The organism is Flavobacterium beibuense (genome assembly GCF_004151245.1).
Lineage (GTDB): Bacteria > Bacteroidota > Bacteroidia > Flavobacteriales > Flavobacteriaceae > Flavobacterium > Flavobacterium beibuense_A.
The window spans coordinates 1-115,343 of sequence record NZ_JUIW01000010.1; the positions used below are offsets into that span (position 1 = coordinate 1).

Sequence of the window (115,343 nt, forward strand, 5' to 3'; positions counted from 1 at the left end):
AAGAGCACGCTAAGAACAGACGCTCAGAATTTGTGATCGTGAAGAAATAATTTTTCATTTTATTATTTATTACATAGTTTTTAAAGCCCTGTACTTAGTGCGGGGCTTTTATTTTAAAACCTTTCTTCAGTTAATTTTAAATCTTCAATAGTGCGTATCATAAACTGGTACGTAGTGCCATATTTGGTTAAAATGCCCCTAACCTTACCACTATTTTCAGGGACAGTATTTCCTCCAAATGTTGCAAAGCTGCTGGTACGGAAAATCAGTGTATTTCCGCTTTCATCAGTAAGCAAATAATTTGTTCCTCCGCCAATATCATTATCGGCATCATAAAACGCCTGTCCAATAGCATCATCAGTAAATTGAATGTTGTTTATTTCCACAAGTCTGTTTAAGTAACTGTCATCCTGAAGTTCAGTTATAGAAATATGCTGAACCATTGTTTCTTCATCAACCACGGTACACGAACGGTTAAGTATCGAGCTATATTCGTAAGCGGAAAATCCTGTTATGGTAGCGAAACCATTGTAAACAGAAAGATTACCTATTTGAAGTGAACCATTGTAATTTCTGTAATAAGTGTTTTCAAGTTTAATTAATATTTTACGTCCCGGTTCGTAGCTCACAAAAGTGGATGTCGCATCAACAGAAGCATTAAAACCAAACAATCCGTCTGTCGATTGAAAAGAAATGGTCTTATAAAAGTTACCGTTTTCATCGCTTGAGGTCACATAAGCTTCGATAATATCATTGGCAGTATATTCCTGAATATTTCCTGTTGCGACAATATCCTGAGGCTCTATTGTTTTTACCAATGAGGTTTCTGTGCATTCCAGATTGGGAATATTATAATCATCATCGTTTATGCAGGATACAAGAGATAATGTAAGCAGTAAAATTATATATTTTTTCATGATTAGAAGTTGTAATAGATATTTAGGTAAAAAGTACATCCGTAGCTGTAAAAATATTTGGGACCGAATGAAGGCGTGCCACTGGAAACATCCTGATTCAATTGCCTGTAATTGGCATTACGTGCCTGCTCATAGCCTCCGGTTTTATAAATACTATTGAATACGTTGTTTACACTGGCAAAAAAGCCCAGATAGGTTTTCTTCTTAACCCGCCACGATTTTCCGCCTACTATATTCATCAGGAATATATCATCAAACTGTTCCTGTTTAAGAAGTTCCTTCGCTCGTTGCTGAGTGGATTCGGGAAAAGGAAATCCGTTTGCATCCTGTGGGTTTTTAAAGAAATTATCTGTTCGTAACAGTGCAGAAATATCAAGATAGCTTCCGGTAAGGTAATTGGCATTAGCGCCAATCCACCAATATTTAGGATCTCTGTACTCAAATCCTAACGAACAGGCCTGCTGTGGCATTCCCGGGAGTTTATAGTTTTTAAGTTGTGATTCCCCAAAATTTGTAGTGGGCGAAGTGGCTGTATTGGGAAGATTTACTTCCTGTTGTAATGAGGCAAAGGCATCATTATTTACATATACTGTTGGGTTGCTGCTGTAAGTATACTGACCGTAAGCAAAGCTAAAAAGGGCTTTTAATGTTGTGTTGAAACTGTACTCAACACCCAGCTCGGTTCCCATCATTCTTTTATTTAAACCTATAACGGTTTCTGCTATAAAAGCATTAGTTTCTGCATTCTCTCCCTGATAGATGCCCTCTGCAAAAAAGAAAGATGTTTCGGTAGTGTTATTTATCTGAGTATAGAATGCCGTAAGCCTGGCTTTGAGTTTTGGAATTCTGATTATACAGGCAGCATCTACAGAAGCAATATTCTCAGCTGCTATTTCCGGAACTATAGTGTTGTTCAGCCGGGCATTGGGGAAAGTATTGCGTAGAGCAGGCGCTTTTGTCGTATAAAGGCCGTTTACAGCAAACATTAACCTTCCTGTTAATTTGTATAATAAACCACCTTTAAAACCGAAATTATCAAACGATACTTTTTCGCTCTTGCCAAAAGAGTTATTGGCATAAATACCATTTCGGTACATGCCTTCTCTCTGATAGTCTGAACGGGAATAGCTTTGTGAAAGATAAAAATCGGTTTTTTTATACAGGAATTTAAACTGTGTAAAAGCATCGGCCTGAGTTGCATATAGATTGTAATTGTAGCCAAAGGTATCGCCTACGCCAACAGTCCTGTTTGGATTATTAAGATCGGATTGTGCCTGATTACCGGTAAAAAAGGGGTCAATATCGTTATAATAACTGCCACCCAGTAAATCCAACAGTTTTTGATAATTGTGTGATTTTAGTTTTTTAAATGAAACACCGGCATTAAAAAGAATATTATTTGATAACTGCGATTGTAATATGGAGTTTACGGTTAATGTCCTGTCATCATTTCTATCCTCATATAAAACATATTTGCTTACATCGGCAACACGCCCGGTTTCAATATTATTACTGTTTGTTACCGCACGGGTATTGGCAAGATACATGTTGTTCCAGTTAACCTGCGGGTTTGCTGTAAAACTTTGCAATGCCTGCTGGCTTAATGCCATATTTTCGGGGCTGTTGCCTGTATACACACCGCCCAGTCCTCCCGGTTGATAAGCCTCCTCAGGTACTGATGAAGGGTTGTTATTGTACTGCGAATTATAATAGCTGGGCAGGTTGCGATAAAAAGCTGGATCGGGATTGGCGACATTCTGAAAATCGATACGGCTGTTGCCTATTTTACCAAACTGATATGCTATGTTAGACTGAAGGCTGTTATGGCTGTTTATTTTGTAATAATGGGTGAGCATGAGTATCGGCTCTTCAATATCAATATCGCGTGAATTCCTTTTCCTGTCATTTTGGTAACCCCAATAAGAATTATATTTTTCACCCATAAGATTTGTTACTTCCTGAGTGTTGGCAGAGTTTTTACCGCGGCTGCTTTGGGCATAAATTCCCGTAAAGTTAAGGCCGTGGCTATCATTAAGCGTTTTTTCCACACTTACAAAAAGTGAGTTGCCGCCGTAATCGATTCCCTCAAAATTAGCTTCTTCTGCCCATCTGAGTGAAGCGGAAATTACATAGGCAATTCCTTTTTTATTCATCCCCGAAGCATAGGTTGCCATAGTGCGCCAATTGTAGGATGTATTGGTAGAAGTAAAGGAAATTCTTGATCCTTTTCTGAAAACCGATGCACGGGTATTAATCTCTTGAGTACCTAAAAGTCCACCGAAAGTATAATCGGATGCTGTGGTGCCTAAACTAAATTCCTGATTTCGGGTCGCATCATTAAGTCCGCTCCAGTTGTTCCATTGTGGCCGTCCGTCACTTATTTTATTCATCGTCACCCCGTTTATCAATGTGGTGGCATACTGGCTTTCCAGTCCACGGCTTTTATATCGTGCCTGAGACCAGTTATAGGCAGCAGCCTGTTGCAGTACATCTTTTGAGGCCTGTAATAATCCTGAAGTATTATCGGAAACAATGTTATCGTTTAAATCATCTTCGGTAAGGGTAATAAGACTGAGCTGCTGTTCGGCTGTAAGGTCGGATTCAAGAAGGGTTATTCCCAAGTCCATTTTCCTTTCTGGCACAACGGTTAGGTTATAGGTCTGCGAAATATATCCGCTGCTGCTTATTACCAAAACCTGTTTTCCTGCAGGGACTTCCAGTATAAAAACACCTTCGGAATTCGTAATTGCCGTCTGGTTGGTGCTTTGTAATGTGGCTATTGCATTTTCTATGGGGTTGCCGCTTTGCATTTCGAGCACTTTGCATTGTACGAGTGCCGTTTGCTGTGCATAACAGACAATAGAGAATAATATGAATAAAAAGCTGGCATGCAGTTTTTTCATTAGTAGGTAAGGTGCTTGGTAAGTAATTTCTTAAAGCTGTAAATATAGATTTTTTGCCAATAAATTTTAACTTTGAAAACAAGCTTGTTTTAAATTTTACTGAATGAGGAGAAAAATTACTATAAGCATTTTGGTTTTATTTTGGTTTTCCTGTGTTTTTGCACAAGGAGAGAAGAAGTATATGGTACACACCGTAGCTTTTTACAATGTGGAGAATTTATTTGATACCATAAACGACCCCAAAACCAACGATGAGGAATTTCTCCCTAATGGTGACTACTACTGGAATACGGAAAAATACCAGAAGAAACTGGATAATATTGCCGCTGTGCTGGCAGACATAGGTAAGGAAACCAATACCGAACCGCCCAGTATTATAGGACTTGCCGAGGTGGAGAACAGGATGGTATTGGAAGACCTGGTAAAGAACACTAAGCTAATAAATACCGGCTACGGTATTATACATTTTAATTCGCCCGACAGAAGGGGAATTGATGTAGCGTTGCTGTATGATAAGAAAAAATTCAGGCCCGAGAGTTACAAGAGTATTCCTTTAGTGCTTACTCTGGATGAAAAAGGAAGGATAGTGGATTCGCCCGACACACTAAGCACCGTAAAAACACATAAATATTTTACCCGAAGTCAGTTGCTTGTTTCCGGATTGTTAGACGGGGAAGAATTTAATTTTATTGTGAGTCACTGGCCGTCAAGAGGGGGAGGAGAAAAAAAAACCAAGCCCTACAGGGATGCGGCTGGCAAGCTTAACCGAAAGATTGTAGACTCCCTTTTTGCCATTAACCCACAGGCTAAGATTATAACCATGGGCGATTTTAATGATGGTCCGTACAATAACAGTGTGCGTAAGGAACTCGCTGCAAATGACAGAAGGGAGCAGGTAAAAACGCAACAGTTGTATAACCCAATGGGAGATATGATTAGAAGCGGAATGGGATCTGTAGCCTATAGGGACAGCTGGGATATTTTTGACCAGATTATACTCTCCGAGCCGTTGATACATGATGATTTTTCCTCTCTGGAATTTTGGAAAGCAGGAATTTATAACAAAACATACATTACACAAACCAGTGGAAAATACAAGGGCTATCCGCTTAGAACATGGGATGGGGTAGTAGGCTACAGCGACCATTTTCCTGTTTTTATATATCTCATAAAAGAAATGTAAAAACATTTAATCCTGTTTTTCATTTTGCGTACCTTAGTGTAAAATTTAAAAAGCCTTATCATGGGAGCCATGAAACCATTTAACCTTAACAAATGGATTGACGAAAACCGCCATCTTTTAAAACCGCCTGTAGGAAACAAAAACATCTATCCGCTTTCTGATGATTATATTGTGATGATAGTTGCAGGGCCTAATGCCCGTAAGGATTATCATTATAATGAAACCGAAGAGCTGTTCTATCAGCTGGAAGGAAGGATTAAAGTAATTATTCAGGAAAATGGAGAGCGTAAGGAAATGGAACTTAATGCGGGGGATATTTACCTGCACCCGGGTAAGGTGCCGCATTCGCCTGTTAGAAGTGAAGGGTCTATAGGTCTTGTGGTGGAAAGAAAACGTGCAGGAAGAGGCTTTACCGACGGGCTTTTATGGTTTTGTGAAAACTGCAATAACAAACTGCATGAGGTGTATTTTGAACTTCATGATATTGAAAAGGACTTTTTGCCTCATTTTGAACATTTTTACAATAATGAACAACTGCGAACCTGTAAAAAATGCGGTACAGTTATGGAAGCCGACTCAAGATTTACAACTAAAAGGTAGTATTTGTATTTTGTGATATCTAATTTATATCAGTTTTTTAAGTGACTGTCAAAGTTTATACTCTGAATAGTAAAAACTTATTTTAATCCTGATTTTTATAGCCTCCTATTACTATTTTATAAACAAAATGCCACTTTTAATGATTAAAATTAAAAAAGGCATATATTTGTAAAATATAACATTTAAAAGCATAAAAGTTAAAAAATGGCAACACTTACTGATCAGTTTGGTATTCAGGAAGCCCTTTCAAAACTGGGCATAAAGGAAATAAACAATGGTACATCAACAGGGAGTAACAGTTTCGCTAACGGCGAGATTATCGAATCTTACTCTCCGGTAGACGGTACCCTTATTGCAAAAGTAAAATCTTCTACTAAGGAAGATTATGAAGCAGCTATGGTAAAAGCACAGGAAGCTTTTAAAACATGGAGGCTTATTCCTGCACCAAAAAGAGGTGAGATTGTTCGCCAGATGGGTGAAGAACTTCGTAAATACAAAGAGCCGCTGGGACAGCTTGTTTCTTATGAAATGGGTAAAAGCCTTCAGGAAGGTTTAGGTGAGGTTCAGGAGATGATAGATATATGTGATTTTGCAGTAGGTTTATCACGTCAGCTTTACGGACTTACAATGCATAGTGAAAGGCCAATGCACCGTATGTATGAGCAGTACCATCCGGTAGGGATAGTAGGTATTATATCTGCATTTAACTTCCCGGTAGCGGTATGGAGCTGGAACTCGATGCTGGCTTGGGTATGTGGTGATGTTTGTGTTTGGAAACCAAGCGAAAAAACTCCATTATGTGGTATCGCATGCCAAAATATTATACAAAAAGTATTAGAAAGAAATAATGTTCCCGAAGGTGTTAGCTGTTTAATAAACGGCAGGGAAAACGGAGATCGTATGAATACTGACAAACGTTTACCGTTAGTATCGTTTACAGGTTCTACACGTGTGGGCCGTCATGTATCTAAAACAGTTGCAGAGCGTTTTGGTAACACTATCCTTGAGCTTGGAGGAAACAATGCCATTATAGTGTCTGAACATGCTGATCTAAGCATGGTACTTGTGGGCGCTGTGTTTGGCGCAGTAGGTACTGCAGGACAACGTTGTACTACAACAAGAAGGCTTATTATTCACGAAAGTATGTATGATAAAACTATTGATGTACTTAAAAATGCCTACGGCCAGTTAAAAATAGGTAACCCTCTTGATAGTAATAATCACGTAGGGCCGCTTATTGATAAGGATTCTGTAAAGAATTATCTTGAGGCAATTGAGAAAGCAAAAGCAGAGGGCGGTAAAGTAATTGTTGAAGGCGGTGTAATGCAGGGTGAAGGTTACGAAAGCGGATGCTACGTTAAACCATGTATTATTGAGGCTAAGAACAGCTTTGAGATCGTACAGCACGAAACATTTGCCCCAATACTTTATGTAATGAAATATACTAACCTTGAGGAAGCTATTGCAATGCAAAATGATGTTCCGCAGGGTCTTTCATCTTCAATCTTTACTCAAAACATGAGAGAGATGGAACTATTCCTTTCTCAGGCAGGGTCTGATTGTGGTATTGCCAATGTAAATATAGGTACTTCGGGTGCTGAAATTGGTGGTGCTTTTGGTGGTGAAAAAGAAACAGGCGGAGGCCGCGAGAGTGGTTCTGATGCATGGAAAGCATATATGAGAAGACAAACCAACACAATAAACTACGGATCTGAACTGCCATTGGCACAAGGTATCCGTTTTGATTTGTAATTAAATTTGTTAAGTTGTTATGTGTAAAAAGGCTGCCAATTGGCAGCCTTTTTTTTATTTTTTAATCCATAAGGTGTCGGTAAAATAATGCCTGCAATCCATAAAATTCTTAACTACTTCAAATCCCGTTTCTTTAGCTAACCCTGATATTTCCTCAAGGCTGAATTTCTTTGAAAGCTCTGTCCAGATCATTTCGTCTTTGTCAAAAGAAAATTCAGTGTCCAGTACTTTACTGTAAAATCGTTGCTTTTTAAGGCTTATCAGGTATGTATGTACTTCGCCGTTTTCGGGGTTGTAAAAACTGTAAAAGTCAAACTGATCCAGGTTAATATCGGCATCCAGTTCAGTATTTATCCTCTTTAGAAGGTTCATGTTAAAAGCTTTGGTAATACCGTGCGGATCGTCATACGCTTTTTGAACAATACGAGGGTTTTTTTGCAGGTCCATACCCATAAGCAGCATGTCTCCCTTTTTCATTCCGGCATTAAACTTTTTAAGCAGTTCGGCAGATTCATCGTGCAGGTAATTGCCTATGTTTCCTCCCATAAACAGAAAAAGGTTTGGGGTTTTTGTATCCTGCATATTTTCAAGTACCTCAAAATAATCGCCTGTTTGAGAATTCATTTTTACTTCCGGCAGTGCCGATGTAATGTTCTTTTCCAGTGCATCAAGCGCTTCCTGAGAAATATCTATCGGGATATAAGTAAAATCGGCACCTTTGTCCAGAAAAGCTTTCAGCATCTGCCTTGTTTTCATTCCGTCTCCAGACCCGAATTCCACAATATTAAACGGACCTTTAAACTGCAGTGAATCCAGTATGTGGCCCGATTGTCCTGTAAGTATTTCAAACTCACAGCCTGTGGGGTAGTACTCTGGCATTTTCATGATCTGCATAAAAATACGGCTGCCGTTGTCGTCATAAAAATATTTAGACGGGATATATTTTTCTTCTGCTTTAAGCCCTTCCAGTATGTCTTCTGCAAAGGCGGTAAGTGTGCTTGTGTTCATTTTTTATCGTTTTGCCAAACGGATACCGGTAAACTGCCAGCGTTCGTTTGCGTGAAAAAAGTTTCTGTAAGTAATTCGGCTATGGTCTTTAGAAGTAGCAGAGGAAGCACCTCGCAAAATCATCTGATTAACCATAAACTTTCCGTTATATTCGCCTATCGCCCCTTCGGGTTTTGCAAAGTGAGGATAAGGCAGGTAAGCGCTGTTTGTCCATTCCCATCGTTTCCCCCAGTCCAGTTGAAGGGCAGCTGCTTCCCACTCAAACTCCGTAGGGAGGCGCATTTTTTTCCATTCCGCATAAGCCCAGGCCTCATAAAAACTGATGTGTGTTACTATAGCATCCGGATTTACTTTTTGCAGTCCTGCCATCGTAAACATGTGCCACTCGTTATCTATTTTATGCCAGTACAACGGAGCCTCAATATGGTTTTCATTTACCCATGCCCAGCCTTCGTCGTGCCAGTAATTAAAGTTTTGGTAGCCTCCGGCATTAATAAAGTCCAGATATTCTGCATTTGTTACCAGTGCCTGAGATATTTCAAATGCTTCAAGGTATACTTTATGCCTGCCGTGCTCGTTATCAAAACTAAACCCGTCACCATTAAACCCTATTTCATAGATTCCTTCGGGAAAAGAAATATATCCCGATTGACTATTCTCCTGATTCTCCCATTCAAGGTTTTCGTTGTAAACAGGGAACAGCGGGTTACATCCCAAAATGTATTTTATATCGGTTAGCAATAACTCCTGGTGCTGTTGTTCATGGTTAAGGCCTAGTTCCACCAGTTCATGAACCTGTGGATCCTTGAGCTGTAACAGCAACTGCATGTGCATATCAATGTAATTGCGGTAATCGTATACCTCAGAAACGGTAGGACGGGTTATGTGCCCGCGTTCGGCTCTAAAAGTGCGATTGCCTACCGTATTGTAGTAACTGTTGAATAAAAAGCAGAAGTCCTCGTTGTAAACTTTATAGTCCGGCAGGTGTTTTTTTAATAGGAATTCCTCAAAAAACCAGCTGCTGTGAGCAAGATGCCACTTGGGGGGACTCACAAAATTTACGGGTTGCGGTATATAATCCTCTGTAGTAAGAACACTGCAAATATCTTCTGTTCTCTTTCTTATATGGTTGTATTTGTCAATAATACTCATGGTTGTAAATCAGGTGTATAGTACTAATTTACGAAGAATGTTTACAGAGGGTGTTTTTAAAAATTGTTTTAACCAAATTATAACACACGTTCAAGTACTCTTTTCCAGTAAAATATAGGACTTTATATGTATATGTTTGTGTATTAGTTATTTATTCTAAATTTAAATAAAGGAGAAAATTTTGTTTATTAGGAAATTACTTTACATTTGCAGCTCGAAACGAAAAAATAACAGAAAAAAATAATAACAATGCGTTTAATAAAATCTACATACCAAAACGATCTTGCAGGAAATTTCCCTGTAATGGTGCCGGGTTTTATTGCGCACAGTTTTTTTAGATAGTCTGACAGCAAATCTATAATACGCAAGCCCGGAACTGAAAAGCTCCGGGCTTTTTTTATGCAATGAAAAAATGTAACGACAACATACAGATAATCAGCAACCAGTCATGGACAGGTACTGTATTTTTTGAACCGGATAATTCCTGAAAGGAGGAATAGTACCTTTATATTAGGTAAGCCCGGTTCTTAATTGAATCGGGCTTTTTATTTAAGCAAAGATTTAAAAAACAATAAATGATTAGAATCACAACAACAGGCATCACCTAAAAGTGCTGCCGTAAAGCAGTAAAACTATGGAAACACAAGTAACAATGGCTATGGCAGCTATGGAAGTAAGGGCGACAGGTTTTGTTGCCATTGTAGAAAGGGCCAGTAAACAGCCGCAGGATCTTATTGGGAAAGGAACGACAATAGAAAGTGCTATTTGTTACTATTTCTCAACAATGAGTGCCGTTAACCATGTTTGGAGAAGGGAAACCTTTAAAGGTATACTTATTCACATATACAGTGAAGGTTGTTATACCATGCTAAGAAACCCTGAATTTATAGGGGTCTTGGCAAACATGAGTTTTTTTGGTAATAAGATGGTTAGGAGTGTTGATGCCTGGAAAAAAGAAGGCTTTACGGCAGAAGACCAGTTAAAGAATTTTGTAAAACACTGTTTCGCACAGTATGATGTTCCTGAGTTTATGGTAAATGCTTTTGGCGAGGAGAACAAAGTACATATGTTGTGGTATATCCAAATGGGTAGGGGAGACAGTATTAAGAAACTTAGTGGTTTTCCTGTTACGTTCACAGCTAAAATGGCTCACGAATTCAGGAATACGCCAAGCGATATGTCTCTAAAAAAAGCCATAAGGAGGGCGCAGGCTTTAGGTTTTGGCGCTGAAAAACAAAGGGCTGAACTAATTGCGTGGTCTGCTTTGAGTGAAAGTTTTGAAAACGAAACCTTCAGGACAGCATTGGTGAAGTTTTTTGCTACTGTAAAAGGTGAGATTAGCCTGGATGTGTTTCAAACGGTTTTAGAATATATATTCTACATGAGAGTCCAAAATGCTACATTCGGCATGAGAGGCAGAACATGGGACGCTTTATTGAGGCAAGCGGTTGAATGGGAAAGGGAGATGTTGAAGAGAAAAGTTGCGGAAAGCTATAACCAATGGAAACCAGCAGCAATAACTAACTTTTATATTGAGGAAGAAGATGTTGTATTTAGCATTGTACAGTTAACAAACTCTGAAGCAATATATGAGGAAGGTTATGAGATGTCTCACTGTGTGGCCGATTATACAGATGCTTGTGCAGGTGGCGAATCGGCTATTTTCTCTTTGAGGAAATTTACTCATGAAAATAGCGAGTTTGAAAGGCTTGCTACCATTGAAGTTGATGTTGTTGCTAAAGAAATAGTTCAGGCACAGGCCAGGTATAATGAAATGATTAGTGAAAAAGCCAATGAGGTGATTATTAAATGGGCCAAACAGGAAGGGCTTTCTGCTGATTATGATTTTTATGTACCTATACATAATGAGCCAATGCAGATGCATATCGAGAATTATGAACCTTACAGAGATGCAGGTTTTAAGGAGTCAACAAGTGAAAGGGATATTGCCTATATAATAGTAGCTGTTATTAAAATCTTGTGGCTTATTGCTAAATGCAGTCAGGCATAATAATATGCCTGGCTTAATTTAAAAAGTAAAAATTATGGCAAAATTAAAATTAAGAGGTAAAGACCTCATAGATATAGGATACCCGCAAAATAAATCAATAAGTATTGCAATAGCAGCTATGCTTAAACATTATAAGCGGGAGCCTAAAGAAAAAGTGCTCAGGATGCTTAAGGAAGTCCTCCATGCTCCTGAGCAGTTTAAACAGGATGGCATATTCGGGAAAATAGCCGAAACACTTACCGATGTAAAGAAAACCGAATTCAGGAAACTGAATGCTAACCGTGCACCGTTTACCATTTTTGGTGAAAATGAGATTGAAAGCAGTGCGAAAGATCAGTTATATACGGCCCTTAAACTGCCTGTATCTAAAGCGGGTGCTCTTATGCCCGACGCGCATCACGGTTACGGTTTACCTATTGGGGGTGTACTGGCTACCGAAAATGCGGTAATACCTTATGGCGTGGGGGTAGATATTGGCTGCAGGATGTGCCTTAGCGTGTATGATATTAAACCTTCGTTTATAGAAGGGCATAAGGATAAGTATGTAAACATACTTGAAAAGCAAACTCGTTTTGGTATGAGTGAAGTGCATGGCAGGCCCAATGATCATGAGATTTTTGAAAGGAGCGAGTTTAAGGATATTCCTTTTGTAAAGAAACTTAAGGATAAGGCCTATAAACAGTTGGGGACTTCGGGCGGAGGTAATCACTTTGTGGAGTTTGGTATCATTGAGGTAACATCACAGGATGATGTGCTTAAAATACCTCCCGGGCAGTATGTAGGAGTGCTTTCCCATAGCGGATCAAGGGGGCTTGGTGCCAACATTGCCAAGCAGTATACTTATCTGGCTATGAAGCAAACACCACTGCCTAAGGAAGCGAAGCATTTGGCTTGGCTGGATCTTAACACGCATGACGGACAGGAGTACTGGCTGGCCATGAACCTCGCCGGAGATTATGCCTCGGCATGTCACCATGATATCCATAAAAGGATAGCAAAGGAACTAGGAGCAAGGCCTCTGGCTATAGTGGAAAACCACCACAACTTTGCCTGGAAGGAAATAATTGATGGGGAAGAGCTGATAGTACACAGAAAAGGAGCAACACCTGCCCAAAAAAATGTACTGGGTATTATACCGGGCTCTATGACCGCACCTGGTTATATAGTAAAAGGCAAAGGAAATCCGTTGTCGCTAAGTTCGGCATCTCATGGTGCAGGCAGGGTGTTATCGCGTTCTGAGGCAAAAAGGACACTTACGCGAAGCGACCTTAAAAAGGTACTCAACGACTACGGGGTTACGCTTTTAGGTGCAGGAATGGATGAAGCTCCTATGGCTTATAAGGATATTACCAAAGTAATGGCTAACCAAACCGAACTTATAGATGTGATAGGAATGTTTATGCCAAAAATAGTCCGAATGGACAAAGGATAAAATTAATTGCTGCAAAGCAGCAAAAAGACAATAACAATGGGAATTAGTACCTATGAAGTGATGTATATCCAGGCATTGGATAATTACCCTTTTAATGTGGAAGAATGTATAGAAAAACTGCAGTATGTAATTGCAGCCGATGATGAGCATGCGGGAGCGCATTGCCTTATGGGACTTATTTATGAAGAGCAGTTAAAAGATTATAAGCAAGCCGAGTACTATTACAGGATGGCATTGTACCTTGATAGGGATTATTCTCCGGTATATAGTCATCTGGCGGGGCTTTTAATAAATTTAGGAAGGCTGGAAGAAGCACTCGCAATTATAGATGCGGGATTAAGAGTTCCCGGTATCGATAAAGCCTCTATGTTATATTATAAAGGCTTGCTGTATGAAAAGTTTGAGATGTATGCTACGGCAATACAGTATTATACTGATGCTAAAAAGGTATGTCTTAACAATAGTTTTATGGATACTATGGATGAACATATAAAAAGGGTTAAAACCAAAAAAGGAATGGATAAAAAGTCTGAAAAAAATAAATCAGACAAAAAGCAGGAAAAGAAGAAAAAACAAGAACTTTCCTGATAGGTAAAAGACGGCTCGTAGCCGTCTTTTTTATTATTAATTCCTTCCGTTTTCCTCTGGATAAAGTTTGTATACCGGGTCACTCTGCCAGTATTCCTTAGTATCGGCATCCATTATGGTAAGCGGGCCCTTAAAAGCGGCTCCGGTATCAATATTCCATACATTGGCTTTGTTTATAGGAGTGGTTTCGCCTATACGGGTTACCGGTGTATGGCCTATGAAAATTTCTTTATACAGGGTGAAACGTTTGGGGTAAAGCGGGTCATTCGGATCCATAGACTTGTCTAATGCCAGTGCGGTTTCCCAAAGCGTCCTTTCCCAATAGAACATTTTGCTGAAGTATTCGTGCTTTACGCCATTAAGATTGGTAAATCCTGCATGCACAAAAAGACGGTTGTCTTCGTCAAGATAATAATCTTCCAGGCTTTCCAGAAAAAGTATGTGAAGCTGTTTCTTTTCCTCGCTTACCTTCAGGTAAGAAGCTGTGGTTACCTGTCCGCCATGCATAAACCATTGTTCGGTATGTTGCCCTGTAACCAGCCATTTTAAAAGGAGGTCGTCATGATTACCCCTCATAAAAATGCAATGGTATTTTTGCTTTAGCTGGATAAGAAAATCTATAACTTCAGGTGATTGCCCCCATCCGTCTACATAATCTCCTAAAAAAATGAGGTGGTCATTTTCGGTTACCGCCGCCCGTTCCAGTATTTGTTCCAGTGCCCTGTAAGCACCATGTATATCACCAATTACAAGTGTTCTGCTCATTTTACAAGTTTACGAAAAATACAGGATAAGAAAATTTAAAATGAATATAAAACTGGAGTGGCTAATATAAATAAGTAAAAAATGTATTTTAGTGCCTTAAACTAAAAACCACATAATGAAAACAAAAATCCTTACCTTATTTCTGGCGATTTCGCTGGGATGTTTTGCACAAACTGATGTCGAAGGCTTTGAAAGTGAAGTCTTTCCACCCGATGGCTGGACTATGTATGACAATGGATCAGGATATATGAAGTTTTGGCAACAAACCTTTCCGGAAAATCCTATTTTGCCTTCTTATGAAGGAGACTATGCCGCTTTTATAGATCGTGAAAATGTACCTAATATCAATGATGTTCCACAAGACTGGCTGGTAACTTCCTTAAAAACAGTTTTAGGAGACAGCCCTGTTGTACATTTTTATTCCAGACTTACTCTACAGGGAGATCAAGGGAGTGTATATAGACTTATGATAAGTACTGATTCTGATCCTGGAAATCTTGATGCTTATATTACATTAAAGCAGTGGTCTGAATTTGAAATCAATCCGGTACAAGCTGAATATAATGAAATATATGTTCCTGTGCCTTTAGAGTTTGTAGGGCAACAGGTTTATTATGCTTTTGTAATGGAAGCTGATTATGGAGACAGATGGTTAATAGATAATGTATCTTTTGAGGAAGATTATTGCGGACTGCCTACTAACCTTAATGCGGTTACTACAACTCCTAATTCTGCTACTTTAAGTTGGACAGGAGGAAATGAGTCACTTTGGGAAGTTGAGCTTCTTGGTTCAGATGAAGTACCTGCTAACGAAGGAGTGCTGGTAAATCAAAATTCGTATACTGTTGAGGGATTGGCTGCCGGGAATTATGAGTTTTATGTAAGAGCGGTATGTTCTGAAACAAACATAGGCTTGTGGTCAGGGCCGTACAATTTTGAATTGTATAATGGTATTGAAGGTATTGTAAGTTTTGACAGTGATAATGACAAAGAATGTGACAGCGGACTGGAAGGTGCTGAAGTAATACTGATTATAAACGATGGCGAACAACAATACACTACTTATACAGATAATACGGGGTATTACAGTTTTTATCCGCTATTCTATAATTCAGCAAATGTAAGTGTAAGTGTTACAGCTCCGCAAAATTTCAAAGATATAGATCCGGTAACAATGTTTGTTGATTTCAATGAACAGCCGGATGTGAACATTGATATGTGTTTTAATAAAGTAAGGCCTATACCTTGTTTTATTGATTTGACAAAAAGTATAAATCAAGATACTAATATTCAGCTTTCTTTATATCCTAACCCGGCAACAGACAAGTTGTATTTTAACATGCAAAACAATGAGCAACTTAAAGCTGTTGAAGTATATGACATAAACGGTAAGCTTTGTTTTAAACAAGATAATTTACAGGGAAGTATAGATATACAATCCCTTAAATCAGGCTTTTATTTTATAAGGCTTACCACGGAAACGAAAACAATAAATCAGAAGTTTATCAAGAAATAAAAAGTAAAGAGGCAGGTTAAAACCTGCCTCTTTATTATAACAGAAAGGTAAATATTGCGAATTGTTAAAGTTTTGTATTTTAGCAGTAAACCAATTAAATTTTTTTGCTATGAAAAGAAAACTCCTTACCGCTTTTTTAGGGTTATCCCTAAGTTGTTATGCCCAGTCTCCTTATGTTGAAGGCTTCGAAGGCGAAGTTTTTCCACCAGAAGGCTGGACTGTTTATGAAAATGGTTCGGGCGTTTTACATCACTGGAAGCAGATCATTATTGATGCAAATGCTATCTATCCTCCTTATGAAGGTGATTATGCCGCTTTTATTGAGAGGGAAAATGTTCCTGACACTGGTCTGATACCAATAGACTGGTTAGTAACACCATTAGTTACTGTACCTGAGGCTAATCCTGTTTTACATTTTTATTCCAGACAAAGCCTTGCAGGAGACCAGGGAGGTAATTACAGAATTATGATGGCCAGCGAAGGTGCCGAACTTTCCGATCTAAACTCCTTTACGGTTGTTCAAAGCTGGACAGAACCTGAGCTTAATCCTGTGTTTTCTGAGTATAAAGAGGTATATGTGCCTATACCGTCAACATTTGCAGGGCAAAATATATATCTCGCTTTTGTGATGGAAGGTGATGAAGCTGACAGATGGTTAGTGGATAATGTATCTTTTGCTTCTTATTGTATACCTCCGGATAATTTAAGCGTTTCTGCTATTACCTTAGAATCTGCTACTTTTACATGGTCAGCGAATAATGCAAGTCAGTGGGAAATTGAAGTGTTACCTTTAGGTGCTGCACCTACCGGTGAAGGTGTTATCGTTGATGAAAATATTTATACTGCAACTGAGCTGGATATGGGTGAGTATAGGTTTTATGTAAGGGCAATATGTTCTGAAGCGTTGCAGAGTTCATGGTCAGGCCCGTTCTATTTTGATATTTTAAATGGCTTTGATGGTGTAGTAAGTTATGATAGTGACGGGGATGAAGTGTGTGACAGTTTTATAGAAAATACAGAAGTGATTATAACCATAGGTAGTGAGCAATATTCTGTTTATACAAATAATCAGGGCTATTATAGTTTTTATGGTATCTTAGATGCTGTGGCTACAGTTTCCGTTCAAATAAATGCGCCTAATGGATTTAGTGATGTTCCTGTTTATGAAGATACATTTGATTTTACTTCTGATGAGGATTTTGCTGTAGATTTTTGTTTAGAGCAGCCCGAAGCAGTTACAGATTTAAGTGTTACTTTGGTTCCCGTTAATCAGGCAAGACCAGGATTTATTGCAAATTATCAGTTATTGGTAACAAATAATGGTTCTGTATCAATACCAACTGCTACAGCTACAATTGAATTTAATGATGTTAGGCTGGACTTTGACAGTTCTCCCAATACATCATCTACTCTAAGCAGTGATGTTGTGAGTTTTGGTTTAACAAATTTGGACGCTTATTCAACTCAATACATTCCGGTTAATTTTTCTGTATTGCCTCCGCCCGAAAATGAAGGAGGAGCGTTTATTTGGTTCTATAATAATGTAACGGTTTTTGAAAACGAGAGTACTCCCGCAGACAATAGCAGTAGCCTTGAACAGGTAATGGTAAATTCATTTGATCCTAATGACATAACAGCACATGAAGGATCTGTTGTTCCGCTTGAAGCAATGGTTGAATGGATGCATTATACTATCCGTTTTCAAAATACAGGAACTGCTGATGCGATAAATGTAAGGATTGAAAATACCCTTGACGATAATTTTGACTGGGATACATTTGAACCCTTGGCCTCGAGTCATGATTACACAGTTTTAAGACATGAAAATGTACTGGAGTTTAAGTTTAATAATATTCATCTTCCTGACAGCACTACGGATGAACTGGGCAGCCATGGTTTTATAACTTACAGGATAAAACCAGGTACATCGTTAACTGCATTGGATACTTTTGAAAATACGGCACGCATTTATTTTGATTTTAACCCAGCTATTATAACTAATACAGCCATTACCTATTTATCTGTTCTTGGGAATGAGGAATTTAATGCTGCTGAGTTTGTATTGTATCCTAATCCGGTAACAGAAAGGCTTTATATAGCTTCACAAAGCGGAGAGAATATTGCATTTGCTGAAGTGTATGATATAAACGGAAAACTTTGCCTTAAACAGGATAGTTTACAGGGCAGCATAGATGTACAATCGCTTAACTCCGGGTTTTATATTATAAAGCTCACAACAGAAACAACAACAGTAAACTATAAGTTTATTAAGAAATAAGAAGAAAAGCAGGTTTTAACCTGCTTTTTTTATGCATATTTCATTTTGCGTAGTACGCGCATTACCTCTTTAAAGGAAACATATACAGCAGGGTCTTCATGAGCTTTTAAGAGTGCTTTTGCGTCTATTAGCTTTTGTTTTGCATCTTCAAAACCGTTAAGATAACAAATCATAAAAGTAGAAGGCAGGTTGGCCATATCACGCTTTTCCCTTTCAGATAATGGTGTACCCTTTTCCAGTTTATGCAGCAAAGCAAGATTGGCGTTGTAAATATGATACATCATTTTGCGGTTATACTGCGGAGGGTCAAATAACAGGTTTGAATTTATCTTATAATAACCATTGTCATGAAAATGAATACTTACTTCTTCCAGCGGATAATAACTGGTCTTGTCATTAAGCCCTAACGATACATATTCGGTAATGGAAAAAGTATCATCTGTATAATCAATACTTACTTCATCTAAGGCTGAGTAAAATAACTTTACCTGCTCATTAATAAGCTCTATATCTACACGGGAGTAATATGTTTTTCCCTTAACCACTTTCTTATTGCCTGCCCAGCATACAATAAACAATTCCTTAAACACTTTATAACCCGAGGTCATATCCTTATGCCGGGTATTTAAAAAGTCCAGGACACCTTCAAGTGTATGGGCTATACTGTTACGGGAATTATTTTCTATATCAATAACCGTGGCTGTATTCTGGTAGTTTAGTGAAGGCACTTCCTCCACAGGGGTCGAGTTACTTCCTAAACGAATAAATATGGTGCCGCCGGGTATAGTATAGATGTTCTTTTTGAAATAAGATATCTTGTTGTTGGGCTTAATGGTTACCAGTCCTACTACCTTGTCCTTTGGTAAATGAGGAAAAGGTACGTTCTCATACTGTATTCTTGGCGGGTTTTCTAAAAACGCATTAACCAGGTTTTGTATACGGCTGTCGTCATAGAAATCGGTACCCGATATTTCATTATCATGATCCTCAACACCCACAACAATATAAGAGTTGTTAGACGGGTTGGAATTTGAAAGTGCACAGATGTGCTTAACAAATTTTGCCTTTCCTTCTTTAGTATGCAGATTAAGCTGGCGCTTCTTGTCATAAAAACTGCTCTCATCATTGTGAGCAAGCAGGTTTTTGATAAGAAGGCGCTTATTAATCATATTTCTTAAACTTTTTTATGCAGAATTGTGGCGCTTGCCTGTGCTGTAGGTAAAACAAGCAGATCGGCAATATTTACGTGGTAAGGCCTTGTTACCACAAAAGTGATAATATCTGCAATATCTTCGGCTTTAAGCGGGGCATAGCCCTTATAAACATTTTCGGCACGTTCCCTGTCTCCTTTAAAACGTACTTCAGAGAATTCTGTTGCAACGAGTCCCGGGTTTATTGCTCCCACGCGTATTCCATATTGATTTAAATCCATACGCATGCCCTGGTTTATGGCATCTACCGCATGTTTAGAGGCACAGTACACATTACCGTTAGGGTAAACTTCTTTTCCGGCAATAGAGCCAATGTTAATAATGTGTCCGCTGCGACGTTCCACCATTCCGGGAATTACCTCTTTAGAAACATAAAGAAGCCCTTTTACGTTAATGTCAAGCATGGCATCCCAGTCATCCACATCGCCATTTTCAATAGGGTCAAGGCCGTGTGCATTACCCGCGTTATTGATTAGTATATCAATGTTTTTTAAATCTTCGGGAATGGATTGTATAGCTTCGGCTACGGCTTCTTTATCCCTTACATCAAAGTTTAGGGTATGAACCCTTGTAAGGGGCGAAAATTCATCCTGCAACTCTGCCAGGCGTTCTTCACGTCTGCCGCAAAGGATAAGCCTGAAATGGTTTTTTGCAAAATAAGTGGCCGTTGCACGGCCTATACCGCTGGTAGCTCCTGTTATTAATGCTGTTTTCATAGTGGTTACATTAGTTAGTATGTTGTTTGTTAAGGTACTTTATTCCCCATACTTTCTGTCCAGATGGCAAACCAGTCTTCCAGTTCCAGTTCAACTTCGGTTGCTTTCATTTGATTTTTAAGCCTTTCAGGACTGGTTGATCCCGTTACCGGAATGATTGCTGCAGGATGCCTTAGTATCCAGGCCAGTAATATTACATCGGCAGTAACTTCATATTTCACAACCAGTTCCATAAGCAGTTTCTTAAGGCGCTGGGTTTGTTCTGTGTCTTCTTTAAAGATGCATCCAATAGGGCTCCATGCTAATGGTTTTATATTGTTTAGGGTCATGTAGTCCAATGATCCGTCAAGCATAGGCTCGTAACAGGTAGCAGAAAACTCTATCTGATTGCAGTAAACCTCGGTACGGGATTTAATCAGTTCTGTTTGCGAATTGGTAAAGTTGGAAACACCAAAATATCTTATTTTTCCTTCTTTTTTTAATTTTTCTACAGCCTCTGCAATTTCATCCGGATTCATCAGCGGGCTAGGGCGATGCAACAGTAAAATGTCCAGATAATCAGTTTCCAGATATTTGAGTGATGCCTCAGCCGAGTTAATAATATATTCTTTAGAGTAATCGTAGTGTTTTACCTTGTTATTGCGGTTACCTATTGTATGTTGTATTCCGCATTTAGAGATGATTTGTACATTCTCCCTTTTTATACCGCTTTGAGTGAAAGCCTTTCCAAAATCGGCTTCGGTGGTGTATCCGCCATAAATGTCGGCATGATCAAAAGTGGTTATTCCGTACTCGATGCAGCTGTGTATCATTTCTGCCATTTCGGCAGTAGTAAAGCTCCTGCTCCAAACACCCCAGTTCATGGCTCCTGCTATGATGGGAGATAAATTAATATCCATAAGTATTTAATAAGATTTTTAGTGTGATAAATTTACACTTTTATATACTTTATTTGGGCAGTACCCGTTTTAATTGCTGCTATTTTTATTGAATTTTTATTTGTTTCAGGCTAAAATTATAAAAACAATTAGCTGATTAAGAGTTATGTTGGTATTTTGATGCAGCATTAACACTATGTTAACAACAAAAATTGAATTTCGGCAATGAATTTGTAATGTAAAAAAAGCTTATTAACTTCACATTTCTAAACTCTATATAATATGGAAGAAAATACTGCCGCTTTAGACATAAGGGCAATAAATGAGAAAATAGAAAGAGAGAGTGCTTTTGTAGACCTGCTTGTTATGGAAATGAACAAGGTTATAGTTGGGCAAAGGTACATGATAGAACGTCTTTTGATAGGACTTTTGGGTCAGGGTCACATTTTACTTGAAGGTGTGCCGGGACTTGCAAAAACCTTAGCTATTAACACCCTTTCGCAGGCAGTACACGGATCCTTTAGCCGTATACAGTTTACACCCGACCTGCTTCCTGCCGATGTGGTGGGAACGATGATCTACAATATAAAACAAAACGAATTCAGTATTAAGAAGGGGCCTATTTTTGCGAACTTCGTGCTTGCCGATGAGATTAACAGGGCACCTGCAAAAGTGCAGTCGGCATTACTTGAGGCCATGCAGGAAAAGCAGGTAACCATTGGGGAAGAAACCTTTAAACTGGAAAAACCTTTCCTTGTAATGGCAACCCAAAACCCGGTAGAGCAGGAAGGTACTTATCCGTTACCGGAAGCACAGGTTGACCGTTTTATGCTGAAAGCGGTTATTGATTATCCGAAAATTGAAGACGAGCGTCAGGTGATTCGTCAGAATCTTGCCGGCAGTTTTGATAAGGTAAACCAGGTGGTAACACTTGAGCAGATCTTAAGGGCACAGCAGGCCGTTCGTGAAGTATATATGGACGAAAAGATTGAGAAATATATACTTGACCTGATTTTTGCAACCCGTTATCCTGAACAATATAACCTAAGTAGCCTTAAACCGCTTATTAGCTTTGGTTCATCGCCAAGGGGTAGTATCAACCTTGCACTGGCTGCAAAATGTTATGCCTTTATCAAGAGAAGGGGCTATGTAATTCCGGAGGATGTCAGGGCAGTGGTACACGATGTACTTCGCCACAGGATTGGAATTACTTATGAAGCCGAGGCAGAGAACATTACCTCTATGGACATTATCAATAAGATAGTGAACCAGATTGAGGTGCCATAGTAGTAATAAAGTCAGATGTCATAAAGAGGAAAGCCTACAGGCCTTTATGACTTTAAAAACTTTAGACTTTACACTGCAAGATTATGGATACAAAAGATATATTAAAAAAGGTACGTAAAATAGAGATTAAGACCCGAAGGCTGAGCGATCATATCTTCTCGGGTGAATATCATACATCCTTTAAGGGTCGTGGTATGACCTTTAGTGAGGTGCGCCAGTACCAGTTTGGGGATGATGTAAGGGCTATAGACTGGAATGTAACAGCCCGTTATAACGAGCCTTATATCAAGGTTTTTGAAGAAGAGCGCGAACTTACCATGATGCTTATGGCAGACGTGAGCGGTTCGGAAAGCTTTGGAACCAAAAGCCAGTTTAAAAGGGAAATAGTTACAGAGATTGCTGCAACTATGGCTTTTTCGGCTACACAAAACAACGACAAGATAGGGCTTATCCTTTTTTCAGACCAGATAGAGCTTTTTATCCCGCCTAAAAAAGGAAAATCACACGTACTGCGTATTATCCGCGAGCTTATTGAGTTTGAGCCCAAAAGTAAAAAGACGGATGTGGCACAGGCGCTTAAATTCCTTTCTGGTGTGCTAAAGAAAAAAGCAATTGTTTTCCTTATCTCCGATTTTATGGCAGCCGATTATGAGCACACGCTGAAAATAGCGGCTAAAAAACATGACATTACCGGAGTAAGGGTTTATGACCCGAGAGAGGAACAAATGCCAAACCTTGGGCTTGTAAACATGACCGATGCCGAAACAGGGGAAACCCTGCTTGTAAATACAGGTTCTAAGCAGGTAAGGCTTGAGTATGAAAAATACTATCAGGATAAGGTAAAATACTTTAAGGAAACCTTTAGCCGATGTGGCGCAGGCGCGGTAAGCACGCGTGTAGACGAGTCGTATGTTACTAAGTTACTGGGCTATTTTAAATCACGATAGTTTAGGTTGATAATCATGATAAAGATGACCAAAACAAAATTATATACGTTTTTGTTACTGCTTTTTGCGGTTACCGTTTTCGGGCAGCAAAAGCGGTTAGAAACCAGTATAGATTCTACCAAAATAAAAATCGGGTCGCAGTTTAACCTTACTTTAAAAGCTACTGTCGACAGTACTTCTGCCGTTGGTTTTCCCGAAGGAAAAACCTTTGGGCAACTGGAAGTATTGGAATCCTATCCGACAGATACGATAAAGAAAGGTGCGCTGTATGAACTGATAAAAAAATACGGACTTACACAGTTCGATTCCGGCCGTTATGTGGTACCGGGACTTCCGGTTATTATAGACGGCGAGCCTTTTCAAAGTGATTCACTTGCCATAGAGGTAACCAATATAAAGGTGGATACCCTTAAACAAAAAATGTATGACATTAAGGATGTTGCAACTGCCGATTCTAAAATGAGTTGGCTTTGGTTATACATCTTACTAGGGATAGCGGCAATAGGTGTTGCAGGCTTCTTTGCATACAGGTATTTTAAAAACAAGAAGGTAGAACCTAAACAGGCACCGGTTGTATTTAAATCGCCTATAGAAAAAGCAACCATTCAGCTTAGAAACCTTGAAAGCAAAGAACTTCTGCAAAAAGGAGCCATAAAGGATTACTATAGCGAACTTACCGATATTGCCCGTACTTACATTGAGGAAGCTATCCATGTACCTGCAATGGAAAGTACCACAAGCGAACTTATTGAAGCCATGAGGCAGGCGGTAATGCGTAAAAGGATGTCGCTTAGCCGTGAAACTTTTGAAGAACTGGAAAGGGTACTTCGCACTGCCGATATGGTGAAGTTTGCAAAATCCAAACCTATGGAGTTTGAAGTGGCAGAAGACCGTAACAGAATAGAAAAAACCATAGTGGTTATCGATAAATCCATACCTGAAGAAAAAGAGGAGGACGAAGAGCACACACTTGCCTGGCTTGAAAAACAGCGCCAAAAGAAAGCTAAAAGAAAGCGAAATATCATTATTGGAGGTTCTATGGGTTTAGTGGTGGCGCTTATCGTTGGCTTCCTTGTGTTTAAGGGAATGAGCTTTATCAAGGATAACTTTTCTCCAACCAATGAACTCTTAGAAGGGCAATGGGTAAAAAGTGAATATGGTAACCCTGGTGTGATAATAGAAACACCAAAAGTGCTGAAAAGGCAGAACACCGAAAAAATGGTGCCTAAAGATGCTGCTGCCATTGTTAAGGATATGGAAATATTCAGCTATGGTATTATGTTCAGCAACTTTAATGTTATGGTTTCTACTGTGAGTTACAAACAGCAGGTGGATATTAAACTTGATATGCTTTTTGATGATACTGCCAAGCAATGGGAAGCCATGAAGGTAAAAGATATACTGGTTAAGCAGGAAAGTTTCAGTACTGCTGACGGCGCTGAAGGTTTAAGGGCTTTTGGAAGTATGGTTATGCCAAACCCATTGAGCGATGATGGAGTTAAGTACGATTATGAAATACTTTATTTCAAACAGGCTAACGGAGTACAACAGGTAACCATGGTGTACCCGACAACCGATGAATATGCACCAAAAATAGTGGACAGGATTAAAAACTCAGTCGAATTTAGAAAACGTACTCAACAATGATGAAAGACGTAACATTTTTACATCCGGCATTCTTTTGGCTGTTCACATTACTGCCTCTGGCAATAGGCTGGTACATATGGAAAAGAAGACAACAAACGGCAACGTTAAAAATAAGTTCGTTAAACGGGTTTAAGGTTAAGCCATCACTATTGGCAAAAATAAAGCCTGTACTGTTTGCTTTCAGGTTACTGGCATTGAGCGCCATGATAGTGGCACTGGCAAGGCCCAGAAGCGTGGATGTTGACAGCAAGACAAAAACCACTCGTGGTATAGATATCGTTATGGCGATAGACGTGTCCGGAAGTATGCTTGCAAAGGATTTGAAACCTAACAGGCTTGAGGCACTTAAAACTGTGGCGGAGAAGTTTGTGGACGAAAGACCTAACGACCGTATCGGTATAGTTGTATATGCAGCCGAGAGTTACACTAAAACCCCTGTTACCAGCGATAAGGAACTGGTTAAAAGTGCAATTGAATCGGTTAATTATGACGATTCCGTATTACAGGATGGTACAGGTATAGGTGTAGGGCTTGCCACGGCCGTAAACAGGCTTAAGGAAAGTAAGGCAAAAAGCCGCGTAATAATATTACTTACAGATGGTGTAAACAACTCCGGATTTATAGACCCGAGGATGGCTGCCGATATTGCTAAAGAATACGGAATTAAGGTATATACCATTGGGTTGGGTACTAACGGCATGGCACAAATGCCTTATGCAAGAAGAGCAAATGGCGAGTGGGTTTATCAAACCATGAAAGTGGAAATTGATGAAGCACTTATGAAAGAGATTGCCAAGAAAACAGACGGACAGTATTTCAGGGCAAATTCCAACAGTAAGCTGGAATCTATTTACCAGGAAATAAACAAGCTTGAAACAACCGAGATAAAAGAGCTTAAATATTATAACTATACCGAAAAGTACAGGCCATACCTCTGGTTTGCTTTCGGGTTATTATTAGTTGATGTTGTAATTAGAAAAACGGTTTACAGAAGTTTTATTTAATATGTACGAATTAGACGAGTCAAAATATTTGTATTTGTTTGCGGTACTGCCGGTTTTATTACTGCTGTTCCTGTTTAACCTATACTGGAAAAGAAAAAAACAGCGTGAGTTTGGTGATGATGAACTCGTAAAAAAACTTACGCCCGAAAAATCGATTTTTAAGCCTGTATTAAAGTTTGTAATATTGCTGTTGGCTTTATCGGGTGTTATAATTGCACTGGTAAATCCTAAAATAGGCACTAAGACCGAAACGGTAAAACGTGAAGGTATTGATATTGTTTTTGCGATAGATGTTTCTAAAAGTATGCTTGCTGAAGACGTAGCCCCTAACAGGCTGGAAAAGGCAAAGCAGATTGTATCGCAAATCATCAATCAACTGGGAACAGACAGGATTGGTATTATAGGTTATGCGGGTAGTGCTTATCCGGTATTGCCTATAACGTCTGATTACAGCGTAGCAAAAATGTTCCTTCAGAACATGAATACCGATATGGTGTCTTCTCAGGGTACAGCATTAAGCGATGCTATACAGTTGGCAACTACGTATTATGATGATCCGCAAACCAGCAAACTGCTTATTTTGGTGAGCGATGGTGAAGATCATGGTGAAGGCTCTATGGAAGCCGCAGAAAATGCTAAAGATAAAGGCATTAAGATAATTACCATAGGGGTAGGTACCGAAAAAGGAAGTACTATTCCCATTAAGCGAAACGGTATAACCGAAAGCTATAAACGTGACCGCGAGGGTGAGGTAGTAATTACCAAAATGTATCCTGATGCACTTAAAACCATTGCCGATCAAACAAAAGGCGGTTATGTGTATGGAGGGAATACAAGGGAAGTATCGGAATATGTAAAAAAGGCATTGGATAATATTGAGAAAACTGAGTTTGAAGCTAAAGAAATAGCAACTTACGATTCGCAATACCAGTGGTTTTTAGGGGCAGCCTTTTTGCTGCTGTTTCTGGATGTTTTCCTTTTAGACAGGAAAACGGCATGGATAAGGAAGTTGAACCTTTTTAATGAAAAAGTATAAATGAAAGGATTAGTAACATACAGCCTGCTTTTATTTTCGTTAGTCGCTTTTTCTCAGCAAAAAGGGGACAAGGAAAACAAAGACAACAAAAAAGATGTATACCTTTCAAAAGGTAACAGTCAATTTGCTGATAAGGAATATGTGGATGCTGAGGCCAACTACAGGATATCTCAGTCTGATTCACCTACAAAATCGGCAGGGGCTTATAATTTAGGTAATGCCATATACAGGCAGGGTAAGGTTGAAGAGTCGATGTATGCCTATCTTACGGCGATAGAAACAGCCGAAAGCAAGAAAGACAAGCACAGGGCCTATCATAATCTGGGCAATGCCCTTATGAAGGTTAAAGACTATCAGACGGCTGTTGAGGCATACAGGAATGCATTAAGAAATGATCCTTATGATGAGGAGACCCGTTATAACTTTGCCTTAGCAAAAGAAATGCTTAAAAAGAATCCGCCGCCACCGCAACAAAACAAGGATCAGAATAAAGATCAGCAGGACAAGCAGGATAATAAAGACAATCAGAATCAGGGCAATAATAACAAGGACGAGAACAAAGGTAACAACCAAGGAGACAAGGACAATAAAGATAACAAGCAGAATAAACCTGACGATAAGAAAGGTAACGGACAGGATAAGGAAAAAGGAGACGAGCAGAAAGATAAGGGAGGCCAACAGGACAAGGATAAATCTGATAAGGATGGCCAAAATAAGCCCGGTGGTGGAGATGAAGGAAACCGTGACCAGGAACCTGCGGAAGGCAGCCCATCCAAACAGCGAATGGAAAACCTGCTTGATGCCATGAACAACGAAGAAAAGAAAGTTCAGGATAAGGTAAATGCCAAAAAAGTAAAAGGCATGCCGCCCCAAAGACAGGAAAAAGACTGGTAAACCCCGTTTAAACGGATACTTATTTGAAAAATGTTATATTATTCAGAGTAAGGAATTGACAACGATGAAAAGATACATCTTACTGATATTTTTATTTTTAATACAGGGTATATATGCCCAGGACGTTGAGTTTAAAGCCGAACCCAGCAAGACCAGGCTGGGCGTAAATGAGCGCCTTAGGGTTAGCTTTACAATGAACAAGGATGGTGATAACTTTGTGCCTCCTTCCTTTGATGGCTTCAGGGCACAGGGACCTATGCAAAACATAAGGAATTCATGGGTAAACGGTAAGCATACCTACAGCAAGAGTTACGATTATATACTTACACCTACTTCTAAGGGTGATTTTACCATAGGGCAGGCCAGCATTGAAATAGAAGGTAAAATATATAAAACGCTACCGATAAAAATATCGGTGGGTGATGCTGTTAAAATTCAGGATCCTTATGAAGCGGCAAGGCAAAGTGCTACAGAGGGGGTACATCTTGTGGCTGAGGTTAGCAAGACTAATCCGTATGTGAATGAACCTGTAAGTGTGGTTTACAAACTGTACGTGAGCCAAAGCAGCGATGTTACCAATTTCTTTGTAAAGGAAAATCCGAGCTTTAATGACTTCTGGAGCCAGACCGACAGGTTCGACCCTCAGCATCTTACCATAGAAAAAGGTATGTATAACGGTGAAATGTACCGTTATGTAGTGCTGCAAAAAACAGTATTGTATCCGCAAAAGAGCGGACAATTGGAATTAGAGCCTCTGTTGGTTAATGCTACATTGCAGGTGCCTACCGGACGCAATCGTTTTGGTATGGTAAATTATGTGTCTGAGGATAAATTGTTGTCTTCGGGTACAAGGACCATAAACGTTAAACCATTGCCTGAAACAGGAAAGCCGGATAATTTTACAGGGGCTGTAGGTAGTTTTGACTTTAGTGTAACGCCTTCTAAAACCAGCCTTGAAACAGGAGAATCATTACAGCTTGATGTAACCGTTAGCGGTAAGGGTAACCTAAAACTGTTCACACTGCCTAAACCGATTGTGCCATCTGCACTGGAAATGTATGACCCGGAGCACAAAGAGAATGTGAATGTGCCTATAAGCGGGATGACAGGTAAGATATCTGATATTTATACCATAGTGCCTCAAAACAGGGGTAAGTATCCTATTAACCAGCTTTCATTCTCTTATTTTGATCCGTCTACAGGAAAATATAAAACAATAACTTCTAAAGATTTAATGATAGAGGTTACGGGAGATGCTGTTGCAACCACTACACCTGCTGCGACCGCAGGAACTCAAAAGCAAACAGTGGAATCTAAAGAGCAGTTCCGTTTTGTAGATCTGGAAACAAAACTTGTGCCTAGGGAAAGGGATCATTTCTTTGGCTCAACGCTGTTTTATGGCCTGTTAGCGGCGCCATTCCTTATAATACCGCTAATTGTATTAGGTAAGAGGAAAAAAGAGGCTTACGACAGCGATGTTGTGGGTAATAAGATACGACAGAATAACAGACTGGCTAAAAAATACCTGTCGGCTGCTAAAAAACAGCTTGGCAATAAAGAGGAGTTCTATGTGGCACTTGAAAAAGCCCTGCATAATTTCCTTAAAGCTAAACTGAATATCGAAACTTCTGAAATGAGTAAACAAAACATTCAGGAGTTGTTACTGAACAGAAAAGCGAATCAGGAAACGGTAGCTGATTTTATCAGGATAATGGACAGTTGTGAATTTGCCCGTTATGCACCGTCATCGGGTGCGGCAATGCAGCAGGATTATGAGAGTGCGGTATCGGTAATAACAGCATTGGAAAAACAGGTGTAATGAAAAATATCACCTTCATACTGTTGTTGTTTTCTTTGGCATCCTTTGCTCAGACCGATTACGTTCTTCCTAATGAAGAGGCTGTTTTTTCTTTTCAAACGGAAAAAGGGAAACAGATGATGTTGGCTAAAGATGTGGATGATGAATATATGGTATATCGTTTTGGTACCGTAAACAAAATTGAACTGGAGAGTAAAAGGGAGAAAACGGCTGATGGTTTTTCGGGATTTAAATATTCCGGATATGCACGCCATGGAGGTCCTGAAAACGAAGGGATGATGCTTGATTACCTTGCTTTTACTAACGGGGATTATAAATATGTTATATATAAAACATATTATTCAGTACCTGATGAAACAGCTGCCGGAGTAAAGGTTTATAGTTTAAAATCGGATGAACTGATTACCGATATTAAGGCTGATAATGTGACTGTGAAAGGAACGATTCATATTTTTAGGGATAACGGACTGATTAGCTACGATGAAGAAAATATTCTTTATGATTAAGTTGTTAGAAAGAATGAAAAAATTAGCATATATAGTATTGTTTTTTACGCAGCTTATGGCTGCGCAGTCGGCATTTGATAAAGGTAACGAGCAGTACAGGGAAGGGAAGTATGAAGAGGCAGCTCAAAGTTATGAAAGCATACTCGAAGGGGGCGAGGAATCGGCAGAGGTGTATTTTAACCTTGGTAATGCCTATTACAAGCTTAACCAAACGGCTCCTTCCATCTATAATTATGAAAAGGCACTGCTTTTAAAACCTAATGACAAGGATATAAAAGTTAATCTTGGTTTTGCTCAAAAAATGGTGATAGATGATATTCAGGCGACACCAAAGGTGGGTTTTTCAAAACTGTTTTATGGTTTGGTAGGTATCTATCATTATGACACCTGGGCCGGGATAGCGGTAGGCTTTGCTTTTGGTGTACTGTTGTTTTTTATTGGTTACTATTTTGCAGGCTCAACCCTTTTAAAAAGGATGTTTTTTGCAGGTATATTACTGTCTTTGGTCGTAATAGTTATCAGTATTGTTTCGGCAACTTTTGTAAAGACAGAATCCTCTAAAATGAGGCCGGCTATTGTGTTTAGTGAGGTGGCATCTGTAAAAAGTGAGCCTTTAAACAATGCGCCCGATGCCTTTATACTGCACGAAGGCACAAAGGTAAATGTGGTTGAGGTATTGGATAACTGGAAAAAAGTAACCCTAGCCGACGAAAGTACCGGCTGGATAAAAGATAATGATATTAAAGAGCTGAAGGATTAAGCACTTTGTTCGTTACTGAAAACTTCAGGTTTTTCCTCCGGCATTTCCTGATCCTTAAATTCCTGAAACCATTCTTCAAGAACAGGGAAAATAGTATTGGACACTTCCAGCATCGGGTAAAAGAAAATGGATTCTTCCAGAGTTTCATCCTCTGCAAAAATGTGGGAGCTGTTCATCTTAAGGAAAAAATTAAGCGAAACGCTTACTATCAGTACCATTTTAAGGAAACCAAATACCCCGCCCAATATACGGTTTAGAAGCCCAAGGCTTGCGAAGTCGGCCAATTTGGTAAAAAACTTTGCCAGTAGTATTATGCCTACCACTACGGCTACAAAAGTGATTAAAAATGCAGTTATGGATATATAGCGGGGTTCCCAGGAAACATGACCGCTTATAATATCGGCTATAAAGCCTGAAAACTTAAGGGCAATAAAAATACCTGCAATTAGTGAAACCAATGATGCCAGTTCCACAAAAAAGCCTCTCCATAGCCCTTTTATAAGTCCGTACAGCAGCAGGCCGCCTAATATGATATCAATAACACTCATTAAAAACAAAGTTAGCAGACTTTAGTTATAATCCAAATAGCGAGTATGCACATAATTAATCGGCAAGTAGTTATCTTTGCCATCTAAAACAGAAAAATGTCCAGAGACGAACAATTAAAATCACGCTGGGAACAGCTTGTAAATATATTATCAAACCGTTTTGCCGATGGCGAAACACTTGACCTTGATGCAATCATCTATCTTATAGGGGTGCAGGAACTGGGTAAGTTTAACCGTAAGTTTAAAAAAGACGAAAAGTTAAACCTTATGCACATAGCCATTTGCAGGCTTTTAGAGCCTTATGGTTATTATGAATTTGACTTTTTTGATGAAGACGGCTGGCCGCACTATACCGTTAAGGAACAGTTACCGCCATTAAAGGCAGGGGAGCAGTCGGTTTTAATGAAGGGAGCCATTGTAGAGTACTTTTTAGAAAAGGGTCTTATTTCTTAAAGTTTAATGGTATTACATTTTTAAAATACCTAAATTTGCACACTTTTACTGAATAACGATGATAGAGAAGATTAAAAGTTATATTGCTGAGGCCGAAGCTTTCCAGACACAAAACAAGGAAGAGCTTGAGGCATTCAGGATTAAGTTCCTGAGTAAAAAAGGTATTGTTAACGACTTTATGGCTGAATTTAAAAATGTTCCAAATGAACAGAAAAAAGAATTCGGGCAGGTAATCAATGCTTTTAAAACAGCAGTACAAAATAAGGTGACCGAAATTCAGGATGCACTGGAGAGCAAAGAGGATGCTAAAGGCATTTATGGCGACCTTACACGTCCTGGAGAACTTTTCCAGGTAGGATCACGCCACCCAATATCCATAGTAAAGAACCAGATAATAGATATATTCTCTAACATCGGCTTTAATGTTTCCGAAGGTCCGGAAATTGAAGACGACTGGCATAACTTTACGGCACTTAATCTACCGGAATACCATCCGGCAAGGGATATGCAGGATACCTTCTTTATCCAGACGAACCCTGATGTACTTTTAAGAACACATACATCATCGGTACAGGTGCGTTATATGGAGAACAACAAACCGCCTATCCGTACCATTTCTCCGGGAAGAGTATTTAGGAATGAGGCTGTTTCTGCACGTTCACACTGTATTTTCCATCAGGTAGAAGGTTTATACATTGATAAAGATGTTTCGTTTGCCGATTTAAAGCAAACGCTTTTATACTTTACAAAAGAGATGTTCGGTAAATCAAAAATACGCCTTCGCCCGTCGTACTTCCCGTTCACGGAGCCAAGTGCGGAAATTGATATTTACTGGGGATTAAAAACAGAAACCGATTACAGGATTACTAAAGGTACCGGATGGCTTGAAATAGGCGGTTGCGGTATGGTAGATCCTAACGTGCTTACCAACTGTGGTATTGACCCGGTTAAGTACAACGGTTTTGCTTTTGGTATGGGTGTGGAAAGGATAGCCATGCTGTTATATCAAATAGGTGATATACGTATGTTCTATGAGAACGACGTACGTTTCTTAGAACAGTTCAAATCGAATATATAATTAAAAAAGGCAGCTTTAAGCTGCCTTTTTTGTTAGTCTATCTTTTTTATGATATAATCACTTTGGTCGCCCTGTTCCGGATTACCAAACTTATCCAGCATTTTAAGGCTGTGTTCCTGGACTTTAAGTTTTTTATGGTCGCCGTTAGCATCAAGGGTAATAACATTTCCGGAATCATCCCATGTAAAGGTTCCTGTATATTTATTGGCAGTTTCCTGTTTTTCAAGATACTTTAGAGAAAGTGCATAGGTGTTGTTATCATTAAGCTGAATATCAAACAAAAGGCCCGGACAATCGCCACAAGGCAGGGTGTCGCTGTATACTCCCGGCCAGTCTAGAGCGTTCCTGCTGGTATCTCCTACAGGGGTATCGGTTGTAACTGTTTCTGTATCAGTAGAATCTGTAGCTATTTGGTCATCCGATGATTTTTCTCCATTTTTGCATGCGGTAAACGCCAGTAATGCCAAAATCGCTATAGCTGAAATTTTTTTCATGGTGTTTTTGGTTTTTTGTAATGTTTAATAATTGATTTTAGAGAATTTAAAGGTAAGAAAATGAAAAAAGATATTAAGATACCGGTAGTGGAAAATGTGTATATGGCAGTAATGCAGGAATGGAACGACGATTTCATGGAAAAAACCTGGTATGCTTATCTTATTAACGATAGTGATGATAAACTGGAAACGGTTATCGTAGTTTCTAATGCAACCGGAGTTATAGATGGCGAAGAGCGTAAAACATCTATGATGCGCCATGCATTTATGGAAGTGCCGGCAAACTCAGCCATAAAGGTAGAGATGCTTGAAGAAACCGTATTACAGCTTCACAACAGCTTTATGGTTACGTTCTTTAAGAACAATATGCTGTTTGATAAGAACTATGTATTTATAGCAGGAACCATTAACGAAGAAGATACGGTTGAGTTACCTGTAATAGCTAAAGAAGGTATATTGGTTAAATAATCTGTAACTAAGTTATTGATATAAGCAGCGCCTATTAAGGCGCTGTTTTTTTGTTTTTAAACAGTAAATTTTTCATCTTTAGCAAAACATTTTAGCAAAAAATGAAAAAATCATCATTACTGTTATCGCTGCTTTTTACGGTAGCTGCATTTTCTCAGTCTCAAGACTATGCAAAATATGTAAATCCGTTTATTGGTACCGGAGGACATGGGCATACCTTTCCGGGCGCCACAGTGCCATTCGGAATGGTTCAGTTAAGTCCTGATACCCGTATAGATGGCAGTTGGGACGGTTGTGGCGGCTATCATTATTCCGATAGCGTAATTTATGGCTTTTCGCATACGCACCTTAACGGTACAGGTGTTTCTGATTTTGGGGATATTATGCTAATGCCTACTATGGGTGAGCCTAATCTTGATGCCAAAGACTACTCATCAACATTTTCTCATGATAATGAAACAGCTTCGGCAGGTTACTACGCCGTAAAGCTTGATGATGATAACATACAGGTACAGTTAACGACCTCCACAAGGGTGGGGCTGCATGAATATACTTTCTCTAAAAAGGGCCAGGCTAATATCATACTTGATCTTAACCATCGTGATAAGCTTATTATGGGTGAGGTAAGGGTAATTGACAGCAAAACCATTGAAGTGCTTAGGGAAAGTTCGGCATGGGCGCGTGACCAGTATGTTTATGCCCGAATAGAGTTTAGCGCACCTGTAAAGGTAACGGCAGTTAATAATAATGCTTTTGCTCCTGCAAAAGTGACCGACAGGTTTTTTGCGGGTTCACTACTGGCAATAAGCTTTAGTAAAGATGTAAAGAAAGGGGAGAAGATTTTGGTTAAAGTAGCCTTATCACCAACGGGTTATGAGGGTGCTGCCAAAAACATGAAACAGGAAATGCCTAGTTTTGATTTTAAGAAAACAAGAAAAAAAGCTGAAAAGCTTTGGAATAAGGAACTTTCTAAAATTGAAGTGACATCTGATAATAAAGAGAAATTAAATATTTTCTATACGGCCTTATACCATACCATGATGCAGCCTAATATTGCTATGGATGTGGATGGTATGTACCGTGGGCGGGATAATGAAATTCATAAAGCGCAGGGGTTTGATTATTATACGGTATTTTCTTTGTGGGATACCTTTAGGGCGGCACATCCGCTGTATACTCTGATTGATAAGAAACGCACAGCTGATTTTATTAATACGTTTTTAACAGAGTATGAACAGGGTGGTAGGCTGCCTGTGTGGGAACTGGCCAGTAATGAAACCGACTGCATGATTGGGTATCATTCCGTTTCGGTTATGGCAGACGCTATGGCTAAAGGTATTAAAGGTTTTGATTATGAAAAAGCTTTTGAGGCTGCCAAACACAGTGCTATGCTGGATCATTTAGGGTTAGAAGCCTATAAGAAAAACGGATTCATAAGTATAGATGATGAGCATGAAAGCGTTTCTAAAACGGTTGAATATGCTTATGATGACTGGTGTATTGCACAAATGGCAATGATGCTGGATAAGACCGATGAGTATAATTACTTTATGGAACGTTCACAATACTGGAAGAACATTTTTGATCCGGAAACAGGACATATGCGTCCTAAAAAGAACGGTGGTTGGGATAAGCCTTTTGATGCACGAGAGATAAACAACAATTTTACCGAAGGGAACAGCTGGCAGTACACCTTTTTTGTGCCTCAGGATATAGAAGGCCTTATCGCTGCTTTTGGAGGTAAAGATAAATTTGAAGCCAAGCTTGACGAAATGTTTAGTCTGCCGAGTAAAACTACGGGGCGTGACCAGGCAGATGTTACAGGGCTTATAGGGCAGTATGCTCACGGTAACGAACCTAGCCATCATATGGCTTATCTGTATAATTATGTGGGCAAACCGGAAAAGACAAAAGAAAAAGTACATTACATACTGGATGAGTTTTATAAGAACTCACCGGACGGACTTATAGGTAACGAAGATTGCGGTCAGATGAGTGCCTGGTATATATTGAGCAGTATTGGCCTGTATGATGTTACACCCGGAGATAATTACTGGCAAAAAAACGAGCCGTATTTTTCTGAAGCTAAAGTCCACATGGAAAATGGTACAACTGCTGTTATAAGAAAATCAAATTATAAGGAGGATTTAAAAGTATTTGACCCAATAGTAGGTACTCAGACAAAAGCATATGATAAAATTATACCTGTTCCGGTTATTGAGGCTCAAGGGAAATCGTTTAAGGATTCTACTATGGTTTCTTTACATGCCCCTTTTGGTGGAAAACTTTATTATAATTTTGAAAGAGAGTCGGCAATTAAAGAATACAAGCAACTATTAACGGTTAAAAAAGGTTGCATGCTAACGGCTTATGCCGAAAATGATATGGGAGGAAGAAGTAAAAGTGTATCTGCCACATTCATAAAAAAAACAAATGATTATACCATTGATATTAAATCAAAGTATAACAAATTATATCATGGAGGAGGGGCAGAAGGTCTTATAGACGGAATAAAAGGAACTACTAACTGGCGTAAAGGTGACTGGCAAGGTTACCAAGATCAGGATTTTGAAGCGGTAGTGGATTTGCAGGAGGAAATGCCGATAACGTTAATTGAGGCAAGTTTTTTGCAGGATAGCCGTTCGTGGATATTGATGCCCGTAAAAGTGGAGTACTACGTGTCTAATGATAACAGGGACTTTACCTTAGTAAAAACCATTGAAACAAAAACAGATGCAAGGCAGGATAATGTGATTGAGAATTACATAGCACATCTTAATAATGTTTCTGCAAGATATGTAAAGGTAAAAGCCTATAATTTCGGGACATTGCCACAATGGCATCAGGGAACCGGAGGGCAGGCCTTTATATTTATTGATGAAATAACGATTAACTAATAAAATTAATAAGATGATTAATCGTCATCTTCATCATCATTATCTTCTTCAAAATCATCATCGTCATCCTTTTCTTCACGTTCGCCGGGAAACATAAAGGATATTATAACGGAAACAGCCAATATACCGCCCACTACCATAAGCGATACCGGAGACGATATATGGTAAAACGGACTTATAAGCATTTTTACCCCGATGAAGGATAGTATAACGGCAAGGCCATAGTGCAGCTTGCTGAACATATACATAAAGTTGGCCAGTAAAAAATATAAGGCCCTTAATCCTAATATGGCAAAAATGTTAGAAGTGTAAAGGATGAAAGGATCATCGGGAGCGATAGCAAAAATCGCAGGGATGGAGTCTACTGCAAAAAGAAGGTCGGTAAATTCAATAACCGTAACCACCACTAATAGCGGAGTTGCTATGCGTACACCTTCTCTAATTACAAAAAAGCGGTCTCCCTCAAAGTTTTCAGTAACTTTAAAGAAACGGTAAACCAGTTTTGCACCCGGACTTTTGGAAAAATCTTTATTTTCGTCGTCATCTTCATGAGCACTCCACGATTTAATGCCTGCAAAAAGCAAAAAGAAGCCAAATAAGGTTAAAACTACGTTGATGCTTACCATTTGTCCAAAAACTTCCATTTCGGGCAAATATGTCATGTTTATAAGCTCTACGCCTGTGAATATAAATATGGCACGGAAAACCAATGCACCAATAATACCCCAAAACAAAACTTTGTGATGCAGGTGCTTGGGTACATTAAAGAACCCGAATACCATAATAAACACAAAGAGGTTGTCTACCGAGAGGGCTTTTTCAATCCAATAAGCACTTTGGAACTGGGCAAACTGCTGGAAGCCCATAAGGTAATAAATTACCCCGCTAAAGGCCATTGCAAGCGATATCCATACTACCGACCAAGCTAACGCTTCCTTATTGCTTATTACATGGCTTTTTTTGTTAAACACACCAAGGTCTAACAACAGCATAATAACGACAAGAATAGTGAACCCGGTTAAAATACCCGGATGGTTAATCAGGTGGTCATGGTTCATGGCTACTTAATTTAATCGAGTTTATCGGTAAGTTTTTTAAATACCTGCTTTGCATCTTTACCTTCATATAAAATGCTGTATACGGCATCAATAATAGGGGTTTTTGCTTTGTATTCTTCATTAAGGTTATAGGCACTCTTTGTGGCATAATACCCTTCTGCAACCATGCTCATTTCCATCATGGCCGATTTTACGGTATAGCCTTTACCTATCATATTACCAAACATCCTGTTTCTTGAAAAAACCGAATATCCTGTAACCAGAAGGTCGCCCAGATAAGCCGAATTGTTTATGTTACGTTTCATTCGGTGTACCTTGCGTATAAATTTCTTCATTTCCCTTATGGCATTACTCATCAAAAGGGCCTGGAAATTATCTCCATATCCTAAACCGTGGGCAATACCCGCAGCTATGGCATAAATGTTTTTAAGCATGGCAGCATATTCTGTACCCACTATATCATCAGATATTTTGGTTTTGATATAATAGCTGTCAAGCCTCTTTGCCATTATTTTGGCTTTCTTTTGGTCGCCACAGGCAATTGTCAGGTAAGAAAGCCTTTCAAGCGCAACTTCCTCTGCATGGCAGGGACCTGTTATAACACCAATGTTTTCGTATGGAATGTCGTATTTCTCGTGAAAATGTTCGCCTACAATAAGGCTTGTTTCCGGTACGATACCTTTAATGGCTGAAAAGATAACTTTCCCTTCCAGGCTTTCGGTAAGTTTTTCAAGCTCTCCGCTTAAAAATGCCGAAGGGATGGCAAAAATTATATAATCTGCATAGGCTACCGCCTCATTAATATCGTTAGTAAGCTTCAGTTTCGCATTATCAAACTCAACAGAGCTTAGATAATTAGGATTGTGCTTCTGTAGCCTTATATGCTCGATGGCATAGGTGCTCCTCATATACCAGGCAATTTCATTTACGTTTACACAAAGCATCTTTGCGATTGCCGTAGCCCAGCTTCCACCACCTATTACAGCGAACTTGGGAGTATCGTTCATTTTAATTGTTTGTTTTACAAAGCCCAAATGTACTTAAAAAATACAGCATGTGCCAATGGGTTTTTATGTTAGCATATTATATAAAGGTCATATTTTTAAATATTAACATATTATTATGCCAATTTGATACAATTTAAAATCTTTAGGGGCGTTATTCTATAGAATTTTGTTCTAGACGAAGTTTACAACAAGGTTAGTTAAATTTTTTGTTTTTGGTGTTTTAAAAGGCATTCGGGTCAAGCCGGAATGCCTTTTATTTTTTAATAGCTCATCTCTACAATCGCCTTAACTTTTTCGGGCGTAACGTTTTGGCGTTCGCCCAACCCCTTCCAGCCGCGCTCTTCAAAACGTTTTACTATAAAGTCGGCTGTTTTATTATAATCCGATGTATAATTAGATATCTTGGTTTCCATGCCCATTGTATGGAAAAACTGTACTGTTTTTTCTATAGCCTGCGTGGCAGCTTCTTCGGTGTCGGTTGTGGTAATACCCCAAACCCTGCGGCCATACTGAGCCAGTTTGTCTTTTTTGGTATCAAACATTACCCTGTACAGGTTAGGGCCTATTATTGCCAGTGTGCGGGCATGGTCTATTTCATACAAAGCGGTAAGTTCATGGCCTATCATGTGTGTGGCCCAGTCGGTAGGTACACCTTTTTGTATCAATCCGTTAAGAGCCATGGTACAGCACCACATAAAATTGGATGCCAGTTTATAATCGGTTGGGTTTTCTGCCACATCCGGACCAATTTCTATAAGGGTTTGAAGTATACTTTCGGCAATACGATCCTGTAACAATGCATCGTGCGGATAGGTTAGATACTGTTCCATCACGTGTGTGTAAGCATCTATTACTCCGTTTTGCAATTGCCTTTTAGGAAGCGATGCGATAACTGTTGGGTCGCAAATGGAAAATTGCGGAAATACAGCAGGCCCGCCAAAAGAAAGTTTTTCCTGTGTTTTTTCTATGGTTACAACGGCTCCTGAATTCATCTCGCTTCCTGTTGCAGGAAGAGTTAATACGGTGCCAAATGGCATGGCATTACCTTCAATTCGTATTCTTTTTATCAGAATGTCTACAGGGTCGCCTTCAAAATTAACGGCAGCCGAGATGAATTTCACTCCGTCTATTACCGATCCTCCTCCTACTGCCAGTATAAAGTCCAGCTTTTTCTCACGGATAAGCTCAACGGCTTTCATTAAGGTTTCATAACGCGGATTGGGTTCTATACCTCCAAACTCGGTAATGTCATAACCTTTAAGGGCTTCAGTTACCTGAGTATGAATGCCATTTTTAAAAATGCTGCCTCCGCCATAGGCCAAAAGGACTTTTGCATTTTGCGGGATAAGTTTGGATAATTTAGCGATTTGTCCCTTGCCAAACACCAGGTTGACAGGGTTATAAAGTTCGAAATTTAACATGATTAGAAAGTATTTTACCCAAAGGTACGAAATACCCTAAAAATTGTCGATAACGAATTGTTAAGTGTTTAGTCTATTTATTTCTTATAGAAAAGATTATGATCTATATATTCCCAAACTTTTTGCGGAAGTAACGGCCTTATATCCTTACTGTCTTTTATACTGTTTCTTATAAAAGTGGAAGATATTTCTATAACAGGGGCATCTATCCTGTGTATTTTAGGATTGTTGATGAGCTCTTCGTTAGCTATTTCGGTATTAATGCGCGGATATACATAAATATCGTGGTTTTGCAGAATTATCTCATAGTTTTTCCATTTATGCAGGGAGTTAAGGTTGTCTTCGCCCATAATAAGTGAAAATTCATGGGTTGGGAACTTTTCCTGTAAGTGGACCAGAGTGTTAACCGTATAATTAGGCTGTGGCAGGCGGAACTCTATATCGGTAGGTTTTAACCTGTCATAACTTTCTGTGGCAAGAAAGGCCATCTCCAAACGATGATGGTCTTCAAGTAATGTGCTTTTCTTTTTAAGCGGATTGTGAGGGGTAACCACCAGCCATACCTGATCAAGATTGGTAAACTCGGCCATGTGGTTTGCAATTATCAAATGCCCTGTATGTATGGGATTAAATGTCCCGAAGTACAATCCTATTTTCATTTTAATCAAATTATTGAGCGTAGGCCGTACCATATTTTTCGGCCATACGTTTCATAAGCATTTTATTTTCCATGCTTACGTTATTTGCTTCAGAAAATTCGCGCCCGAAGCAGTTTTCGGTATTCATTTTTTGTTTTTCCTGCTGTATATATTCGCTGGTAGCCATTATAAATTTTGCGGGATTTCCTGCATAGACCGAATTGTCAGGAATACTTTTGGTAACAACAGAGCCTGCACCTATAATTACATCATTTCCTATAATTACACCGGGTAAAATAATGCTTGAAGCACCTATAAAAACCCTGTTTCCTATTTTGGTGTTCTTAATTTTTGTGTAACCTAAAAATGTCCAGGTACTTGCATCATGTGCTAATATATGAACTCTGGGAGCTAAAGTAACATCATTGCCAATTTCTATATGCCAGGAATGAGAATCGTCTATAATGCAGCCTGGTTGAATATTGCAACGCTCGCCTATAGTAAAGCCTTTTTTGGTCAGTTCCTCAACCATATTGTATGTACGAATGCCTAACAAGCGTTTTATTTTTGGTTTCGCCCAATTGATAAGCTTTCGTTTCATATAGGTTAAGTATTTACTTTATAAACTCCTTTACAAGGTTATAAGCATCCTGTTTGGCAGTGTCAAGGTCATAGTTTTTTATAATTGTATCAAACTGTGGTGAAGTAGCCAACTCTACCGATGCCTTTGCGATACGCATGTTTATCTTGTCTTCGCTCTCTGTAGAACGGTTTTTAAGACGTCTCTTCAGTTCGTCAATACTTGGTGGTTTTACAAACACTGCAAGGGTTTCTTCGGGAAATTTCTTTTTAATGCGAAGTCCTCCGGCAACGTCAATATCAAAAATTACGTTTTTGCCCTGAGCCCAAATGCGCTCTACCTCGCTTTTAAGTGTGCCGTAAAAATTATCACGGTATACTTCTTCCCATTCTACAAAATCCTCCTGCTTAATATGTTTTTTAAACTCCTCAAGCGATATAAAGTAATAGTCTTTTCCGTTTGTTTCGCCATCTCTTGCACTTCTGGTTGCTGCCGAGATTGAGAATTCAAGGTTAAGCTCGGGCTGCGCCAAAAGGTGTTTTACAATTGTGGTTTTGCCTGATCCTGACGGAGCGGAAAATACTATCAGTTTGCCTTTATTCATTGTGTATGCTTACGGTATTACCGTTATTATAAAATATTTAAAACCTGTTCTTTAATCTTTTCCAGCTCATCCTTCATTTGTACTACCAGCTTTTGCATTTGTGCATGGTTGGATTTAGAGCCCATAGTGTTTATCTCACGGCCTATTTCCTGAGTAATGAAACCTAGTTTACGTCCGTTTGCCTCATTTCCGGCAAGGGTTTCCATAAAGTAATTAAGATGATTTTCAAGCCTTACCTTTTCTTCGGTAATATCCATCTTTTCAAGATAATAGATAAGCTCCTGTTCAAAGCGGTTCTCATCTACATTTACCTCAAGTTCCTTAATGGCATTACGAAGCCTTGTTTTTACATTCTCTATGCGTTCGCCGTCAAGCGCTACGGTTTCTTTCATCAGGTTAAGGATGTTAGATACCCTTACCAGGAATTCTTTTTCAAGCGCGATACCTTCCGATACCCTGAAACTTTGTATGTTTTCCAGAGCCTGGTCTATAACTCCCTGAATGCTTGCCCATTCGCTTTCGTCAATTTCTTCACGCTCTGTTTTAAACGCATCCGGCATACGTACGGCCATTTTAAGAAGTTCGGTTTCATCACCGTTTACCACTTCTTTCATCTGGTTTATGTAAGACCTTACGATAGGGATATTTACCTTTGATGAAGTCTCCTCAGCAGTAACCTCTACAAAAAGAGAAAAATCAACTTTTCCTCTTTCCAGTTTTTGGGCTATCTGGTTGCGGAGCTTTAATTCCATTTCCCTGTATACCGATGGCATTCTTACACTAAGGTCTAAGCCTTTGCTGTTTAGGGATTTTATTTCAACGGTAATTTTTTTTGTGGGTAGTTGTAAAGAAAACTTTCCAAAACCCGTCATAGATTGTATCATACAAAAAAATTTGTGCCACAAAGTTAATTAAAATTCACGAACGGTGAGGTAAGGGGTTAAATATCCCCCAGACCGGCTTTAGTAAGTACCGGTTTCTTGGGTGGTGCGGTAACAAGGTATACGCCTGTAAAGATTAGGATTGCCGAAAAAATCTTAACCGGATTAAGGGCATCCTTACCCAAACTTACGGCAAATATTGTTGCAAACAAGGGCTGAAGGTAAATAAAAACAGCAACCGTTGTTGGTTTAAGCTCTTTCATGGAGAGCAGGTTAAGCAAATAGGTAAGGAAAGTGGAGAAAATAACCACAAATCCAACTTTTATCATGATACTTGTTGGCATAACGTCCCATTGTACTTCGCTTAGTTGCTGCCAGCCAAAAGGTAGTACCATAATGAACCCGAAAAGGTATATCCATTTTACAAAAGCAAACGGACTGTATTTGTCCATCAGTTTTTTGACTATAATAAGGTAGAGTCCGTAAGAAACGGCATTTACAAACACCAGAAAATTTCCCCAAAGTTCATTTTCTCCGTTGCCAATGGATTTGCCGTATAGAATAAGCAGTACGGTTCCTATGAGTCCAAGAACTATTCCGCCCATTTTTTTACCCACAATTTTCTCTTTCATTATAGCAGCGCTTAAAAGAAGCACTATCATAGGAGTGGTAACCATAAGTACCGATGCCATTATGGGAGATGTTTGGCTAAGCCCTTCAAAAAAAGTAAGCATGTTAAAGGCTACACCAAAAAAAGCTGCGGCTATAATGCGCGGAAAATCTTTTAATGCTATTTTTTGTTTGGTGGCAAAAAAAGCAATCAGCCAAAAAAGGACGACAGATCCTCCCACACGCAATGCGATAAACCCAAAAGGTTTTACAAAGGCAGGCATTACATCTTTAGCAATAGTAAAAGTTACCCCATATATAACAGATACCATTGTGGCAGCTGTTAAGGCAAGAAGGCGTTTATTCATTGCTTAAGTACTCAATGGCAGCAGTTACATTTTTAGGGCTGTTGCCTACAAATATATTGTTGTTTGCAATAATAACCGGACGGTTTAAAAAAGTATAATGCTCCAGTATGTATTGCTTAAGGTCATTCTCGGTAAGGTTAATGTCCTTCATGCCACGCTCTTTATAAAGCTTTGCCCTTTTGCTGAAAAGCTTTTCATAGCTTCCTGCAAATGCATACATTTCCTCAAGCTGCTTTACTGTAATGGGTTCCTCTTTAATGTCCTGTAAAACAAAACCATCGGTATTAGGTAACGATTTAATTATCTTTTTACAGGTATCACAGGTTTTAAGGTAGTATATCTTTTTCATATTATGTTTTTATACTTGTTTGCAAAAGTAAGCGGTTTTATAAATAAGGATATAGTACTTTTATAAAAAAATAAATTCTACTAAAAAAGTAGAGTAAAGACTATTAATAAAACAATGGATATTTCTGATTTAAATATAAGGGAACAGCAGCTAATAGGAGCTTTATGTATTATCTCCTTTTGTCAAAAATATGAGATATATCATGAAGATATTCAGGAGTTCGCGGATCATTTATTGAATATACTGATTGCAGATAATTTGCCTGACTGGGAAGGCGAAGGGTTAAAGTTGGAAATTATAGGAAGGGGAGAACCTGTGTCACAGTCAGTTGAAAATAGTATCCCTCTAAAACTTAGAGATGATTTTCAGAAACTTGTAAATAATGCCTCTGAAATTGGTATTGTCGATATGTATGGAGCCAATACTCCCGCTCCTTTTTGGGCAGCTCAGCAATGTACGGCAATTTTAGCTAAACATAAGATAGAAGTTGCATTGTCTCAGGAGTTTTTAAATGATACAAGTACAGACAGGTGGGGAGAAGTTTGGGATGCTGAAAAGTTTAATGATTTAAAGAGATATTTACAAAGATATAAACAGGATAAACTTATATAAATTAATCAATGGAAACCACTTTTAAAATAACCCGTACCAGCAGGGAGATATATGCAAAATGGCTGGAAAAATATTCGTTAGAGCAGTTAAATAAAATACCTCAGGGCTTTAGCAATAACCTGATATGGAATATAGGCCATATTGTGGTTTCACAACAATTATTGGTTTATGCAGGGTCTTACCAGCCCATGATGGTAAGTGAGGAAATGCTCGCCAAATACAGGAGAGGCAGCAAGCCTGAAGGCGATGTAACACAGCAGGAAGTAAATGAAATAAAAAATCTTCTGTTTACTACAATAGAGAAAACAGAAGATGATTATAAAAAAGGTTTATTTACATCATATAACGAAAGGACTTCCGAACTTGGATTTTTGCTTTCTTCAACAGAAATGGCTATCGACTTCAATAATTATCATGAAGCCATCCATTTAGGTATAATGATGCAGATAAAAAAGTTTATTTAAGTTTTAAAAAACTCATCAATTTCGCTATAGGGTAAAAAGAGTTCTTTTTGCCCTTCGGCGTACGATGATATTTCATACGAATTGTAAAAAAGCAATAACCCGTTTTCCTTAAAGAAGATATTTAACGGAAGCGCAAACTTGTCGTCTTCAAATAAAAGGCCGGTAGCATTTATCGATTTGCCTGCCGGGATTTTAAATTTCTCTCTGAATTTCTTTTCGGCATATTGCCTAAAAGCGCTTACATCGGTAAAAATATCTTCATACTTAAGGCTTTTACCTGTTTTTGCGTCAAAAATTAAAGACCTGTTGCCTTCATACCCGTGAGCACCACCTGTAAAAGTATAGTTGTTAAGTTTTATGTTTATAATACTGTCGGTCTTATAATCTACAGATCCGATTATTTTAGCCTCAAAGCCCGTCATTACATCATCTGGGAACTCCTTTTTCAGTTCTTCATACGATCCCATAAAGGAAGCCATAAGGTCTTCATAGTTTGCCGCTTTATAAGGTGTTTCGCCAAAGTAAACTATTCCTCTTACAGTATTAAATACCTTATTGTTAATGCTGTCTGCCACCACAGGTACATTTTCAGCCTCGGGAACTTTTATAGAAACACTAGGGCAATAATCATCACATGGCAGTGATGTTTTTTTATAGTAGGTTTTTGTAGTGAATGCCAGTACAGGGGTTTCCTCGGTTAGCGGTTCTTCATCATTGTTTTTCTTGTCCTTGCCACAGCTAAAAAGCATAAATGCGGCTAATAGTAAGGTTAAGTGTTTTGCCATGTTAATAATGTTATTGTTTTGCAAAAGGTTAATATCCTTATACAGGGTCAACTAAATTACAGTAAATTTGCCTACTGTACGGATAAAGAATATTTAATTATATGAAATTTAACACAAAAACCATTCATGGCGGACAACACCCTGACCCTTCTACAGGAGCAGTAATGCCGCCGGTATATCAAACTTCTACTTTTGCACAAAAAAGCCCGGGAGTACATACAGGATATGAATACAGCCGAGCTGCCAACCCTACAAGAACAGCACTTGAAGATGCTTTAGCAAGCATAGAGAACGGTGTGCGCGGACTTGCATTTTCATCGGGTCTTGCAGCGACCGACTGTGTAATGAAACTGCTTAAGCCTGGTGATGAGGTTATCGCTATGGACGATCTTTATGGTGGTACTTACAGGATGTTTACAAGAATTTATCAGGATTTTGGTATCAATTTCCATTTTGTGGATATGAACGATATTGATAAATTTAAGTCACTGATTAATGAAAAGACGAAGCTGGTGTGGGTAGAAACCCCAACAAACCCGCTTATGAAGCTTGCCGATATTGAGGCAATCGCTAAAATAACCAAAGAGAAAAACATTCTTTTTGCGGTAGATAACACTTTTGCAACGCCGTACCTTCAAAGGCCTCTTGATATGGGTGCCGATATTGTTATGCACTCGGCTACAAAATATCTGGGCGGGCATAGTGATGTTATTGCCGGTGCACTTATAACTAAAGATGAGGCACTAGGCGAAAAACTACACTTTTCTCAATTTGCAACAGGAGGTACCTTAGGTCCTCAGGATTCTTATCTTGTATTGCGCGGTATTAAAACCCTGCATTTAAGAATGGAGCGCCACTGTGAAAACGGAGAGAAAGTTGCTAATTTCCTTAGCAGCCATCCAAAAGTTAAAACGGTTTACTATCCGGGGCTTGAAAGCCATCCTTTCCATGAAATTGCCAAAAAGCAGATGCAGGGCGGTTTTGGAGGAATGGTATCATTCACTTTTGAATCGGGTAAAAAGGAAGACGCAATTAAATTCCTAGAGAGTGTTAGGGTATTTACACTTGCTGAATCGTTAGGAGGAGTAGAATCTCTTGCTAACCACCCGGCTTTAATGACACATGCATCGATTCCGGAAGATAAAAGAAAGGAAATTGGTATTACGGACGACCTTGTGAGGCTTAGTGTAGGGGTAGAGGATATAGAAGATTTACTGGAAGACATACGCCAGGCACTGGGTTAAGAGCTTCATTTTTAAATGTTTTTGGTCTTAAAAGCATAAAGTATTTGAAATCAAAACCCTAAGTGTTTTTTTAATAGAAAAATGTATATTTGCGCCGTTAACGAAAACGTTTTCTTAAATATTAAAAACTTATAATAATTATGAGTGGAAGCATAGAAACTTTTATAGATTCAGTTTCAAAAAGAAACCCAAATGAGCCGGAGTTCCTGCAGGCAGTAAGAGAAGTTGCCGAAACAGTTATTCCTTTTATTGAGAACAACCCTAAATACCAGGGCAAAATGCTTTTGGAAAGAATGGTTGAGGCAGAGAGAGTAGTAATGTTTCGTGTAAACTGGCTTGACGATAAAGGCCAGATTCAGGTAAACAGAGGATACAGGATACAAATGAATTCGGCGATAGGCCCTTACAAAGGAGGTCTTCGTTTCCACCCATCTGTAAATCTTAGTATTTTAAAATTCCTGGCGTTTGAGCAAACATTTAAAAACAGCTTAACCACATTGCCAATGGGCGGTGGTAAAGGTGGTTCTGATTTTGATCCTAAAGGAAAATCTGATAACGAAATCATGAAATTCTGCCAGAGCTTCATGACTGAGCTTGCAAAACACATAGGTCCTGATACAGACGTGCCTGCCGGTGATATAGGCGTTGGCGGACGTGAAGTAGGTTACCTGTTTGGCCAATACAAAAGATTAAGAAATGAATTTACAGGAGTACTTACCGGTAAAGGTATCACTTTTGGAGGTTCATTAATCCGTCCGGAAGCTACAGGTTACGGATGTGTATACTTTGCACAGAGTATGCTAGCTACAAGAGACGAAAGCTTTATCGGTAAAACGGTAGTTATTTCGGGTTCTGGTAACGTGGCGCAATATGCTGCTGAAAAAGCAATGCAGCTTGGAGGTAAAGTAGTTACTTTCTCAGATTCTTCAGGGTATATTTATGATACTGAAGGGTTTAACGAAGAGAAACTGGCTTATGTAATGGAAATTAAGAACGTAAATTACGGAAGAATAAGCGAATATCTTAACAGGTATCCTGAGGCTAAATTTGTTGCCAACGGTAAACCTTGGGAAGTTAAGTGTGATGTTGCATTACCATGTGCTACACAAAACGAACTTAACGGTGAAGAGGCAAAAATGCTTGTAGAGAATGGTTGTCATTGTGTGGCAGAAGGTGCTAACATGCCTTCTACGCCGGAAGCTGTTGAAGTTTTCCACAAGGCAAAAATTTTATTTGCCCCGGGTAAAGCGTCAAATGCCGGAGGTGTTGCTACTTCAGGACTTGAAATGTCTCAAAACTCACTTCGTTTAAGTTGGACAAGAGAGGAAGTTGATGAAAGACTTAAAGGTATTATGGCTAACATCCACGCTTCATGCCTTGCTTATGGTACAGAAGAAAACGGTTTTATTGACTATGTAAAAGGAGCTAACATTGCAGGCTTTGTAAAAGTTGCTGATGCTATGCTGGCACAGGGAGTAGTATAATAATTACCCAAATCAAATATTTAAGAGCCCTTCAAAGTTAAATGAAGGGCTTTTTTTATAAAGGGTATACAAAAAAAAGGATAAAAGCGTTTTACCTATATTTGCTGTAAATTATCATTAATGAAAAGGGTTTTTGCCATACTGCTGTTTTTAACTTGTTCAGTGGCTTTTTCACAGGCTAATCAGCTGTGGAAGAGTTATTTTTCCTATAATCGTATTATTGACATTACCAATAGCCCAAGCAGGGTGTTTGCAGCAGGCGAATATGCTGTTTTTTCAAAGAACGTACTAACTAATGATTTAAGTACATTTACATCTGTAGACGGGCTTAAATCGGAGTCGATTACAGCAATATACCACAGTAATGCATACGGCAAAACACTTGTGGGTAACTCAAACGGTTTGCTTATAGTTGTTAATCAGGACAATTCAATACTTAATGTTATAGATATAGTTGAAGAAACTACAATAGCTCAAAACAAGAAGAAAATAAACGGAATTTATGAATATGAAGGAAAAGCTTACATATCCTGTGATTTCGGTATCTCAGTATTTAATCTTCAGACCCTTGAATTTGGAGATACTTATTATTTAGGTCCTAATGGTGCCGAAATACCTGTACAGCAATGTGCGGTTTATAATGGTTATATTTATGCCTCTACAGCTGAAAACGGTATAAGAAGAGCGATTTATACCAATCCTAATCTTAATGATTTTAATCAGTGGAGCGAGTTCACTCCGGGGCAATTTACAGGAATAGCATCTTTTGCGGGTAATTTATTTGCTTCAGATAATTCTGGTGTTGTTTACAGGCTTTTAAATGAATCCTTTTCTTTTTTTGCACAATTTCCCAGTTCGGTAAACGAATTAAGGTCTTCAGGGGGATATCTTATAGCTATGGGTGGGAATGTTATAAATATATACAATGAGCAGCTTATGCACATGTATACCATTAATTATATTCCCGGGGAATCGCTCAATTTTACGTGTGCTACTATCTTAAATGAGAAGATTTATATAGGTACTTATGAAAAGGGTGTGTTTACAAGCTTTTTAAATGATTTGAATTATTATGAAAATATAACTCCTGACGGACCCTTACAAAACAGCATTTTCTCCTTAAAAATGGCTACTGGAAATCTTTGGGCTGTATACGGAGGATATAATTTCTATTACACTCCGGATTATTCGTTAAATGGTATAAGTAAACTAACTGAAAATGGTTGGTTTCATATATCGCCTTCGGATGTTTTAGGAGCCCGGTCTCTTTCTGCCATTACCGTTAACCCGTCAAATCAAAATCAGGTTTATATAGCCTCACATCAGTCAGGATTATTAAGGGTGAATGATGATGTGCCTGATATGTTGTATACTAATACTAACACTGGTCAAAATGGTTTACAGGCAATAGGTAATAATTCTATTAGGGTAAACGGGCCTGCTTTTGATAAAAACGGAAATGTATGGGTAACGAATGCTCTTGTTGATAAGCCTTTAAAGAGAATGTCTTCCGGAGGGCAATGGGTTTCCTATAGTTTTGTGGATGTTACTTCAGCTCCTTCATCCGATAGTTACGGAAAGATGGTTATAGATAAGAACGGTACAAAATGGGTTCCTACAGTAAATAACGGAATTGTGGCGTTTAACGAAACCCTTGGTAACAAGTTTATAGTAATAGATGATAATACGGGTAACTTACCTACTTCTTATGTAAAATGTCTGACGATTGACAATCGTAACCAATTATGGATAGGAACTATAAGAGGATTAAGGGTACTTTCAAGTGTAGAACGTTTTGTAAGTGAAAACCAGCTAACCACAAACGCAATTATAATAATTGAAGACGATCTTGCCCAGGAATTAATGTATGAGCAGGTTATAAATGAAATTGAAGTAGATGGTTCCAATAATAAATGGATAGCCACTGCAGGTGCAGGAGCATTTTTGGTATCGCCAAACGGACAGGAAACCCTTGCACATTTTACAAAGGATAATTCGCCTTTACCTAGTAATTCTGTTTATGATATAGAAATTAACGGTGTTACAGGAGAAGTTTTCTTTGCTACAGATAAAGGCATGGTGTCTTATTTAGGGACATCTACAGCTGCCGAAGATAACCTTAATAATGTTTATGTGTTTCCTAATCCCGTACGCCCGGGGTTTGAGGGAGAAGTAAACATTAGCGGGTTAATGAATAAGGTAAACCTTAAGATTACGGATATAGAAGGTAACCTAGTGTATGAAACTACTTCACAGGGAGGTACAGTAACCTGGGATACTACTGCTTTTGGTAAGTACAGGGTAGCTTCGGGTGTTTATATGATATTTATATCATCTGAAGACGGCACTCAAACCAAAGTGAAAAAGGTAATGATTATAAGAGGGGAGTAATAAGGTGCTGGTAAAAACAAAAGCCATAGTGATAAGCTCACTTCGCTATCAGGAAAAAAGCCTGATCGTGAAGTGCTTTACCGAAAGTGACGGACTAAAATCCTATTTTATAAGGGATGCTTTCTCTACCCGTAAAAACACTCAGAAAATAGCTTTTTTTCAGCCGCTTAATATATTGGAAATAGAGGCTGCACATAAAAATAAAGGCAGCCTGGAATATTTTAAGGAAGTTAAGCTGGCACATCCGTATTATACCGTCAATACCGATATTACAAAAACTACCATTGTTATCTTTCTTTCAGAAATACTGCATCACTGCATACGCGAGGAGGAAAAGAACGAAAGCCTTTATCATTTTCTGGAAACAGCACTTTTGTGGTTTGACAGCCATGATGAGGTTGCTAATTTCCATTTGATACTTATGATGGAAATAACAAAATTCCTGGGATTTTTTCCGGAACGCCCTCAAAATGAAAACGACTTCTTTGAAATGACTGAAGGGGTTTTTACCCCATATCAGTCAATAAGCTGTCTCTCTATAGAGGAAACGAATCTTTTTAAAAGGCTTATACAGTTAAAACTGGATAATAGTATAAAAAGTTTTCATGTAAGCGAACGCCAGACGTTGCTCAAAATACTTTTAGATTACTACGCTTTCCACCTGGACGGCTTTAAAAGGCCAAAATCGCTTGATGTACTGAAGGAAATATTCAGTTAATCACAATTCCCTTCAGTGTCGCAGCTTTGTCCTTTAATGGTCTCAAAATTGTTTTTAGGCTGTGTTGCCTGCCATTCTTCAAAGGCTTTATCCAACGTCTCGGTAAATGCCCTGCTTTCCTGAGCTCCGGAAACGGCATATTTTCGGTTAAACACAAAAAAAGGTACTCCGCGTATGCCTAACTGCTGTGCTTCGTTTATATCGGCAACAACATCGTTGGCAAACTCACCGTTATTCATTGCATCAGCCAGTTTATTTGCGTCTAGGCCAAGTTCTATGGCAAGAAGCATAAGTATTTGTGCATCATCAATATTTTTTCCTTCTGTAAAATAAGCCCTGAAGAGTTTTTCCTCTGCCTCATTCTGTTTTCCGTATTTTTTGGCAAAATGTAAAAAACGGTGGGCGTTAAAACTGTTAGCCGGTATGGCACGGTCAAAATCATAAATCAATCCTGCCTGGGCAGCCATATTGGTTACATAATCGTTCATGCCTTTGGCTTCTTCCAGGCTAATGTTTTTATGTTCGGCTAAAAATTGATGTATGTTTTTTGTCGGGTCTGTTTTAAGTTCAGGTGAAAGCAAAAAGCTTTTCCATTCTATCTCTACATCATTCCTGCCTTCAAAACCGGCAAGTGCCTCTTCAAATCTTCTTTTGCCTATGTAGCAAAAGGGACACATAATGTCACTCCATATTTCTATTTTCATCACTCTAAAATTAGACCGAGTTAATCACAAAAACTATACCTGTTAGGCTTTTTACACTCCTTATTTGTTGAAATTATGATATGCGACTGTTCTTTTTTGCCGTTTAAAGTGTTGTTCATAAAATCTACCACCGTTTGAGGGTCTTTACTAAACAGCTCGTCGCTGTATTCGTGTCCGCCATTGCAGTAGGTAACAAGTTTTATGTTGCCGTCAAGGTCAATAATATGATTGTAAATGGAGTAGGAGCCAAAAAGCATTAGCCAGCCTGATGCGTTAGTAGGGCAATAATGGTGGGCGGCTGTACCATAAGGAACCGTTGGGTCGCAACTACCATGAAAAAGAAGTGTAGGTATTACAGTTTCTTTTGTAATAAGATTAAGATCCATAATGGCTCCTGCACCGGATATTACCCCCGCATACTTAAAATTGTCAGGAAGTTTGTCAGGATAAATGCTCATAAGGTCTCTGTTCCAGTAAGCCGCATGCAAAACGGTTTCTGCTCCCGCACTGCTCCCGGAAATGAATATTTTAGAAGTATCTATATTGTATTTTTCACTGTTCTTAATAAAGAAAAGGGTGGCCTGCCATAGTTGGTTTGCAGCTATTTGAAAAGCCTTTACTTTTTCGGATAAAATGCCGTCGCAGCTAAATTTTTTGTCTTTCATGTACAGGGTGTAGCTTATTGATGCTGCCACATAACCCTGAGATGCTGCGTGTTTTGCTATGTGGTGCCCCCATTCACGATTGCCTACTGCAAAGCCACCACCATGTACGTGTATAAGTAAGGGACTTTTTTCTTTTCCCTGTTTTTTAGGCAGGAAAAGATCCAGTTCCAGCTTGGTTGAATCGTTTACAAAATAGGTTAGGGTTTTAAATTCCTGTGCTTTTGCTGTAATGGAAAGTGCCATTACAAACAGCATTAATAGGTATTTTTTCATGATTTAGATACGGTTTGGTACAAACTTACATAAATATGAAAATCAATGAGAAGATGTTAACTAAAAAAGCCTCCGGTATTACCGAAGGCTTTCAATAAATCTGATATTTTTAGTTCTTAACTACTTTTATGGTTTTTGAGCTTTTTGTGCTGGTATTAATTTCAATAAAGTAGATGCCGGAAGCAGTATCATTTAGGTCAATGCTCATGTTTTTAGAATTGTTAAACGCCAAATTTTTAATAAGCTGTCCGGTAATGTTGTATACGTTTACATCTGTTTTTCCAAAATCTTCAGTTCCTGATATAGTAACTAATCCGTTTGTTGGGTTAGGATACAGGGTGAAATCTTCGATTGTAAAATCCTGATTTTGCAGTTCCCAAAGGCATTCACCTTCTACCATTACAGGTGATGTTATTACATCTCCATTTAAGTTAAAGCCTAATGTATTATCATAGTTATGACCCCATACCCATAAAGATCCGTCTGTTTTAAGCCCTACTGAAAAATCTCCGGTGCCATAATAATAAACCCACTTTTCTTCACTTTCTACCAGGGTAGGGGAGTTTTTACTTTCAGTTGTACCGTCTCCCAATGCGCCATTGGCATTATAACCCCATGTCCAAAGAGTTCCGTCACCTTTTATTGCTCCTGCAAAATAGTCTCCCCTATCAACGCTTTTCCAGGAATCTATTCCTATTTGTACAGGTGTTTGCCTGAAAATATTTGTACCGTCGCCTACGCTTCCGCTGTTATTATGACCCCAAGACCACAATGTTCCGTTGTTTTTTATAGCTGAAGCGCCAAATCCTCCGGCCGATACCTGTATCCAGTTGTTGTCTTCTCCAATTTGAATTGGCGAAACAACAGGTGTATTGGCTCCGTTAGTAAGGGGTAAATTGCCATTATTTCCCCATTCCCATAATGTCCCGTCAGTTTTAAGGGCAAAACACTGTGTAGTGGAAGCTTCAATTTGAGCCCAGTCGGTATCAGTACCTACCTGCGTAGGGACAATAGTTTGTGGAGTAGAAGTGTCAAGAGAACCATTTCCTAATTCTCCGTTTCCATTGCTTCCCCATGTCCATAATGTTCCGTCTTCTTTAATAGCTGCGCTAAAAACATTTCCTGCAGAAATAAATGCCCAGTCATTATCGGTGCCAATCTGTATAGGTGTTGGGTTTGGATTTGAAGTAATTTCATTGTTACCCAGTTGTCCTGAATCATTACGGCCCCATGCCCATAAGGTGTTATCGTTTCTAAGCGCTAAAACATGTCCGTTTCCGGCTTTTATTACTTTCCAGTCGTTATCGTTACCTATTTGTATAGGTGTAGTGACCTGTTCATCCGCACCTCCCACCTGTCCGGAAGAGTTATCTCCCCAACCCCAAATAGTACCATCCGTTTTAATGCCGACAGTAAAACTGCCTCCTGAATCCAGCTGTTTCCAGCATTGTGCGTAAATATTGGTAAGGAATAATAAAGCAACTGCTAAGAGTAGATTTTTTTTCATAAAGTAAGGATTAATAGTGGTTTATAAAGATACATTTTTTTTAATATGAAAACTTCCAGATATAAACCTCCGGAGGCTCCAAAAAGACAGGATATTTGGGTTATGTTAGGTTGTCAAAATTTAGACTTCTTATTTTCAGGTAATAAAGGATTAAGAAGTTGTCCGGTATAATTTTCAGGGAATTCTTCCTGTATGCCATAGGCTTCAGGCTCATGAGGCGGGCAGTAATGGGTTCCGAAAATAATATCCATTAGCGGGCTGATATTGGCATAGTTTCCTGCATCCCTGTCAAGGCTGTGATGCCAGTGATGCAGCTCCGGCGAACCAATAATGTATTTTAACGGACCTATATTGAGCCTTACATTACTATGTATGTATATTGCCCATATACCGCGGAAAGCAATTAAGAGTGCAAGGGAATTAAGATCGAACCCCATAATAAAAGCAGGAAGGTTTATAAGGCCTATAGTGTAAACCGAGTCTAAAGGATGTTCACGATGTGCAGCAAGCCAGTCTAAATGTGGTGCACTATGGTGTACTTTATGAAAGCGCCATAAAAAACCAACCCTGTGCTGCAGGCGGTGTCCCCAATAAATAAGTAAATCGCTAAAAAATATAACCTCTGCAGCCTGAAGCCAGAATGGTTGCGACTGTATTGCCAATTTTATTTCGTGAGGGGTTATACCGCCAATCCAATGCGAAAAATATTTTAGTAAAAGAAGTACAAGACTATTCCAAAGAAGGTATTGTCCTAAAAAGAAGCATAGGTCGAGTTTCCACTGTTTACGGAAAATCTTTTGACCCTGTTTTGCAGGAAATACTTTTTCCATTGGTATAAAAACGAGGGAAAGGAATATAAAGCTTATTCCGGCTATGGATAATAACTCAGGAAAATTCATGGTTTGGTCTTTTTATCCTGTATCTCTTTCACAGTGTCAGCTGTTTTTTCCTGTTTCGTTATTATAGCTGTTTTTGAGCCCAACATCAATAGTTTTTTTCTTAGTTCTTCTTTTTGCTTAACTGAGTCTTGTTTAACTGAATCTTCCTCAATCCTTTTAAAAGGTAATTTTTTCGGGACATAAGTCTTCGAAGAACTCATTATAATAGCATCGACAGAATCTTTTTCTGCCTGTGTAAGGCTGTCTGTCTGGTTGCTGACTTTTCCCCCGTTTGGGCTACCATTAAAATTCATGTTGCTTTTTGAGGAATACCCCGACTGGTGATATACAAATGCTGTTATCCCGCAAAAGAAGATAAGGAGGGCTGCTGTTTTAGGTAGAATTTTATTTTTCATAAGAGTAAAGTGTGTATGGTAAATATAAATATTTTAATGATAACGTTTGAGTTGCCCATATTATGATACAGATGCCCGCCTCTCAAAAAAAAAATCATTACATTCGCAGATTGATTTTTTAGAATGCTATTGTAATGAGTAATAAGTTTGCTGAATATAAGGGTCTAGACCTGCCAACAGTTGCTAGTGAGGTCCTTGATTTCTGGAAGAAGGAGAATATTTTTGATAAGAGCGTAACTACCCGTGAGGGTAAGCCTCAGTATGTGTTTTTTGAAGGCCCGCCTTCGGCAAACGGATTGCCGGGTATTCACCACGTTATGGCACGTGCCATTAAAGATATTTTTTGCCGTTATCAAACCCAAAAAGGGTTTCAGGTTAAGCGTAAGGCCGGGTGGGATACTCACGGACTGCCGGTTGAGCTTGGTACCGAAAAGGAACTTGGCATTACTAAAGAAGATATTGGCACTAAAATTACAGTAGAAGAATATAACGAAGCCTGTAAGCGTACCGTTATGCGTTATACCGACATATGGAATGACCTTACCGAGAAAATGGGTTATTGGGTGGATATGGAAGATCCGTATGTTACCTATAAGTCAAAATACATGGAATCGGTATGGTGGTTACTAAAACAGATTTATGATAAAGGCCTTTTATATAAAGGCTATACCATACAGCCTTATTCGCCTAAAGCAGGTACAGGTTTAAGTTCGCACGAGGTGAACCAGCCGGGTGCTTACCGCGATGTTACCGACACTACAATTGTTGCTCAGTTTAAAACTATATCCGATACCCTTCCGGATTTGCTTAAAGGATTTGGTGATGTAGATATCATGGCCTGGACCACTACACCGTGGACCCTGCCAAGTAACACGGCTCTTACTGTAGGGCCTAATATTGATTATGTATTGGTTAAGACTTTTAATCAATATACTTTCCAGCCTACAAATGTAGTGTTGGCTAAAAACCTTATAGGTAAGCAGTTTGGTAAAAACTACTTTGAAAGTGAAGATGCTGCCGACTTTGAAAACTTTAAGGAAGGCGACAAAAAAATTCCATATAAAATACTGGCTGAAGCAAAAGGTAAAGACCTTGTAGGTATTCGCTACGAGCAATTACTTCCTTTAGCACTACCATATCAAAATCCTGAAAATGCATTCCGTGTAATTTCGGGAGACTTCGTTACTACCGAAGACGGTACAGGTATAGTTCACACAGCTCCTACTTTTGGTGCTGATGATGCCAAGGTGGCAAAAGAGGCTAAGCCGGAAGTACCGCCTATGCTTGTTCTTGATGCAAACGGAAACCCGGTGCCATTGGTAGACCTTCAGGGAAGGTTCATTCAGGGGCTTGGAGACCTTTCAGGCAAGTATGTAAAGAATGAGTATTATGATAAAGGGGAAGCGCCTGAAAAATCAGTTGATGTAGAGATTGCTATCCGCCTGAAAGAAGAAAACAAAGCCTTTAAGGTAGAGAAATATGTTCACAGTTATCCGCATAGCTGGAGAACTGATGAGCCATTACTATATTATCCGTTAGACAGCTGGTTTATTCGTGTTACGGATGTTAAGGAAAGAATGTTTGAACTTAACGAGACCATTAACTGGAAGCCTAAGGCGACTGGTGAAGGACGTTTTGGTAACTGGCTTAAAAATGCTAACGACTGGAACCTTTCACGTTCACGTTACTGGGGTATCCCACTTCCTATATGGAGAACAGAGGATAAGACCGAAGAAATGATAATAGGCTCGGCAGAAGAACTTTATAATGAGATAGAAAAAGCTATCGCAGCAGGTGTTATGAGTGAAAATCCGTTTAAAGGATTTGAGCCGGGCAACATGAGCGAAGCAAATTACGATCTTGTGGATCTGCATAAAAATGTGGTAGACAATATTACACTGATATCTCCAGGCGGTAAGCCAATGAATCGTGAAAGCGACCTTATTGACGTTTGGTTTGACAGTGGTGCCATGCCTTATGCACAGTGGCACTATCCTTTTGAAAATAAGGAGCTGATAGATAACCACGGTGCTTATCCTGCCGATTTTATTGCGGAAGGTGTAGACCAGACAAGAGGATGGTTCTATACGCTGCATGCTATAGGTACACTGGTATTTGATCAGGTAGCTTATAAGAATGTTGTAAGTAACGGACTTGTACTGGATAAAAACGGGCAGAAAATGTCTAAGCGTTTAGGTAATGCTGTAGATCCGTTCGAAACTCTTGCAGAATATGGTCCGGATGCTACACGTTGGTACATGATAAGTAACGCTAACCCGTGGGACAACCTTAAATTTGATATTGAAGGTGTGGCCGAAGTAAGACGTAAATTCTTTGGTACACTATATAATACATATTCGTTCTTTGCGTTATATGCCAATATTGATAATTTCAGCTTTGCTGAGCCGGAAGTTCCGTTAAATGAAAGACCGGAAATTGACCGTTGGATATTATCAGAGCTTAACACGCTTATTAAGGATGTAGATAGTTTCTATGCCGATTATGAGCCTACAAAAGCTACCAGGGCGATATCTGACTTTGTTCAGGAAAACCTTAGTAACTGGTATGTAAGATTATGTAGAAGACGTTTCTGGAAAGGGGAATATGCCCAGGATAAAATTGCGGCTTACCAAACACTATATACGTGTCTTGTAACCGTTGCTAAGTTAAGTGCGCCTGTAGCTCCGTTCTTTATGGACAGGCTTTATAAAGATTTAACACAGGCTTCACAAAAAGAGACGTTTGAAAGCGTACATTTGGCCGATTTTCCTCAGTATGCTGATAACTTTGTTGATAAATCGTTAGAAAGCAGAATGGAAAAAGCGCAGACAATTTCCTCTTTAGTACTTTCATTAAGGAAAAAAGAGATGATTAAAGTGCGCCAACCGCTGCAAAAGGTAATGATACCGGTACTTGACGCGAAACAGAAGAGCGAAATAGAGGCCGTTTCAGAGCTTATAAAAGCAGAGGTGAATGTAAAGGAAATAGAACTTATGGACGATGCTTCGGGTGTTTTAGTGAAGCAGGTTAAGCCTAATTTTAAAGTTCTTGGACCAAGGTTTGGGAAAGATATGGGTCTGATTTCCAAAGAGATACAAAATTTCTCACAGGAACAGATTAATGAAATAGAGAGGAACGGAAGCCTGAATGTTGTTATTTCGGGAAAAAGTATTACTTTAACAAACGAAGATATTGAGATTTCTTCGCAGGATATCGAGGGCTGGTTAGTGGCAAATTCTAATGGTATTACAGTAGCGTTAGACATAACCATAACAGATGATTTAAAGAAAGAAGGCATAGCCCGCGAACTGGTAAACAGGATTCAGAATATCAGAAAAGATTCTGGATTTGAAGTTACCGACAGGATAAAAGTTTATTTAAAGGACAACGATACGCTGGAGCAGGCTGTAAAAAGCAACGAAAGCTACATCAAGTCGGAAACCCTTACGGATGAACTTATATTCAACGAAGAGATTGAAAATGGTACAGAAATTGAATTCGATGATATAAAAACACTAGTATTAATTTCAAAATAATTGAAATATGGTAGATGAGCAGCAAATAAGATATTCGGATGCGGACTTAGCAGAGTTTAAGGAGCTTATTACTAAAAAGATAGAAAAAGCAAGAGCTGACCTTGACTTAATTAAAAGTGCCTATATGAATGATTTAAATAACGGTACTGATGATACATCACCTACTTTTAAAGCATTTGAAGAAGGCAGCGAGACTATGTCTAAAGAAGCCAACTCACAGCTTGCTATTCGTCAGGAGAAATTTATTCGTGACCTGAAAAATGCCCTTATCAGGATTGAAAATAAAACCTATGGCATTTGTAAGGTAACAGGTAAACTGATAGGCAAAGAAAGGCTTAAGCTTGTTCCGCACGCTACCATGAGTATCGAGGCAAAAAACATGCAAAGATAAATTTTGATAAAAGGGCTGCTTTTAGCAGCCCTTTCTTTTTATTTTATCACCTTATTTAAACTTTTAATCCGGATTTAAAACCCGTATCCGGATGTGCTTTTTTAGGTTTATTTACTTATAGTAAACCTTTTTGCATTCTATTAACTAAGTTTAGGTAATTATTATTTAATAATTTCATTTATTTTTGCGGGTAAATTTTAAAATAGAATGTCTTTAAAAAGAGCTTATCTTATTGTTATCCTTATACTGATTATAGATCAGGTGTCTAAAATTTATGTAAAAACTCATTTCAGGCTGGATGAAGATCTTCCGGTTATGGGATTAAACTGGTTTAAGATACAATTCATTGAAAATGAAGGTATGGCCTGGGGAGCTGTTATTCCCGGTACTTATGGTAAGCTGATACTAACACTTTTCAGGATAGTGGCTGTAGGCGGTATAGGTTACTGGTTATATGATTCTGTAAAGAAAAGATATTCTAATTATCTTATAGTTGCCATATCCCTTATTTTGGCAGGAGCTTTCGGTAATATTGTTGATTCTGTTTTCTACGGGCTTATTTTTGATTACAGCAGTGAAAGTCACGTAGCTACTGTTTTTTCTGATAAACCGTACGGTACACTATTTCACGGTAAAGTGGTAGATATGTTTTACTTCCCGATATGGAGAGGACATTTGCCTTCATGGCTGCCGTTTTGGGGCGGTCAGGATTTCCTTTTCTTTAATGCCATTTTTAACGTTGCCGATGCAGCTATCTCTGTAGGAGTAGCAGTTCTTATCCTCTTTAATAAAAGGGCATTTGCAAAGCCGGCAGGCGTTACAGAATAATTCTAAAAAGTATATATCCTGTTTGGGGTAACACAATAATCCAGCACCATATCGGTGGGGTTAATGTCGTCTATTTTTTCTTCGGCATCAAAAAAAGATAGCCCTATTTTTATTACATCACTTTTGCATTTTGCCAAAAATCGGTCGTAAAACCCTTTTCCGTATCCTGTGCGGTGTCCGTTAGTGTCAAAGGCAAGTAAGGGGACAAAAACTACATCTATTTTATTGTCGGGTACTTCCAGTCCGTCTACAGGTTCAGGAATGCCATATTCATTCTTTTTAAGACGTGTATTGTCGGTAAGCAGATAATGCGTCATGCTGCAGTCTGCAAAATCAGATTTTGAGACCACGATTTCCTTATCCTTTCCGGCAAGAATCTGGAGTATGTATTCGGTTTGAATCTCCGTATGTTCTTCTATGCTTAAAAACAAGTGAAAATAAACCTTATCCCATATATCAAGCTTTAAAAGCATGTTGGCAATAGCCAGGCTTTTGTCTTCGGTTTCTTCTAGGGATAAAGCACCACGAAGCGCTTTGTATTTTATGCGTAGTTCTTTTTTGGTCATTTTAATGCTTTTGGGTAATATGGAAAATGGCATCGCCCTGATATACTATAGGTCCGTCATTTGCATTAATGATGTAGCCTGTATTAGGAGCTTTTACCTTATGTTCAAATTTTCCGAAAGGATCGGTTATATGCGCAATTACTTCTCCTTTCTCCACAAACTTTCCGGCAGAGCAATGTGCTTGGAACATGCCTGAATATTTGGCGCGAACCCACCCCGATCTTTCAATGTATATACTGGGTGCCGGTGCTTCCTTAGCCTGTTTTTTAGGGTTAAGCATGTTAAAATGTGCAAGGAAACGTTTTGCTCCCCTTACGCCTTCCTGGGTAATGTCGTTATTGATGTCTAACGATTTTCCTCCTTCAAACAAAAGCATTTTTACTCCCAACCTGCCGCAGGCATTCCTGAAAGACCCGGCAATATTTTTGGAGTATAAAGTAAAAGGCGCATTAAATATGTCTGATAGCTCTTTAAGCTCGGCATTATTAGGCACTATGCGTATTTGTGCCGCGTTAAATCGGCTGGCACCACCAGCATGAAAATCGATGCAATAATCTACATGAGGGATTATCTCATCCAGTAGGTGAGAGGCAAAGCGGCTTGCAAGCGATCCGTTCTTACTGCCGGGGAATACCCTGTTTAAATCGCGTCCGTCAGGAAACTCACGTGTCTTATTCACAAACCCGAAAACATTTATTACCGGCATGCAGATAATTGTTCCCCTTTTGGGCTTGTTTATTTTTCGCACTATTATCTGGCGTACAATTTCAACACCGTTTATTTCGTCACCATGCAGTCCGGCAGAAAAAAGTACTACAGGACCATCGGTTTTTGCCCGTTCCACGATAATAGGGACCTTAAGTTTTGTCATGGTATGCAGGCGGGCAATTTCCATATTTATGGTTTTGCTTTCGCCGGGTAATATGGTTTGGCCCAGTATGGTAATGTCTTTGTGTTTTGCCATAGTTATGCAGAAAGGATAAAAATATAAATTATGCTGCATATTATGGCAACAATAGCCTTATTTTGAAGTTTAATGTAATGATTTGTTTGTTAACTTTGTTACATGCAAACGCCGCTGGAATTACAAATACAAACCCTGCCCGACAGCCCCGGTGTTTACCAGTATTATGATAAAGAAGGGAAACTGCTGTATGTGGGCAAGGCTAAAAACCTGAAAAAAAGGGTTTCATCATATTTTAATAAGGTACACGAAGTAGGTAAAACAAGAGTAATGGTTAAAAAAATTGTAACCATTAAGCATATTGTTGTGCCTACCGAGAACGACGCCCTGCTGCTGGAAAACAACCTTATTAAAAAGCATCAGCCACGCTATAATGTTATGTTGCGTGATGATAAGACCTATCCGTGGCTTTGTATTAAGAATGAACCTTTTTCGCGCATTTTCTCTACCCGTAAAATGATAAAGGACGGATCTGAGTATTTTGGTCCCTATACCAGTTTTAAAACCGTACATACGCTACTGGATCTTATTAAGGAACTGTACCCGCTTAGAACCTGCAACTACGACCTGAGTGCTGCCAATATAAAAAGCGGTAAGTATAAGGTTTGCCTAGAATACCACATAGGTAACTGTAAAGGACCCTGTGAGGGTTACCAGTCACTGGAAGAGTATCAGGGTAATGTAAATGCGGTAAGGGAAATACTTAAAGGAAACTTTAAGGAGAGTCTTAAGGATTTTAAAAAACTGATGCACCAACATGCAGCCGATATGCAGTTTGAAGAGGCACAAAAAATAAAGGATAAAATAGATGTGCTGGAAAACTACCAGTCACGTTCAACCGTATTTAATCCTAAGATTTCAAATGTAGATGTGTTTACCATAGTTTCAGATGAAACCATGGCTTATGTAAATTTTATTCAGGTGTCGCATGGGGCTATTATCCGTTCGCATACCATGGAAATAAAGAAAAAGCTGGATGAAAGCGATGAGGAACTGCTTGAGCTGGCAGTTGTGGAACTTAGGGAACGTTTCGGGCTTAGATCCAGAGAGATATTACTGCCTTTTGAACTTGACCTTGGAGATAATGTAAAGGTAACAGTGCCTAAACTGGGAGATAAGAAGCAAATATTAGATTTGTCTGAACGTAATGCCCGTTTTTACCGTATGGATCAGCTTAAGCAGATAAAGATTGTAGATCCGGACAGGCATACTAACCGTATTATGGCGCAGATGAAAAAAGACCTTCGCCTGCCGGAAGAGCCAAGACATATAGAATGCTTTGATAACTCAAACATCCAGGGTACTAATCCGGTATCTGCCTGCGTTGTGTTTAAAGACGGAAAACCAAGCAAGAAAGACTATCGTCATTTTAATATAAAGACTGTTGAAGGTCCCAACGATTTTGCTTCAATGGAAGAGGTGGTTTACAGGCGTTACAAGCGTTTGATGGATGAAAACGAACCATTGCCGCAGCTTATAATTATTGACGGAGGTAAGGGTCAGCTTTCTTCTGCACTAAAAAGCCTGGATGTGTTAGGATTACGCGGAAAAATCACTATATTGGGAATAGCGAAAAGACTTGAGGAAATCTTTTATCCGGGCGACTCTGTGCCACTTTATCTGGATAAGAAATCGGAGACTTTAAAGATTATCCAGCACCTTAGGAATGAGGCACACCGTTTTGGTATAAATTTCCATAGGGATAAGCGTAGCAAAGGTGCTCTTCAAACGTCTATGGAAAGTATACCAGGTATAGGCGAAAAAACTATGGTTACGCTTTTAAAAGAATTTAAATCGGTTAAAAGGCTTACTGCCGCTTCTGAAGAAGATATTGCTAAAGTGGTGGGGCCGTCTAAAGCTAAAAAAATTACAGAATTTTATAAAAATAAGTAAGTAATGAAACGACCACTCCTTCTCCTGTTATGCCTTTTATCGGTCCATTTAATAATGGCGCAGGAAGAGGATACCTTACAACCCAAAAAGCCAAAAATAGGAGTGGTGTTGAGTGGAGGTGGTGCTAAAGGGCTTGCCCATATAGGTGCCCTTAAGGTCCTTGAGGAAGCAGGTGTGGAAATATCCTACATAGGCGGTACCAGTATGGGTGCTATAATAGGCGGATTGTATGCCTCGGGCTATAGTGCCAAACAGCTTGATTCCATTTTTCAGAATGTGGATTCCGATGCTTTACTTCGTGATTTTACTCCCAGGGGTTCCAAAAACTTTTTTGAGAAGCGTAATGATGAGATTTATGCATTAACCCTCCCGTTTAAAAATTTTAAACTCGGGTTTCCCACAGCCGTATCTAAAGGGCTTTATAACTATGCTATTATAAACCGCCTTACTAATCATGTAAGGCATATAAGGGATTTTGACAACCTTCCTATTCCTTTTGTATGTATTGCAACAGATATTGAGACAGGAAAAGAAGTGGTGCTGCATCATGGGGTGCTACCCGATGCTATACTGGCTAGTGGTGCATTTCCTTCGTTGTATTATCCTGTAGAAATAGATGGCAGATTACTTATAGATGGAGGTGTTACCAATAACTATCCTGTTGAGGAGGTTAAGAAAATGGGAGCCGATATAATTATAGGGATTGACGTACAAGACGGCCTTAAGTCCCGTGATGAAATTAAGGGTGCCACTGGAATTCTGGTACAGATAAACAACTACCAGATGATTGAAAAGATGGTGAAAAAACGTAAAGAGACTGATGTGTATATAAAACCTGATATTTCAGGCTATTCGGTTATTTCGTTTGATCAGGGAAGGGAAATTATAGATGAGGGCGAAAAGGCGGCTATAAAGATGTGGGATACTATAAGAAAATACGGTTCAGGCAGACCAATTGTAAGAGAGAATCCAAAGACTGAAGATACACTAAATATTGAATATATTAAAGTAAACAGTCTTAAGTATTACAATAAATCATATGTGGTGGGTAAACTTAGGATTAAAGCAGGATCAAAAGTAACATACAAAAAGCTTGATGAGGGGATAAGCAGCCTTAATGCCACTCAAAACTTTAATGCTATATCTTATTGCTTTGATAAAGGAGCAGATGGGGCAGATGTGCTTAATATGCATTTAGAAGAGAACCCCATTAACCGCTACCTTAAATTTGGATTGCATTATGATGGACTTTATAAGAGTGCTGTACTGGTAAATCTTACCCAGAAAAAACTTCTGTTTCAAAATGATGTGGCATCGCTGGATGTTATACTAGGAGATCATTTCCGTTACAATTTTGATTATTATCTTGACAATGGTTTCCATATCAGTTATGGTTTCCATTCCAGATACAGTAATTTTAACCGTAATATTTCTGCCGAATATAACGAAGGAGAGTTTTTAAGAGCATTTGGGGTTAATGCCCTTAATCTTGATTTTACCGATTTTACAAACAGGGCTTATCTTCAAACCATTTTTACTCAAAAATTCCTGATAGGTGGGGGTGCCGAGCTGAAGCATTTAAAGATTCAGAGTGAAACGGTAAACAGTGCCGATCATATTTTTGATGATAGTGATTACTTTTCACTTTATGGTTATTTGAAGTATGACTCTTATAATAACAAGTATTTCCCTAAAAAAGGGTGGTATTTTTCAGGAGAGGCAAAAACATTCCTGTTCTCGTCTGATTATAACGAGATTTTTGGACGTTTCAGCATCTTTAAGGCCGATATGGGTATAGTTAAGGAAGTTTTGCCTAAATTATCCATAGAGCTGCGAACAGAAGGCGGATTTACCGTTACAAGCGATGCTACGGTACCTTTCTTTGAATTTATTTTGGGAGGATATGGGTATTATATGACCAATAACTTCCGACACTTTTTCGGATATGACTTCCTAAGTCTGTCAGGAGATAGTTATATAAAAGGTACGGCAACCGTGGATTATGAAATTTTCAGGAAAAACCATATCAACTTTACGGCAAACTATGCCAATATAGGGCAGAGGATTTATGATGAGGGTAACATCTTCTCTGTACCTCAATATTCAGGTTATGCTTTTGGTTATGGTATGGAAACCATCATAGGGCCTATAGAGATAAAACACAGCTGGTCTCCAGATACCAGAAATCATTATACCTGGTTTAGCGTAGGATTCTGGTTCTGATATAAAAGCCAAAGGCAGGATTAATTATCCTGCCTTTGTGTTTCATCGTCATTTTCTGAGTAGGAGTCCGGCTCCTGTTTTGGTTTTGTGGTCAAAACCTTATAGAAAAAATATGCTGTTATGGCAGTCACAATTCCCTGTGCACATACCATTATTATAATTGCTTCTGTTTTCATGATGTTGCCCTCCCTTCTTTAACGCGTTTTAAATAAGCTCTGTAAACTACCACACATATAAAGATAAATAAAGTTATCAATAATAGCCTACCCAGCGTTTTATACATTACATTGTTTGTAAACTTTCCTTCGGCAATTTTGTCTTTTGGTTTTACAACATCACCTTTCTTCACTACTGTATGCTGGTCACCTTTAAAAGAATATGTTTTAAAGTCGGTATACTTTACGGTGGTTAAGCTGCTTTGTGCTTTGTTAAACACTTTTCTTTCATTGTCAAAAGCAATTTTTACAAAGTTTGGTGTAACGGAATCTACTACACCAAATTCTGCCGTACTGCCATAGCTCTCTGCATAGTAGGCATCGGCAAACCATTCCTTATTATTGGTATCTTCATCAGTAGCCTTATTTACCATGTCCGGTACACTTGCAATAAGTACCCATCCTAAAAGGCCTGGCGTTACAACAAGTATGATATATTTAAAAATAACAGGTACTTTAATATCGGCACCAAGATTAATTTCTTCCCAACCTCTTTTAATACCGAATATCCATGCAAATAATATTGTCTCAAGGAAAGCAAACACCACAAGGCTTACAGTCCCTGCCCAGTAGTCGTATTCATCAAATACACCTTCCTTAAAGAAAATCACCGTTGGTAATCCCATTATAAGCGCAATAAGCCCGAAAGACCATGCACCTTTCTTGTTTTTCCAGCCAAACTCATCGCGCATAAAGCCTATCCATGGTGTACCCATAGCCAGTGATGAGGTAATTCCGGCAAAGAACAGTAATCCGAACCAGAAGATTCCGGCAAAAATGGCTAATACATCGCCCCATTGCTGGAAGAGGTAAGGCATGGTTTGGAATGCCATACCAAAGCCTGCATTTTGAAGTACCCAGTCAAGACCAAGGTAACCTGCTGCGATAGGTATTACTATAGAGCTACCCAGTACAACTTCTACAAATTCGTTCATGAAACCTGCAGAAACTGCATTTAAGGCAATATCGTCTTTAGATTTTATATAAGCTGCATAGCAGTGAACAGTACCCATACCTACAGATAAGGTAAAGAATATCTGTCCGGCAGCGGCGAGCCATACTTTAGGATTCCAGAGGGAATCAAACTGTGGTGTCCATAAAAAGTTAAGTCCGTCCCATGCATTTGCATTAGGGAATAGGGCAGAAGCACCGTCTGTGCCTAATGATAAGCCTTTAACAGCCAGTACAATACCAAATAAAATAAGTAGCGGCATACCTATTTTGGCTACTTTTTCTATACCACCAAGACCTTTAGATAATATGTAAGTATTTAAAAGTAAACATATGATGTAGAAAACAACCGCTTCAAAAGGTATTCCTGTTGTACTTTTTGCTATTGTGGTATAGGTATCAAAAAATCCTGCAACATCAGCCTGATTCATTCCGTTGAAAGTTCCCGATACGGAATGGTATACATAAGACATAGTCCAGGATTCGATATAACAATAATAGGAAGCGACAGCAATATTGGTAAAGATACCGAAGACGCCAATATATTTCCATATTCGGCCTTTAGCCATGGTGTCAAGAATATAAGGGGTACTGTGGTTGCCAAACCTTCCGCCAAAACGGCCTGTAGACCATTCTATAAAAAGTAGCGGTATTCCCATTACCACAAAACATACAAGGTAAGGTATTATAAATGCTCCACCTCCGTTTTGCACTGCCTGTACAGGGAATCTTAAAAAGTTACCTAATCCAACCGCATTACCTGCCATTGCCAGAATTAAGCCTACCCGTGAACCCCACGATTCTGCCTTCGCTGCCATAAAGGATATTTGTTTTTTGGTTTATAATGGCTTCAAAGATAGAAAAACAAATAGAAAAGTAAAGAAAACGTAAATTAAATTAAAAATCCGTAAAGGCTTTTAACATAAGTGTTTCACTTTTAGTAAATGCATAGAAATGAGTGCAGGAAATTCTTAATCAATAGTTGATTTGTCACTATACTTAATTTTTAATTGATAATGCCTGGTTATTGTAAATATTGTCTAATAATTAGGGCTTAAAATTAAATTTTTCCGATATTTGTCTAATGAATTCAGCTTGGACAGATTTATTAAGTCACCTTAAATTCCTCATCAAGAGGAATCCGGAATGATCCATATTAATGGTGTACCCGTTTAATATGTTTAATTAATAAATTTCAATTATGCCTATATATCATAAATTAGGGGATTTCCCCCAAAAAAGACATACGCAGTTTGAGAAACCAAACGGAGGGCTTTACTATGAACAGCTTTTCGGGACAGAAGGTTTTCACGGGCATTCTTCATTACTGTACCATGTACAGAGGCCTACTCAGGTAAAAGAGATTTTAAGGTCTTATTCAGTTGAGCCGGAAATTGCTATAAATAAGAATATAAAATCACTACTATTAAAAGGATTTGAGCTGCAGCCTAAAGATGACTTTCTTGAAAGCCGTACCGATATGCTTGTAAACAACGAGTGTATAATAGGTCTTGCCGCTCCAAGAAAATCGCTTCGCGAATACTTCTATAAAAATGCCGATGCCGATGAGATGCTATTTATTCACAAGGGTAAAGGTAAGCTTCGCACTTTTATGGGTAACATTCCTTTTGAATATGGAGATTACCTTATTATACCTCGCGGTATGATTTATCAGATAGATTTTGAAACCAGCGATAACCGCCTGTTTTATGTAGAATCTACCAGTCCTTTCTATACGCCTAAGCGTTACAAAAACGCAAGCGGACAGCATTTAGAGCACTCTCCTTTCTGTGAAAGGGACTTTAAACTGCCTGAAGAGATTGAAACATATGATGAAAAAGGAGATTTCCTTATCAAGATAAAAAAAGAAGGAATGATGCATGAGGTTGTTTATGCAACACATCCTTTTGATGTTGTGGGTTGGGATGGTTATAACTTTCCTTACGGCTTTAGTATTCATAACTTTGAGCCTATTACCGGTAGAGTTCACTTACCGCCGCCAATTCACCAAACGTTTGAAACTGCCGGATTTGTGGTTTGTTCATTCTGCCCAAGGCTTTATGATTACCACCCTAAATCTATACCGGCGCCATACAATCACAGTAATATAGATAGTGATGAGGTGCTTTATTATGTAGACGGTGACTTTATGAGTCGTAACAATATAGAGCAGGGTCATATTACACTTCACCCTAAAGGTATCCCTCACGGTCCTGCGCCGGGAGCTATGGAGCGTAGTATAGGTCAGACCGAAACTCAGGAGCTTGCGGTAATGGTAGATACTTTCCGTCCGCTTAAAGTTACTAAGGCTGCTATGGGTCTTAACGATGGCAAGTACTACAAATCGTGGGTAGAATAATTTTTAAAACTAACAGACAAAACAAAAACATCTCCTTTTAGGGGAGCTTAAAATACTTTTAGACTATGAGCAAAGAAGTAAAAAGCGTAGAATACGGCTTAGAAAAAATATTTGAAGGAGCACAGGATTTCCTGCCTCTTTTAGGTACAGATTATATTGAATTTTATGTGGGTAACGCTAAACAGGCAGCTCATTATTATAAAACAGCATTCGGATTCCAGTCTCATGCTTATGCAGGACTTGAAACCGGAATGAAAGACAGGGCATCTTATGTGCTTAAGCAGGATAAAATCCGTTTAGTATTAACTACCCCTTTAACAGCAAATTCTCCGCTTAACGACCACATTGTAAAACATGGCGACGGTGTTAAAATTGTTGCACTTTGGGTAGAGGATGCAAGAAAATCATTTGAGGAAACTACTAAGAGAGGTGCTAAAGTGTACATGGAGCCAACTGTTGAAACAGATGAGTTTGGTGAAGTAGTGCGTGCCGGTATCTACACTTATGGGGAAACTGTACACATGTTTGTAGAGCGTAAAAACTACAAAGGTGCTTTCCTTCCGGGATATAAAGAATGGAAGTCTGATTACAATCCGCAGCCAACAGGTCTTAAATATGTAGACCACATGGTAGGTAATGTGGGTTGGAATGAAATGAATACCTGGGTTAAATGGTATGAGGATGTAATGGGCTTTGTTAACTTCCTTTCGTTTGACGACAAACAAATACATACTGAGTACTCTGCGCTTATGAGTAAAGTAATGAGTAATGGTAACGGTAGAATTAAGTTCCCTATCAATGAGCCTGCTGAAGGGGCTAAAAGATCTCAGATTGAAGAATATCTTGATTTCTACGGAGGTCCTGGTGTACAGCACATCGCCATAGCTACTGATGATATAATCAAAACAGTAAGTGATCTTAAAGCGAGAGGTGTTGAGTTTCTTACGGCACCACCACATGCTTATTATCAGGAAGTGCCAAGCCGTCTTGGTGAGCACATGAGCATAATGAAAGAAGATATTAGTGTTTTAGAGAGCCTTGGTATCATGGTTGATGCTGATGAGGAGGGTTATTTATTACAGATTTTCACTAAACCGGTTGAAGACCGTCCGACACTTTTTTATGAAATAATTCAAAGAATGGGAGCAAGAGGCTTTGGTGCAGGTAACTTTAAAGCTCTTTTTGAGTCAATTGAGAGAGAACAGGCATTGAGAGGAACGCTATAAAATAGCATTAAAATTTCACTATTGATAATTTTAAACCATCATTAGACTGTTTTTTTGAGGAATATGTGTTAAAGTGAAAATTTAACAAACGAATTTTCAATAAAACTCAATACATTTGCACTCGCAAAAAAGGAGGTATAGTTAACTCACTTTTTGTAAAGTAATTTTTCATAATTTATAGTTTTTTGGTTGGTTAATAGCATAAAAACCCGGTCATTAATTTTGACTGGGTTTTTTTGTTTATTATTTTTGGAACGAATATTGCAAAAATACAGTTGTAAAAACACCAAAATTTAGAAAATTGCTATGAAAAAGTTAATGACAGTTCTTTTGTTCTTTACAATCTGTAATGTCTTTTCCCAAAGTGCCTTTTCCACGGGCGAGTATTTTAAGTTCCGTATTCACTACGGAATCGTAAATGCCGGTTATGCCACTCTTGAGGTAAAGGATGCGGTTAAGAACAACAAGAAAGTGCACCATGTTGTGGGCAAGGGTTATACCACGGGTATGACAAAATTCTTTTTTAAGGTAGAGGACAACTACCAAAGTTATTTTGATAAAGAAACCGGCAGGCCTTATCAGTTTGTAAGAAAAATAGATGAGGGTGGTTATACTAAAAACCAGGAAGGCTTTTTTAATCAGGGTAACAATACCGTTACGGTAAACGATTACAAGAATGATACTAAAAAAACATTTACTGTTCCTAATAATGTACAGGACATAGTGTCTGTGTTTTATTATTTAAGGAATCATCCCGACGTGAGCGATCTTAAGACGGGAGAGTCTATTGCAGTAGATATGTTTTTTGATGATGAGGTGACGAAGTTTAAGTTAAAATTCCTTGGGCGAGAGGATTTAAAGACTAAATTTGGGACCGTTTCTGCAATGATATTCAGACCCTATGTTCAGGCTGGTCGTGTATTTAAGGAGGAGGAGAGTTTAACTGTTTGGATTTCAGACGATGAGAACAGGATTCCTTTGCGAATTAAGGCCGAATTGGCTGTGGGTTCACTAAAAGCAGATTTAGATGAATATAAAGGGCTTAGCCACTCTTTTAAAATAAAATCGAAGTAAAAAACAAAATGGATATTACACCCGCAATAAAGCAACAGCTTGACGAACTTGATGAAAAATTTAAGGCCTTAAACCAAAAGACCGAAACCCATTTGGAGGGACTTCGTTGGGCCAAGCCAATTACTTATTGGGATTACATTCAAACCGATGCATTATTAAACCTGCAGATCCAGAGAACTACACTGCCGGATGAAATGGTTTTTATTATGTATCATCAGGTAAACGAGCTGCTGTTTAAAATGATATTGTGGGAAGTGGAACAGCTTTGTCATACCGAAAAACCGGAAACAGCTTACTTTACAGAAAAGCTTATGCGTATAAGCCGTTACTTTGATATGCTAACCACTTCGTTTACCATTATGGGAGACGGTATGGAGGTAGACCAGTACATGAAGTTCAGGAATACCCTAACACCGGCAAGTGGTTTCCAGAGTGCACAATACCGCTTAATTGAATTTGCTTCTACAGATCTTATAAATCTTATAGATTACAGATACAGGGCTACCATAGACAGGAACACCCCTTATGAACATGCATTGGAGCACCTGTACTGGCAGGCAGCCGGTAAAGATTATAAAACCGGAGAGAAATCATATCTGTTAAGCGAATTTGAGAAAAAATATAAAGGTGAGTTCCTTCGCTTTATGGAAGAATACAATACCATAAACATCTGGAGGAAATTTAAGCAGCTGCCGGAAGAAGCACAAAATGATGCTAAACTGGTTAAAGCTATGCGCCATTATGATTATACGGTAAATGTAACCTGGGTTATGGGGCATTACAACACTGCAAAGAAATACATTGAGAGTGTTGCAGGACCTCAGGAAGCCACAGGGGGAAGCGACTGGAAAAAATATATGCATCCTAAATACCAGAGAAGGATATTTTTCCCTGAACTATGGAGCGAGGAGGAATTAAAGCACTGGGGAGAAAACGTATAATAACCGTATAAAACATCAAAATTGAGATATCTTACTTTCATATTATTATTAACTACTTTAATTGCGTGTAACGACAAAAAGGAAGAGGAAAAGATACCAGAACCTGTAGCAAAAAAAGAGGTTAAAATAATAAAAGAGTTTGGCTTTGTGGTAGACAGCTTTCAGGTAGTACATGACACTATAAGGAGTGGCGATACTTTTGGAGCATTACTTGCAAAACAGAATTTTGATGCGGTAACCATACATAATATAACTCAAAAAATAAGGGATACGTTTAATCTAAGGGATATACGTGTAGGTAAACCCTATACACTTTTTAAAGATAAAAACGCACCTAACGATCTTAAGATATTTGTTTATGAACCTGATAAGCTTAGTTATTATGTAGTAGACCTGAGGGATTCGGTTGTCGTACATAAAAAGAAACGCCCGGTAACGGTTAAGCGCAGGATTATTGCGGGAGAGATTGAGGGTTCGCTTGCCGGAACACTAGATAAAGAAGGAGTAGGGCCGGCAGTGGCTCAGGAACTTTCGGAGATTTATGCCTGGAGTGTCGATTTCTTCAGAATACAAAAAGGCGATAAGTTTGGTGTCATAATAAACGAAACATACATTAGTGATACCATTTATGCCGGTATTAAAAATATAGAAGCGTCTTTCTTTGAATATAAAGGAGATAAAATATATGCTTTCCCTTTTAAGCAGGATACCCTGGCAAAGACCTATGATTATTACGATCAGGAAGGTAAAGCGCTAAAGAGTATGTTCCTTAAGGCACCCCTTAAATTTAGCCGTATCAGTTCACGCTTTTCACCAAAGCGTTTTCACCCGGTACAAAAAAGATGGAAAGCCCATAACGGTACCGATTATGCCGCACCTACAGGAACACCTATCATGGCTACGGCTCATGGTGTTGTAGAAAGGGCAGGATATACATCGGGTAACGGTAACTATGTAAAAATAAAGCACAACAATACGTACTCTACACAATACCTGCACATGTCTAAGATTTTAGTGAGAACAGGACAAAGGGTAAGCCAGGGGCAAATTATAGGTAAGGTAGGTAGTACAGGACTTGCAACGGGACCTCACGTTTGCTACCGTTTCTGGAAAAATGGTGTACAGGTAGATGCGCTTAAGCAGAAGTTTACCAGCTCTGAACCTATGAAGAAGGAGCACATGCCGCGTTATGAAGCTTATATGCAGCCTTTAAAGAAAGAACTTGACAGTATCTCAAACCTCAAATTTAATAATAATAAGTAATGGCAATGGAAAATATCAATCCGACAGGTACCGCAGCCTGGAAGGAATTACAAAAGCATTATGCCGATATGCAGAATGCTTCCATGCAGGAGATGTTTGCCGCTGATAATAACAGGAGCGAAAAGTTCCATATTCAGTGGAATAACTTTTTAGTAGATTACTCAAAAAACATCGTTAACGAACGAACTTTAGACCTTTTAGTAAAACTGGCAGGCGAATCGGGTCTTGCAGCAGCAATTGACAGCTACTTTGCAGGAGATGCTATTAACAGGACAGAAAACAGGGCAGTGCTTCATACCGCATTAAGAACACCGCAAACTGCAGATGTAAAAGTTGATGGCGAGAACGTAATGCCGGAAGTTTTCTCGGTAAAAAGTAAAATTCAGGAGTTTTGTAACGATATTATAAACGGAACCCGTAAAGGATATACAGGAAAAACATTTACCGATGTGGTAAACATTGGTATAGGTGGTAGTGACTTAGGTCCTGCTATGGTTGTGGAAGCTTTGGCTTACTATCGTAACCATTTAAATGTACGTTTTATATCAAACGTAGATGGTGACCATGTAATGGAAAGCCTTAAAGGCCTTAATCCTGAAACTACACTTTTTGTAATTGTATCTAAAACCTTTACCACTCAGGAAACACTTTCTAATGCACAAACGGTAAGGGAATGGTTCCTTAAATCAGGTTCGCAGCAGGATGTGGCCAAACATTTTGTGGCTGTATCTACCAACATTGGTAAAGTTACCGAGTTTGGTATTGATAAAAATAATATCTTCCCTATGTGGGACTGGGTAGGCGGACGTTTCTCTTTATGGAGTGCGGTGGGTCTTTCCATAAGCCTTTCTGTAGGGTTTGATAATTTTGATAAGTTACTGAAAGGAGCTCATGATATGGACGAGCATTTCAGGACAGCACAGCATGATAAAAACATTCCGGTAGTACTTGCTTTACTAAGCATTTGGTACAACAATTTCTTTGGTGCCGAGAGTGAAGCATTAATACCTTACACCCAATACCTGCAAAAACTAGCTCCATACCTGCAACAGGGTATAATGGAAAGTAACGGTAAGAGTGTAGACCGCAATGGTAATACGGTAGATTACCAAACAGGTACCATTATATGGGGAGAGCCGGGAACTAATTCTCAGCACGCTTTCTTCCAGTTAATACACCAGGGAACGAAACTTATCCCGACTGATTTTATTGGTTTTGTGGCTCCGTTACATGGAAATAAAGACCATCATGATAAACTGATGTCTAACTTCTTTGCACAAACAGAGGCATTACTTAACGGTAAGACGGAAGCTCAGGTTGAGGCAGAGTTTGCCAAACAGGGTATAGATGGCGATAAAGCTGCATTTTTACTCCCGTTTAAGGTATTTACAGGTAATAAGCCTACAAATACCCTTTTGATAGATAAACTTACTCCGGAAGCTTTAGGATCGCTTATAGCATTATATGAACATAAGATATTTGTTCAGGGTGTTATATGGAATATCTTTAGTTACGACCAATGGGGTGTGGAACTAGGAAAACAGCTTGCTAACTCTATCTTAGATGAGATCAATTCAGGAGACGTAAAACAGCACGATAATTCTACTGAATTCCTGTTAAAATACTTTCTTAAAAACAGAAAATAACACATTGTAACTTCAATAAGTTATGTATAAAACAAAAGCCCGAATTAGTATTCGGGCTTTTTTTATGCCTAATTCAAAAAAATCGGGTTACTATTCTGCAAACAAAAGTTTTCTTCAAAGTAAACGGGTAAAAGGTTTTTTTAACTTTTTTTAAACTAATAGTTTTCTGATTATCAATATATTGTAAATATGTATGTATTTAATAATTGCTTAACCTGAGGTTAGAGGTAAAATACAAATTTTGCGCTCAAACTTAAACACACGCGTAAAAATGAAGAATTTTAAAACCTTTTTATTCACTTTTTCTATGCTTATGCTTGGAGTAGTTGCATTTGCACAGGAAACTATTACAGGTACAGTTATCGATGGCGACACTAACTTACCTTTAACTGCAGCTAACGTTTTTGTTAGAGGTACATCGGAAGGGACTACAGCTAATGTAGATGGTGTATTTACACTTAAAACGAGCAAAACTTCGGGAGATCTTTTAATCTCTTTTATTGGTTATGAAACCAAAGTTGTTCCGTTTACAATTAATGCGGGACAAACACTTAATATCGGTTCTATAACACTACTTACAGATTCTGAAGAACTGGAAGCCGTTGTTATAGTAGGAGCCGGGGTTATTGATATGGAGGAAGACAGGAAAACTCCTGTTGCCGTATCTAAAATAAGCTATAAAGAAATTCAGCAGAAATCAGGAAGCCAGGATTTTCCTGAGGTTATGAAAAACACTCCTTCTGTATACGTTGCGAGTCAGGCAGGAGGTTTTGGTGACTCAAAAGTATATGTACGTGGTTTTGACCAGACAAATACTGCATTCTTATTAAATGGTCAGCCAATAAACGGTATGGAAGACGGTAATATGTACTGGTCTAACTGGAGCGGTATGACAGATGTTGCCAGCTCAGTACAGGTGCAAAGAGGTCTAGGTTCTTCTAAGCTTGCTATTTCATCTGTGGGTGGTACGGTAAACATTGTTACCAAAGCTACTCAGTTAAGAGAGGGTGGTTTTGCGCAGTCTACAATAGGAAACAACAATTTTATCAAAAATACGGTATCATACAACACAGGTATGATGGAAAACGGATGGGGTTTTAGTGCCCTTCTTACTAAATGGAGTGGCGACGGATACAACCGCGGAACTTATGGTGAGGGGCAAAACTATTTTATATCTGCAGGATATAAAGCAAATGAAAAACACCTTTTCAACTTCCTTATTTTTGGTGCACCACAATGGCATGACCAAAACTTTACTAAATCTATCTCAAGTTATTTAACTAACGGTAGAAAATATAATAACAATTACGGTTATTATAATGGTGATTATATGTCAGAAAGAAGAAACTACTATCATAAACCGGTAGCTAACTTTAACTGGGACTTTACTATTAATGATGCAATGCAGCTTTCCACAGTATTATATGCTTCATGGGGTCGTGGTGGCGGAACCGGTAACTGGGGTAGCGGTAGAGTAAGAACTGCAGACGGTCATGTTGATTTTGATGCTATTGCAGAGAACAACGCTGCTCTTCCCGGAGCTATAGGTTCACTGGGTAATGGTGCTTATGCAATTCGTAACTCGGTTAACAACCATGCCTGGTATGGTTTGGTTTCTAACTTTAACCATAAAATTACAGATAATCTTAGCTATAATGCAGGTATCGATTTAAGGACTTATAAAGGAGATCACTATAGAACAATCAACCATTTCTTAGGTCTTAGCGGATGGGAAACAACTGATAATGCACAATATCCAGGTGGATATATTGTAACAGATGCATTTAGTGCAAAACCTTGGAGCTCTTTATTTGATAAAGCAGATGACAATCAAAAAGTAAACTATGATTATAGTGAAAGAATTAGCTACGGAGGTGTTTTCGGGCAGGTTGAATATGCTACAGATTCTTTCTCTGCCTATTTTCAGGGAGCTGTTTCTACACAATCTCATATCCGTTGGGATAGATTTGGTTATGTAGAGGCTGAAGAAGAATCTCCTAAGGTAAACAATACAGGTTTCAATATTAAAGGTGGTGTAAGCTATAACATTAATGAAAACCATACTTTCTTTGGTAATGCCGGTTATTATTCAAGACAGCCATACCACGATAATATCTACCTTAACTTTGGTAACGATGTAAATCCATTAACTGAAAATGAAAAGGTAACCGGTCTTGAGTTAGGTTATAAATTAAGAACCCAGTTTATAGATGCTAATGTAAACCTTTACAGAACGACATGGGAAGATCGTGTAACGACAACTTCAGATGAAGATGAAATTAGTGGGGACAGAATCTATTATAATAACTCCGGTGTGGTACAATTACACAAAGGTATAGAGATTGATTTTGCAGCACATCCGTTTACATTCCTTGATGTTAAAGGTTTCGGATCTTTTGGTGACTGGACTTATGATGATAACATTTATCAGAGAACTTTTGATCAGAATCAAAATCTTCTTGATGAAGAGGTTGTTGAGATAGAGGGTGGTAAAGTAGGTGGAGGTGCACAAACTACTTACGGATTTGGATTAGTGTACAGAGCTACAGGAAGACTATCTGTTGATGTAGACTGGAGAAACTACGATAATCTTTACAGTACTGCCGTAGTAAAAAATAATATTGAATTACCTTCTTTTGATATTTTTGATGCAGGAGCTACTTACAAGCTTACATTCCCTGAAACGTCTTTAACATTCCGATTAAATGTGAACAACCTTTTTGGAGAAGTTTATATGTCTGAAATGACATCGGCTAATCCGGTTGAAGACGGTGATGATTCATACAAAGGGATTAATGTTAGTAACAATGTGTTCTTTGGTAACGGTACTACCTGGAACTTTGGTATGAGATTTAATTTCTAATTATACAGCAGGATTATTTAATTTCACCGAACCCCGCTTTAAGCGGGGTTCATTTTTATGACTTATGCAATGATAAAATTCCTATTTTTGTAGGAACAAAAACTAACTTTATGTATCAATCTGTTTTAGACTTACACTCTTACTGGGCTTTTGCCGTGCTTGGACTTTTATTAATTGCAGTTTTAAATGCTTTTGCAGGTTTATCCTCTAAAAGGGTTTTTACACCAAAAGACAGGAAAATATCAATGATTGCACTTATATTTTCGCATATTCAGTTATTGTTGGGAATAGTGCTTTATTTTGTTTCCCCTTATTTGCAAACAGCTAAAGAGGCCGGTATGGGAGCTGTAATGAAAGACAGTACATTAAGATTGTATCTTGTAGAGCATCCGCTTACCAACATTATAGCAATTGTACTAATTACTATAGGTTGGTCTAAACATAAAAAAACAGAAGACAGCCAGGCTAAGTTTAAAAAAATTGGCTGGATGTATGCAATAGCATTCCTGCTTTTACTAAGTAGAATTCCATGGAGTGCATGGTTATCATAAAAATATTCAGGCCGCAAAGCGGCCTTTTTTATTTTGTGGCATTTAATTTGCTGCAAAGGCATAAATTTTTTGTGTATGAAGAAAGGAGTAATTTTTATTGTCGGGATTTTTGTTTTTACGGTTGTATCGGCTTTTTCAGTTTTAACTGAAAAGAAAGTTTTTGTGCTGGGTAATCAGCCTGCCTCATTAAACGATACGGTTGTTCCTGTTTTAAAGATGTATAAAACAGATGTTCTTGCCACTTACTACCACGATAAGTTTAACGGCAGAAAAACAACCAGTGGAGAACGTTTTGATAATACTAAATATACTGCGGCACACAAAAGCCTTCCTTTTGGCACTGTTGTAAGGGTAACAAATGAAAAGAACGGAAAATTTGTAGATGTTAAAATTAACGACAGGGGGCCGTTTAGCAAAACTCTGGAAATAGATCTTACAAAAAAGGCATTTATGGAAATAGTATCCAATAAAAATTCAGGAACCGCTAAGGTTAAAATAGAAATAATTGAATAGAAAAAACCGGCACTTGTGCCGGTTTTTTTTGTTAAAGAAAATTTAACAAAAAAATAGTTCGATTGGTTCGGTCTCAGCCGAACTAAATTTTATACATTTGTTCAAAATTTTATAAAATGTCAGATTTAAGCAAGGATAGGGATGAGCTGGTGGAGTTGTTTGGCATCCATTTCGAGACACATTATAATTTGCCTCCGTTGGCAGGCCGTATTATGGGTACGCTTATAGTAGACTGTAAACAGGCAATGACTTTTGAAGCGCTGGTTGAAAAACTTTCCGCAAGTAAAAGTTCTATTTCCACAAATCTTAACCTGTTGCTTAAAATGGGTAAGATAAGATACTATACTTTACCGGGTGACAGAAAAAAATACTTTAAACCGGCACCATTTAGCGAAAGGCTGGAGAGCTATGTGAAAATGGTGGAACAGGAAAAGATACTGGTAGATAAAATGTTGTCGTATCGTGAAAGAACAGCTTCATGCCCTTTAGAACGTTTTGACCTCACTCACGTACAAGCCTATAAGGATCACGTTTTTGAAATAGGCAATCTTTTAGAAAAGACAATTGAACAGTTTAAACAGATAGAAAAAGAAAGAATAGATCAATTTAATTCAAACATTAATAATGAGAAATAAATCATTTTTAGGAGCAGTAGCCGCCATGTTAATGGTAACGGCATGTGGAAAAAAACAGGAGCAGGCACCACAAATGGGCCCTATGCCTTTTCCTGTTCAAACTATTTCACAACAGGATGCTGTTATATATGAGGAATACACTGCTAACCTTGAGGGTCAGCAAAATGTTGAGATAAGGCCAAAAGTTACCGGATTTATCCAGAAAGTTTATGTAGACGAGGGTCAGGAAGTTAAAAAAGGGCAGCTTTTATTTAAGCTGGAAACCCAAACCCTGAGCCAGGATGCTGCAGCTGCAAAAGCAAATGTAGATGCTGCACAGGTTGAAGTAGACAGACTTAAACCTCTTGTTGACAGAAAAATTATAAGTAACGTTCAGCTTGAAACTGCTAAGGCTAAACTGGCTCAGGCTCAGGCAAGCTATAGTTCAGTGGCAGCAAATATAGGTTATGCAACCATTACATCTCCGGTAAACGGAGTTGTAGGAGGGCTTCCGTATAAAGAAGGTAGTCTTGTTAGCCCTACAATGCAGGATCCGCTTACTACAGTAGCAGATACTAAAGTAATGCGTGCCTATTTTACAATGAACGAAAAACAGATGCTTGATTTTACAAGAGAGTTTGAAGGAAATTCATTAGCTAAGAAAATTGCTAACACACCGGATGTTAATCTTTTATTGGTTGATGGTTCTGTGTATGAGGAAAAAGGCCGTATTAGAACTGTAAACGGTTTAATCAATCCGCAAACAGGTACTACCGAGTTCAGGGCAGAATTCCCTAACCCGCAAAGTATATTAAGAAGCGGGAGCAGTGGTGTTGTTCAGCTTCCTATACAAAAGAAAAATGCCATACTGGTTCCCCAAAATGCAGTTATGGATATGCAGGGTAAACAAATGATTTACATTGTAAATAAAGATAATACAGTAAAATCGACAATAATACAGGTGGCCACTACTTCAGGACTTAACTACATTGTTACGGACGGATTAAACCCCGGCGATGTAATAGTTGTGGAAGGCGCTACTAAACTTAAGGACGGGCAGCAGATTGTGCCTCAGTCTAAAAAAGAGGAAGCTGCACCTGCACAGGCTGCCGATACAACTGCTTCAGCAAAAAAATAAGAAGTTACTCCGCATAAAATAAGATAAACTATGCTAAAAACATTTATAGAAAGGCCGGTACTAAGTACCGTAATTTCGATATTAATCACCATATTGGGTATTTTAGGGCTTATGTCGCTGCCGGTAGAGCAGTATCCTGAAATTGCCCCTCCTACCGTTCAGGTAACAGCTACCTATACGGGAGCGAATGCCGAAACGGTACTAAACAGTGTTATCGTACCGCTGGAAGAAGAGATAAACGGTGTGGAAGGGATGACGTACATGACCTCTTCTGCCGCAAACGACGGTACAGGTAAAATAAGCGTTTTCTTTGAACTGGGTACTAATCCTGATATTGCTGCGGTAAACGTACAAAATCGTGTGGCACGTGCTAACAGTAAACTGCCTCAGGCGGTATTGCAAACAGGGGTTACCACAGTAAAGAGTCAAACCAGTGCGCTTATGTTCCTTTCACTGTATTCCACAAACAAGGAATATGATGGTACTTTTGTGCAGAACTACGCAAAAATTAACCTTGTACCAAGCCTGCAAAGGGTAAAAGGTGTAGGTCAGGTAAACGTATTTGGTGCAAGGGACTACTCTATGCGTATATGGATAGATCCTGAAAAAATGTCTGCCTATAACCTTTCTCCAAAAGATATTCAGGCAGCGCTACAGGAACAGAACGTAGAGGCAGCACCAGGTAAATTTGGAGAAAATGCCGAAGGTATCTATGAATATGTAATAAAATACAAAGGCCGACTTTCTACCACAAAGGAGTATGAAGATATTGTGGTTAAGGCAGTAGGTAACGGAAACTTTTTAAGACTTAAGGATGTTGCTACGGTAGAGCTTGGAGCGTTTAACTACGGTTCTAAGAACTTTGGTATGGGTAACGAAGGTGTTGCTATTGGTATATTCCAGACATCGGGATCAAACGCTAATGATATTATTGATGAGGTTAACACCATTCTTGAAGAAAGTAAAGCGAGTTTCCCTGAGGGTATTAAATATGTGATACCATACAATACAAAAACATTCCTTGATGCATCTATTGATAAGGTAAGCCATACATTAGTTGAAGCTTTTATACTGGTATTTATCGTAGTGTTTCTTTTCCTTCAGGATGTAAGATCTACATTAATTCCGGCTATAGCGGTTCCGGTTGCTATTATCGGTACGTTCTTCTTCCTGCAATTGTTTGGCTTCTCCATAAACCTGCTAACGCTGTTTGCATTAGTATTGGCAATTGGTATTGTAGTGGATGACGCCATCGTGGTTGTAGAGGCGGTACACGCCAAACTCGATGAAGGTGCCAAATCGGCTAAGGAGGCAACCCTTTCTGCCATGAGTGAAATATCAGGGGCTATCGTTTCCATTACTCTTGTAATGTCGGCGGTATTTATTCCGGTATCTTTCCTTAATGGTCCTTCAGGGGTTTTCTATAAGCAATTTGCCATAACACTTGCCGTATCTATCTTAATTTCGGCAGTAAACGCGTTAACGCTGAGTCCGGCACTTTGTGCGCTTTTCCTTAAACCTCATGATGAGCATGAACACGGTAAAAAGAAAAACTTTAAAGACAGGTTCTTTATAGCTTTCAACGCCGGTTTCGACTCTATGAATAACAAGTACAGCAAATCACTTGGGTTCCTTATAAAAAGAAAATGGGTTGGTGTATTAGGGCTTCTTGTATTTACAGGTATAACCTATTTCCTTTTCACTACAACCCCTACAGGATTTATTCCTAATGAAGACCGTGGTATAATCATGGCAGATATTACCATGCCTCCTGGAACGACATTGGAAAAGACCCAAAAGGCAGTAAATCAGCTGGATTCAATATTAGTTTCTATGCCAATGGTAGAAGCAAGGATGAATATTGTTGGGTTCAGTTTACTTAACGGTATCAATGGTAGTTCTTACGCTTTCTCTGTAATCAAGCTTAAAGACTGGAGTGAAAGGACAGAAGACAACCAGTCTGTAGATGCTATAGTAAAAGAATTGTTTGGCCGTACCGCCGGATTTAAAGATGCAAGGGCATTATTCTTTACACCTCCAAGTGTACAGGGATTTGGTACTGCCGATGGTTTTGAGTTTAAACTTCAGGATAAGGGAGATGACGACTGGACAACAGTAAGTAAAGTTGCTAATGAGTTCCTTGCTGAGTTGTCTAAAAGACCGGAAGTACAATATGCCATAACCAACTTTAACCCTGGCTTCCCGCAATATCAAATGGATATTAATGTGGAAAGGGCTAAGGATGCGGGTGTATCGGTTAGCGATATATTCAATACCATGCAGGGTTACTACGGAGGTCTTTATACAACAGACTTTAACCGATTTGGTAAACAGTTCCGTGTAATGATACAGGCAAAACCGGATTCAAGAGCGGACGAAAAATCGATAAACAATATTTATGTACGTAATGCAGCCGGACAAATGGTTGCCATTAGCCAGTTTATCGACTTTAAGAAAATATATGGTCCGGAAGCTGTTGCCCGTTTCAACCTTTTAAAAGCGGTTAACGTAAACGGTAAGGCAAATCCGGGATACAGTTCAGGTGATGCTATTAAGGCTATTCAGGAAGTAGCTGCTCAACACCTGCCTAAAACATATACTTATGAATTTTCGGGTATGACCCGTGAGGAAATCCTAGCCGGTAACCAGCAGATGGGAGTATTCCTTTTAAGCTTAATATTTGTGTACTTCCTTTTAAGTGCGCAGTATGAGAGTTATATCGTTCCTTTATCGGTTATCCTTTCTTTACCTGTGGGTATAGCGGGAGCAATTGGCTTTGTTAAGCTTGCAGGTATGGAAAACAATATTTATTTCCAGGTAGCACTAATAATGCTTATAGGTCTCCTCGCTAAGAACGCTATCCTTATTGTAGAATTTGCCATCCAGCGAAGGCGTCATGGCATGAGCCTTGCCGAATCGGCTATTGAGGGTGCTAAGGCACGTTTAAGGCCTATCCTTATGACGTCGTTTGCATTTATACTGGGACTTTTACCACTTGCGCTTGCTAACGGGGTAGGTGCTGTAGGTAACCGCTCTATAGGTATGGGTGCCGTAGGAGGTATGCTTATTGGTACCGTATTCGGGGTATTTGTAATACCGGTACTGTTTGTAATATTCCAGGGACTTCAGGAAAGGATATCAGGCGGGCCTAAGCTAGTGGAAACAGAAAATAAGGAAGCATAATTATAGTTTCAGAAGAAAATGAGAAATTTAAAAATATACAGAGTAGTTCTTTTGGCAGGTGCAGGATTGATTATGCAGTCCTGTCTGGTTGCCAAAGACTACGAAAGGCCGGATGTTAAGGCAGAGAACCTCTACAGGACAGAGGTAGTGGCTCAGGACAGTACATCACTTGCAGATGTATCGTGGGATAAACTGTTTACAGATCCAGTTTTGCAGCAGCATATAAATAAAGGCCTACAGAACAATTTTGACATAGGAATAGCTATACAGAACATTAATGCGGCAAACGCTTATTTAAAGCAGGCTAAAGCAGGTTATTTTCCGTCTTTAAACGGTACAGCAACCCTTACTCACCAGGAATTTGCAAAAAACAGCCAGTTTGGTAGTTTTTTCAACGGGTCGCTGGACCAGTACCAGTTAAGTGCAAATCTTTCGTGGGAAGCCGATATCTGGGGTAAGATCCGTAGTAATAAGCGTGCAGCTAATGCTACCTATTTACAGACTATAGCGGCTAATCAGGCAGTAAAGACTAAAGTAATTACTGATATAGCTAACACCTATTATCAGCTTTTAGCGCTTGATGCACAGTTAAAAGTGGCAGAAGAAACGCTTATTAATCGTAATGAGAGTGTTGATGCAATTCTGGCCCTAAAAGAATCAGGGAGTGTAAATGAAGTTGCCGTACAGCAAACGGAAGCTCAAAAATATGCTACAGAACTTATTATTGAGGATGTTAAGACCAACATAATACTGATGGAGAATGTAATGAGTATTCTTTTAGGTGAAGCTCCTCATGCTATCGAAAGATCTACGCTTGAAGAACAGGTTTTAAATCCTGATATTAAACTGGGATATTCTGCTTCGCTTCTTAAAAACAGGCCTGATGTAATTGCAGCCGAATATAACCTTATCAATAAGTTTGAGCTTACCAATGTGGCAAGGGCAAACTTTTATCCTCAGTTTACTATTACGGCAACAGGAGGTTTACAAAGTATTGATGTAAGTCAGTGGTTCAGCGCCAATTCATTGTTTGCTAATATAGTAGGCGGACTAACTCAGCCTATCTTTAACCAAAGACAGATAAGAACTCAAAACGAAGTGGCTAAAGCCAACAAGGAGCAGGCTTACATACAGTTTGAACAGTCGTTAGTTAATGCCGGTAAAGAAGTATCGGATGCATTAGCACAATACAATAATGAAACCAAGAAACTTACTATAAGAGATAAGCAGGTTGAGGCTCTTAGAAAGGCATCTGATTACTCAGATGAGTTACTTGAGTACGGACTTGTAAACTATCTGGAATCATTAACAGCTAAATACAGTGCGCTAAATGCCGAGCTTGATTTAGTTGAAAATAAATATAGGCAATATCTGGCCGTAATTAACCTTTACAAAGCGTTAGGGGGCGGATGGAAATAATATAATTTGGGGTAGTCCGGATTATTTGATTAATTGTTTGTTTTATGTAAAACCGTCTGATAAATTTATTTTATCGGGCGGTTTTGTTTTTTTAATAAAAAAAGCTCAACAAAACTTAAGATTTTGTTAACGAAATTAGAAGAATGGCAAAAATGATAACCTCCTCATTTTGTGAATGTTTTTAATATACATTTGTTTCGAACAAACAAAATTACTACTATGGATTTTATGCTGATGGCTACAACTGCTTTCCTTATGGTTGCGTTGTTTTATGCAAGTAATTCTTTTGAAGACGCCCATATGCGTTCAAGCCGCAAACGTGCCCTGATACTGTTTAGGGAGAATAGGGAAAACAGTCTTAAATTTTATACTGAACTTGAAGTTTATGTAAGTAAAAATGATATTTGGTCTTACAATGCTTTTGAGGATACCGATATTACTTTTGCAGAGCTTATTGATACTCTGAAGGAGAAACATGATATCGAATATTCCGACAAAGCAGAAACAGAAATTGAAAAAACCAAATTCACCCGTACCCAAATAGAGGACTGCTTAGAAAGGCTGGATTACGAACAGGAGTTTATTACTTCTCTTGAGTCTAATATACAATTCAGGAATATAAACTTTGAAAAGCAGGATATAGCTTAAAAAAGAGCTCTGAATACTTCTATTACTATTGCTAAGGCAGCAATGCCTATTACGAGATGTAAGAGGCTTTGTCCTGAAGTTTTCTCTTCCTGCAACCTTCCGTTTTTGCGTAACTGCGTTTTTAATCCTATAGTTGAATTGATAACGAATGAGGTAATAAGCTCATAAGTGTCATTGTCAACTGTAAATTCATGACGTGTACCAAAAATTGAAGTCTTTTCTGAAACGACCTTACCGTTATAGGTTACTGTTTCTTTTCCCCAATCGTTATTATAAAAAGTAATGGCTGCTTCGCCTACAGTAAAATCTAAAGTTGTCATAGGTTTTTGTTAGGTGTTTTTACAAAACTACAAAATTGGGCAGGATTATATCTTCTGTTAATGTTAGTAATATTTTCTAACAACTATAAGAAAATAATCTTATAGTTGTTATCTTAGCATAAAAGCAGGAGGGTATTATGAAACAGGAAATAAAAGGGCAGGGAGCGGTTGCCAATGTGCATAATCACTTTGAAAAGAACCGTTATGATAAGTCTATTTATGATGATGACTTTGAGGAAAAGGTGGTTAAAACACAGATACAGACGATTTTCCCTAAAACAATAGTTAACAAGGTAAAAAGCCCGGATCTGGCAATGGCTTATTCAATGAATCCGTATCAAGGCTGTGAACATGGCTGTGCTTATTGCTATGCCAGGCCAACACACGAATACTGGGGTTATAGTGCAGGAGTTGATTTTGAAAGAATGATTCTCGCCAAGAAAAATGCACCGGAATTATTGGAACAGTTCTTTAAAAAGAAGGGATACAAACCAGAGCCAATTATGCTTTCGGGTAATACAGATTGTTACCAGCCTGTAGAGCGAAAGCTTAAAATAACAAGAGCGCTATTACAGGTGTGCTTGGAATACAGGCATCCGGTAAGTATACTTACAAAAAATGCCTTGGTAACCCGTGACATAGACATACTTACCCAACTGGCAGAAAAGAACCTTGTTACGGTTTCATTTAGTATCCCTACAATCAATGAAGAGTTGAGAAGAAAACTTGAACCACGTACATCATCTGCCAAAACAAAAATGCAGGCTCTTGAAACCATCTCAAAAGAAGGAATTCCGAGCCATGTAATGATTGCGCCTATGATCCCGGGACTTAATACTATGGAGATACTGCCTATTGCTGAAGCAATTGCAGAAAAAGGAGCTTTAGGATTTGGGTATACACTGGTGAGATTAAATGATACAGTTGAGCCTGTTTTTATAGAATGGCTGGAAGAACATTATCCTGACAGGAAAGAAAAGGTTCTTAACCAGATAGCATCGCTTCATGGCGGCAAACTGGGTGAAAAAAGCGTTGCCAAACGAAAGGTGGGTGAAGGTAATATGGCACAGATGATACATAATACCTTTAAGATTGCGAGGCAAAAATATTTTAAGGATAAAAAGATTCAGCCTTTGGCAACTCATTTATTTGACGGCACAAAAGGCGAGCAGCTCAGGCTTTTTTAATTATATCGCTTATTATCATGTCGGCATGAATGCGGGAATTTTCAATAAACCATTTATGGGTTTCCATTCCACCGCAAACCACACCGGCAAGATATAATCCGTTAACATTGGTTTCCATTGTATCGGGATTGTATTGTGGTATGCAGTTTACGCCTTCTATGTTTATACCAGCCTTTTTAAGGAAATCAATATCCGGCCTGTAACCTGTTAGCGCCAATACAAAGTCATTTTCTATGGAAACAGGGCCGTCCGGAGTTTGTATGTCTACATAACCGTCTCTTATTTTGGTGATGTTGGAATTAAAATAGGCTTTAATACTGCCTTCGGCTATACGGTTTTCCACATCGGGTTTAACCCAATACTTTACCCTTGGGTTTATTTCATTTTTGCGGATTACCATAGTTACTTCGGCTCCTTTTCGCCAGCACTCCAAAGCAGCATCTACCGATGAGTTGTTGGCACCCACCACAACTACTTTCCTAAAGGCATATTCATGGGCCTCTTTGTAATAGTGACTTACTTTTGGCAGGTCTTCTCCCGGAACATCCATGTAAATTGGAATATCATAAAATCCGGTAGCGATTATAACTTTCTTTGCTGAATAGATTGCCTTGTTTGTAGTTACCTCAAAAGCGGATTTATTCTTCTTAACAGCTTCTGCATTTTCAAACAGGTTTATTTTAAGCCTGAAGTGACGCTGAATATTGCGGTAATATTCAAGAGCTTCCTGCCTGCCGGGTTTAGGAGCAATGCAGCTAAAGGGAATATCGCCTATCTCTAATCTTTCGGCAGTAGAGAAGAACGTCATGTATAGAGGGTAATTAAACAAACTGTTTACCAGAGAACCTTTTTCAATAACGATATAATTAATGCCTTCACGCTTTGCAGCTATGGCACAGGCCATACCTATGGGGCCTCCGCCAATGATAAGCAGGTCATAATTGGTTTTTATTTCTTCCATGAAGTATAAGGGTTATTGCTTAGGTAAGCATTGTAGTATCGGTTATCTCCGGTAACTTCTTCGCCCAGCCAGGAAGGTTTTATAAAATTTTCATTTTCATCGTTCAGTTCAATTTCGGCAAGAACCAACCCGTTATTGTCTCCAAAAAACTCGTCAACTTCATAAATATGTTCACCATACGGAATTTCATAGCGCACTTTGTCAATACTACCGCTTTCACAAAGTTGCAAAAGCTGTTCTGCTTCGGCAGGCGTAATCTCTTTTTCCCATTCCATTCGCGTAGTGCCACTTTCGTTACCTTTGCCTTTTATTGTTAAATACCCGTTTTCGCCTTTTAAGCGCACTCTAACGGTTCTTTCGGGGTTAGAGCTAAGATACCCCTGTACAATTCTTTTGTGGCCTGTAGCCTCGTTTTTAAAGCTATTATTCAAAACGAGGAATTTTCGCTCAATTTCAATCATAATCCGATGCTAAAATTAACTGCAAGGTAGTGAAAATATGAAGTGCTATTTGTATTTTTACGCAAGCATAGTAAATCCTGCTACTGTTTTTATGAGATTTAGAAAACCCCGACCAAAAGCCACACTCGAAGAATTCTTCAAAATAAACTTTGAAGAAAACAATCTTTGGGAATATAAGGCAGATGAGGTTGACCTGCTTGCCGAGCTGGTAGATATCATAAGGCCTAAAGATCTTAATGGTGTCTATTCGGTTGATATAAGCAATCTTATAAAGTTGCTCAGGGAGAATGAAAACTATAGCGCGGGATTTTCCAAATACCTGAAAGGTATCCTTAAAAATAAGAGGTTTAACAAGATACTTACTGATGCCGGAATACTTACCGATGCTGACTTTTTCTATGAAGTAAGAAAAAGGATGTTTGCAAAGCTGATACCCGATCAGCCGAAAAAGGATACTCTTGAATATGTTTTAAATCAGGTATTCTTTGTGAAAACCGATCCTATCTGGATAAGAAAGATTCCTTATGAGCAAATTGAGTCCCTTTTCGATCTTGTTAAGTTCAGTTCCATCTATACTTCGGTGGCTGCAAAAAGCCCGTTGGCCGAATTGCTTTTTGCTATTGACGCCCTTATCCATAGGATTGCAGGGCGTGCCATGGAAAGCGAAGTGATTAAAATGGTTCCCGAATACGAAAACCTCGAAAGTCCGTTTCTGGAATTTCAAAAGGAATTTGCACTGCTTACAGAAAAGCTTATAAGTGAGAAAAATAATTTTTTGGCACCAAAAGATCTTGGATATAAACAATTACTTATACTGCATAAACAATGTTTGGAGTATGTACAGCTAGCTTTTAAGAACAGTGAGAAGTACGGCATATCGTTAAGGGTAAACCAAAGTCTTTTGCGTATTAGGCAACAGCTTTTCCGTTTACAGACATTACTGCCTTTACTGGTACTTGAGGATGCAGATTGTGCCCGTAAAAACAGTATTAAGTTGTCTTTTGACCTGATTGAGTACAATTGTGATAAAACCAATGTAAGAAAGCTTATAAGCGAGAGTACTCAGCTCTTATCTTATGAGGTAACCCAGCATACCGCAAAAACAGGTGAACATTATATTACCAAAGACAGAAATGAATATTTCAAAATGTTCTGGACTGCTGCCGGCGGAGGTATAATTGTTGCCTTTGCCTGTATAATAAAGGTTTTCCTCTCTATGATGGATAACAGTGCCTTTGGTCATGCATTTTTCTACAGTCTTAATTATGCTTTTGCCTTTATAGGTATTTACCTGTGCGGTTTTACCCTTGCTACCAAGCAGCCGGCAATGACAGCTTCAGCACTAATTCGCGCGCTTGAAGTAGGGCGTAAGTCTCAGGGAGTGGATGAAACAGAAAAACACAAAGCTTTTGCCGAATTCTTTGCCAGGGTATTCCGTTCTCAGTTTATTGCTTTTGTAGGTAACGTATTGTTTGCATTTCCGGTAGCATTATTGGGTATATGGCTTATTGACGAAGCCTTTAACTATAACCTTGCATTAACCAAATGGTATAAGCTTATAAATGATTTAAGTCCAATACATTCGCTGGCGATGTTTCATGCGGCTATTGCGGGAGTATTCCTTTTTCTTTCGGGGATTATTGCGGGAAGTGTTGCTAACAGGGACAAGCATGAGCAGATGTATTACCGTATACAGGAACATCCGTTATTAAAATTAAGTTTGGGCAGGGTAAAAACCAAAAAACTTTCTGAATGGTATGAAAAGCGCTGGGCGGGTATTGTTTCTAATTTTTGGTTTGGTGTTTTTATGGGAAGTACAGCTTCCATAGGGATATTCCTGGGACTAAATATAGATATACGCCACATTACGTTTGCCAGTGGTAACCTTGCGTTAGGTATATATGGTGCAAATTATAATGTATCAAACGCCATGTTATTCTGGGGTGTTTTTGGTATAGGTATTATTGGGTTAATCAACTTCCTTGTAAGTTTCGGGCTTTCCATGGGGCTTGCCTTCCGTTCCCGTAATATCCCAATATCTGAGGTAAGGCCAGTAATAAGTTCCATCTGGAAACACTTTAAGCACAAGCCGGCCTCATTTTTCTTTCCGAGTTTAAGAAGCGAAAACAAAACCTGATTTTTGGCCAATAAGCATTAATTTTACCGTATGGAATTGCCGTTACGCAAAATAATCCATGTGGATATGGATGCCTTTTATGCCTCTGTTGAGCAGCTTGATAATCCCGAGTTGCGTGGTAAGCCTGTTGCTGTAGGCGGAGGTTCGGAAAGGGGAGTGGTTTCGGCAGCGAGTTATGAGGCCCGTAAATTTGGTGTTCGTAGTGCCATGAGCGGGTATCTCGCAAGAAAGCGATGTCCGGAGCTTATTTTTGTAAAACCCCGTTTTGACAGATATCGTGAAATTTCCCAACGCATACGTACTATCTTTCTGGATTATACTGATTTGGTAGAGCCGCTCTCGCTTGATGAGGCTTATTTAGATGTTACCAAAAACAAAAAAGGGAATCCGAGCGCAAGCCTGATAGCTCAGGAAATAAGGAAACGTATTTTTGAAGAAACCGGATTAACAGCATCGGCAGGAGTATCTATCAATAAGTTTATAGCAAAGGTCGCCAGCGATTATAACAAGCCTAATGGGCAAAAAACCGTTAACCCTGATGAGGTGCTCGATTTTCTTGAAAATTTACCGATAGGTAAGTTTTATGGGGTAGGTAAGGTAACTACCGAGAAGATGTATCAGTTGGGTATTTTTACGGGTAAGGAGCTTAAGGAAAAGAGCGTTGAATATCTTACGGAGCATTTTGGGAAGTCTGGGGCGTATTATTATCATGTGGTTAGGGGAATCCATACCAGCGAGGTAAAACCCGACAGGATTGTCAAATCTGTAGGCACAGAGCATACTTTTTTTGAGAATCTGGTATCGGAGGTTTTTATGCTGGAGAAACTGGATGATATAGCAAAAGAACTTGACAGGAGGCTGCGCAAAAAAAAGATTGCCGGAAAAACCATTACGCTTAAAATTAAGTACAGCGATTTTACCGTACAGACACGAAGTAAAACTCTTCCTTATTTTATTACCGACAGGGCTCTTATTATTGAAACGGTAAAAGAACTTCTATATCAGGAAAAGCCAAAAGATTCGGTTAGGCTTTTAGGTATTTCCCTGGCAAATTTAAATACCGATGTAAAAGAAGGCGAGAAGAAAACCGTGGTTGCAGTTCAGTTAAAGTTTGATTTCTGATTACATCAAAAAAAAGCCACCTGTAAGGTGGCTTGCTTTTATAAAGATTTATTAGTCTCTGCTTGATAGTTTGGCAAGCAATCTTAGTATTTCAAGATATAACCAAACAAGTGTTATTAATAAGCCCATTGCACTAAACCACTCCATGTATTTTGGAAGACGTTTTTTAGCACCCTGCTCTATCATGTCAAAATCAAGAAAAAGGTTAAGTGCAGCAATTACAATTACAAAAACGCTTATACCAATACTCATTAAAGAGTTTCCGTGATGTACAGGCTGCCAAGAAGTGAATAATGAAAATATCCAGCTGATAAGATAATAAGTAACTATTGCAAAAGTTGCTGCAACCACTATAGATTTAAATTGCTCTGTGACTTTCACTACTTTAAACCTGTATAACAAAAAGCAAACAATAAAGGTTACAAATGTACCCAGTACAGCCTGCATTATTATTTCAGGATAATAATATAAAGCGAAAACGGCAGAAATACCTCCTATAAACATACCTTCAAAAAGGGCATATGCCGGAGCCAGGTACTGTGAGTAGTTTGGTTTAAAAGATGCAACTAAAACCATTGCAAACCCTATTAATCCTCCGGTAATTGCAACGACATAAGGATTTTGGCCGATATTAATCATGTACCATGTAAAAAAAGAACTCGCCAGCAGTACAAATAACAGGATAAAACTTTTATTAATCGCGCCGTTTATTGTCATGGTGTTATTGTAATCAATAATTTCCACAGGGCGGCCTTCTTCATCAAAAACAGTGGTTTCTACAGGCTTGGTAAAAGATTTGTTCTTTAAAAACGGATTGTTAGATTTAAGGTTCATTTGTGTGTGATTGTTTTTCTTCAAATATAAATATTTTCCATGATAAAAAATAAAGTCCGTTGTTAAACGGACTTTAGATATATTTTTAAAAGGATACTATTAAATTTCAGATACCCTTAATGTGTTTACCATACCTTTTTCTACAACCGGCATAGCTGCAAGGTTAATAAGCATGTCTCCTTTTTCTACATAGCCCATTTCTTTAGCAACAGCATTTATATCGTCTACAGTCTCATCTGTACTTAAGAACTTATCGTAATGGAAAGCATTAACTCCCCATAAAAGGTTCATTTGCGTTAGTATCCTTCTGTTTGAAGTAAATACAAGAATATGTGCGTTTGGTCTCCATGCAGATATCTGGAAAGCAGTATAACCACTGTTGGTTAGTGTACAAATCGCTTTTGCTTTAATAACATTTGCCATTTGTGCAGCGTGATAACAGATAGATTTTGTAATAAAACGTTTAGTTCTTACCTGTGGTGTGTTTTGAGGTACTGTGATAAGTGGAGAATCTTCTACAGCCTCAATAATCTGAGTCATTCTCTCAATTACCTGTACCGGATAGTTACCTACAGATGTCTCTCCTGAAAGCATTACTGCATCGGCACCGTCCATTACTGAGTTTGCAACGTCGTTAACCTCTGCTCTGGTAGGAGTAAGGCTGGTAATCATCGTTTCCATCATTTGTGTAGCGATAATTACAGGGATACGTGCAGTTTTAGCGCGGTTAACCAGTTTTTTCTGGATAAGTGGGACTTCCTGAGCAGGAACTTCCACACCAAGGTCACCACGGGCAACCATAAGAGCATCACAAAATGCAACAATCTTATCGATGTTCTCTACGGCTTCAGGCTTTTCGATTTTTGCAATAATCGGAATTTTATAGCTTGAATGCTCTGCAATAAGATCCTGAAGTTCTTCAAGGTCTTTAGGAGTTCTTACAAATGAAAGAGCAATCCAGTCTACCTCTTCCTTAATGGCAAAAATAGCATCTTTAATGTCTTTTTGTGTAAGCGCAGGTAACGATACTTTAGTATTAGGAAGGTTAACTCCTTTTTTAGATTTTAAAGGTCCGCCCTGTATAACGATAGCTTTTACTTCATCAACTCTGTTAGTTTCAAGAACTTCAAAAATAAGTTTACCGTCATCAAGTAATATTCTTTCTCCCGGATTTACATCGTTAGGGAATTCTTTGTAATTCATGTATACCTTTTCTGCAGTTCCAAGTACATCTTCTGCAGTAGTAAAGGTAATTACATCACCTCTGTTTACAACTACATCTTCTTTCATAACACCTACCCTTAGCTTAGGACCCTGTAGGTCGGCAAGGATAGCGGTATTATAACCGAATTCGTCATTAAGGCTTCTTATAATGTTTATACGTTCTTTAACGTCAGTGTAATCGGCATGTGAAAAGTTAATCCTGAAAACGTTAACACCTGCATCAATCATTTCTTTTAATACTTCTCTTGTGCTGCAGGCAGGTCCCAGTGTAGCTACAATTTTAGTTTTTTTTCTTGTTGGCATTCTTAAAAAATTAAATTGTTTTTCGATTTTAGTTTTTGATGGTCAATTTTATAAGCGGTGGTTACATGGCGTATTTTAAGGAGCTTTTCTATGAGTTCCTCCAACGCTAAATGGCCACAAATATTTTCTATTTTTATAATGTAATCCACTTTCTTGAATTCCGGTAATAGGAAGACATTAGTGCTCACATCGAGTCCCGCAGCATCAAACAGAGATATGTTTTCCTCTTGCTTGCTCACGATGGTGTTTTTGTTTTCTATAAGGTTCCAGGTAATGTCTTTATCTATATCCTCATAAATAAATCTTGAAAAACAGCTTTCACCTTCCTTTACTTTAATACCTATATTTTTAGGGCTTTTTTCCAGAAGAATGGATAGTTCACGATTAATGAAATAAGCAAGCCTGTAATCTTCCAGTGAAGAGTGTATGGCAATCAATTCATAATCGATTGTTACAAAATCATCAATCAGCAGTTTGTGAATAGCCATTATTATTCAAAATAATAAGTCGTAAATATACTACTTATAAATTACAAAAAACAGTCTTAAAATTAAGTTAACGGTAAATTATCAACGAAAACGTTATAGTTTAGTGTTAAATTGATCTATTTTTTGTTAATTTTTTCCTGAAATGCAAAATAGGCTCTTTGGGATGCTTTTTCTTCTGCTTTCTTTTTTGAAGTAGCTCTGGCTTTAGCAATAACTTTGCCGTCTATTTTTAACCGTACACCAAAATATTTTACACCTTCGTTACCGTTGTCTTCAAAAACATCGTAGTGAAACTGTTTCTTTTCTTTTTGGCACCATTCAATAACCAGGCTTTTGTAACTTATAACTTTGCCTTCAAGTTTAGGAATATCAACATAGGGAGCTATAACTTTCTTATTGATAAACTTTTCACAATAAGAAAACCCTCTGTCAAGATAGATAGCCCCTATAAAGGCTTCGAATAGATTTCCGTGTATATTTTCACCAAAATGCTGAGTAGATACTTTGCTTTCTACCCATTTGATAAGGTTTAGATCGCGGCCCAACTCGTTGAGGTGTTCGCGACTTACGATTTTAGAGCGCATTTTGGTAAGGTAGCCTTCGTCTCCGGTAGGTACCTCGTTAAATAAGTGTGCAGCAATAACCGACCCTAACATGGCGTCTCCTAAAAATTCCAGACGCTCATAGTTGACAGGGCTACCGTTTGCATCGGTTTTGTTTGATGAGCGGTGTGTAAACGCCCTGCGATAGTGTGATAGTTCTATTGGATTGAAACCCAGTAGTTTTCTCATTTCTTCAAAAAAAATCCCGTCTTCTTGAGAACGGGATTTATTGAATATTTTTTTTATAATACCCATCCCGGGAAAATTATATTTCCAGTTTTTTAACCAAAACGCAGGCATTGTGACCTCCAAAACCAAACGTGTTGCTTATAGCTACTTTTACATCTCTCTTTTGAGCTTTGTTAAAAGTAAAGTTTAGTTTAGGGTCAATGTTCTCGTCATCAGTAAAGTGATTGATGGTAGGAGGAACAATACCGTGTTTGATAGAAAGTATTGAAGCAATAGCTTCTATAGCCCCGGCAGCACCAAGAAGGTGACCTGTCATAGACTTTGTTGAGTTAAGGTTAAGGTTGTATGCATGTTCTCCAAACACTTCAAGAATTGCTTTAGATTCTGCAATGTCTCCAAGTGGTGTAGATGTTCCGTGCATGTTAACAGCGTCTACGTCTGTAGGCTGTAATCCTGCATCCCTTAAACAGTTTAGCATAACATTTTTAGCGCCAAGCCCTTCAGGGTGTGGTGCTGTTATGTGGTGTGCATCGGCGCTCATTCCGCCTCCGCCAATTTCGCAGTAAATAGTTGCGCCCCTTGCTATAGCGTGCTCATATTCTTCAATAATAAGTGATCCTGCTCCTTCACCAAGTACAAAACCATCACGGTCTTTGTCCATTGGCCGGGAAGCTGTTTTAGGGTCATCATTTCTTGTAGAAAGCGCGTGCATAGCATTAAAACCACCCATACCGGCAATGGTAACGGCAGCCTCACTACCTCCGGTAACCATAACATCTGCATGGCCTAAACGAATGTAGTTAAAAGCATCTATTAAAGCGTTTGTTGATGATGCACAGGCAGAAACCGTAGTAAAATTTGGTCCTCTGAAACCATATTTCATAGAAATGTGGCCACCTGCAATATCAGCTATCATTTTAGGAATAAAGAACGGATTGAATTTTGGTGTACCGTTACCGGCAGCAAAGTTCATTACTTCTTCCTGGAAAGTCTCTAAACCTCCAATGCCTGAACCCCAAATTACACCTACTCTGTCTTTATCCAGTTTATCAAAATCAAAATTGGCGTCTTTTACAGCCTCATCGCTCGAAACAATGGCATACTGAGCGTAACGGTCCATTTTCCTTGCTTCTTTTCTGTCTATAAAATCTTCTACCTTGAAATTTTTTACTTCGCAGGCAAATTTTGTTTTGAAGTTAGTCGTATCAAAATATGTAATAGGGGCAGCACCGCTAACTCCGTTGATAAGTGCATTCCAGTACTCTTCAACGTTGTTTCCTATTGGTGTAAGGGCGCCTAAGCCGGTTACTACAACTCTTCTTAATTTCATAAGTTAAATTTTATAGTTTCAAATTATAGAACAATACCCATGCGTCTCTTTTTAAAAATAGTAAGAAAACATGGGCATCAGGATATATTTATGAAAGGAAAATCCCGTTCATTTTCAAAGCGTAACGCAAAAATTGGTAAAGCAATAAATAAGAACATCCATGTATCAAATACATGGATGTATATTATTTATTATTTTTTTGCTTCTTCTATGTAAGAAATAGCCTGACCAACAGTAGAGATGTTCTCAGCCTGATCGTCCGGAATCTGAATGTCAAATTCTTTTTCGAACTCCATGATAAGCTCAACAGTGTCTAATGAATCTGCTCCTAGATCATTTGTGAAGCTTGCTTCTGTTACAACTTCGTTTTCGTCAACACCTAATTTGTCTACGATAATCGCTTTTACTCTTGATGCAATGTCTGACATAATCTTTAATTTTAGAATTTAAATTGATGGCAAAAATAAAAAACTTTATTTTAAAACCATGTTTTACTAAAAAAATTGACTACTAAAATAAAAAATTAATTTCACAAATTTGCCAGAGAGCCTTTATTTTACAGTTTATTATTCTTTTTTTTGCAGTGTGAAAAAAAATTAAAAAAGGTATGAAAAACATAGTACTTTTTGCTTCGGGAGGGGGGTCTAACGCCGAAAAGATCATGGAATACTTTGCGGAAAAGGAGAATTTTGATGTAGTTGGACTGTTTACTAACAACCCAAATGCGGGTGCAATAGACAGGGCAAAAAACTATAATGTACCTGTTTTTGTATTTAATCGTGAGGAGCTTAACAGCGATATTGTACTGCAAAAAGTGCAGGCTTTAAATCCAGACATTATAGTTTTAGCCGGTTTTTTGTGGAAATTTCCTTCAAATATTATTGACCAATACCCTAATAAGGTTATCAATATACATCCGGCATTGTTGCCTAAATATGGAGGTAAGGGTATGTATGGTATAAATGTACACAGGGCAGTTCTTGAAAATAAGGAGAAAGAAAGCGGTATTACCATTCATTATGTAAATGATGATTATGATGAGGGTAATATAATATTCCAACAGGCTATTGCTGTTGAAGAATGCCTTACCCCCGAAGATGTTGCGCTAAAAGTGCTATCACTGGAGCACGAGTATTTTCCAAGAATTATTGAAGAACTTTTGCAGGGCTAATTTGATAATTTGCTTCTGAAGCTCTCTTTACATAATCAACCAAATCCACTAAAAAATGGCATATCAAATACATATATACACTGATGGCGCAGCCAAGGGCAACCCCGGGCCGGGCGGTTATGGTGTGGTTATGGAGCAGGTAGGTACCGGTTATAAAAGGGAGTTTTATGAAGGCTTCCGGCTTACTACCAATAACCGAATGGAGCTGCTTGCTGTTATTGTGGGTCTTGAAAAATTAAAAACTCCCGGAATGGCCGTTCTTGTAGTTTCCGATTCCAAGTATGTGGTAGATTCGGTTACAAAAGGCTGGGTTTTTGGTTGGGAGAAAAAAGGTTATGCCGGAAAAAAGAATCCCGATTTATGGAAGCGTTTCCTTAAAATATACAGGCAGCATAAAGTAGATTTTAAATGGATTAAAGGGCACAACAATCATCCGCAAAATGAGCGCTGCGACCAACTTGCGGTTATGGCTTCGCAACAGCCTGTGCTTAATATTGATGCTTACTATGAGGCAGAAGGGGAGAAGTTGCTTTAAAATTGAGCTCTAAAGTTGTCAAGCATTTTGATATAATCTTCAGTACAAAATTTATATGGTGCTACTTTACTAAGCCACTCCACAGTTGATCCTGTTTTGTTGGGGTCCCACTCTTTTGTCTTGTCAATGCCTATCTTTTTCCAATGAATTTGTTCTCCAATATTGTATATTTCGGCGACAATTAATGTGCATGAAAAATCACAATCATCAGGACACATGAGTATTGGGCAAATTGATGATGTGTTTTTGAGAGGAAGTATTCGGTTCCATACTACTTCTTTTTCAGATTCACTTTGTATAGAAGGGCTTAATGTAGGAATAAGTCCTTTAAACGATTGTGCCGGATAAAGCTCTTCAAGCTTTTCATCCAGCCAGTAGCTATCAATGTAAAAGTTTAGGAAATCAGGATATATTTCGTAGTCGCTTCTGTCTAACAGGCTCTTTATGTTATTTGTTGCAGATTCCATTTTGTTAACTCCAGCTTATGATTAGTGTTACTAAAGTATCTTTTATTTTTAATATCCCGCCCATTGCTCCTTTTTCTCCGTCAATGTTATAAATTTTAGTTTTTCCTATTTCTTTAGCAGGTATTTTTTTAGTTTTTCACTTTTCTCAATCTAATTTTCTATTTCACTTTTGCCCGTAGTAAATTCAAGAATATACTGTCTTGTAAAAATGCTTCCTTTTTTGGAAACTTTTATATCTTCATTGTCAAAGGGCAATTCGGTTAACCCGCCCCATTCTAAAGTGGTTTTTATTACTTCGTCTTTTTGCCAGGGGAAAACAATGTTTGAAAATATAAATAGATAAACAGTAAGTATGCTGAAAGTAAGTAAAATAGAAAGGATTATAAGGAGTTTTTTCATAGGTGTTGATTTGTAGTAAAAATAAAAAATCCGCTACGTTAATTTGTAGCGGATTGTAGTATTTGTATATTTTTTTTAGCTGTTAAAGGCTTCTTCTAGTTTAGCAATATCCAGTTTTTCCATTTCCAGCAGGGCATTCATCATTTTTCCGGTTTTGGTCTTGTCAGAGTCGCTAAGTAGTTTGTAGAGTACTTTAGGTACAACCTGCCACGATACCCCATACTTATCTTTAAGCCATCCGCATTGTTTTGATTCAGGATTCCCTCCTTCGCCAAGTTTGTTCCAGTAGTAGTCTACTTCTTCCTGGTCTTCACATTTGATGATAAAGGAAACCGACTCGTTGAATTTAAATAGCGGGCCACCATTCAATCCTACGAATTTAGTGCCGTGTGCCATAAACTCAATTGTCATTAGTGCTCCCTCCGGCATACCGTGAATTTCCTGTCCTTCTTTTCCATATCTAAAAGTGCCTAAAATTTCACCATCACTAAATATTGAGGTGTAAAATTTGGCAGCTTCCTCTGCATCTTTTTCAAACCATAAATTAACAGTAAGCGGCTCTTTGACTGAATTTTTCATAATATTTTTATTTGACTGATTTTAAGAATATTACAAAGTTATATGTAATGATTTACCTGTAAAGGGTGCATAACGGACAAAGGATGGGGCATATCACGACAAACTATAAAAAATCCCCTTGATTACTATAAATGAATTTTATGGACAAATTTGCTGTTATCCAACTAATGAAGTATCTTTGCACCTTCATTTTTAATCCTGTTTATGAATAAATTACTTATTGTAGGTTCAGTTGCTTTTGATGCTATCGAAACACCTTTCGGTAAAACCGATAAGATACTGGGTGGCGCGGGCACATACATAGGGCTTGCATCTTCATTTTTCAAAGTACAGTCGGCTATTGTTTCAATTGTTGGGGAAGACTTTCCACAGGAATATATCGACTTATTTTCAAACAGGGGAATTGATGTTTCGGCTATCGAGGTAGTTAAGGGAGGTAAGACCTTTTTCTGGAAAGGGCGTTACCATAACGATCTTAACTCAAGAGATACACTGGAAACGCAATTAAATGTATTGGGCGATTTTCAGCCTATAGTTCCTCAAAACTTTAAAGATGCCGATGTGGTTATGTTAGGTAACCTGCATCCGCTTGTACAGATTAGCGTTCTTGACCAAATGGATGCAGCGCCTAAGCTTGTAGTGCTTGATACAATGAATTTTTGGATGGACTGTGCGCTGCCGGAACTTAAAGAAGTTATTAAACGTGTAGATGTTATAACGGTTAATGACGAGGAAGCAAGACAATTGACGGGAGAATATTCGCTGGTTAAGGCGGCTGCTAAAATCCAGAAAATGGGCCCGGAATTTGTAGTAATTAAAAAAGGAGAACACGGCGCATTGCTGTTTCACGATAAGCAGGTGTTTTATGCACCGGCGCTTCCGCTTGAGGAAGTGTTTGACCCAACAGGAGCAGGCGATACTTTTGCAGGAGGGTTTGCAGGTTATATAGCGCAAAGCGAAAACCTGTCTTTTAAGAATATGAAAAACGCGATTATTTATGGTTCCACTCTCGCTTCTTTTTGCGTAGAGGAGTTTGGTACACAAAGGATGGAACGCCTGCAGAAGGAGGAGGTATTAGACCGCCTGCAACAGTTTAAGGCTTTAACCCAGTTTGACATCTCGCTGGGACTTGATAACGAAGAAGAGTAAAAAATACTAAGGCCTCACTGTGGGGCTTTTTTTAATAAACACAACAATACACAACTATGAGTGACGCTTTAAAGCATGAATGTGGTATAGCACTATTAAGATTACGTAAGCCTTTAGAGTATTATAAAGAAAAATACGGAACGGCTTTTTACGGAGTGCAGAAAATGTATTTGCTGATGGAAAAGCAGCATAACCGCGGCCAGGACGGTGCAGGATTTGCCAGCATCAAAATGGATTTAAAACCGGGGCAGCGTTACATAAGCAGGGTACGTTCTAATCAGCCGCAGCCTATACAGGATATCTTTATGCAGATAAACGGAAGGATTAATGAGGAGATGGCTGCTCATCCTGAATATGCTGATAATGTACAGTTGCAAAAAGAAAATGTTCCTTACATAGGCGAAGTGTTTTTAGGACACGTAAGGTATGGTACTTTTGGTAAAAACAGTATAGAGAGTGTTCACCCATTCCTTCGTCAAAATAACTGGATGCACCGTAACCTTATCGTTGCGGGTAACTTTAACCTTACTAATGTTAAGGAGCTTTTTGACAGCCTTGTAGAATTGGGTCAGCATCCTAAAGAACTTGCCGATACGGTAACGGTTATGGAAAAGATAGGCCACTTCCTTGACGAGGATGTAATGGAAATCTACCAGCAGTGTAAAAATGAAGGTTATACAAAACAGGAAGCCTCGGCAGTAATTGCAGAAAGGCTTAATGTTGCTAAAATACTTAAACGTGCTTCTAAAAAATGGGACGGCGGTTATGCTATGGCCGGTTTAATAGGACACGGTGATTCATTTGTAATGAGAGATCCGGCGGGTATCCGTCCGGCATACTACTACCAGGATGATGAAGTTGTTGTAGTGGCTTCAGAAAGGCCGGTTATCCAAACTGTATTTAATGTTCCTTTTGATGCTGTACAGGAGCTTACTCCCGGTAACGCAATTATCATTAAGAAAAGCGGTGAGACAAATATTGAGGAAATTATTCCTGCACTGCCTAAAAAATCATGTTCTTTTGAGAGAATCTATTTCTCAAGGGGTAGCGATGCCGAGATATATGAAGAGCGTAAAGAACTGGGCCGTTTAGTATTGCCTCAGGTTCTTGAAGCTATAGACAGTGATACAGATAATGCTGTATTCTCTTACATTCCAAACACAGCAGAAACTTCTTTCTTTGGTATGGTAGAAGCCGCTCAGGATTTCCTTAACCAGAGAAAGAATGATTATATACTTAACAACAGGACCACACTTACAGAAGAAACTCTTAAAGAACTTCTTTCGGTTAAGATACGTACAGAGAAAGTGGCTATTAAGGATGCTAAGCTAAGAACCTTTATTACAGAGGATAGCAGCAGGGATGATTTAGTGGCTCATGTTTATGATGTTACTTACGGTGTTATTAAACCGGAAGATAACCTTGTAATTATTGACGACAGTATCGTTAGGGGTACAACGCTTAAAAAGAGCATCATAAAAATGATGGACAGGCTAAATCCTAAACGAATTGTTGTAGTGTCTTCTGCGCCACAAATAAGGTATCCGGACTGTTATGGTATAGATATGGCTAAGTTAGAAGGCCTGATAGCCTTTAAAGCCGCTCATGAGCTTCTTAAGGAAAGAGGGATGGAGCATATCGTTGAAGAAGTATATAAAAAGTCGAAAGCACAGGAAAACCTGCCGGATGATGAAGTAGTGAACTATGTAAAAGAGTTCTATGCGCCATTTACCGACCAGGAGATATCAGATAAGATTGCCGAAATGTTAAGTTCAGATGATATAAATGCTGAGGTAAAAATTATTTTCCAGAGTGTGGAGAACCTTCATAAAGCGTGTCCTAAGAATTTAGGGGACTGGTACTTTACAGGTGATTACCCAACTCATGGAGGTAACCGTGTGGTTAACAGGGCGTTTATAAACTTTTATGAAGGGAATGATGCAAGAGCCTATTAATTAGGTTCTAAGGATGCATTTCGTCGATTTTTTGAACTTTTTACCCGATTTTTGATTAAAAAACTTGCAAATTATCGAAGGTAGTCTTAGTTTTACGGCAAAATAGCATTAGTAAATTAATTTTTACGGTATTTTTGGGGGCAAAGAAGGGGAACTATGTTCCCCTTCTTATTTTTTAAAAACATTTAAATCGTTTAATTTATAGCTGATTACAGCAAAAAAGGGAACTCATTTGAGCTCCCTTTTTCTTTTATTTAAAAAATAAATATTAATAATTATTTAATGCTTATTTTTCGTTAGCGTAACGTCTTGCAACTTCTTCCCAGTTAATAACATTAAAGAAAGCCTCAATATAGTCAGGTCTTCTGTTCTGGTAATTTAGGTAGTAAGCGTGTTCCCATACGTCAAGTCCAAGTATCGGGGTACCTCCGCAACCCACTTCCGGCATTAATGGGTTATCCTGGTTAGGTGTAGCACAAATATCAAGTTTACCTCCTTTGTGTACGCACAACCATGCCCATCCTGAACCAAATTGAGTAGCAGCAGCCTTAGCAAATTTTGCCTTAAACTCAGCAAAAGAACCAAATGCTTTTTCAATAGCAGCTTCAAGCTCACCTGTAGGCTCTCCTCCTCCTTTTGGAGAAAGTACCTGCCAGAAAAGGTTGTGGTTGTAGTAACCTCCGCCATTGTTTCTTAAAGCAGCATTAGACATGTCAAGGTTGATAAGGATATTATCTATCGTTTTTCCCTCAAGATCAGTTCCGTCTATTGCGTTATTAAGGTTGGTTGTATAAGCATTATGGTGTTTAGTATGGTGTATTTCCATAGTGCGTGCATCAATGTGAGGCTCCAGCGCATCATACGCATAAGGAAGTTTTGGTAATTCAAAAGCCATAATATGTCTAAATTTAAAAGATTAATATTAATTTTAATCCAAATTTAGAAATTTTAAGCTTTATAATGAAATAAGATTTTGTTATAATTTCTCTTACTAAATACTAAATCCGTAAAATAACTTAGTGAAAAACACAGCCTTTTCAATATATAATGCTTCTGCAGGTTCAGGAAAAACATACATGCTTGTAAAAGAGTATCTTAAAATCCTGTTGCGTGCTCCTACAGATGATGCTTATCGTAAAATTCTTGCCATAACCTTTACCAATAAAGCGGTAGAGGAAATGAAGAGTAGGATTATTACTAACCTTTCGGAGTTCTCAAAAGACGAACCTGATGTAAAGGCCGAGGCATTAATGAAGAGTCTTTCTGTAGAAACTGGCTTATCATTAGCTACCATAAAAGATAAGTCGAGAGCCATTATTAAAAACATAATACACAATTATGCTTCTTTTGATATTTCTACTATAGACCGTTTTACCCATAAGGTAATACGTGCTTTTGCACACGATTTGAATCTTTCGGTGTCTTTTGATGTTTCGCTTGAAACCGAAAACCTGTTACAGGAAGCGGTTGATGCCATTATTGCTAAAGCGGGAGAGAATGATGTGCTTACAAGTTTATTGGTAGACTTTTCTGTAGATAAAACCGATAATGATAAAAGCTGGGATGTAACCTATGAGCTTTTTGAAATAGGTAAACTGCTTATAAACGAAAACAATCGTAATGAGGTAGTCCACTTTAAGGATAAGCCTATTGAGGAGTTTTTGTTTGTAAAGGAAAAACTGCGACAGAACATAGCAGAACTTGAAGTCGAAAGCAAAGCTCTGGGTGATTCTCTTTTTGTTTTACTGGAACAAAAAGGTATAGACTTAAAATCGTTTTCAAGAGGTACATTTCCTAATCACATAGGTTATATACAAAAAGGGGAGCTCAAATCGACACATAAAAAATACCATGAGCCGGAAGATATAGCCGTAAATAAAACGGCAAAAGATAAAGATATAATTGATTCCGTTTCAGTAGAGTTGCTCAACATGCTTCAAAAGGTGTATAGGAACTATGAAAAGAAAAGCTTTTATGAAGCGTTCCTTAAAAATATTACCCCCTTATCGTTACTTAATTCTATAAGTCAGGAACTGGATCGCATACAAAAAGAGCAGAATGTACTTTCCATATCAGAGTTTAACGCCATTATATATAAAGAGATCCAGAACCAGCCTGCTCCTTTTATTTATGAAAGATTAGGGGAGAGGTACAGGCACTTTTTTATAGACGAGTTTCAGGATACCTCACAAATGCAATGGCATAACCTGATACCTCTTATAGATAACTCATTATCTTCTGAAGATATGGGGGTAAAAGGTTCACTTATGATAGTAGGTGATCCTAAACAGTCTATTTACCGATGGAGAGGCGGTAAGGCCGAACAGTTTATTGAACTGAGTAAGGAGTTTAACCCTTTTTCAAATCCTGATAAGGAGATTATAGAGTTAGGCCAGAATTACAGGAGTTATAGCGAGGTGATTAATTTTAATAATGAATTCTTCTCATTGCTCTCGGGAGAATTTGAGGATGCCGATTATAAAGATTTATATGCCAATCACAGCAAGCAGGAATTTAATGATAAAACCGGAGGCTATGTAAATATTTCGTTCCTTCCCGAAATACAGCAGGATGAAGAGACAGAAGAAACTCCCGATAAAAATGAGCTATATCTTGAAGCTGTTTTACAGACAATACAGGAAGTAAAAGAAAAAGGATTTAAGTACAGGGATATTGTATTACTTACCCGCAGGAGACAGCCGGGTGTACTGCTTGCCAATTTTCTGACCGAGAATAAAATCCCGATTTTGTCTTCAGAAACATTGCTTATAGAAAATGCGGCTGAAGTAAAGTTAATTATCAACTTATTACGCTATCTTAAAAGCAATGTGAATAAAGAGGCTAAAGCCCATTTCCTTTATTTTGCAGCCAATAGTCGAGGCTTAGGAGAAAGAACACATGATTTTATTGCCGAAGGAATGGAGCAGCCTACGGAGCAGGCTCTTGAATCCTGGCTGGAAAATTATGGAATAAGTATCTCATTTAAGAATTGTAGGAAACGATCGCTTTATGAAGCGGTAGAAACTATTATAGATGCCTTTATAAAGGAAAAGGGGAACCAGTCGTATGTACAGTATTTTCTTGACCTGGTGCTTGAAAAAGATGTAAGGGCACAATCAGGTATAGCCGACTTTCTGGAATATTGGGATAACAACGGGTCAAAATTCAGCATACCTTCTCCGGAAGGAAATGATGCTGTAAGGATTATGACTATCCACAAATCAAAAGGTTTGGAATTTCCGGTAGTGATATTCCCTTTTGCAGAAGAGGATTATGCAAAATCGCCGCGTGACAAAATGTGGCTTGAACTGGATGATGAAACACTGGGTTTTCAAAAAGCACTTATTGATAGTAAAAAGGAAGTTGCCGAATATGGAGATAAGGCTTCAGAGCTGTATATGATAAAGTCGCAGGAAGAAATGCTTGATAACATTAACATCCTGTATGTGGCATTAACAAGAGCAGAGGAGCAACTGTATATTATATCTAACAGGAACTTTACTTCTAAAGGCGAACTGACCAATAACATGTCATCTTATTTTATAAAATACCTGATGCAGAAAGGTGTTTTTGATAACCGTATAGCCCGATATGAATTTGGTAGTCCGGAAAAAATATCCGGAACTAAAGAATATGTTTCTAACCAGCAGACTATAGAAGTGGTTAAAGAAAGGTTTAGTCCGAGGGGAGTGAAAATAGCCCAAAGAGAATCCCTTATGTGGGGAACACATCAGCTTAAGGCAATTGAGTTTGGTAACGTAATGCACGAAATATTATCGTTTGTGCATACAGCCGATGATATAGAGCTTGCGATTGTAAAAGCAATAGAAGCAGGGCTTATTACAAAACTGCAGGAAGAAGAAATTAAACAAAGTTTGCATGCTATTGTTCAGCACGATGAACTTAAGGAATTTTTTGCTCCGGATAGTATTGTGTTTAATGAGCAGAACATTATCAGGAAAAATATTCAGAACATTAAACCCGACAGGGTAACCATAAAAGGTAATAAGGCATGGCTGCTGGATTATAAAACAGGAGCACATACATCACGCTATGAAACACAGCTGGCAGAGTATGAAAAGGCATTGGAAGAAATGGGTTATGAGGTGGCTAAAAAAGCATTGGTGTATATATCAGAAAATATAAATGTGGTACATTTGTCGCATAATTAGTGTCTCCTCAACACTTTTAATAAAATAACTAACAAATTATGTACGGAAAAATTAAAGAGTATTTAGCTAAGGAGCTGGAAACTATCAAAGAAAACGGATTATATAAAAAAGAGCGTATTATAGCTTCACCTCAGGACGCTGAAATTACCCTTGAGTCAGGACAAAAAGTATTAAACTTTTGTGCGAACAATTATCTTGGGCTTTCATCTCACCCGGAGGTAGTTCAGGCAGCTAAAGATGCTCTTGATACTCATGGATTCGGTATGTCTTCGGTAAGGTTTATTTGCGGTACTCAGGATATACACAAAACACTGGAGCAAAAAATTGCTGAATTCTACGGAACGGAAGATACTATTCTTTATGCAGCAGCCTTTGATGCTAACGGTGGTGTTTTTGAGCCGCTTTTAGGTGAAGAGGACGCAATTATTTCAGACAGCCTTAACCATGCCTCTATTATAGATGGTGTTCGTTTATGTAAAGCGGCACGTTACCGTTATGAGAATAATAATATGGAAGAACTGGAGCAGCAGCTTATAAAAGCCAATGCAGAAAACAGAAGGTTTAAGATAATTGTTACCGATGGTGTTTTCTCTATGGACGGACTTGTAGCTCCGCTTGATAAAATATGTGACCTTGCAGATAAATATGATGCCATGGTAATGGTAGATGAGTGTCACGCAGCAGGCTTTATAGGTGCTACAGGTAAAGGTACCCTTGAAGCTAAAAATGTTATGGGCAGAGTAGATATTATAACCGGTACGCTAGGTAAAGCGCTTGGAGGTGCTATGGGCGGTTATACTACAGGTAAAAAAGAAATTATAGAAATGCTTAGGCAGCGTTCAAGACCATACTTATTCTCTAATTCTTTAGCGCCTTCAATTGTAGGGGCTTCTATAAAAGTGTTTGAGCTTTTAGGTAGGAATACAGAATTAAGAGACAGACTTGAGTGGAATACCAATTATTTTAAAGAAGGTATGAAAAATGCCGGTTTTGATATTATAGACGGAGACTCGGCTATTGTGCCTGTTATGTTATATGATGCAAAGCTTTCTCAGGTAATGGCCGATAAGCTTTTAAAGAAAGGTATTTACGTTATTGGTTTCTTCTTCCCGGTTGTCCCTAAGGAAAAAGCACGTATCCGTGTACAATTATCGGCTGCTCATACAAAAGAGCATTTGGATAAGGCAATTGCTGCTTTTACGGAAGTTGGCCGGGAATTAACGATAATTTAACTACATTTTAGGCTTATAAGTAGGATAATTTTTAATAAATCGTTTTGTTAGTATTACTTAACGAGCTAAATTTGTTTACTATAACCTATTTGTAATTAAATAAAAAAAGTATGAAACATCTTAACAAACTAATCGTCGCTGCATGTATGGCTGTGGGCTTTAATGCACAAGCGCAGGACGAGAACAATCCATGGGCTGTTTCCTTTGGTGTTAACGCAGTTGATACAAGAACAAGTACTGCTGACGATTTTGGAGACAGATTCAGCCAGTTCTTTGATGCGAAAGACCATTGGAACATTCTTCCGTCAGTATCTTATCTTAATGTGTCCCGCTATGTTGGGTCAAATCTTTCTGTTGGTTTAACCGGTACAGTAAACAGAATTGATAAACTGGTAGAGAGGGATGTAAACGGAAACCGTATTGTAACAAATCCTGGCGATTTGAGCTATTTTGGCCTTGACGCTGCAGTTAAATACAGCTTCATGAAGCCGCTTAACTCTAAATGGTTTGATCCTGCACTTTATGTAGGTGGAGGCTATTTATGGTGGGGAGATGAAAATACTGGTACTTTCAACTTTGGTGCTCAGTTTAATTTCTGGGTAACAGAAAATGTAGCATTCACTCTTCAGTCAGGTTACAAAAAATCTTTTGCTGACAGAGTTGAGGTTCCGTCACACTTCCAGCACATGGCAGGCTTAACGTTTAAGTTTGGTGGAAAAGATACTGATAAAGACGGTATTTATGACAAAGACGATATGTGTCCTAACGAACCGGGTCTTAAACAATTCCAGGGATGTCCTGATACAGATGGAGACGGTATCCCAGATAAAGATGACCAATGTCCAAACGAAGCAGGTACTGCTGAGTTCCAGGGATGTCCTGATTCAGATGGAGACGGTATAGCTGACAGAAGCGACGCTTGTCCGGATGTTGCAGGTCCTAAAGAACTTAATGGTTGTCCTGATGGTGACAGCGATGGTATAGCTGATAAAGACGATAAATGTCCTACTCAGGCTGGTCCTAAAGAAAACGGAGGTTGTCCTTGGCCAGATTCAGACGGAGACGGTGTTCTTGATAAAGACGATATGTGTCCGGAAGTAAAAGGTACTGCTGCAAACCGTGGTTGTCCTGAAGTTACTGAAGAGGTAATGAAACAACTTAATGACTATGCAAGAACTATCCTGTTTAACAGTGGTAAGTCAACGTTTAAAGATGAGACTATGCCGGTTCTTGAAAACATGAAAAATATCCTTAAAGAGTACCCTCACGCTAAATTCAGCATTGAAGGTCACACTGACAGTGATGGTAGCAACGCGCTTAACCAGACGCTATCTGAAAACAGAGCTGCTGCTGTTAAAACATATTTAGTTGAGCATGGTATCGATGCAGGAAGATTAAGATCTGTTGGTTTTGGTGAAACTCAACCAATTGCTTCTAACAAAACTGCTGCTGGTAAAGCTCAAAACAGAAGGGTAGAAGTTAAATTAATCAAGGAATAATTTACTTTTCCAAAATAAATAAGAACGCCCCGGTTTTTCCGGGGCGTTTTTTTATTTTTATGGCATGGCACAAAACACCTTTCTTGATAAGCTAAGCGAAAAGATTGTACATAGCTATCCTGATAAGCTTCAGGATATTGTTATTGTTCTTCCTAATAAAAGGGCAAAGGTTTTTTTACTGGAGGCCTTAAAAAGGCAACTGGACAAAACTGTTTTTGCTCCCGAAATTATTAGTATAGAAGATTTTGTGCAGAATGTATCGGGTATAAGATCGATAGATCCTATCGAACTGTTGTTTGAATTTTATGCTGTTTACTTAAATATAACTGAAAAGGAGAAACAACAGCCTTTTGAGAATTTTGCAAATTGGGCAAAAACACTTCTTCAGGATTTTAATGAAATAGACCGTTACCTGCTTAATCCAAAACATGTACTGTCTTACCTAAAGGATATAGAGGATATTAAACACTGGTCGCTGGATTTACAAAACAGGACCACAATGATTGAGAATTATCTTGAATTTTGGAACCTCCTGCCTTTATATTACGATTCGTTATACAATCACCTGTTGCAGAAAGAAACTGGCTATCAGGGGCTTATTTATCGTGAGGCAGTAGGTAACATCAATCACTTTTCTAATGCCTTTAAAAAACATAAGCTTATTTTTTCAGGGTTTAATGCCCTTAATGCCGCCGAAGAAAAAATTATCAGGCATCTGCTTTCGGCCGGGCAGGCAGAAATATATTGGGATATAGACGAAACCTTTTTAAATGATCCTTACCATGATGCGGGGCTTTTTGTAAGGCGCTTTAAACAATCCTGGAGGGAGTACCATACACAAGCGTTTGAATGGATTGCTAACGATTTTAGCAAAGAGAAAAATATTAAGGTTATTGGTACGCCCAAAACCGTGGGGCAGGCCAAAATAGCCGGACAGATCATTGAAAAACTCCAGTCTAAGGGGCATAGTCTGGATAAAACGGCTTTGGTACTGGGAGAGGAAAATATGCTTATCCCAATGCTGTATAGCCTTCCTGCAAGTGTAGGGAGTCTTAATATTACCATGGGGTACAGCAGTAAGAACAATCCTGCGCAATTACTTATTCAAAAACTGTTTAAGCTGCATACTAATGCTATAAACCGTAACGAGAAAAGCTATACGCTTTACTATCGTGAAGTACTTGATATTCTAACACATCCATTGGTAGAGCCGCATACCGGAGCTGCGAAACTGGTTGAGACTATCAATAAAAACAATATCACCTTCTTTTCCTTAAACAAGCTGTTTGAAATTCAGGGAGAGGCCACACCTTTTTTTAATCTGCTTTTTGAACGATGGGATAATGATGTAAAGGCGGTGCTTAACCAACTTTCGGAAATACTGCTTACGCTTAAATCATTTATGGGGAATGATGACGAAGAGGAAAAGATAGCCAAGGCCTTTTTATATTCGGTATTTAAGGTAATCAATAAGCTTATCAATTATGCCGAGGCACATCCTGAAATGAACAGCCTTACTGTGCTTTATACGATTTACAAGCAGGTTGCCGAACTGGCAGAGGTGTCCTTTGAAGGAGAGCCGCTAACCGGACTGCAGGTTATGGGGGTGCTTGAAAGCCGTGTGCTTGATTTTGAGAATGTGATCATCACGTCTATGAATGAAGGGAAGTTTCCGTCAGGAAAAACACAAAATTCATTCATTCCCTATGATGTGAAAAGGGAACTGGGACTGCCAACATATAAGGAAAAGGACGCTATTTACAGCTACCACTTTTACCATCTGCTTATGAGGGCAAAAAACGTATACCTGCTTTACAATACCGAAAGCGAGGGGCTTGATGCCGGAGAGCGAAGCCGTTTCCTTACCCAACTTGAAATAGAAAGAAAACCACAACATAACCTGCAAAGTACCATTTATAATGCTTATTTACCTGATAAGGCTTATGAGCCTATGGTGATACAAAAATCTGAAAAGGTTATGGAAAGGCTTAAGGAGATAGCTACTGGTAAGGGCTTTTCGCCATCGGCATTAACAGGGTATATTCGTAATCCTATACAGTTTTATTATCAAAGAGTACTGCGAATCCGTGAAGTGGATGAGGTAGAAGAGAGTATTGCGCTTAATACGTTAGGTACTATTATACACGGTGCTCTTGAAGAACTATACAAACCGTTCCTTAATAAATTCCTTACCGTTCAGGGTATAGACGACATGAAAGCCTTAGCCGACGATGAGGTTATGCGTCAGTTTGTTTTGGTTTATAAGGAAGGCGAGATTAAAAAAGGGCGTAACCTGTTGGCTTTTGAAGTTGCCAAACGTAACGTGCATAATCTTTTAAAACTGGAACGAAGACTTATAGAAGAAGGCGATGCGGTAAAAGTACTGGCATTGGAACAGACTTTTGAACGTACACTGGAAGACAGCAGGCTGCCTCACCCTGTCAAAATATCAGGTAATATAGACCGCATTGAGCAACGTAACGGAAAAATAAGGATAGTTGATTATAAGACCGGGAAGGTAGAGAAAGGTAATCTTGTGCTAAAAGCATGGGACGGACTACCATTAGATATTAAGAACGAAAAGATAATACAGCTGCTTACCTATGCTTTTATGTATGAGCCTAATGCAAATGGTATGGAAACCGAAGCCGGTATTATATCTTTCAAGAATATGAAAACAGGCTTTATGAATTTTAGCTTTAAGGATGGTTTTGACAGAAGCGCACCTGCCTCTAATGTTATTGATAGCGATACTCTTGGAGAGTTTAAAACTCAGCTTGTAATCCTTATTAAGGAAATTTTAAATCCCGATATTCCGTTCGAGGAAAAAATGGATTAGTATTTATTTATGTTTTGTCAATAGATTGTTCTGAAAAACTCTAAAAGATCTCTTTGTAAATCTTTCCTGTCCTCAATATGAGCCATATGCCCGTCGGGATAGGTAATAAGCTTTACGTTGGTACCGTCAAGCTGGCTTAGGCTGTCCTGATAGTTCATAACAGGATCTTTTTTACCTAAAACAAGCAGTATGGGGTAGTTTGCGGTATGTAAAAGCATTTCCCTGTCCTTTCTTACCTTCATACCTTCCAGTGCGGCTACAATGCCCTGTAAAGGGGTTTTTAAAGCTTCGTTGCGTATCGCTTCAATCTCCTTAATTAATCTATCACGATTCTCCTCGCTAAAAAGATTGGCAATAGCCAGGCGTACAAAGTTGGTGTAGCTTTGCTTTACCGCTTTAATTGCCCTGTCACGGTTTAGTTTGCGTTCCTCACTATCGGGACGTGATGTAGAATTTTGCAACACAATACCCTTAACCATATCAGGATACAGCTCTGCTATGGCCAGTGAAACATAACCTCCCATAGAGTGGCCCACAAAAACAGCTTTTGTAATATTTAGTTCCTCCAATACGGCATAAACAACATCAGCCATATCTTCCATGGTATGTATGTAGCCTATACAATCGGTTTGGCCATGACCTAAAAGGTCTATGGTTATAACACGGTAGTATTTTGAAAACTCCGCTACATAGTGTTCCCACATCGTACTGTTTTCTAAAAAGCCATGCAGCAGCACGATTACTTTTCCGTTTCCAGTGTCGGTATAGCTAACAGCCGC

The 115,343-nt window shown here is 38.6% G+C and carries 100 protein-coding genes (1 of these 100 running past the window's edge); 57 read left to right on the forward strand and 43 right to left on the reverse strand.

Features of this window, described 5'->3' with window-relative positions; genetic code table 11:
* Window positions 1-113: 113 nt before the first annotated feature.
* Both NU09_RS13860 and NU09_RS13865 read right to left on the reverse strand, forming a co-directional pair.
* A complete protein-coding gene (locus tag NU09_RS13860) occupies window positions 114-917 on the reverse strand; it encodes a DUF5689 domain-containing protein (protein WP_129751900.1) in 804 nt (267 codons plus the stop codon).
* Between the two features lie 2 nt (window positions 918-919).
* A complete protein-coding gene (locus NU09_RS13865) occupies window positions 920-3,820 on the reverse strand; it encodes a carboxypeptidase-like regulatory domain-containing protein (protein ID WP_129751901.1) in 2,901 nt (966 codons plus the stop codon).
* Window positions 3,821-3,923: 103 nt separating this feature from the next.
* On the opposite strand from NU09_RS13865, the gene NU09_RS13870 reads away from it, so the two are divergent.
* The 3 genes from NU09_RS13870 (at window position 3,924) to NU09_RS13880 (ending at window position 7,355) form a co-directional block, all read left to right on the forward strand.
* The gene (locus NU09_RS13870) at window positions 3,924-5,003 is read left to right on the forward strand and encodes an endonuclease/exonuclease/phosphatase family protein (RefSeq protein ID WP_129751902.1); all 1,080 of its coding nucleotides are present in this window, start codon (window positions 3,924-3,926) and stop codon (window positions 5,001-5,003) included.
* A gap of 60 nt (window positions 5,004-5,063) precedes the next feature.
* Complete coding sequence (locus tag NU09_RS13875; RefSeq protein ID WP_129751903.1) at window positions 5,064-5,603, forward strand: 3-hydroxyanthranilate 3,4-dioxygenase; 540 nt, start codon at window positions 5,064-5,066, stop codon at window positions 5,601-5,603.
* A 204-nt stretch (window positions 5,604-5,807) separates the two neighbouring features.
* Window positions 5,808-7,355 carry an aldehyde dehydrogenase family protein gene (locus tag NU09_RS13880; protein WP_129751904.1) on the forward strand — a complete coding sequence of 516 codons (1,548 nt, stop codon included), beginning with the start codon at window positions 5,808-5,810 and terminating at the stop codon, window positions 7,353-7,355.
* 54 nt (window positions 7,356-7,409) lie between these two features.
* On the opposite strand, the gene NU09_RS13885 is transcribed toward NU09_RS13880, so the two are convergent.
* Window positions 7,410-8,363 carry an L-histidine N(alpha)-methyltransferase gene (locus NU09_RS13885; protein WP_129751905.1) on the reverse strand — a complete coding sequence of 318 codons (954 nt, stop codon included), beginning with the start codon at window positions 8,361-8,363 and terminating at the stop codon, window positions 7,410-7,412.
* 3 nt (window positions 8,364-8,366) lie between these two features.
* Complete coding sequence (egtB, locus tag NU09_RS13890; RefSeq protein WP_129751906.1) at window positions 8,367-9,515, reverse strand: ergothioneine biosynthesis protein EgtB; 1,149 nt, start codon at window positions 9,513-9,515, stop codon at window positions 8,367-8,369.
* A gap of 634 nt (window positions 9,516-10,149) precedes the next feature.
* Between egtB and NU09_RS13895 the strand changes: the two genes are divergently transcribed.
* Genes NU09_RS13895 through NU09_RS13905 form a run of 3 tightly spaced genes read left to right on the forward strand, consistent with a single transcriptional unit; the run spans window position 10,150 to window position 13,546 of the window.
* Window positions 10,150-11,526, forward strand: a complete 1,377-nt coding sequence (locus tag NU09_RS13895; RefSeq protein ID WP_129751907.1) for a PcfJ domain-containing protein — start codon at window positions 10,150-10,152, stop codon at window positions 11,524-11,526.
* Between the two features lie 34 nt (window positions 11,527-11,560).
* On the forward strand, window positions 11,561-12,958 hold the full coding sequence (locus NU09_RS13900) for an RtcB family protein (RefSeq protein ID WP_129751908.1): 1,398 nt from the start codon (window positions 11,561-11,563) through the stop codon (window positions 12,956-12,958).
* Between the two features lie 36 nt (window positions 12,959-12,994).
* On the forward strand, window positions 12,995-13,546 hold the full coding sequence (locus NU09_RS13905) for a tetratricopeptide repeat protein (protein WP_129751909.1): 552 nt from the start codon (window positions 12,995-12,997) through the stop codon (window positions 13,544-13,546).
* Window positions 13,547-13,582: 36 nt separating this feature from the next.
* On the opposite strand, the gene NU09_RS13910 is transcribed toward NU09_RS13905, so the two are convergent.
* The gene (locus tag NU09_RS13910; protein WP_129751910.1) at window positions 13,583-14,311 is read right to left on the reverse strand and encodes a metallophosphoesterase family protein; all 729 of its coding nucleotides are present in this window, start codon (window positions 14,309-14,311) and stop codon (window positions 13,583-13,585) included.
* Between the two features lie 115 nt (window positions 14,312-14,426).
* Between NU09_RS13910 and NU09_RS13915 the strand changes: the two genes are divergently transcribed.
* Together NU09_RS13915 and NU09_RS13920 are read left to right on the forward strand one after the other, a co-directional pair.
* Window positions 14,427-15,827 carry a T9SS-dependent choice-of-anchor J family protein gene (locus tag NU09_RS13915; protein WP_129751911.1) on the forward strand — a complete coding sequence of 467 codons (1,401 nt, stop codon included), beginning with the start codon at window positions 14,427-14,429 and terminating at the stop codon, window positions 15,825-15,827.
* A gap of 109 nt (window positions 15,828-15,936) precedes the next feature.
* Complete coding sequence (locus NU09_RS13920) at window positions 15,937-18,105, forward strand: T9SS-dependent choice-of-anchor J family protein (RefSeq protein ID WP_129751912.1); 2,169 nt, start codon at window positions 15,937-15,939, stop codon at window positions 18,103-18,105.
* Between the two features lie 29 nt (window positions 18,106-18,134).
* Here the strand turns inward: NU09_RS13920 and NU09_RS13925 are convergent, their stop codons facing one another.
* Genes NU09_RS13925 through NU09_RS13935 form a run of 3 tightly spaced genes read right to left on the reverse strand, consistent with a single transcriptional unit; the run spans window position 18,135 to window position 20,931 of the window.
* Window positions 18,135-19,274 carry an ATP-binding protein gene (locus tag NU09_RS13925; protein WP_129751913.1) on the reverse strand — a complete coding sequence of 380 codons (1,140 nt, stop codon included), beginning with the start codon at window positions 19,272-19,274 and terminating at the stop codon, window positions 18,135-18,137.
* Window positions 19,275-19,279: 5 nt separating this feature from the next.
* Window positions 19,280-20,032 carry an SDR family NAD(P)-dependent oxidoreductase gene (locus NU09_RS13930; protein WP_129751914.1) on the reverse strand — a complete coding sequence of 251 codons (753 nt, stop codon included), beginning with the start codon at window positions 20,030-20,032 and terminating at the stop codon, window positions 19,280-19,282.
* 29 nt (window positions 20,033-20,061) lie between these two features.
* The gene (locus tag NU09_RS13935; protein WP_129751915.1) at window positions 20,062-20,931 is read right to left on the reverse strand and encodes an aldo/keto reductase family oxidoreductase; all 870 of its coding nucleotides are present in this window, start codon (window positions 20,929-20,931) and stop codon (window positions 20,062-20,064) included.
* Between the two features lie 261 nt (window positions 20,932-21,192).
* Here NU09_RS13935 and NU09_RS13940 point away from each other — a divergent pair, with 261 nt between their 5' ends.
* The 9 genes from NU09_RS13940 to NU09_RS13980 all read left to right on the forward strand — a co-directional run bounded on the left by NU09_RS13940 (window position 21,193) and on the right by NU09_RS13980 (window position 30,810).
* Window positions 21,193-22,197 carry an AAA family ATPase gene (locus NU09_RS13940; RefSeq protein ID WP_129751916.1) on the forward strand — a complete coding sequence of 335 codons (1,005 nt, stop codon included), beginning with the start codon at window positions 21,193-21,195 and terminating at the stop codon, window positions 22,195-22,197.
* Between the two features lie 83 nt (window positions 22,198-22,280).
* Window positions 22,281-23,144 carry a DUF58 domain-containing protein gene (locus NU09_RS13945; RefSeq protein WP_129751917.1) on the forward strand — a complete coding sequence of 288 codons (864 nt, stop codon included), beginning with the start codon at window positions 22,281-22,283 and terminating at the stop codon, window positions 23,142-23,144.
* Window positions 23,145-23,168: 24 nt separating this feature from the next.
* A complete protein-coding gene (locus tag NU09_RS13950) occupies window positions 23,169-24,791 on the forward strand; it encodes a hypothetical protein (protein ID WP_129751918.1) in 1,623 nt (540 codons plus the stop codon).
* On the forward strand, window positions 24,791-25,795 hold the full coding sequence (locus NU09_RS13955; RefSeq protein ID WP_129752072.1) for a vWA domain-containing protein: 1,005 nt from the start codon (window positions 24,791-24,793) through the stop codon (window positions 25,793-25,795). The genes NU09_RS13950 and NU09_RS13955 overlap by 1 nt, the downstream gene beginning before the upstream one ends.
* A 1-nt stretch (window position 25,796) precedes the next feature.
* Window positions 25,797-26,831, forward strand: coding sequence for a VWA domain-containing protein (locus tag NU09_RS13960; RefSeq protein ID WP_129751919.1), 1,035 nt, complete (start codon window positions 25,797-25,799; stop codon window positions 26,829-26,831).
* Entirely contained in the window at window positions 26,832-27,725 is an 894-nt protein-coding gene (locus tag NU09_RS13965) for a tetratricopeptide repeat protein (protein WP_129751920.1), read from the forward strand. It begins immediately after the preceding gene.
* Between the two features lie 64 nt (window positions 27,726-27,789).
* Window positions 27,790-29,544 (forward strand): BatD family protein, encoded by a 1,755-nt coding sequence (locus NU09_RS13970; RefSeq protein WP_129751921.1) that lies wholly within the window; start codon window positions 27,790-27,792, stop codon window positions 29,542-29,544.
* Entirely contained in the window at window positions 29,544-30,050 is a 507-nt protein-coding gene (locus tag NU09_RS13975) for a hypothetical protein (protein ID WP_129751922.1), read from the forward strand. The genes NU09_RS13970 and NU09_RS13975 overlap by 1 nt, the downstream gene beginning before the upstream one ends.
* A 13-nt stretch (window positions 30,051-30,063) precedes the next feature.
* Complete coding sequence (locus NU09_RS13980) at window positions 30,064-30,810, forward strand: tetratricopeptide repeat protein (RefSeq protein ID WP_129751923.1); 747 nt, start codon at window positions 30,064-30,066, stop codon at window positions 30,808-30,810.
* Here the strand turns inward: NU09_RS13980 and NU09_RS13985 are convergent.
* On the reverse strand, window positions 30,807-31,358 hold the full coding sequence (locus tag NU09_RS13985; RefSeq protein WP_129751924.1) for a CvpA family protein: 552 nt from the start codon (window positions 31,356-31,358) through the stop codon (window positions 30,807-30,809). The two genes, NU09_RS13980 and NU09_RS13985, sit on opposite strands and share 4 nt — an antisense overlap.
* Before the next feature lie 96 nt (window positions 31,359-31,454).
* Between NU09_RS13985 and NU09_RS13990 the strand changes: the two genes are divergently transcribed.
* Complete coding sequence (locus NU09_RS13990; protein WP_129751925.1) at window positions 31,455-31,811, forward strand: hypothetical protein; 357 nt, start codon at window positions 31,455-31,457, stop codon at window positions 31,809-31,811.
* Between the two features lie 58 nt (window positions 31,812-31,869).
* Window positions 31,870-32,889, forward strand: a complete 1,020-nt coding sequence (gene pheS / locus NU09_RS13995; protein WP_129751926.1) for a phenylalanine--tRNA ligase subunit alpha — start codon at window positions 31,870-31,872, stop codon at window positions 32,887-32,889.
* A 32-nt stretch (window positions 32,890-32,921) separates the two neighbouring features.
* Here pheS and NU09_RS14000 read toward each other — a convergent pair whose 3' ends face one another.
* On the reverse strand, window positions 32,922-33,383 hold the full coding sequence (locus NU09_RS14000; protein WP_129751927.1) for a copper resistance protein NlpE: 462 nt from the start codon (window positions 33,381-33,383) through the stop codon (window positions 32,922-32,924).
* Between the two features lie 60 nt (window positions 33,384-33,443).
* Between NU09_RS14000 and NU09_RS14005 the strand changes: the two genes are divergently transcribed.
* The gene (locus NU09_RS14005) at window positions 33,444-33,851 is read left to right on the forward strand and encodes a hypothetical protein (protein ID WP_129751928.1); all 408 of its coding nucleotides are present in this window, start codon (window positions 33,444-33,446) and stop codon (window positions 33,849-33,851) included.
* Window positions 33,852-33,952: 101 nt separating this feature from the next.
* On the forward strand, window positions 33,953-36,748 hold the full coding sequence (locus NU09_RS14010) for a GH92 family glycosyl hydrolase (protein ID WP_129751929.1): 2,796 nt from the start codon (window positions 33,953-33,955) through the stop codon (window positions 36,746-36,748).
* A gap of 17 nt (window positions 36,749-36,765) precedes the next feature.
* Here NU09_RS14010 and NU09_RS14015 read toward each other — a convergent pair whose 3' ends face one another.
* The 9 genes from NU09_RS14015 to NU09_RS14055 form a co-directional block, all read right to left on the reverse strand.
* Complete coding sequence (locus NU09_RS14015) at window positions 36,766-37,806, reverse strand: TerC/Alx family metal homeostasis membrane protein (protein WP_129751930.1); 1,041 nt, start codon at window positions 37,804-37,806, stop codon at window positions 36,766-36,768.
* A gap of 11 nt (window positions 37,807-37,817) precedes the next feature.
* Window positions 37,818-38,813: an NAD(P)H-dependent glycerol-3-phosphate dehydrogenase gene (locus NU09_RS14020; protein WP_129751931.1), complete on the reverse strand. Its 996-nt coding sequence runs from the start codon at window positions 38,811-38,813 to the stop codon at window positions 37,818-37,820.
* 260 nt (window positions 38,814-39,073) lie between these two features.
* Window positions 39,074-40,234 carry an iron-containing alcohol dehydrogenase gene (locus NU09_RS14025; protein ID WP_129751932.1) on the reverse strand — a complete coding sequence of 387 codons (1,161 nt, stop codon included), beginning with the start codon at window positions 40,232-40,234 and terminating at the stop codon, window positions 39,074-39,076.
* A gap of 77 nt (window positions 40,235-40,311) precedes the next feature.
* The gene (gene nadD, locus NU09_RS14030; protein ID WP_129751933.1) at window positions 40,312-40,893 is read right to left on the reverse strand and encodes a nicotinate (nicotinamide) nucleotide adenylyltransferase; all 582 of its coding nucleotides are present in this window, start codon (window positions 40,891-40,893) and stop codon (window positions 40,312-40,314) included.
* Between the two features lie 10 nt (window positions 40,894-40,903).
* On the reverse strand, window positions 40,904-41,473 hold the full coding sequence (locus tag NU09_RS17265; protein ID WP_129751934.1) for an acyltransferase: 570 nt from the start codon (window positions 41,471-41,473) through the stop codon (window positions 40,904-40,906).
* 13 nt (window positions 41,474-41,486) lie between these two features.
* Window positions 41,487-42,056: a guanylate kinase gene (gene gmk, locus NU09_RS14040; RefSeq protein WP_129751935.1), complete on the reverse strand. Its 570-nt coding sequence runs from the start codon at window positions 42,054-42,056 to the stop codon at window positions 41,487-41,489.
* Between the two features lie 26 nt (window positions 42,057-42,082).
* The gene (locus NU09_RS14045; protein ID WP_129751936.1) at window positions 42,083-42,940 is read right to left on the reverse strand and encodes a YicC/YloC family endoribonuclease; all 858 of its coding nucleotides are present in this window, start codon (window positions 42,938-42,940) and stop codon (window positions 42,083-42,085) included.
* Window positions 42,941-42,996: 56 nt separating this feature from the next.
* Window positions 42,997-43,914: a DMT family transporter gene (locus NU09_RS14050; protein ID WP_129751937.1), complete on the reverse strand. Its 918-nt coding sequence runs from the start codon at window positions 43,912-43,914 to the stop codon at window positions 42,997-42,999.
* Complete coding sequence (locus NU09_RS14055) at window positions 43,907-44,263, reverse strand: arsenate reductase family protein (protein ID WP_129751938.1); 357 nt, start codon at window positions 44,261-44,263, stop codon at window positions 43,907-43,909. The genes NU09_RS14050 and NU09_RS14055 overlap by 8 nt, the downstream gene beginning before the upstream one ends.
* A gap of 114 nt (window positions 44,264-44,377) precedes the next feature.
* Here NU09_RS14055 and NU09_RS14060 point away from each other — a divergent pair, with 114 nt between their 5' ends.
* Both NU09_RS14060 and NU09_RS14065 read left to right on the forward strand, forming a co-directional pair.
* Complete coding sequence (locus NU09_RS14060; protein ID WP_129751939.1) at window positions 44,378-44,875, forward strand: hypothetical protein; 498 nt, start codon at window positions 44,378-44,380, stop codon at window positions 44,873-44,875.
* A gap of 8 nt (window positions 44,876-44,883) precedes the next feature.
* The gene (locus NU09_RS14065; protein WP_129751940.1) at window positions 44,884-45,339 is read left to right on the forward strand and encodes a DinB family protein; all 456 of its coding nucleotides are present in this window, start codon (window positions 44,884-44,886) and stop codon (window positions 45,337-45,339) included.
* Here the strand turns inward: NU09_RS14065 and NU09_RS14070 are convergent.
* Entirely contained in the window at window positions 45,336-46,124 is a 789-nt protein-coding gene (locus NU09_RS14070) for a DUF3298 and DUF4163 domain-containing protein (RefSeq protein ID WP_129751941.1), read from the reverse strand. The two genes, NU09_RS14065 and NU09_RS14070, sit on opposite strands and share 4 nt — an antisense overlap.
* Before the next feature lie 101 nt (window positions 46,125-46,225).
* Here NU09_RS14070 and NU09_RS14075 point away from each other — a divergent pair, with 101 nt between their 5' ends.
* The 4 genes from NU09_RS14075 (at window position 46,226) to recO (ending at window position 51,961) form a co-directional block, all read left to right on the forward strand.
* Window positions 46,226-47,368 (forward strand): cystathionine gamma-synthase, encoded by a 1,143-nt coding sequence (locus NU09_RS14075; protein WP_129751942.1) that lies wholly within the window; start codon window positions 46,226-46,228, stop codon window positions 47,366-47,368.
* 140 nt (window positions 47,369-47,508) lie between these two features.
* Entirely contained in the window at window positions 47,509-48,852 is a 1,344-nt protein-coding gene (gene gdhA / locus NU09_RS14080; protein WP_129751943.1) for an NADP-specific glutamate dehydrogenase, read from the forward strand.
* Between the two features lie 120 nt (window positions 48,853-48,972).
* The gene (locus NU09_RS14085) at window positions 48,973-51,243 is read left to right on the forward strand and encodes a T9SS type A sorting domain-containing protein (RefSeq protein WP_129751944.1); all 2,271 of its coding nucleotides are present in this window, start codon (window positions 48,973-48,975) and stop codon (window positions 51,241-51,243) included.
* A gap of 4 nt (window positions 51,244-51,247) precedes the next feature.
* Window positions 51,248-51,961, forward strand: coding sequence for a DNA repair protein RecO (gene recO, locus NU09_RS14090; RefSeq protein ID WP_129751945.1), 714 nt, complete (start codon window positions 51,248-51,250; stop codon window positions 51,959-51,961).
* Here the strand turns inward: recO and NU09_RS14095 are convergent.
* The 5 genes from NU09_RS14095 to NU09_RS14115 all read right to left on the reverse strand — a co-directional run bounded on the left by NU09_RS14095 (window position 51,958) and on the right by NU09_RS14115 (window position 56,404).
* The gene (locus tag NU09_RS14095; RefSeq protein WP_129751946.1) at window positions 51,958-52,665 is read right to left on the reverse strand and encodes a DsbA family protein; all 708 of its coding nucleotides are present in this window, start codon (window positions 52,663-52,665) and stop codon (window positions 51,958-51,960) included. The genes recO and NU09_RS14095 overlap by 4 nt on opposite strands.
* Window positions 52,666-52,685: 20 nt before the next feature.
* The gene (locus tag NU09_RS14100) at window positions 52,686-53,603 is read right to left on the reverse strand and encodes an alpha/beta hydrolase (protein WP_129751947.1); all 918 of its coding nucleotides are present in this window, start codon (window positions 53,601-53,603) and stop codon (window positions 52,686-52,688) included.
* A 109-nt stretch (window positions 53,604-53,712) separates the two neighbouring features.
* Entirely contained in the window at window positions 53,713-55,110 is a 1,398-nt protein-coding gene (locus NU09_RS14105) for a T9SS type A sorting domain-containing protein (RefSeq protein WP_129751948.1), read from the reverse strand.
* A gap of 113 nt (window positions 55,111-55,223) precedes the next feature.
* On the reverse strand, window positions 55,224-56,009 hold the full coding sequence (locus NU09_RS14110; protein ID WP_129751949.1) for a sterol desaturase family protein: 786 nt from the start codon (window positions 56,007-56,009) through the stop codon (window positions 55,224-55,226).
* Window positions 56,006-56,404, reverse strand: a complete 399-nt coding sequence (locus tag NU09_RS14115) for a hypothetical protein (RefSeq protein WP_129751950.1) — start codon at window positions 56,402-56,404, stop codon at window positions 56,006-56,008. Before NU09_RS14115 ends, NU09_RS14110 begins: the two co-directional genes overlap by 4 nt.
* A 134-nt stretch (window positions 56,405-56,538) precedes the next feature.
* On the opposite strand from NU09_RS14115, the gene ileS reads away from it, so the two are divergent.
* The 3 genes from ileS (at window position 56,539) to NU09_RS14130 (ending at window position 61,159) form a co-directional block, all read left to right on the forward strand.
* Window positions 56,539-59,940, forward strand: a complete 3,402-nt coding sequence (gene ileS, locus NU09_RS14120; RefSeq protein WP_129751951.1) for an isoleucine--tRNA ligase — start codon at window positions 56,539-56,541, stop codon at window positions 59,938-59,940.
* A gap of 7 nt (window positions 59,941-59,947) precedes the next feature.
* Window positions 59,948-60,331 carry a TraR/DksA family transcriptional regulator gene (locus tag NU09_RS14125; RefSeq protein WP_129751952.1) on the forward strand — a complete coding sequence of 128 codons (384 nt, stop codon included), beginning with the start codon at window positions 59,948-59,950 and terminating at the stop codon, window positions 60,329-60,331.
* A 207-nt stretch (window positions 60,332-60,538) separates the two neighbouring features.
* Entirely contained in the window at window positions 60,539-61,159 is a 621-nt protein-coding gene (locus NU09_RS14130; RefSeq protein ID WP_129751953.1) for a lipoprotein signal peptidase, read from the forward strand.
* Between the two features lie 2 nt (window positions 61,160-61,161).
* Here the strand turns inward: NU09_RS14130 and NU09_RS14135 are convergent, their stop codons facing one another.
* Together NU09_RS14135 and NU09_RS14140 are read right to left on the reverse strand one after the other, a co-directional pair.
* Complete coding sequence (locus tag NU09_RS14135; RefSeq protein ID WP_129751954.1) at window positions 61,162-61,725, reverse strand: 5-formyltetrahydrofolate cyclo-ligase; 564 nt, start codon at window positions 61,723-61,725, stop codon at window positions 61,162-61,164.
* A 1-nt stretch (window position 61,726) separates the two neighbouring features.
* A complete protein-coding gene (locus NU09_RS14140) occupies window positions 61,727-62,689 on the reverse strand; it encodes a succinylglutamate desuccinylase/aspartoacylase family protein (protein ID WP_129751955.1) in 963 nt (320 codons plus the stop codon).
* Between the two features lie 102 nt (window positions 62,690-62,791).
* Between NU09_RS14140 and uvrC the strand changes: the two genes are divergently transcribed.
* Together uvrC and NU09_RS14150 are read left to right on the forward strand one after the other, a co-directional pair.
* The gene (gene uvrC, locus NU09_RS14145; protein WP_129751956.1) at window positions 62,792-64,582 is read left to right on the forward strand and encodes an excinuclease ABC subunit UvrC; all 1,791 of its coding nucleotides are present in this window, start codon (window positions 62,792-62,794) and stop codon (window positions 64,580-64,582) included.
* Between the two features lie 3 nt (window positions 64,583-64,585).
* A complete protein-coding gene (locus NU09_RS14150) occupies window positions 64,586-66,805 on the forward strand; it encodes a patatin-like phospholipase family protein (RefSeq protein WP_129751957.1) in 2,220 nt (739 codons plus the stop codon).
* A gap of 20 nt (window positions 66,806-66,825) precedes the next feature.
* On the opposite strand, the gene NU09_RS17105 is transcribed toward NU09_RS14150, so the two are convergent.
* Both NU09_RS17105 and NU09_RS14155 read right to left on the reverse strand, forming a co-directional pair.
* Entirely contained in the window at window positions 66,826-66,981 is a 156-nt protein-coding gene (locus NU09_RS17105) for a hypothetical protein (protein ID WP_165357702.1), read from the reverse strand.
* A complete protein-coding gene (locus tag NU09_RS14155; protein ID WP_129751958.1) occupies window positions 66,978-68,789 on the reverse strand; it encodes a sodium-dependent transporter in 1,812 nt (603 codons plus the stop codon). Before NU09_RS14155 ends, NU09_RS17105 begins: the two co-directional genes overlap by 4 nt.
* A gap of 383 nt (window positions 68,790-69,172) precedes the next feature.
* Between NU09_RS14155 and NU09_RS14160 the strand changes: the two genes are divergently transcribed.
* The 14 genes from NU09_RS14160 to NU09_RS14225 all read left to right on the forward strand — a co-directional run bounded on the left by NU09_RS14160 (window position 69,173) and on the right by NU09_RS14225 (window position 87,409).
* Entirely contained in the window at window positions 69,173-70,330 is a 1,158-nt protein-coding gene (locus NU09_RS14160; protein ID WP_129751959.1) for a homogentisate 1,2-dioxygenase, read from the forward strand.
* A gap of 65 nt (window positions 70,331-70,395) precedes the next feature.
* Window positions 70,396-71,556, forward strand: coding sequence for a 4-hydroxyphenylpyruvate dioxygenase (gene hppD / locus NU09_RS14165; protein ID WP_129751960.1), 1,161 nt, complete (start codon window positions 70,396-70,398; stop codon window positions 71,554-71,556).
* 306 nt (window positions 71,557-71,862) lie between these two features.
* Window positions 71,863-72,630 (forward strand): DUF3108 domain-containing protein, encoded by a 768-nt coding sequence (locus NU09_RS14170; protein WP_129751961.1) that lies wholly within the window; start codon window positions 71,863-71,865, stop codon window positions 72,628-72,630.
* Window positions 72,631-72,638: 8 nt separating this feature from the next.
* The gene (locus NU09_RS14175; protein WP_129751962.1) at window positions 72,639-73,571 is read left to right on the forward strand and encodes a tryptophan 2,3-dioxygenase family protein; all 933 of its coding nucleotides are present in this window, start codon (window positions 72,639-72,641) and stop codon (window positions 73,569-73,571) included.
* Window positions 73,572-73,592: 21 nt separating this feature from the next.
* Entirely contained in the window at window positions 73,593-74,834 is a 1,242-nt protein-coding gene (locus NU09_RS14180) for a M23 family metallopeptidase (protein ID WP_129751963.1), read from the forward strand.
* Window positions 74,834-76,480, forward strand: coding sequence for a glucose-6-phosphate isomerase (gene pgi / locus NU09_RS14185; protein WP_129751964.1), 1,647 nt, complete (start codon window positions 74,834-74,836; stop codon window positions 76,478-76,480). Before NU09_RS14180 ends, pgi begins: the two co-directional genes overlap by 1 nt.
* A 271-nt stretch (window positions 76,481-76,751) precedes the next feature.
* Window positions 76,752-79,343 (forward strand): TonB-dependent receptor, encoded by a 2,592-nt coding sequence (locus tag NU09_RS14190; RefSeq protein WP_129751965.1) that lies wholly within the window; start codon window positions 76,752-76,754, stop codon window positions 79,341-79,343.
* Between the two features lie 110 nt (window positions 79,344-79,453).
* Complete coding sequence (locus NU09_RS14195; RefSeq protein ID WP_129751966.1) at window positions 79,454-79,894, forward strand: hypothetical protein; 441 nt, start codon at window positions 79,454-79,456, stop codon at window positions 79,892-79,894.
* A gap of 69 nt (window positions 79,895-79,963) precedes the next feature.
* Window positions 79,964-80,407 (forward strand): septal ring lytic transglycosylase RlpA family protein, encoded by a 444-nt coding sequence (locus tag NU09_RS14200; RefSeq protein ID WP_410501059.1) that lies wholly within the window; start codon window positions 79,964-79,966, stop codon window positions 80,405-80,407.
* Window positions 80,408-80,523: 116 nt separating this feature from the next.
* Entirely contained in the window at window positions 80,524-81,042 is a 519-nt protein-coding gene (locus tag NU09_RS14205) for a GbsR/MarR family transcriptional regulator (RefSeq protein ID WP_129751968.1), read from the forward strand.
* Window positions 81,032-82,159, forward strand: coding sequence for an efflux RND transporter periplasmic adaptor subunit (locus NU09_RS14210; protein ID WP_129751969.1), 1,128 nt, complete (start codon window positions 81,032-81,034; stop codon window positions 82,157-82,159). The genes NU09_RS14205 and NU09_RS14210 overlap by 11 nt, the downstream gene beginning before the upstream one ends.
* A gap of 30 nt (window positions 82,160-82,189) precedes the next feature.
* Window positions 82,190-85,342, forward strand: coding sequence for an efflux RND transporter permease subunit (locus NU09_RS14215; RefSeq protein ID WP_129751970.1), 3,153 nt, complete (start codon window positions 82,190-82,192; stop codon window positions 85,340-85,342).
* A gap of 18 nt (window positions 85,343-85,360) precedes the next feature.
* The gene (locus NU09_RS14220) at window positions 85,361-86,761 is read left to right on the forward strand and encodes an efflux transporter outer membrane subunit (protein WP_129751971.1); all 1,401 of its coding nucleotides are present in this window, start codon (window positions 85,361-85,363) and stop codon (window positions 86,759-86,761) included.
* A gap of 219 nt (window positions 86,762-86,980) precedes the next feature.
* The gene (locus NU09_RS14225) at window positions 86,981-87,409 is read left to right on the forward strand and encodes a hypothetical protein (RefSeq protein ID WP_129751972.1); all 429 of its coding nucleotides are present in this window, start codon (window positions 86,981-86,983) and stop codon (window positions 87,407-87,409) included.
* Here NU09_RS14225 and NU09_RS14230 read toward each other — a convergent pair.
* The gene (locus NU09_RS14230) at window positions 87,406-87,729 is read right to left on the reverse strand and encodes a hypothetical protein (protein WP_129751973.1); all 324 of its coding nucleotides are present in this window, start codon (window positions 87,727-87,729) and stop codon (window positions 87,406-87,408) included. The two genes, NU09_RS14225 and NU09_RS14230, sit on opposite strands and share 4 nt — an antisense overlap.
* A 137-nt stretch (window positions 87,730-87,866) precedes the next feature.
* Between NU09_RS14230 and NU09_RS14235 the strand changes: the two genes are divergently transcribed.
* The gene (locus NU09_RS14235) at window positions 87,867-88,916 is read left to right on the forward strand and encodes a PA0069 family radical SAM protein (RefSeq protein WP_129751974.1); all 1,050 of its coding nucleotides are present in this window, start codon (window positions 87,867-87,869) and stop codon (window positions 88,914-88,916) included.
* On the opposite strand, the gene NU09_RS14240 is transcribed toward NU09_RS14235, so the two are convergent.
* Both NU09_RS14240 and NU09_RS14245 read right to left on the reverse strand, forming a co-directional pair.
* Window positions 88,903-89,877 (reverse strand): YpdA family putative bacillithiol disulfide reductase, encoded by a 975-nt coding sequence (locus tag NU09_RS14240; RefSeq protein ID WP_129751975.1) that lies wholly within the window; start codon window positions 89,875-89,877, stop codon window positions 88,903-88,905. The two genes, NU09_RS14235 and NU09_RS14240, sit on opposite strands and share 14 nt — an antisense overlap.
* Complete coding sequence (locus NU09_RS14245) at window positions 89,865-90,338, reverse strand: CYTH domain-containing protein (protein WP_129751976.1); 474 nt, start codon at window positions 90,336-90,338, stop codon at window positions 89,865-89,867. Before NU09_RS14245 ends, NU09_RS14240 begins: the two co-directional genes overlap by 13 nt.
* 91 nt (window positions 90,339-90,429) lie before the next feature.
* On the opposite strand from NU09_RS14245, the gene NU09_RS14250 reads away from it, so the two are divergent.
* Window positions 90,430-92,475 (forward strand): recombinase, encoded by a 2,046-nt coding sequence (locus NU09_RS14250; RefSeq protein WP_129751977.1) that lies wholly within the window; start codon window positions 90,430-90,432, stop codon window positions 92,473-92,475.
* 30 nt (window positions 92,476-92,505) lie between these two features.
* Complete coding sequence (dinB, locus tag NU09_RS14255) at window positions 92,506-93,597, forward strand: DNA polymerase IV (protein WP_129751978.1); 1,092 nt, start codon at window positions 92,506-92,508, stop codon at window positions 93,595-93,597.
* A 51-nt stretch (window positions 93,598-93,648) separates the two neighbouring features.
* Here dinB and NU09_RS14260 read toward each other — a convergent pair whose 3' ends face one another.
* From NU09_RS14260 to NU09_RS14285, 6 genes are all read right to left on the reverse strand, one after another.
* Window positions 93,649-94,455 (reverse strand): Bax inhibitor-1/YccA family protein, encoded by an 807-nt coding sequence (locus NU09_RS14260; protein WP_317125779.1) that lies wholly within the window; start codon window positions 94,453-94,455, stop codon window positions 93,649-93,651.
* Window positions 94,456-94,530: 75 nt separating this feature from the next.
* Window positions 94,531-95,958, reverse strand: coding sequence for a pyruvate kinase (gene pyk / locus NU09_RS14265; protein WP_129751979.1), 1,428 nt, complete (start codon window positions 95,956-95,958; stop codon window positions 94,531-94,533).
* Between the two features lie 2 nt (window positions 95,959-95,960).
* Window positions 95,961-96,446: an IPExxxVDY family protein gene (locus NU09_RS14270; protein WP_129751980.1), complete on the reverse strand. Its 486-nt coding sequence runs from the start codon at window positions 96,444-96,446 to the stop codon at window positions 95,961-95,963.
* Between the two features lie 116 nt (window positions 96,447-96,562).
* Window positions 96,563-97,303, reverse strand: coding sequence for a ribonuclease III (gene rnc, locus NU09_RS14275; RefSeq protein WP_129751981.1), 741 nt, complete (start codon window positions 97,301-97,303; stop codon window positions 96,563-96,565).
* A gap of 10 nt (window positions 97,304-97,313) precedes the next feature.
* Window positions 97,314-98,567, reverse strand: coding sequence for a beta-ketoacyl-ACP synthase II (gene fabF, locus NU09_RS14280; protein ID WP_129751982.1), 1,254 nt, complete (start codon window positions 98,565-98,567; stop codon window positions 97,314-97,316).
* 191 nt (window positions 98,568-98,758) lie between these two features.
* The gene (locus tag NU09_RS14285) at window positions 98,759-98,995 is read right to left on the reverse strand and encodes an acyl carrier protein (RefSeq protein WP_019037482.1); all 237 of its coding nucleotides are present in this window, start codon (window positions 98,993-98,995) and stop codon (window positions 98,759-98,761) included.
* A gap of 179 nt (window positions 98,996-99,174) precedes the next feature.
* Here NU09_RS14285 and NU09_RS14290 point away from each other — a divergent pair, with 179 nt between their 5' ends.
* Window positions 99,175-99,738: a phosphoribosylglycinamide formyltransferase gene (locus NU09_RS14290; RefSeq protein ID WP_129751983.1), complete on the forward strand. Its 564-nt coding sequence runs from the start codon at window positions 99,175-99,177 to the stop codon at window positions 99,736-99,738.
* 55 nt (window positions 99,739-99,793) lie between these two features.
* Window positions 99,794-100,273, forward strand: coding sequence for a ribonuclease HI (gene rnhA / locus NU09_RS14295; protein ID WP_129751984.1), 480 nt, complete (start codon window positions 99,794-99,796; stop codon window positions 100,271-100,273).
* On the opposite strand, the gene NU09_RS14300 is transcribed toward rnhA, so the two are convergent.
* The 3 genes from NU09_RS14300 to NU09_RS14310 all read right to left on the reverse strand — a co-directional run bounded on the left by NU09_RS14300 (window position 100,270) and on the right by NU09_RS14310 (window position 101,718).
* Entirely contained in the window at window positions 100,270-100,740 is a 471-nt protein-coding gene (locus NU09_RS14300) for a hypothetical protein (protein WP_129751985.1), read from the reverse strand. The genes rnhA and NU09_RS14300 overlap by 4 nt on opposite strands.
* Before the next feature lie 150 nt (window positions 100,741-100,890).
* Window positions 100,891-101,139, reverse strand: coding sequence for a hypothetical protein (locus tag NU09_RS14305; protein ID WP_129751986.1), 249 nt, complete (start codon window positions 101,137-101,139; stop codon window positions 100,891-100,893).
* 75 nt (window positions 101,140-101,214) lie between these two features.
* Window positions 101,215-101,718, reverse strand: coding sequence for a VOC family protein (locus NU09_RS14310; protein WP_129751987.1), 504 nt, complete (start codon window positions 101,716-101,718; stop codon window positions 101,215-101,217).
* Between the two features lie 204 nt (window positions 101,719-101,922).
* Here NU09_RS14310 and NU09_RS14315 point away from each other — a divergent pair, with 204 nt between their 5' ends.
* Together NU09_RS14315 and NU09_RS14320 are read left to right on the forward strand one after the other, a co-directional pair.
* On the forward strand, window positions 101,923-102,867 hold the full coding sequence (locus NU09_RS14315; RefSeq protein WP_129751988.1) for a PfkB family carbohydrate kinase: 945 nt from the start codon (window positions 101,923-101,925) through the stop codon (window positions 102,865-102,867).
* A gap of 56 nt (window positions 102,868-102,923) precedes the next feature.
* Window positions 102,924-104,822 carry an amidophosphoribosyltransferase gene (locus tag NU09_RS14320; RefSeq protein WP_129751989.1) on the forward strand — a complete coding sequence of 633 codons (1,899 nt, stop codon included), beginning with the start codon at window positions 102,924-102,926 and terminating at the stop codon, window positions 104,820-104,822.
* Between the two features lie 286 nt (window positions 104,823-105,108).
* Here NU09_RS14320 and NU09_RS14325 read toward each other — a convergent pair whose 3' ends face one another.
* Window positions 105,109-105,717, reverse strand: a complete 609-nt coding sequence (locus tag NU09_RS14325) for a superoxide dismutase (protein WP_129751990.1) — start codon at window positions 105,715-105,717, stop codon at window positions 105,109-105,111.
* Between the two features lie 124 nt (window positions 105,718-105,841).
* Here NU09_RS14325 and NU09_RS14330 point away from each other — a divergent pair, with 124 nt between their 5' ends.
* From NU09_RS14330 to NU09_RS14345, 4 genes are all read left to right on the forward strand, one after another.
* Window positions 105,842-108,994 carry a UvrD-helicase domain-containing protein gene (locus tag NU09_RS14330; protein ID WP_129751991.1) on the forward strand — a complete coding sequence of 1,051 codons (3,153 nt, stop codon included), beginning with the start codon at window positions 105,842-105,844 and terminating at the stop codon, window positions 108,992-108,994.
* A gap of 38 nt (window positions 108,995-109,032) precedes the next feature.
* The gene (gene kbl / locus NU09_RS14335) at window positions 109,033-110,226 is read left to right on the forward strand and encodes a glycine C-acetyltransferase (protein ID WP_129751992.1); all 1,194 of its coding nucleotides are present in this window, start codon (window positions 109,033-109,035) and stop codon (window positions 110,224-110,226) included.
* Window positions 110,227-110,336: 110 nt separating this feature from the next.
* A complete protein-coding gene (locus NU09_RS14340; RefSeq protein WP_129751993.1) occupies window positions 110,337-111,725 on the forward strand; it encodes an OmpA family protein in 1,389 nt (462 codons plus the stop codon).
* A 64-nt stretch (window positions 111,726-111,789) separates the two neighbouring features.
* On the forward strand, window positions 111,790-114,564 hold the full coding sequence (locus tag NU09_RS14345) for a PD-(D/E)XK nuclease family protein (protein WP_129751994.1): 2,775 nt from the start codon (window positions 111,790-111,792) through the stop codon (window positions 114,562-114,564).
* Between the two features lie 17 nt (window positions 114,565-114,581).
* On the opposite strand, the gene NU09_RS14350 is transcribed toward NU09_RS14345, so the two are convergent.
* Window positions 114,582-115,343: the 3' portion of an alpha/beta fold hydrolase gene (locus NU09_RS14350; RefSeq protein WP_129751995.1), read on the reverse strand. 24 nt of this gene lie beyond the right edge of the window; only the last 762 of its 786 coding nucleotides appear in the window; the start codon falls outside the window, past its right edge; it ends in the stop codon at window positions 114,582-114,584.

Coding starts and splice junctions, on each gene's coding strand:
- NU09_RS13860 (WP_129751900.1), bottom strand. CDS start 917: ATGAAAAAATATATAATTTTACTGCTTACATTATCTCTTGTATCCTGC.
- NU09_RS13865 (WP_129751901.1), bottom strand. CDS start 3,820: ATGAAAAAACTGCATGCCAGCTTTTTATTCATATTATTCTCTATTGTC.
- NU09_RS13870 (WP_129751902.1), top strand. CDS start 3,924: ATGAGGAGAAAAATTACTATAAGCATTTTGGTTTTATTTTGGTTTTCC.
- NU09_RS13875 (WP_129751903.1), top strand. CDS start 5,064: ATGGGAGCCATGAAACCATTTAACCTTAACAAATGGATTGACGAAAAC.
- NU09_RS13880 (WP_129751904.1), top strand. CDS start 5,808: ATGGCAACACTTACTGATCAGTTTGGTATTCAGGAAGCCCTTTCAAAA.
- NU09_RS13885 (WP_129751905.1), bottom strand. CDS start 8,363: ATGAACACAAGCACACTTACCGCCTTTGCAGAAGACATACTGGAAGGG.
- egtB (WP_129751906.1), bottom strand. CDS start 9,515: ATGAGTATTATTGACAAATACAACCATATAAGAAAGAGAACAGAAGAT.
- NU09_RS13895 (WP_129751907.1), top strand. CDS start 10,150: ATGGAAACACAAGTAACAATGGCTATGGCAGCTATGGAAGTAAGGGCG.
- NU09_RS13900 (WP_129751908.1), top strand. CDS start 11,561: ATGGCAAAATTAAAATTAAGAGGTAAAGACCTCATAGATATAGGATAC.
- NU09_RS13905 (WP_129751909.1), top strand. CDS start 12,995: ATGGGAATTAGTACCTATGAAGTGATGTATATCCAGGCATTGGATAAT.
- NU09_RS13910 (WP_129751910.1), bottom strand. CDS start 14,311: ATGAGCAGAACACTTGTAATTGGTGATATACATGGTGCTTACAGGGCA.
- NU09_RS13915 (WP_129751911.1), top strand. CDS start 14,427: ATGAAAACAAAAATCCTTACCTTATTTCTGGCGATTTCGCTGGGATGT.
- NU09_RS13920 (WP_129751912.1), top strand. CDS start 15,937: ATGAAAAGAAAACTCCTTACCGCTTTTTTAGGGTTATCCCTAAGTTGT.
- NU09_RS13925 (WP_129751913.1), bottom strand. CDS start 19,274: ATGATTAATAAGCGCCTTCTTATCAAAAACCTGCTTGCTCACAATGAT.
- NU09_RS13930 (WP_129751914.1), bottom strand. CDS start 20,032: ATGAAAACAGCATTAATAACAGGAGCTACCAGCGGTATAGGCCGTGCA.
- NU09_RS13935 (WP_129751915.1), bottom strand. CDS start 20,931: ATGGATATTAATTTATCTCCCATCATAGCAGGAGCCATGAACTGGGGT.
- NU09_RS13940 (WP_129751916.1), top strand. CDS start 21,193: ATGGAAGAAAATACTGCCGCTTTAGACATAAGGGCAATAAATGAGAAA.
- NU09_RS13945 (WP_129751917.1), top strand. CDS start 22,281: ATGGATACAAAAGATATATTAAAAAAGGTACGTAAAATAGAGATTAAG.
- NU09_RS13950 (WP_129751918.1), top strand. CDS start 23,169: ATGACCAAAACAAAATTATATACGTTTTTGTTACTGCTTTTTGCGGTT.
- NU09_RS13955 (WP_129752072.1), top strand. CDS start 24,791: ATGAAAGACGTAACATTTTTACATCCGGCATTCTTTTGGCTGTTCACA.
- NU09_RS13960 (WP_129751919.1), top strand. CDS start 25,797: ATGTACGAATTAGACGAGTCAAAATATTTGTATTTGTTTGCGGTACTG.
- NU09_RS13965 (WP_129751920.1), top strand. CDS start 26,832: ATGAAAGGATTAGTAACATACAGCCTGCTTTTATTTTCGTTAGTCGCT.
- NU09_RS13970 (WP_129751921.1), top strand. CDS start 27,790: ATGAAAAGATACATCTTACTGATATTTTTATTTTTAATACAGGGTATA.
- NU09_RS13975 (WP_129751922.1), top strand. CDS start 29,544: ATGAAAAATATCACCTTCATACTGTTGTTGTTTTCTTTGGCATCCTTT.
- NU09_RS13980 (WP_129751923.1), top strand. CDS start 30,064: ATGAAAAAATTAGCATATATAGTATTGTTTTTTACGCAGCTTATGGCT.
- NU09_RS13985 (WP_129751924.1), bottom strand. CDS start 31,358: ATGAGTGTTATTGATATCATATTAGGCGGCCTGCTGCTGTACGGACTT.
- NU09_RS13990 (WP_129751925.1), top strand. CDS start 31,455: ATGTCCAGAGACGAACAATTAAAATCACGCTGGGAACAGCTTGTAAAT.
- pheS (WP_129751926.1), top strand. CDS start 31,870: ATGATAGAGAAGATTAAAAGTTATATTGCTGAGGCCGAAGCTTTCCAG.
- NU09_RS14000 (WP_129751927.1), bottom strand. CDS start 33,383: ATGAAAAAAATTTCAGCTATAGCGATTTTGGCATTACTGGCGTTTACC.
- NU09_RS14005 (WP_129751928.1), top strand. CDS start 33,444: ATGAAAAAAGATATTAAGATACCGGTAGTGGAAAATGTGTATATGGCA.
- NU09_RS14010 (WP_129751929.1), top strand. CDS start 33,953: ATGAAAAAATCATCATTACTGTTATCGCTGCTTTTTACGGTAGCTGCA.
- NU09_RS14015 (WP_129751930.1), bottom strand. CDS start 37,806: ATGAACCATGACCACCTGATTAACCATCCGGGTATTTTAACCGGGTTC.
- NU09_RS14020 (WP_129751931.1), bottom strand. CDS start 38,813: ATGAACGATACTCCCAAGTTCGCTGTAATAGGTGGTGGAAGCTGGGCT.
- NU09_RS14025 (WP_129751932.1), bottom strand. CDS start 40,234: ATGTTAAATTTCGAACTTTATAACCCTGTCAACCTGGTGTTTGGCAAG.
- nadD (WP_129751933.1), bottom strand. CDS start 40,893: ATGAAAATAGGATTGTACTTCGGGACATTTAATCCCATACATACAGGG.
- NU09_RS17265 (WP_129751934.1), bottom strand. CDS start 41,473: ATGAAACGAAAGCTTATCAATTGGGCGAAACCAAAAATAAAACGCTTG.
- gmk (WP_129751935.1), bottom strand. CDS start 42,056: ATGAATAAAGGCAAACTGATAGTATTTTCCGCTCCGTCAGGATCAGGC.
- NU09_RS14045 (WP_129751936.1), bottom strand. CDS start 42,940: ATGATACAATCTATGACGGGTTTTGGAAAGTTTTCTTTACAACTACCC.
- NU09_RS14050 (WP_129751937.1), bottom strand. CDS start 43,914: ATGAATAAACGCCTTCTTGCCTTAACAGCTGCCACAATGGTATCTGTT.
- NU09_RS14055 (WP_129751938.1), bottom strand. CDS start 44,263: ATGAAAAAGATATACTACCTTAAAACCTGTGATACCTGTAAAAAGATA.
- NU09_RS14060 (WP_129751939.1), top strand. CDS start 44,378: ATGGATATTTCTGATTTAAATATAAGGGAACAGCAGCTAATAGGAGCT.
- NU09_RS14065 (WP_129751940.1), top strand. CDS start 44,884: ATGGAAACCACTTTTAAAATAACCCGTACCAGCAGGGAGATATATGCA.
- NU09_RS14070 (WP_129751941.1), bottom strand. CDS start 46,124: ATGGCAAAACACTTAACCTTACTATTAGCCGCATTTATGCTTTTTAGC.
- NU09_RS14075 (WP_129751942.1), top strand. CDS start 46,226: ATGAAATTTAACACAAAAACCATTCATGGCGGACAACACCCTGACCCT.
- gdhA (WP_129751943.1), top strand. CDS start 47,509: ATGAGTGGAAGCATAGAAACTTTTATAGATTCAGTTTCAAAAAGAAAC.
- NU09_RS14085 (WP_129751944.1), top strand. CDS start 48,973: ATGAAAAGGGTTTTTGCCATACTGCTGTTTTTAACTTGTTCAGTGGCT.
- NU09_RS14095 (WP_129751946.1), bottom strand. CDS start 52,665: ATGAAAATAGAAATATGGAGTGACATTATGTGTCCCTTTTGCTACATA.
- NU09_RS14100 (WP_129751947.1), bottom strand. CDS start 53,603: ATGAAAAAATACCTATTAATGCTGTTTGTAATGGCACTTTCCATTACA.
- NU09_RS14105 (WP_129751948.1), bottom strand. CDS start 55,110: ATGAAAAAAAATCTACTCTTAGCAGTTGCTTTATTATTCCTTACCAAT.
- NU09_RS14110 (WP_129751949.1), bottom strand. CDS start 56,009: ATGAATTTTCCTGAGTTATTATCCATAGCCGGAATAAGCTTTATATTC.
- NU09_RS14115 (WP_129751950.1), bottom strand. CDS start 56,404: ATGAAAAATAAAATTCTACCTAAAACAGCAGCCCTCCTTATCTTCTTT.
- ileS (WP_129751951.1), top strand. CDS start 56,539: ATGAGTAATAAGTTTGCTGAATATAAGGGTCTAGACCTGCCAACAGTT.
- NU09_RS14125 (WP_129751952.1), top strand. CDS start 59,948: ATGGTAGATGAGCAGCAAATAAGATATTCGGATGCGGACTTAGCAGAG.
- NU09_RS14130 (WP_129751953.1), top strand. CDS start 60,539: ATGTCTTTAAAAAGAGCTTATCTTATTGTTATCCTTATACTGATTATA.
- NU09_RS14135 (WP_129751954.1), bottom strand. CDS start 61,725: ATGACCAAAAAAGAACTACGCATAAAATACAAAGCGCTTCGTGGTGCT.
- NU09_RS14140 (WP_129751955.1), bottom strand. CDS start 62,689: ATGGCAAAACACAAAGACATTACCATACTGGGCCAAACCATATTACCC.
- uvrC (WP_129751956.1), top strand. CDS start 62,792: ATGCAAACGCCGCTGGAATTACAAATACAAACCCTGCCCGACAGCCCC.
- NU09_RS14150 (WP_129751957.1), top strand. CDS start 64,586: ATGAAACGACCACTCCTTCTCCTGTTATGCCTTTTATCGGTCCATTTA.
- NU09_RS17105 (WP_165357702.1), bottom strand. CDS start 66,981: ATGAAAACAGAAGCAATTATAATAATGGTATGTGCACAGGGAATTGTG.
- NU09_RS14155 (WP_129751958.1), bottom strand. CDS start 68,789: ATGGCAGCGAAGGCAGAATCGTGGGGTTCACGGGTAGGCTTAATTCTG.
- NU09_RS14160 (WP_129751959.1), top strand. CDS start 69,173: ATGCCTATATATCATAAATTAGGGGATTTCCCCCAAAAAAGACATACG.
- hppD (WP_129751960.1), top strand. CDS start 70,396: ATGAGCAAAGAAGTAAAAAGCGTAGAATACGGCTTAGAAAAAATATTT.
- NU09_RS14170 (WP_129751961.1), top strand. CDS start 71,863: ATGAAAAAGTTAATGACAGTTCTTTTGTTCTTTACAATCTGTAATGTC.
- NU09_RS14175 (WP_129751962.1), top strand. CDS start 72,639: ATGGATATTACACCCGCAATAAAGCAACAGCTTGACGAACTTGATGAA.
- pgi (WP_129751964.1), top strand. CDS start 74,834: ATGGCAATGGAAAATATCAATCCGACAGGTACCGCAGCCTGGAAGGAA.
- NU09_RS14190 (WP_129751965.1), top strand. CDS start 76,752: ATGAAGAATTTTAAAACCTTTTTATTCACTTTTTCTATGCTTATGCTT.
- NU09_RS14195 (WP_129751966.1), top strand. CDS start 79,454: ATGTATCAATCTGTTTTAGACTTACACTCTTACTGGGCTTTTGCCGTG.
- NU09_RS14205 (WP_129751968.1), top strand. CDS start 80,524: ATGTCAGATTTAAGCAAGGATAGGGATGAGCTGGTGGAGTTGTTTGGC.
- NU09_RS14210 (WP_129751969.1), top strand. CDS start 81,032: ATGAGAAATAAATCATTTTTAGGAGCAGTAGCCGCCATGTTAATGGTA.
- NU09_RS14215 (WP_129751970.1), top strand. CDS start 82,190: ATGCTAAAAACATTTATAGAAAGGCCGGTACTAAGTACCGTAATTTCG.
- NU09_RS14220 (WP_129751971.1), top strand. CDS start 85,361: ATGAGAAATTTAAAAATATACAGAGTAGTTCTTTTGGCAGGTGCAGGA.
- NU09_RS14225 (WP_129751972.1), top strand. CDS start 86,981: ATGGATTTTATGCTGATGGCTACAACTGCTTTCCTTATGGTTGCGTTG.
- NU09_RS14230 (WP_129751973.1), bottom strand. CDS start 87,729: ATGACAACTTTAGATTTTACTGTAGGCGAAGCAGCCATTACTTTTTAT.
- NU09_RS14235 (WP_129751974.1), top strand. CDS start 87,867: ATGAAACAGGAAATAAAAGGGCAGGGAGCGGTTGCCAATGTGCATAAT.
- NU09_RS14240 (WP_129751975.1), bottom strand. CDS start 89,877: ATGGAAGAAATAAAAACCAATTATGACCTGCTTATCATTGGCGGAGGC.
- NU09_RS14245 (WP_129751976.1), bottom strand. CDS start 90,338: ATGATTGAAATTGAGCGAAAATTCCTCGTTTTGAATAATAGCTTTAAA.
- NU09_RS14250 (WP_129751977.1), top strand. CDS start 90,430: ATGAGATTTAGAAAACCCCGACCAAAAGCCACACTCGAAGAATTCTTC.
- dinB (WP_129751978.1), top strand. CDS start 92,506: ATGGAATTGCCGTTACGCAAAATAATCCATGTGGATATGGATGCCTTT.
- pyk (WP_129751979.1), bottom strand. CDS start 95,958: ATGCCAACAAGAAAAAAAACTAAAATTGTAGCTACACTGGGACCTGCC.
- NU09_RS14270 (WP_129751980.1), bottom strand. CDS start 96,446: ATGGCTATTCACAAACTGCTGATTGATGATTTTGTAACAATCGATTAT.
- rnc (WP_129751981.1), bottom strand. CDS start 97,303: ATGGGTATTATAAAAAAAATATTCAATAAATCCCGTTCTCAAGAAGAC.
- fabF (WP_129751982.1), bottom strand. CDS start 98,567: ATGAAATTAAGAAGAGTTGTAGTAACCGGCTTAGGCGCCCTTACACCA.
- NU09_RS14285 (WP_019037482.1), bottom strand. CDS start 98,995: ATGTCAGACATTGCATCAAGAGTAAAAGCGATTATCGTAGACAAATTA.
- NU09_RS14290 (WP_129751983.1), top strand. CDS start 99,175: ATGAAAAACATAGTACTTTTTGCTTCGGGAGGGGGGTCTAACGCCGAA.
- rnhA (WP_129751984.1), top strand. CDS start 99,794: ATGGCATATCAAATACATATATACACTGATGGCGCAGCCAAGGGCAAC.
- NU09_RS14300 (WP_129751985.1), bottom strand. CDS start 100,740: ATGGAATCTGCAACAAATAACATAAAGAGCCTGTTAGACAGAAGCGAC.
- NU09_RS14305 (WP_129751986.1), bottom strand. CDS start 101,139: ATGAAAAAACTCCTTATAATCCTTTCTATTTTACTTACTTTCAGCATA.
- NU09_RS14310 (WP_129751987.1), bottom strand. CDS start 101,718: ATGAAAAATTCAGTCAAAGAGCCGCTTACTGTTAATTTATGGTTTGAA.
- NU09_RS14315 (WP_129751988.1), top strand. CDS start 101,923: ATGAATAAATTACTTATTGTAGGTTCAGTTGCTTTTGATGCTATCGAA.
- NU09_RS14320 (WP_129751989.1), top strand. CDS start 102,924: ATGAGTGACGCTTTAAAGCATGAATGTGGTATAGCACTATTAAGATTA.
- NU09_RS14325 (WP_129751990.1), bottom strand. CDS start 105,717: ATGGCTTTTGAATTACCAAAACTTCCTTATGCGTATGATGCGCTGGAG.
- kbl (WP_129751992.1), top strand. CDS start 109,033: ATGTACGGAAAAATTAAAGAGTATTTAGCTAAGGAGCTGGAAACTATC.
- NU09_RS14340 (WP_129751993.1), top strand. CDS start 110,337: ATGAAACATCTTAACAAACTAATCGTCGCTGCATGTATGGCTGTGGGC.
- NU09_RS14345 (WP_129751994.1), top strand. CDS start 111,790: ATGGCACAAAACACCTTTCTTGATAAGCTAAGCGAAAAGATTGTACAT.